The organism is Variovorax sp. GW822-FHT04E09, assembly GCF_058800845.1.
The window spans coordinates 113,154-226,306 of sequence record NZ_JBXAMR010000007.1 but is presented as its reverse complement, the minus strand read 5'-3'; the positions used below and the strand labels follow the sequence as shown (position 1 = coordinate 226,306).

The following is a 113,153-nucleotide window of genomic DNA, read 5'->3' as shown; positions in this document are numbered from 1 at the left end:
GGAACATCCAGGCGGGGATCAGGCCGAAGGCCGCCAGCGAGGGCGCGGCGAAGAACAGCCAGAGCCCGAGCACGACCGACACCACGCAGGCCGCCAGCGTCACCTGGTTGGCCGTCACGCCCATCGCATGCAGCCGGACCACGAGCGGTCGCAGCAAGGCCTGGAAACGCGGTTTCAGTTCGTAGATGGACACGTTCTGACTTCCCTCTCTTGTTATGTTCTGCAGGCATTCTGCCAGTGTGAAACATGGCCCCCACGCTCGGCACTTCGCGCTCTCGCGGCCCCCCGAGGGGGCGCTCGCTCGCTGGGGGCGGCCCGGCGCAGCGCCGGGACTAAACTTGCCCCCGAAGACCCACCCCCAATGACCATCCAGACCGACGATTTCGCCCCCGCCCCGCAACGCGTGGTGTCCGCCGCCCCCGCCTCGCCCAACGAGGAGGCGATCGAGCGGGCGCTGCGGCCCAAGCTGCTCGACGAGTACGTCGGCCAGGCCAAGGTGCGCGAGCAGCTCGAGATCTTCATCGGCGCGGCGCGCAAGCGCAAAGAGGCGCTCGACCACGTGCTGCTGTTCGGCCCGCCGGGTCTGGGCAAGACCACGCTGTCGCACATCATCGCGGCCGAGCTGGGCGTCAACCTGCGCCAGACCTCGGGCCCCGTGCTCGAAAAGCCCAAGGACCTGGCGGCGCTGCTGACCAACCTTGAGCCCAACGACGTGCTCTTCATCGACGAGATCCACCGCCTGAGCCCGGTCGTCGAGGAAATCCTGTACCCCGCGCTGGAGGACTACCAGATCGACATCATGATCGGCGAGGGCCCCGCGGCGCGCAGCATCAAGCTCGACCTGCAGCCCTTCACGCTGGTGGGCGCCACCACCCGCGCCGGCATGCTGACCAACCCGCTGCGCGACCGCTTCGGCATCGTGGCGCGGCTGGAGTTCTACACGCCGGAAGAACTGGCGCTCATCGTGCGCCGCAGCGCCGGCCTGCTCAAGGTCGAGACCGACGCCGCCGGCGGCTTCGAGATCGCGCGCCGCTCGCGCGGCACGCCCCGCATCGCCAACCGCTTGCTGCGCCGGGTGCGCGACTACGCCGAGGTCAAGGGCAACGGCCGCATCACCGAAGACATCGCGCACAAGGCGCTGGCCATGCTCGACGTCGACCCGCAGGGCTTCGACCTCATGGACCGCAAGCTGCTCGAGGCCGTCATCCACCGCTTCGACGGCGGCCCGGTCGGCCTGGACAACGTGGCCGCCAGCATCGGCGAAGAGCGCGACACCATCGAGGACGTGATCGAGCCCTACCTCATCCAGCAGGGCTACCTGCAACGCACGCCGCGCGGGCGCATCGCCACGCTCGCGGCCTACCGCCACCTGGGCGTGGTGCCGCCCTCGGGCCGCGCCGACGGCCCGGACCTGTTCGGCGCCTGAAGAGAAAACCATGCACACCCACGACCTGAGCGCCTGGCAGCACGACCACCACTTCGGCGCCGGCAATGCCGCCGCCGAACGCAGCACCCGCCTCGTGATGTGGATCACCGCCGCCATGATGGTGGTCGAGATCGGCGCCGGCTGGTGGTTCAATTCCATGGCGCTTTTGGCCGACGGCTGGCACATGAGCTCGCACGCGCTGGCCATCGGCCTGAGCGCCTTTGCCTACGCCGCCGCGCGGCGCTACGCCCGCGACCCGCGCTTTGCCTTCGGCACCTGGAAGATCGAGGTGCTCGGCGGCTTCGCGAGCGCGCTGCTGCTGCTCGGCGTCGCCGCGCTCATGGTGGTGGGTTCGCTGGAGCGGCTGTGGTCGCCCGTGGCCATCCACTACCCCGAGGCCATCTCGATCGCGGTGCTGGGCCTGGTGGTGAACCTGGTCTGTGCGCGGCTGCTGGGGCATTCGCACGACCATCACGGCCATGACCACGGGCACGGGCATGACCACCACCACGGTCACGACCACGCACACGGCCACGACCTCAACCTGCGCTCCGCCTACCTGCACGTGGTGGCCGACGCCGCCACCTCGGTGCTCGCCATCGCGGCGCTGCTGGGCGGCTGGTTCTACGGCTGGTCCTGGCTCGACCCGGCCATGGGCATCGTCGGCGCCGTGCTCGTCGCCGTCTGGGCCAAGGGCCTGCTGAAGGAAACCGGCAAGGTCCTGCTCGATCGCGAGATGGACCACCCCGTCACCGCCGAAATCCGCGAAGGCGTCGAGACGATGCTGGCCGATTCCGAAACCCGCGTGGCCGACCTGCACGTCTGGCGCGTCGGCCGCGATGCGTACGCCTGCGCGCTCACGGTGGTGACGCATTCGGCCACGCTCACGGCGGACCAGGTGCGGGCGTGCTTCTCGATGCACGAGGAGATCCGGCACTCGACGGTGGAGATTCAGCGCTGCGCTGACTAGGTCGAGGGCCTGCTCCTTCCCCTCTGTGGGAGGGAGAAAGTCAGGCCGTCGGCCGCCGGACGTGCCGCACGATCAGCATCTGCGCCGTGTAGTACGTCGCCAGCACCCACAGCGACGCCAGCGGCAGCGGCGACACGAACCGGTTGATCGCCAGCAGCGCATCGCTCAGCATGAAGAAGCAGGCGCCCACCGCCACCCACAGCGCGGTGGGGTCGCTGGAACGCAGCACCGCCGCACGCCCGATGGCCTGCGCCGCCATGCAGGCGATCACCACCACGTAGAAGCCGACCGGAATGCGCAGCGCCACCGGCAGGCCGCCCTGCCACAGGAAGGCGTACATGCCCGCGCCGATCAGCAAGGTGGCCGCCAGCGCGCGGGGCCGCGGGAAAAGGCCGACGCCGATGCGGAACAGCGCGATGTACGCCAGGTGCGCGAGCAGGAAGCACACGAGCCCGGGCACGAAGAGGTTCGCCGGTCCCATCAGCAGCACGTCGCCCGCGAGCGAGAAGACCAGGCCGGTCAGCAACAGCGCATCGAAGCGCGCGATGCCGCCGGGCTGGCGTTGCGCGCGGCGGGCCGCGAAGGCGATGGCGATGGCCAGGGCCAAGGGCTTGAAGAGGAGGTGCAGCCAGCCGATGCCCAGGGCCGCGCTCGCCGTGGCCAGCGCGGCGGCCTCGACCAGCAGCACCTCGGTGACCGAGAGCCGGCTCTGCAGCACCGCGCCCACGGCCCACAGCCCGGCCGTCAGCGCGGCCAGCCAGACGGCGGCCTGCGGCAGCGGCAGGGCGTCGGAGTACCAGAGGAACACCGTCACGCCGGCCAGCAGCGCGAGGAACTGCAGGCCCGCGAACCATTGCACGCCCCGGCTCACCACGGGCTCGTAGCGCGTCACCTTCTCGATGTCGAAAGCCGGCTTGGGGTAGCGCGCCGCCACGTCGGCCGGGCGCCAGCCGGGCGGCTTGAACCACACGCGCAGCTTGTCGGACCAGCGGCGCGCATGCCATGAATCCCTGGCGAGCGCCCAGTAGACCTCGGCGTTGGCCCACAGCGGGTCCCAGCTTTTCAGCTCGCCGCGCGTGCCGTACACGCAGCGCTCGTCCTCCTCGCGGAAGGTGCCGAAGAGGCGGTCCCACACGATCAGCACGCCGCCGTAGTTGCGATCGAGGTAGCGGTCGTTCACCGCGTGGTGCACGCGGTGGTTCGAGGGCGAGCAGAACCAGCGGTCGAACCAGCCGAGCTTGCCGACCTGTTCGGTGTGGACCCAGAACTGGTAGAGCAGGTCGATGAGCGCCACCACGACGAACACCAGCGGCGGCACGCCGGCCACGGCCATCGGCAGGTAGAAGAGCCAGCCCAGCAGTGCGCCGCTCGAGGTCTGGCGCAGCGCGGTCGACAGGTTGTAGTGCTGGCTCTGGTGGTGCACCACGTGCGCGGCCCACAGCACGGCCGACTCGTGGCCCATGCGGTGCAGCCAGTAGTAGCAGAAGTCGTAGAACACCAGCGCCAGCAGCCAGCCGTACCACGTGGTCCAGAACTCGCGCGCCGCGTCTTGCGGAAAGAGCGCCACGGCCGAGTACACGGCGGTGTAGATGCCGACGCGCAAGAGTCCCGTGAGCACCGCGCTGATCTGGCTCAGCATGCCCAGCCCGATGCTGTTCACGGCGTCGGCCAGGCGGTAGGTGTCCTGCCCGGTGCCGCGCCGGGCGCGCGCGCGGCCGACCGCGAACTCGATCGCGATCAGTAAAAAGAACACGGGGGACACGAGAACGATGATCTGGCCAGAGCGCATCGTCCGATTGTGGCGTTGCCCTGGTGCCACGCGTCACCGGGATGTCACGGAGTCGCCATCGTGCGGTCACGCGCGGCTGCGAACCTGCCGGACCATGCAACGCGACGACGCTTTCCTTCGCGCCTGGCGCGACACCGCGATCCAGCCTCCCGAGCCGGAGGACGACGATGCGGCGCGTCCGGCGCTGCGCTATCGCACCCTCTGGATCTCCGACCTGCACCTGGGCACGCCCGGCTGCCAGGCCAGGGCGCTGCTCGACTTTCTCAAGCACACCGAGTGCGAGACCCTGTTCCTGGTCGGCGACATCATCGACGGCTGGCAGCTCAAGCGCCACTGGTACTGGCCGCAGGCGCACAACGACGTGATCCAGAAGCTGCTGCGCAAGGCGCGCAAGGGCACGCGCGTGATCTTCATTCCGGGCAACCACGACGAGTTCGCCCGCAAGTACCTCAACCACAACTTCGGCGGCATCGACGTGGCCGACGAATGGATCCACGAAACCGCCGACGGCCGCAAGCTGTGGATCATCCACGGCGACCTGTTCGACGGCGTGATCCAGTGCGCCAAGTGGCTGGCCTACGTGGGCGACTCGCTCTACGAGTTCACGCTCAAGCTCAACCGCCACCTCAACTCGCTGCGCGCGCGCATGGGGCTGCCGTACTGGTCGCTCTCGAAGTACCTCAAGGGCAAGGTCAAGCGCGCCGTGAGCTACGTGGGCGACTTCGAGAACGCCGTGGCCCGCGAGGCCCGCAACCGCGGCGCGCAGGGCGTGGTGTGCGGCCACATCCACCACGCCGAGATGCGCGACATCGACGGCATCCTGTACTGCAACGACGGCGACTGGGTGGAAAGCCTCACCGCGCTGGCCGAGCATGCCGACGGCACGCTCGAGATCATCGACTGGGCGCAGCACATGCCCGTCGGGACGCAAGCGGTGCCGGCACGCGAAGCGGTCGCCGCCTGAACGTTCGGCCCGGCATGGGCTTCAACTGAAGAAAAAAGCGCTCACCGCCGCGGTGGGGGCGCCCACGTTCGTCCGATCCGACGATGCCGCGCCGGCGCGCGCGCCGCACACTTGCCGGGTGTGAACCCTGTGAGACAACACCATGGCCTGGACCCTCAGCGCGGCGGAGACCGCGTTTCGCGACGAGGTTCGCGATTTTCTCGCGCGCGAGCTGACGCCTGAGCTGCGCGCCGCAGGGCGCCGCTGCTCCGGCATCTTCACCGACTACGCCGACGGCAACCGCTGGCACCGCGTGCTGGCCCAACGCGGCTGGAGTGTGCCGCACTGGCCGGTGGAGCACGGCGGCACCGGCTGGACGCCGATGCAGCACTACCTCTTCGCGAGCGAGCTTGCCGCGGCCGACGCGCCGCCGCGCGCGCCCATGGGGCCCGGCATGGTGGCGCCGGTGATCATCGCCTTCGGCACCGAGGCGCAGAAGCAGGCTTGGCTGCCGGGCATCCGCTCGGGCGAGGACTACTGGTGCCAGGGCTACTCCGAGCCGCAGTCGGGCTCCGACCTGGCGTCGCTGCAATGCAAGGCGGTGCGTGACGGTGACGACTACGTCATCAACGGCACCAAGATCTGGACCACCCACGCGCAGTACGCCAACCGCATGTTCTGCCTCGTGCGAACCGCCTCGGGCGGCAAGGCGCAGCAGGGCATCAGCTTCCTGTGCTTCGACATCCCCCAGGCCGGCCTGACCATCCGCCCGATCATCAGCATCTCGGGCGACCACGAGCTCAACCAGGTGTTCTTCGACGACGTGCGCGTGCCCGCCAGCGGCCTCATCGGCGAGGAGAACCAGGGCTGGACGGTGGCCAAGTACCTGCTGCAGCACGAGCGCGGCGGGGCCTGGGCGCCGATGCTGCGCGCGCGTCTGCGCCGGCTGCGCGCCGCCGCCGACAGTGCCTTCGCCGCCGCGGGCGACACCGCCACCGACGAGGCGCGCGAAATGGCGCTGCGCCTGGCCGAGATGGACTGCGCCATCGACGCCGTCGAAGCCACCGAGCTGCAGTCGCTGCGCGCCCAGGCCCGCGGCGAGCCGCACGGCATTCGGCCCTCGATGGGCAAGGTGATGGGCTCCGAGCTGCGCCAGCGCCTGACCGAACTCGGCGTGGAGATTGCCGCCCACTACGCGGCGGCCGACCTGCCGCTGGACGACGGCCTGCAGGGCGCGCTGGCCGTGCCCGAGGAGGCGGTGTTCTCGATGTCCGCCTACCTCAACGACCGCGCCGCATCGATCTACGCCGGCTCCAACGAAGTGCAGCGCAACATCATCGCGGCGCAGCTCCTGCAATCACGCTGAGGACCGCTCGCCATGACCACCCTCACCGAACAAGACGACACCCTCGCGATGCTGCGCGACAGCCTCGCGCGCTACCTCGACGACCAGCACGGCTTCGAGCAGCGACTTCATGCGCTGGCCGCCGCCGACGATGCACCGCCGCCGTTCTGGCAAGGCCTGGCAAGTGACCTGGGTCTGCTGGGCGCGGCCCTGCCCGAATCGCAGGGCGGACTGGGCCTTGGCCTGACCGCGCACCTTGCGCTGATGCCCACGCTGGGGGGCGCGCTCGCGGCCGAGCCGTATCTTTCGACGCTGGTGATCGGCGCCGGCTTGCTGCAGCGCCACCCGGGCGCGCAGGCCGATGCATTGCTCGCGCGCGTCGTCGCCGGGCAGGCCGTGCTGGCCTTCGCACACGACGAGCCGCACAGCCGCCATGCCCGCGACGACGTGCGCACGACGCTCGTGCGCGAGGCCGACGGCCGGCTGCGGCTCGACGGCCGCAAAGCCGTGGTGCAGGCCGCGCCGTGGGCCAGCCATGTCATCGTCACGGCGCGCAGCGACAAGGGCTTGTCGTTGCTGGTCGTGCCCAAGGACGCGCCCGGCGTGCGGCTGCGTGCCTACCGCACGCGCGACGGCGGCCGCGCGGCCGACATCGCCTTCGACGCGGTGCGCCTGAACGCCGATGCCTTGCTCGGCGAGGAAGGCGCAGCGCTGCCGCAGATCGAGCAGGCACTCGACGAGGCCACGCTCGCGGTCTGCGCCGAGTCCATCGGCATCCTGCGCCGGCTGATGCGCGACACGCTCGACTACGTGCGCCAGCGCAAGCAGTTCGGCGTGCCGATCTCCAGCTTCCAAGTGCTGCAGCACCGGCTCGCCGACATGCACATGGCGCTCGAGCAGGCCGACGCGCTCACCGCCAGCGTGGGCGAGGCGCTGGCCGCGGGCGCCGACGCGGCCTCGCGCGCACGCGCCGTGTCCTCCGCCAAGGTCGCGGTCGCCAAGGCCTGCCGCGCCGTGGGGCAGGGCGCGGTGCAGCTGCACGGTGGCATGGGCATGACCGAAGAACTCGCCGTCGGCCACTACGTGCGCCGCGCCACCCTCATCGAAGGCCAGTTCGGCCCGCCCGCGTGGCACCTGCGCCGCGTGGCGCAGCTGCAGCAACCACAACAACCCCTCTCACAGCACTAACCCCATGACAGCACTGGACGACCGCACGCCGGTCATCGTCGGCGTCGGCGAGATCACGCACCGCACCAAGGAGGCCGCCGAAGGCCTCGAACCCATCGAGCTGATGGCGCGCGCCATGCGCGCCGCCGCACAGGACAGCGGCGCCGCCGCGTTGCTGGCCGGCCTCGACTCGCTCGACGTCGTCTGCGAGTACTCGTGGCCCTACACCGACGCGCCCGCGCTGCTCAACGCGCGCCTGGGCTGCAACCCGGCGCGCAGCGTCTACGGCGTCACCGGTGGCGAAGCGCCGGTGCGCTACATCCACGAGGCCGCGCTGCGCATCGCGCGCGGCGAGAGCAAAGTGGCCGCCATCACCGGCGCCGAGGCGCGCTACACGGTGGACGCCGCCGCCAAGCTCGGCATCGCGCTCGACTGGACCCCGCGCGACGACAGCGTGAAGCTGGTGCGCGGCACCGACATCTGCCACCCGGTGGCGATCCGGCTCGGCGCGGCCATGCCGACCACCATCTACCCCTTCTACGAGAACGCTGCGCTCGCCCACTGGGGCCAGACGCCGCGCCAGGCGCAGGACGAGTCGTCGCGCCTGTGGGCGCGCTACTCCGAGGTGGCCGCCGCCAACCCCTATGCCTGGCTGCGCAAGCCCTTCACGCCCGAAGACATCGCCCGCGTCGACGCGGCCAACCGCCTCATTGCCTGGCCCTACACCAAGCACATGGTGGCCAACCCGCTGGTCAACATGGGCGCGGCCGTGCTGCTCACCAGCGTGGGCCATGCGCGCGAACTCGGCATTCCCGAAGACCGCTGGGTCTACGTGTGGGACGGCGCCGCCGCGCGCGAGCCGCGCGACTACCTGCAGCGCGACCAGTACCACCGCTCGCACGCACAAGACCTCGTGATGGAAACCGTGCTCGCGCAGGTCGGCGGCGACGCCTCGGCCTTCGAGATGCTGGAGCTGTACAGCTGCTTCCCCATCGTGCCCAAGATGGCGCGCCGCACGCTGGGCCTGGCGCCCGAGGCGCGCATGACCTCCACCGGCGGCCTGAGCTTCTTCGGCGCGCCGCTCAACGACTACATGACGCACGCCGCCGCGGGCCTGGTGCGCGCGCTGCGCGCCGCGCCGAAGGGCAAGGCCGCGCTGCTCTACGGCCAGGGCGAGTACGTCACCAAGCACCACGCGCTGGTGCTGGGCTCCAGCCCGCCGCCGCAAGGGCTTCCGAAGCCCGACTACGACGTGCAGGCCGCCGCCGATGCGCGGCGCGGCCCGGTGCCGCCGCTGGTGCTGCAGTACGCGGGCGCCGCCACGCTGGAGACCTTCACCGTGGTCTACGGCCGCGACGGCCAGCCCTCGCAGGGCATCGTGATCGCGCGCACGCCGGCCGGCGAACGGCTCATGGCGCGCGTCGAGGCCACGGATGCGGCTTCGTTGAAGGTGCTGACCGACCTCGACCGCAGCCCTGTCGGTTGCAGCGGCACGATGACGGCCAGTGCGGACGATCTCTTGAACTGGAGCGTGTCATGAGCGCAGTCACCGTCGAACGTTTGCCGGGCCACGTCGCCCTCGTCACCATCGACCGCCCCGAGGCGCGCAACGCCGTCAACGGCGATGTGGCGTCGGGGCTCGAAGCCGCCGTCGATGCCACCGAGGCCGACGACGACATCCGCGCCGTGGTGCTCACCGGCGCCGGCCGCGAAGCCTTCTGCGCGGGCGCCGACCTGAAGGAAGTGTCGGCCGGGCGCGGCAGCGCGCTGCGCACCGAGCGCGGCGGCTTCGCGGGCTTCGTGTACCGCGAGCGCAGCAAGCCGTGGATCGCCGCCGTCAACGGCAAGGCGCTGGCCGGCGGCACCGAGCTCGTGCTGGCCTGCGACCTCGTCGTGGCCGTGCGGCAGGCCGCCTTCGGCCTGCCCGAGGTGCTGCGCGGGCTGATCGCCGCGGCGGGTGGGCTGTACCGGCTGCCGCGCGCCATTCCGCCGAACATCGCGCTCGAGCTGATCCTCACGGCGGGCCAGCTCGATGCTGAGCGCGCGCACGGCTTCGGCCTGGTCAACCGCCTCGTGTCTGACGTCGAGGGGCTGCGCGAAGCCGCGCTGGCGCTGGCCGCCGAGATCGCGCGCAACGGCCCGGTGGCGGTGCGCCAGAGCCTGCGCGTGGCGCGCGAGGCGAACAGCGGGCTCGACGAAGCCGCGCTGCGCGCCCTCACGCGCGACGCCTTCGAGCGCGTGGCCGCGAGCGAAGACTTCAAGGAAGGCCCGCGTGCCTTCATCGAGAAACGCGCGCCGCGCTGGAGCGGCCGCTGAACAAAGAAGAGACCGCCATGCCCGACAGCGAAGCAGACGACGACATCCTCATCGACCGCAGCCGCGCAGGCATCGCGCTGCTCACGCTGAACCGCCCCGCGCGCCTCAACGCACTGAGCCAGCCCACCGTGCGGCGCCTGTGTGCCGCGCTCGACGCACTGGCGCAGGACGGCAGCGTGCGCGTGCTGGTGCTCACAGGCGCCGGGCGCGGCTTCTGCGCCGGCTGGGATCTCACGACGCCGCTCACGCGCCGCGACGACCAGCCGCTCGACGGCGAGCCCTCGGTGGCCGACCTGATGGCGGGACAGGAACTGTTCGCCGGCATGGTGCGGCGGCTGCGCGCGCTCGACAAGGTGGTGATCGCCGCCGTCAACGGCGTGGCCGTGGGCGCGGGCTTTGCGCTCACGCTGGGCGCCGACATCCGCGTGGCCGCGCGCTCGGCGTCGTTCCATGTGGGCGCGGTGCGCATCGGCCTCACGGCCGGCGAGTGCGGCATCAGCTACCACCTGCCGCGCCTGGTGGGCGCCTCGCGCGCCTTCGAGCTCATGCTCACGGGTCGCCCCGTGCCTGCCGACGAGGCCGAGCGCATCGGCCTGGTCGCCGCGCTGGTCGACGACGAGGCCCTGCTGCCGCGCGCGCTCGCCCTGGCCGCCGACGTGCTGCGCAACAGCCCCTACGCCACGCGCCACACCAAGCAGCTCATGTGGGCCAACCTCGAGGCACCGAGCCTGGACGCCGCGCTCGAGGTCGAGAACCGCGCCCAGGTGCTGGCGCTGAAAACCGAGGATTTCCGCGAGGCCGCCGCCGCCTTCGCGGCCAAGCGCGCACCCGTCTTCACGGGGCGTTGAAACGTCTTTCCGCGCTTTCGTCGCTTCCGACGATGCGACGCCGGCGCCCGCGCGCCAAGATGCCTTCACACAACAGGCCGCCGGGTGCGCGCCAGAGGAGACACACATGGCAGGACCCCTGAAAGGACTTCGGGTCGTCGAGATGGCCGGCATCGGCCCCGGCCCCTTTTGCGCGATGCTGTTCGCCGACATGGGCGCGGAGGTGCTTCGCATCGCGCGCCCCGGCACGCGGCGCGACCCCCACGACATCCTGGCGCGCGGGCGCAGCACCTGGGAGGTCGACCTGCGCGCCCCCGACGCCGCCGCGCCGGTGCTCGACGCCATCGCGCGCGCCGACATCCTCATCGAGGGCTTCCGCCCCGGCGTGATGGAACGCCTGGGCCTGGGCCCGGCCGAATGCCTCGCGCGCAACCCGCGCCTGGTCTACGGCCGCATGACCGGCTGGGGCCAGCACGGCCCGCTGGCGCACGCGGCCGGCCACGACATCAACTACATCGCCATCAGCGGCGCGCTGCACGCCATCGGGCGTTCGGGCGAGGCGCCCGTGCCGCCGCTGAACTACGTGGGCGACTTCGGTGGCGGCGCCATGCTGCTGGCCTTCGGCCTGCTGGCTGCGCTGCACGAGGTCAAGGCCTCGGGCCAGGGCCAGGTGGTCGACGCCGCCATGACCGACGGCGCTGCGTTGTTGTCGGCCATGATGTACGGCTTCAAGTCGGCCGGCCAGTGGAGCAACCAGCGCGGCGAGAACCTGCTCGACGGCGGCGCCCACTTCTACGACACCTACGCCTGCGCCGACGGCAAGTACGTGGCCATCGGCTCCATCGAGCCGCAGTTCTACGCCCTGCTGCGCGAACGCTGCGGCCTGGTCGACGACCCCGCCTTCGACGCCCAGATGGACGCCGACCGCTGGCCGCTGCTCAAGCTGCGCCTGGCCGACGTGTTCCGCACCCGCACGCGCGACGAGTGGTGCGTGCTGCTCGAAGGCAGCGACGCCTGCTTCGCCCCCGTGCTCGACTGGGACGAGGCCCCGCAGCACCCGCACAACGTGGCGCGCGGCACCTTCGCCACCGTGGGCGGCGTGGTGCAGCCCGCGCCCGCGCCGCGCTTCAGCCGCACCGCGCCGGTCGTGCCACCGGCCGTGTCGCCCGACGACGGGCCGGCGCTGCTGAAGCGCTGGGGCGCGGCAGCGCCCGTGGCCGAAGCACGCTGACGTCCTCGTTTTCCGGGCATGCGCGTTCGCGCATGCATGGCATTTCCGCACCGCACCGACAGGAGCCTTGTCCATGCCCACCACGCCACCGCCGCTGTGCCTCACGCAGGCCCTGCACCGCGCCATGCAGTGCAGCCCGCGCGCCGTCGCCACCGTGTTCCAGGGCCGCACGCGCACGTACGGCGAACTCGGCGAACGCGTCGCGCGCCTGGCGGGCGGGCTGCGCCGCCTGGGCGTGCAGCCCGGCGACCGCGTGGGCGTGCTCGCACTCAACGCCGACCGCACGCTGGAGTACTACCTGGCCGTGTGGTGGGCCGGCGGCGTGGTCAATCCGGTCAACACGCGCTGGAGCGTGGCCGAGATGGCGCACTCGCTCGACGACTGCGCGACGCACATCCTGTTCGTGGACGACCAGTTCCTGGCGACGGCGGACGCGCTGCGCGCCGCCGCGCGCGCCGTCACCACCTGGGTCTACATGGGCGAGCGCCAGGCACCCACGGGCATGACCGATTACGAAGCGCTGGTCCGCGAGAGCGAGCCCGTGCCCGACGCGCTGCGCGGCGGCGACGACCTGGCCGGCGTGTTCTACACCGGCGGCACCACCGGCCGGCCCAAGGGCGTGATGCTCAGCCACGCGGCGCTGGTGATCAACGCGCAGGTCTCGATGCTCGGCGCCTTCTTCGACGACAGCGCGCGGCTGTTGCAGGTGGCGCCGCTCTTTCACCTGGCGGGGCTGTCGTTTTTGCTGCGCGGCGTGCTCATGGGCTGCGCGCAGATCATCCTGCCGGGCTTCTCGGTGGACGGCATGCTCGCGGCCATCGAGCGCGACCGCGCCACCAACCTCATGGCCGTGCCCGCCATGCTGCAGATGCTGGTGGACGACCCGCGCACCGCGCAGGCCGACCTGTCGAGCGTGCGCTTCGTGGGCTACGGCGCCTCGCCGATCACCGAGGCGCTGCTGGAGCGCGCCTTCGCCACCTTTCCGCAGGCCGAGTTCGCGCAGGGTTACGGCATGACCGAGCTGTCGGCCGGCGTGAGCTACCTCACGCGCCACTACCACTCGCCCGAAGGCCGCAAGCTCGGCAAGCTGGCCTCGGCCGGGCAGGCGCTCTCGGGCATCGACCTGCGCGTGTGCGACGGCGACGGCCGCGAGGTGCCGCGCGGCACCGTCGGCGAACTCACGGTGCGCAGCCCGTGCGTGATGCAGGGCTACTGGAACCTGCCCGAACAAACCGCGGCCGCGTTGCGCGATGGCTGGATGCACACCGGCGACGCGGCCCGCATGGACGACGACGGCTTCGTCTTCATCGTCGACCGCTACAAGGACATGATCGTGAGCGGCGGCGAGAACATCTACTGCGCCGAGGTCGAGGGCGCGCTCGCGCGCCACCCCGCCGTGGCCGCCGCCGCCGTCATCGGCGTGCCCGACGAGCGCTGGGGCGAGGCCGTGCATGCGGTGGTGGTGCGCAAGACGGGCACCGAGGCCGATGCCGAAGCGCTCATCGCCCATTGCCGCGCACTGATCGCCGGCTACAAGTGCCCGCGCAGCGTCGCGTTCGTCGACGCGCTGCCGATCTCGGGCGCCGGCAAGGTCATGAAGTACCGCCTGCGCGAGCCGCACTGGGCCGGCCACGCACGCCGGGTTGCCTGACGAAAAAAACCACCAAGGAGACGACACCATGTTCCTCACCCAGCCCCTGCACAAGGGCCGCCGCGAGAAGGCCCACGAGACCGCCGTGGTCTGCGGCAACCACCGCCTGGACTTCGCGACCCTCACTGACCGCGTGGCGCGCCTGGGCGCCGTGCTGCAGCAGCTCGGCATGGCGCGCGGCGACCGCGTCGGCATGATGAGCCTGAACTCGCACCGCTTCGTCGAGTTCTTCTTCGGCACCTGGTGGGGCGGCGGCGTCATCAACCCGGTGAACATCCGCTGGAACCCGAAGGAGGTCGCCTACTCGCTGGACGACTGCGACACGCGCATTCTGCTGGTGGACGACCTGTTCGCGCCCATGGCCGGCGAGCTGCGCAAGCTATCGACGTCGCTGCGCACCGTGGTGTACTGCGGCGACGGCCCCGTGCCCGAGGGCATGGTCGGCTACGAGGCGCTGCTGGCCGACGCGCAGCCCATCGACGATGCGCCGCACAGCGCCGACGAGCTGGCCGCCATCATGTACACCGGCGGCACCACCGGCCGGCCCAAGGGCGTGATGCTCACGCACGGCAGCCTCTACATCAACGCGCTGAGCTCGGTGGCCGCGGTGCCGCGCGAGACGCGCAACGCTGCCGTCGTCATCGCCGTGCCCATGTTCCACGTGGCCGGTTGCGGGCTGTCGCTGCAGAGCATCCTGCGTCTGGTGCCGCAGCACGTGGTGCCGATGTTCGACGAGGTGGCGATCCTGCAGGCCATCCAGGCCGCGCGCGCCACCGAGATGTTCCTGGTGCCCACCATGATCAAGCGCGTGATCGAGCACCCGCGCTTTGCCGAGTTCGACCTGTCGAGCCTGCAGATGCTGCTGTACGGCGCCGCGCCCATCGACGTCGCGTTGCTCGAGCAGGCCATGGCCGCGCTGCCCGCCACCAGCTTCTCGCAGGCCTACGGCATGACCGAGCTGTCGCCCACCGTGGCCGTGTTGATGCCGCACTTCCACCTGCCCGGCCCCGACCGCAACCGCCTGCTGCGCGCGGCCGGCACGCCGGTGCCCGTGGCCGAGATCCGCATCGTCGACGGCGAGGACAACGAGCTGCCCCCCGGCCAGGTCGGCGAGATCGTCGCGCGCGGCCCGATGGTCATGAAGGGCTACTGGAACAAGCCCGCCGAGACCGAGGCGGCGCTGCGCGGCGGCTGGATGCACACCGGCGACGGCGGTTACATGGACGAGCATGGCCTGCTGTTCGTGGTCGACCGCATGAAGGACATGATCGTGAGCGGCGGCGAGAACGTGTACTCGGCCGAGGTCGAGAACGCCATCGCCCAGATGCCGCAGGTGCTGATGTCCGCCGTCATCGGCGTGCCCGACGACAAGTGGGGCGAGCGCGTGCATGCCGTGATCGTTCTGCGCGAAGGCATGCCGCTCATGGCCGACGACGTCATCACGCATTGCCGCGACCAGATCGCCAACTACAAGTGCCCGCGCAGCGTGGAGTTCCGCGAGGCGCTGCCGCTGTCGGCCGCCGGCAAGCTGCAGAAGTTCCAGCTGCGCGAACCTTTCTGGGCGGGTAAAGAACGCCGCGTCGGCTGACCCCATTCCCCTCATTCCAAGACACTGAAGGACACCCCATGCCCATCGATTTCCGCCGCTCGTGGAGCGACGAAGAACTGGAGCTATACCGCGACAACGTGGTGCGTTTCGTCGAGACCGAAGTCGTGCCGCACGACGAAGAGGCGCGCAAGCGCGGCCACGTGGGCCACGAGGTGTGGCGCAAGGCCGGCGCGCTCGGCCTGCTGTGTTCCGACATCCCCGAGGCCTACGGCGGCGCGGGCGGCGACTTCCGCCACGAGGCCGTGTTCTACGAAGAGAAGGCGCGCCGCGCGCTGACCGGCATGGCCAGCTCGGTGCACACCATCGTGGCGCACTACTTCCTGAACCACGGCACCGAGGAACAGAAGCAACGCTACCTGCCGCGCATGGCGCGCGGCGAGCTGGTCGGCGCCATCGCCATGACCGAGCCCGGCGCCGGCTCCGACCTGCAGGGCGTGCGCACGCGCGCCGAGAAGCAGCCCGACGGCAGCTACCGCATCCGCGGCTCCAAGACCTTCATCACCAACGGCTTTCTTGCGGGCGTGGTGCTGGTCGTGGCCAAGACCGACCCGACGCAGGGCGCCAAGGGCACCTCCATCCTCATCGTCGAGACCGAAGGCTGCGAGGGCTACCGCGTGGGCCGCGTGCTCGACAAGATCGGCATGAAGGCGCAGGACACCTCCGAGCTCTTCTTCGACGACGTGCACGTGCCGGCCGACGCGCTGCTCGGCGGCCAGGAAGGACAGGGCTTCTTCCAGCTCATGAGCGACCTGCCGTACGAGCGCACCATCATCGGCGTGAACGCGCTGGCCACCATGGAAGGCGCCTACCAGGCCACGCTCGACTACGTGCGCGACCGCAAGGCCTTCGGCAAGCCGATCGCCGAGTTCCAGAACACCAAGTTCAAGCTGGCCGAGATCGCCACGCAGATCAAGGTCGGCCGCGCCTTCATCGACCGCTGCGTGGAAGACCTCGTGGCCGGCAAGCTCGACACCGCCACCGCCTCCATGGCCAAGCTCTGGGCCTCCGAGACGCAGGGCCGCGTGGTCGACGAGTGCCTGCAGCTCTTTGGCGGCTACGGCTTCATGACCGAGTACATGGTCGCGCGCATGTACGCCGACGGGCGCGTGCAGCGCATCTACGGCGGCACCAACGAGATCATGAAAGAAGTGATCTCGCGCGCGCTGTGACGGCGATGAACGAGGTGCTGCAGGTCGAGCGGCGCGGCGAGGTCGCCTGGCTCACGCTGAACCGCCCCGAGCGCCTCAACGCGCTCGACCCGGCGCTGGTGCGCGCGCTGCGCGACTACTTCGAAGGCCTGAACGCACGCAGCCCCGAGCGCGTGGTCGTGCTGCAGGGCGCGGGCCGCGCCTTCTGCGCCGGGCTCGACCTGAAGGAGCAGGTGGGTGGCGAAGACCTCGGCGTGGCCGACATGCTCGAACAGCAGAAGGGTATCCGCGACATCATGCTGGCCATGCGGCGCTGCCCGCAGCCCATCGTCAGCGTGGTGCAGGGCGCGGCCAGCGGCGGCGGCTTTGCACTCGCGCTGGCCTCCGACGTGCGCCTGGCCACGCCCGACGCGCGCATGAACGCCGCCTTCATCCGCATCGGCCTGTCGGCCTGCGACGTGGGCGTGAGCTACTTTTTGCCGCGCATGGTCGGCAGCTCGGTGGCGGCCGAGTACATGCTCACCGGCCGTTTCATGGACGCGCAGCGCGCGTACGCGCTGGGCCTCGTGAGCCGCGTCGACACGCTGCCCGCGCTGCAGGCCGAGGCGCAAGCGCTGGCCGACGACATGCTCAACGCGACGCCCGTGGCGCTGCGCCTGACCAAGGAGGCGCTCGGTATTGCCGTGGATGCCGGCAGCATGGAAGCGGTCGTCGCCATGGAAGACCGCAACCAGGTGCTGTGCACCCAGACCCGCGATTTCCGCGAAGGCATGACCGCCTTCCTCGAGAAGCGCGCGCCCGTCTACACGGGACGCTGAGCTTCATTCCGAATTTCAACGGACCGCACACAAGGATTTCCATGACCCTCGACGACCTGATGTTCAAGCCCGGCCTGCTGGCCGGCCGCCGCTACCTCGTGACCGGTGGCGGCAGCGGCCTGGGCCGCGTGATGAGCGAGGCGCTGCTGCTGCTCGGCGCCCACGTGTACATCTGCGGGCGCCGCGCGCCCGTGCTCGAAGAAACGGCGGCCGAGCTGATGCACCTGCACGGCGGGCGCGTGACGCCCAAGACCTGCGACATCCGCCACGACGCGCAGATCACCGAGATGCTCGATGAAATCTGGGCCGACGGCGGCGCGCTCGACGGCCTCGTCAACAACGCCGCGGGCAACTTCGTGAGCCGCACCGAAGACCTGTCGCCGCGCGCCTTCGACGCCATCTCGAACATCGTCTTTCGCGGCAGCTTCTGCATGACGCTCGAATGCGGCAAGCGCTGGCTCGCAGAGGGCAAGGCCGCGTCGGTGCTGTCGATCCTCACCACCTGGGTATGGAACGGCTCGCCCTTCACCGTGCCTTCGGCCATGTCGAAAGCCGGGCTGCATGCCATGACGCAATCGCTCGCGGTCGAGTGGGCCGGGCGCGGCATCCGCTTCAACGCCATCGCGCCGGGCCTGTTCCCCACCGAAGGCATGAGCGCGCGCCTGAACCCCGGCGGCGGCGAGCACAAGGCCGAACGCAACCCGATGGAGCGCAATGGCCGCATGCCCGAGCTGGCCAACCTTGCGGCCTACCTGCTCGGCCCGGGCTCGGAGTACGTCAACGGCCAGACCATCGCCATCGACGGCGCGCAGTTCCAGGCCACGGGCGGAAATTTCTCGCGCATGTCGCAGTGGCAGGACGAGGACTGGAAACGCGCGCGCGCGCACATCGCGGGGCGCGACGCGCAGGACAAGCGGCAGCGGCTGGCGGCCTGAAGCGCCGCAACCTAGGGAAAAACTCCAGCGTCAGGATTCCAAAGTATCGGAACAAGCACCGACGAGATCACAAAGAACGACCTCTCTTTCCAGAATTTAACGACCGTTAACCGGCCCGTGCGCGACGTCTTCACGACGTGGCTTCACCGGCAGGGCGACGGTCTTTTCATTCCATTCCAAGACAGAGAGGGTTCGTTCCGTCATGACGAGATCACCGAAGTTCAAGCGCAGGGCCGTGGCCTGCGCCGCCGTGTGCGTGTGGGGTTCGATGCTGGCCACCGCGGCCGGCGCACAGGCCTATCCGGGAGACCCCGGCATGATCGGCGACCCGGCCAGCTGGCGCACGAAGGAGTTCCTGGCCGACTGGGGGCTCGGGGCGATGAAGACCGAGTACGCCTATGCGGCGGGCTTCACCGGCAAGGGCGTGAAGCTGGGCGTCATCGACTCGGGCTTCGACCTGCGCCACACGCGCGAGCTGCCGCTCACGCGCTTCACGGCGCTGGTGACGGCGACGTCCAACGGGGCGTACAGCGAGTTCGCGGCGGATGGTTCCGAGCTCAACGGCAACGCGGGGGGGTATGGCTTCCACGGCACCCATGTGAGCGGCACCGTTGGCGCCAGCCGGGACGGCCAGAACGTCCCGAACAACATGCACGGCGTGGCGTTCAATGCCCAGGTGGTCGTGGGCAACACCAATGCAGGCGACAAACTGTATTCGGGGGCCCGCTTGGGGCCGGACCGCTACGCGCATGCATCGACCGAGAACTTCCGCAATCTCTACCAGGGCATGCGCGACGCGGGCGTGCGGGTCGTCAACAACAGCTGGGGCAATCCTGAGCGTTCGAATTTCAGCACCACGCAGGCGGTCACCGTTGACTATCTGCAGTACCTGCGAGGGCTGTCCTGGGTCGATGCCGCGATCGATGCCACGAAGCCCCAGGCCGATGGCAAGGAAGGGGTCATCCAGGTGTTCGCTGCCGACAACCAGGGGCAGGCCAACCCGGCGGCGCGCGGGGCGCTGCCGTATTTCAGGCCCGACGTGGAGGGGCACTGGCTGACGGTGACGGGCGCCATGGAAAGGTGGGACAAGAAGGGCTACCTGCAGAACGGCTCCCTCAACAAGTGCGGCATCGCCAAGTACTGGTGCGTGGCCACCCCCGGGTCCGGCATCACGAGCACGGTGTTCGACGGGGCCTACGGGACCTACACCGGAACCTCGATGGCGGCGCCGCATGCCACGGGGGCCCTGGGCATCATCATGGAGCGCTTTCCGTACATGACCAACGAGCAGGCGCTGCAGGTGCTGCTCACCACGGCCACGAAGCTCGACGGCACGCGCCAGACGGCGCCCGACGAGGTGATCGGCTGGGGCCTCGTCAACCTCGAGAACGCCATGAAGGGGCCGGGCCAGCTGCTCAAGCGCACGGTCATCGACATGCCTGGCGGGATGGCCGATACGTGGCGCCACGACATCTCGGAAACGGGGCTGGTCCAGCGCAAGCAGGAAGAGGCCGCCGAGATCGCACGCCTGGGCGCGCTCATGAAGGGACCGGTGGCCCTGGACACCTTCAGGCCCGAGGGCGAGGAGGCCGTCGCGTTGCTCCAGGCCCTGCGCACGGCCATGCTGTCGGGTGGTGACTACGCCCAGGCGCTGGCCGCCGCAAAGGCAAATCCCCTGGCGAAGGGCACCGCCGGGCGGTTTGAAATCTTTCGCCGGCTTGCCGGCCCGGGAGATCCCCAATGGGCCGAGATATCGGCGTACCTGGTGGTTCCCGTAGACGACATCATGACGGCGGTCGAGGACCGGGCGATGGCGATCAACGTCGACTGGGACCGCCTGACCCACCTGCGCAGCAAGACCGACGAAGACTACCGCGGCAGCCTCGTGAAGGCCGGCGCCGGGCGGCTGGTGCTCACGGGTACCAACACCTACTCGGGCGACACGCGCATCCAGGCCGGCGAACTCGCGCTGGGCGAGGGCGGCACCACCGGTTCCATCACCAGCCACGTGGCCATCGACGCGGGCGCCAGCTTCGCCATCGACCGCGGCGACGCCTACGACTTCACCTACAACATCACCGGCGCGGGCGACCTGCGCACCACGGGCGGCACGACCGGCGAAGGCGTCACCACCTTGAGCGGCGCCAACAGCTACGCCGGCGCGACCTGGGTGCAGGGCGGCACGCTGCGCGCGGGCTCGGCCACCGGCCTGTCGAACGCCAGCGCGTTCACGGTGGCCGGCAAGGCCAGGCTCGACCTCAACGGCTTCGACGCCACCATCGGCTCGCTGGCCGGCGCGGGCGACGTCGCCGTGGGCACCGGCACGCTGACCACCGGCGGCAACGACCGTTCGACGCAGTTCGCGGGCCGCTTCAGCGGCAGCGGCGGCCTCGTCAAGGCGGGCGCGGGCCGCTTCGAGCTCACCGGCGACTCCGGCGCCTTCACCGGCAAGACCTCGGTGGCGCAGGGCATGTTGTCGGTGAACGGCACGCTGGGCGGCACGATGGCCGTGCTGTCGGGCGGGCGCCTGCAGGGCACCGGCACGGTTGGCAGCACCACCATCGCGGCGGGCGGTGTCGTGGCGCCGGGCAACTCCATCGGCACGCTGCACGTGGCCGGCAACGCACGCTTCGCGCCGGGCGCGACCTTCGAAGCCGAACTGAGCGGCACCGATGCGCAGGCCGACCGGCTCGACGTCAGCGGCCGGGCCACGCTCGAGGGCGGCACGGTGCGCGTGCTCGGCGGCTACGTTCTCGGTGCGCGCTACACGCTGCTGAACGCCGAAGGCGGCGTGAGCGGCACCTTCGCCGACTTCAGCGTGGCCAAGGACTACCTCTTCCTCTCGCCGAAGCTGGGCTACACCGCGACGCAGGTCTACACGGAAGCCATGCGCAACAGCGTGTCGTTCGCTTCGGTCGCGCAGTCGGGAAACCAGCGTGCGATGGGGGCGAACCTCGATGGCGCGGCTGCCTGGAGCCCGGCGCTGGCCGCCGCGCTGCAGCTGGAGAGCGTGCCGGCCGCACGCACGGCCTTCGACAGCCTGTCGGGCGAAGTGCATGCCTCCGCGAAGACCGCGCTCATCGAGGACAGCCGCTTCGTGCGCGAGGCCGCGCTGGAGCGCCTGCGTGCCTCGGCCGGCACGGCGGGCGCGTCCACGGCGCAGGTCAAGATCAACGACGGCGCCGGCCAGTCGCACATGGCCGCACCGACCACGGGCGAGACGGTCTTCTGGAGCCAGGCCCTGCATTCGACCGGCCGCGCGCGCGGCGACGGCAACGCCGCACGGCTCGATCGCTCGGTCGACGGCCTGCTGATGGGCGGCGACACCCGCGTGGGCGACAACGTGCGTCTGGGCGTGGCCGGCGGCTACAGCCGCAGCAAGGTCGACGTGGACGCGCGCTCGTCTTCGGGCGATGCCACCAGCTACCACCTGGGCCTGTACGGCGGCACCACGCTCGGCCCGTGGGCCCTGCGCGCCGGCGCGGCCTATGCGCGGCACGACGTGGACACCACACGCCAGGCGCGCGTGGCGGGCCTGGCGGATTCGCTCAAGAGCAACCACGACGCATCGACCACGCAGGTCTTCGGCGAAGTGGGCTACAGCCTGGCGGCCGGCGATGTGGCACTGGAGCCCTTCGCGAACCTCGCGCACGTCACGCTGCACACCGACGCGTTCTCGGAGCGCGGGACGTGGGCGGCATTGCAGGCGCGCAGCGGCAGCGCGAACGTCGGGCTGTCGACGCTGGGCCTGCGCGCATCGACCGCCGTGCGCCTGGGCAGCGTCGACGCCACGCTCAAGGGCATGGTCGGCTGGCGCCGCGCCTATGGCGACCTGACGCCGTTCAGCAGCGTCGCATTGCCGGGCGCCACGGGCTTCTCTGACATCGCGAGCGTCGCGGTCGCGAAGAACGCGGCGGTGCTGCAACTGGGCATGGACTTCGCGTTCTCGCCGCGCGCGACCTTCGGCGTGTCGTATGGCGGGCAGTTCGGCGGCAAGGCGCGCGACCAGTCGGTGAAGGCGAATCTGAACGTGTCGTTCTGACGAAAGGCGAGGGTTTGGGCCCGTCTGCCATGTGTCGGCGGGCGGGCCCTTTTTTTGGGCTAGCGGATCACGCCCAGCTTGCGCGCAATCGCCACCGCCTCCGTGCGCCGCTTGGCGCCCAGCTTCATGTGGATGTTGCGCAGGTGCGTGCGCACCGTGCTCTCGGACACGAACAGCTTCTCGCCCATGGCGTTGTTCGAGTAGCCCTCGGCCAGCAGCTGCAGCACGCGGATCTCCTTGCGCGTGAGCGGCTCCTTGGTGGCGTCGCCCGAAGGCGCCTCGGCGTCGATCGGCGAGGGCGGCGGGCCCAGCACCTGCAGCAGCCGCTGCAGGTAGTCGGCCAGGATCGGGTCGCTGCGCAGCACGGGCGCGACGGCCCCAGCTTCTTGCTGCATGGCGGCGGCGTAGCGGTGCACCAGCGTGCCCACGGCGGGGCCTTCGTCGAGGATCAGCCGCACGAAGCCTTCCTGGCTCGCGGCCTGCAGCACGGCGCCGATCTCTTCGATGGCGGTGGCGAGGTCGCCCGCGCGCTGCAGTGCCAGTGCGCGCAGCACGCGCAGCTTGAGGGCGCGTCGGTTGCGGTTGGCGGCGACGGCGGCGTGCAGCTCGGCGTCGAGCACGGTGAGGGCCGCGCGCGCGTCGCCGAAGGCGATGTCCCAGCGCGCCCGCGCGAGCGCGAGGTAGTCGAGGTCGTGCGCGGGCAGGCGCTGGCGGCGCTCGCGCTCCCACAGCTCGGGGTCGTCGGCGCGCTGCAGCTCGTCGCGCGAGGCGGGACCGTTGCCCTGCAGCAGCAGCATGTGGGCGCGCTCCAGCTTGGCGCCCGCGACCACGCGCGGCAGCTGGCGGTGGTGGCCGAGGTATTCGAGTTCGGTCAGGGCCTGGAACGCGGCGTCGATGTCGCCCGCGTGGAAGGCGATGCGCGAGCGCATGACGTGGCTCAGGATCATGTGGTCGGGCAGGCCCACGTCGCGCGCCAGCGGCAGGTACACGTTCAGCAGGTGCTCGGCCTGCACCAGCTGGTTGGTTTCGTACACGGCGCCCGCGTACAGCACACCGGCCCAGGCGTTGCCGTGGCTGTGGTTGTACGACACGGCATGCGTGGAGTCGACCGCCATGCGCAGCCGCGCGGTGGCCTGGCGCAGCCGGCCTTCGGTGAGGTCGAACAGGCCCGCCAGCGACTCGGTGTACATGCGGTTGAAGGTGCTGTTGCCCTGTTCGCGCCGCGCGGCCTCGAGCAGGCGCTGCGCCTCGCGCTGGTCGCCGCGCACGGCGAGGATGTGCGCCATCGCGTTGAGCAGCACGCCCTCGGCAAAGGCGAGGCCGGTGGGCAGGCGCGCGAGGCTTTCGCGGCCGGCTTCATACGCCGCGTCGTGCTGGTCTTCCATCGCCAGCAGCAGCGGAATGAGCGTGTGGGCGTTGGCGCGCACCTCGGGAATGGGGCTGTCGAGGCAGCCCGACTGTTCGAGCAGCCGCATCGCGTCCCACGGGCCGTGCGTGAAGCAGGTGGCCCACAGCGCGATGAGCTGCAAAAACGGGTGCTCGCGCAGCTGATGCTCAGGGATGGCCGAGAACCAGCGCGCCAGCATGCGCATGCGGCCCTGCTCGAGGAACTGCTCGGCGTAGCTGTCGAGCAGCGTGAGCGCGTGCGGGTGGTCACCGCCTTCGATGGCGTGGTCGATGGCGGGCACGGGCCGGCCGTGCGACTCGTACCAGCCCGAGGCCGCGAGGTGCAGCCGCGCGAGTTCGCCGGGCCGCTCGCGCGCCAGCTGCGCACGCAGGAAGTCGGCAAAGAGGCTGTGGTAGCGCCACGCGCGCACCTCGCCGCCGGCATCGCCGCTCACGGGCGTGAGGAACAGGTTGGCGGCGGCCAGCTGCTCGAGGATGACGGCGCTGTCGCCGCGCGGGTTGAGCGCCTGGCACACCGAGGCGTCGAGCTGGCGCAGGATGCTCGTGCGCAGCAGAAAGTCGTGGATCTCGGGCGGCTGGTGCGCGAGCACGTCCTCGGCCAGGTAGTCGGCCACGGCGCGGTCGGAGCCCGAGAAGCGTTCGATGAAGCCGGTCTCGATGCCGTGCCGCTCGAGCGCCATCGACGCCAGCCAGATGGCCGCCACCCAGCCTTCGGTCTTGCGGTGCAGCTGCGAGAGCAGGTCGGCCGGCAGCGCCTGCGGCGGCTGCGCGGCGGCGTGCGGCGCATGCGCCTGGCGCAGGCCGATGAAGGCGCTGGTTTCTTCCAGCGAGAAGCGCAGGCGGTCGGTGTCGATCTCGATGAGCTGGCCGCGCGCGCGCAACCGGCCCAGCCCCAGGTCGGGCAGGCTGCGCGAGCCGATCACGATCCGTCCGCGCCGCGGCAGGTGTTCCACCAGCTCGCGCACGAGGCCCAGCACGGCGGGCTCCTGCACCACCTCGAAGTCATCGAGGAACAGCGTGAAGGGCGAGTCGTGCGCGGCCAGCGCGGCCACGGCGTCGAAGGGCGCGTGGCTTGCGGGCTCGTCCACGCCGATGCGCTGCACGGCCTCGGCCAGGCAGTTGAGAAAGCGCGACACGTCGTTGTCGGCGCGGTCGAGCGTGAGCCATGCGGTGGCGATGCCCTGCGCGTCCATGCGCTCGCGAATCTGCGCCATGGCGGTGGTCTTGCCGAAGCCGGCGGGTGCGCGCACCAGCACGAGCTTGACGGTGGCGGCCGCGATTTCTTCGCTGATGGCGGTGCGCGGCACCTGCGTGGCCACGAAGGCCGGCGGGTTCAGCTTGGTCTCGAGAATCCGGAGCGAAGAAGGGGGAACGGGGGCTGGAGCAGGCATCGCGAAGGGGGAGTGAGTGCCTGGAAATTCCGTCGCTTCCGACGATTCCGGCAACCGATTCTGCTTCCTAAACTGGCCGCAGACAAACTGAATTCCCCTGCATCCGGTGGCCTTGCGCACCCGGGCGGCGCCCTGCCCATGACCGACGACGTTTTCATCTACGACCACGTGCGCACGCCGCGCGGCAAGGGCCGCGCCGACGGTGCGCTGCACCCGATCACGCCGGTGCAGCTGGCCACGCAGGTGCTGCAGGCGCTGCGCGAACGCCATGCGCTGGACCCCGCGCAGATCGAGGACGTGGGCCTGGGCGTGGTGATGCCGGTGGGCGAGCAGGGCGCCGACATCGCGCGCGTCGCGCTGCTGTCGGCCGGCTACGGCGACAGCGTGGTGGGCTTCCAGCTCAACCGCTTCTGCACCTCGGCGCTCGACACGCTGAAGATGGGCTTCGGCCTCGTGGCCTCGGGCCAGGCCGATGCGGTGATCGGCGGCGGCGTGGAGTCGATGTCGCGCGTGACCATTGGCAGCGACGGCGGCGCGGTCTACACCGACCCCGCCGTGGGCCAGCGCTATCCCTACATCCCCAATGGCGTGGCGGCCGACCTCATGGCCATGCTCGACGGCGTGGACCGCGAGGCGGTCGATGCCTACGCCGTCGAAAGCCAGCGCCGCGCCGCCGTGGCACAGGCCGAGGGCCGCTTCGACCGCTCGCTCGTGCCCGTGCGCGACCGGCTCGGTCGCACCGTGCTCGCGAAAGACGAGGCCAACCGCCCCGGCACCACGATGGCCGACCTGGCCAAGCTCAAGCCCGCCTTCGCTGGCGTGGCCGCGCAGGGCTACGAAGCGATCCTGCTGCAGCGCTACCCGCAGCTGTCGCACATCGACGCGATCCACACGGGCGGCAACTCGAGCGGCATCGTCGACGGCGCCTGCGCGGTGCTGCTGGGCAACCGCGACTACGGCACGCGCAACGGCCTCGTGCCGCGCGCGCGCATCGTCGGCAGCGCCTCGTGCGCCGACGAGCCGCTGCTGAGCCTGGGTGGCCCGATGCCGGCCACCGAGCGCCTGCTGGCGCGCTGCGGCCTGGCCATCGGCGACATCGACCTGTTCGAAGTGAACGAGGCCTTCTCGGTGGTGCCGATGCGCTATGCACGCCACTTCGACATCGACCCCGCGCGCATCAACGTGAACGGCGGCGCCATCGCGCTGGGCCACCCGCTGGGCGCGACCGGCGCGATCCTCACGGGCACGCTGCTCGACGAGCTGGAGCGGCGCGACGCGGGCCTGGGCCTGGTCACGCTGTGCGCCGCGGCGGGGCAGTCGACCGCGCTGGTGATCGAGCGCGTCTGAGCAGCACGTCTTCTCTTTCCTTTTTTCCTATGCCTTCCCACATCCGATTCGAGGTCGATGCCGACGGCGTCGCGCTCCTCACCCTCGACGTGCCCGAGCGGCCAATGAACGTGTTCACGCCCGGCTTCACGGCCGAACTGCGCGAGGCCGTGGCGCAGATCGCGCAGCGCGCCGACGTGCGCGGCGCCGTCATCACCTCGGGCAAGGCCAGCGGCTTCATGGCCGGGGCCGACCTGAAGGACCTCGTGGGCTTTCATGCCACGGGCGGCGGCGCAGCCGAGGCCATCGAGGCGATCGCGCCCGGCGGGCGCGCGCTGCGCGAGCTGGAACGCTGCGGCAAGCCCGTGGCGGCGGCCATCAACGGCGTGGCGCTGGGCGGCGGGTTCGAACTCGCGCTGGCCTGCCACCACCGCGTGCTGCTCGACGAAGCGCGCGCGGTGGTCGGGCTGCCCGAGGTCACGGTCGGCCTGCTGCCCGTGGGCGGTGGCACGCAGCGGCTGCCGCGCCTGATCGGCATTGCGCGCGCGCTGCCGCTGCTGCTGTCGGGCCGGCATGTGGCGCCGGCCGAAGCGCTGGCATTGGGCGTGGTCGATGCGCTCGCGCCGGCCGACCAGCTCGTGGCCGTGGCCCGTCGCTGGGTGCTCGACCATCCCGACGCCGGCCAGCAGCCGTGGGACGTGAAAGGCTTCCAGGTGCCGGGCGGCGCGGGCGCACTGGCGCCGCACGCGGGCGCCAGCTTCGGCGCCACGCTGGCGCAGGTGCGGCGCGACACGCACGACCAGCTGCCGGCGCCGCTGGCCATCCTGTCGGCCGTGTACGAAGGCACGCAGCTGCCGATGGACGCGGGCCTGGCGGTCGAGGCGCAGTGCTTCGGCCCTCTGCTGGCCGGCCCGGTGGCGCGCAACCTGATGCGCACGCTGTTCGTGAACCGGGGCGCGGCGCTGCGGCGCAAGGGCGACTTGAGTGCGGTCAACGTTGCGTATGTCGAGCGGCTGCGGCAGCTGTACCGCAGTGAGGGTGCGGCGCTGTTGAGCGAGGGCGTGTCGCCTGCGCTGATCGCGAACGCCGCGCGGCAGGCCGGGCTGGGCGAGAGTCCGCTGGTTGCCGATGCAACACCGGGACAAGCCACTGCATCGCAGCCCGACGCACGCGCCGTCGGCGAGCGCCTGCTGTCGCTGCTCGCGCTCGAAGCGGCGCGTTGCCTCGAAGAAGGCGTGCTGAAGCAGCCGGTCGAGGCCGACCTCGGCGCCGTGCTCGCGCTGGGCTATCCCGACTGGACCGGCGGCACGCTCTCGTACATCGAAACCGTCGGCCTCGCCGCCTTCGTCGCGCGCTGCGATGCACTCGCACAGCGCCACGGCGAGCGCTTCGAGCCCACGGCCGCGTTGCGCCAGCGCGCGCAATCGAACGCGCTGTTCTATCCCGTGGAGCAGGCCGCGTGAGCCCAGGCCGCGCGCAAGCGCTGCAGTCGCTGGTCGCGCAGCTGCAGCTCGAACAGCTCGAGAAGAACCTGTTTCGCGGCACCAGCACCGACATCGGCGCGCCCGCCGTCTTCGGCGGCCAGGTGCTCGGGCAGGCGCTGATGGCCGCGGCCCGCACGGTCGACGGGCATGCGGCGCATTCGCTGCACGGCTACTTCCTGCGCGCGGGCGACAAGGCCGCGCCCATCGTCTACGACGTGGATCGCATCCGCGACGGCGCGAGCTTCACGACGCGGCGCGTGGTCGCCATCCAGCATGGCGAGCCGATCTTCCACATGTCGGCCTCGTTCCATCGGCGCGAGGCGGGCGTGTCGCACCAGTGCGCGATGCCCGAGGCGCCGCCGCCCGAAGACCTCACGCCGCGCGCCGGACCGCGCGTGCGCGTGGAAGGACCGATCGAGTTCCGCTACGTCGATCCGCGCGACCCCGTCACGGCCGGCCCGCGCCCGCCGCACAGCCAGCTCTGGCTGCGCACCGCCGACGCGCTGCCCGACGACCCGCTGCTGCATCAGGCGATGCTGGCCTACGCCTCCGACTACAGCTTCATGGGCGTGGCGATGCAGCCGCACGGCCTGGCGTTCCAGCAACCCGGCGTGCAGGGCGTGAGCCTGGACCACGCGATGTGGTTCCACCGCGATTTCCGCTGCGACGACTGGCTGCTGTACGACGCCGACTCGCCCTCGGCCGAGCATGCGCGGGGCTTCTGCCGCGGCGCGCTGTTCGACCGCGCCGGCCGGCTCGTGGCCTCGGTGGCGCAGGAAGGGCTGATCCGGATGCGCCGATGATCAAGCTCGTCTTCTGCCTGCGGCGCTTGCCGCACCTGGACCGCGCGCAGTTCCAGCACCACTGGCGCAACGTGCACGCACCGCTCGTCGCCGAGCGCGCCGAGGTGCTGGGCCTGCGCCGCTACGTGCAGTCGCACACGCTCGACGATGCGCTGGTGCAGCCGCTGGCCGTGCCGCGCGGCAGCCCCGCGCCTTTCGACGGCGTGGCCGAGCTGTGGTGGGACAGCCTCGAGGCGCGCACCGGCGCGCGGCGCGAAGAAGCCCGCCGCGCAAGCGCCGAGCTGCTCGCGGACGAGCGCCGCTTCATCGACCTGGCCGCCTCGCCGATCTTCTTCACCGACGAATTCGCCGTGGTCGGCGACCCCGCCGCCGAGGCGGTGCGCGACTACCTGCAGGCGCGCGGCCGCCTGTAATCGTCGCTTCGGACGATGCCTGCGCGCAGGGCGCGTCCCTAAACTTTTTCCCACAGGCTGGCGCGTCGCCGGCCGCGAGGAGACCCCCTTTGTTCCAAGGCGAAAGTATCGAAGTCCTGCCGTTGCAGGACGGGCTGGTGGAGCTGCGCTTCGACCGGCGCGGCGAGGCCATCAACAAGCTCGACGCACGCACCGTCGACGAGTTCCGCCAGGCCACCGAACGCATCGCGGCCTCGCCCGATGTGCGCGGCGTGCTCGTGACGAGCGCGAAAGACGTGTTCATCGTCGGCGCCGACATCACCGAGTTCGGTGCCACCTTCCAGCAGGCCGAGGCCGACATCGCGCGCGGCGTGCGCGCCAGCAACGAGCTGTTCAACGCCTTCGAGGACCTGGCCGTGCCCAGCGTGGTCGCCATCAACGGCTTCGCGCTCGGCGGCGGGCTGGAGCTGGCGATGCTCGCGCCGCTGCGCGTGATGGCCGACACGGCGCAGGTCGGCGTGCCCGAGGTGAAGCTGGGCCTGTTCCCCGGCTTCGGCGGCACGGTGCGGCTGTCGCGCCTGGCGGGCCTGGCCACGGCCATCGACTGGGTGGCGAGCGGCAAGCCGGCCAAGGCGCCGGCCGCGCTGGCCGCGGGCGTGACCGACGAGGTCGCCGCGCTCGAGGCCCTGCGCGAGCGCGCGCTCGCGCTGCTGCAGCGTGCGGTGCGCGGCGAGGTCGATTGGCAGGCGGCGCAGCAACGCAAGCGCGCGCCGCTGACGCTGTCGAAGCAGGAGGCCGGTGCGCTGGTCGAGGCCGCGCGCACGCAGGTGGCGGCGCGCAGCGGCAAGCACCAGCCCGCAGCCCTCATTGCGCTCGAAATGATGGCCGAGGCCGCCGGCCGCGACCGCGCCGGCGCGCTCGACCTCGAGTCGGCCGCCTTCGGCCGCGTCGCGAAGACGCAGGCCGCCGCCTCGCTGGTGCAGGCCTTTCTCAACGACCAGGCGCTCAAGAAGCTCTACAAGCGCCACGCGCGCGAAGGCCGTCCGGTGAAGCAGGCGGCCGTGCTCGGCGCCGGCATCATGGGCGGCGGCATCGCCTACACCAGCGCGCTGCGCGGCACGCCGGTGCGCATGAAGGACATCGCGCAGCCGCAGCTCGACCTGGGCATGGCCGAGGCCGGCAAGCAGCTCGCCAAGCAGGTGAAGAACGGCCGGCTCGCGCAGGCCAAGGCCGATGCCATTCAAGCGTCGATCGTGCCGCAGCTCGACGAGGCCGGCTTCGACGCGGTGGACTGCGTGGTCGAGGCCGTGGTCGAGAACCTCGAGGTCAAGCGCAAGGTGCTGGCCGCGCTGGAAGGCAGCGTCAAGCCCGGCACCGTGATCGCCTCGAACACCTCGAGCCTGCGCATCGACGACATCGCCCAGCCGCTCGCGCGGCCCGAGGACTTTGTCGGCATGCACTTCTTCAACCCCGTGCCGGTGATGCAGCTGGTGGAAGTGATCCAGGGCGCGAGGACGCGCGACGCCGCCGTGTCCACCGCCGTGGGCTATGCCGTGGCCATGGGCAAGACGCCCATCGTGGTGAAGGACTGCCCGGGCTTCCTGGTCAACCGCATCCTCACGCCGTACATCAACGCCTTCGTGCAGCTGGTGGCCGATGGCGCCGACTTCGAGGCGGTCGACCGCGCGATGGAAGCCTTCGGCTGGCCCATGGGCCCGGCCTACCTGCAGGACGTGGTGGGCATGGACGTGGGCGCGCACGTGGGCGACGTGATCGCCGCGGGCTACCCGCAACGCATGCCGGCCCTGGAACGCAATGCCGTGAAGCTCATGGTGGCGAACAAGCGCTACGGCCAGAAGAACGGCGCCGGCTTCTACCGCTACGAGAACGACCCCACGGGCCGCCCACGCAAGTCGGCCGCGCCCGAGGCGCATGCGCTGGTCGCCACGCTGCAGCCGCAAGGGCGGCGCGACTTCGCGGACGCGGAGATCGTCGAACGCATGATGCTGCCGATGGTGGTCGAGGCCGCGCACGCGCTCGAAGACGGCGTGGTCGCCACGCCGGCCGAGCTCGACATGGCGCTGCTGCTCGGCGTGGGCTTTCCGGCCTATGCGGGCGGCGCGCTCAAGTACGCCGACTGGCTGGGGCTGGACCGCGTGGTCGCGCTGTGCGACAAACATGCGGCGCTCGGCGCGCCGTATGTGCCCACGGCGCGCATGCGCGAGATGGCGGTGCGCAAGCTGCGCTACTACCCGGTCTGAACGGCAGGCGTTTCGGTTTTCTTTCTTCCTTTCTCTCTCTATCCAAGGACAACAAGAGATGCAACTCGATTCCAGCATTGCCGCCGTCGTCACGGGCGGCGCCTCGGGCCTCGGGGCCGCCACCGCGCGCCGCCTGGCCAGCCATGGCGTGAAGGTCGCGCTGTTCGACCTCAACGTGGAGCAGGGCGAGGCCCTGGCCAAGGAATTGGGCGGTGTGTTCTGCAAGGTCGACGTCACGTCGGAAGAGCAGGTCGACGCGGCCTTCGCCAAGGCGCGCGCCGCGCACGGGCAAGAGCGCGTGCTGGTCAACTGCGCCGGCACCGGCAACGCGGTGAAGACCGCGAGCCGCGACAAGACCTCGGGCGAGATCAAGCACTTTCCGCTCGCCAACTTCGACCGCATCATCCAGATCAACCTCGTGGGCACCTTCCGTTGCATCGCCAAGTCGGCGGCCGGCATGCTCACGCTCGATGCGCTGGAAGACGGCGAGCGCGGCGCCATCGTCAACACCGCCTCGGTCGCCGCGCAGGACGGCCAGATGGGCCAGGCCGCCTATACCGCCTCGAAGGCCGGCGTGGTCGGCATGACGCTGCCCATCGCGCGCGACCTCATGGGCGAGGGCATCCGCGTGAACACCATCCTGCCGGGCATCTTCAACACGCCGCTGCTGCAGGGCGCTCCAGACAACGTGAAGGCCGCGCTGGCCGCCTCGGTGCCGTTTCCCAAGCGCCTGGGCAACCCGGCCGAGTACGCGACGCTGGCCGAGCTGATGATCACCAACGGCTACTTCAACGGCGAGAGCGTGCGGCTGGACGGCGCGATCCGGATGGCGCCGCGCTGACGCCAGTGCGAAGGGCCGTCGTCAGCCCTTCTGCGCCCGCCCGCGCGCCTGCACCGCCTCGCGCCGCGCGCGCAGCACCTCGGGCGTGAGCGACGCGGCCCAGTCGCGCGTGGCGGCCTGCTCCAGCGCCATGCCTTCGGCAAAGCTGCGCGCATGGCCGTCGTCGATCAGGCGCTTGTAGACCGGCAGCATCTCGGGCAGCGCGCTCGCGATGTCGGCGGCCAGCGCCAGCGCCTGGGGCATCAGCTGATCGGGTGTCGTCACGCGGTTGACCAGCCCCCAGCGCTCGGCCTGCTCGGCACCGACGAAGTTGCCGCTGAAGGCCATCTCCTTGGCCCGCGCGATGCCGATGAGCCGCGACAGCCGCTGCGACAGCCCCCAGCCCGGGATCACGCCGATGCGCGCGTGCGTGTCGGCAAAGCGCGCCTCGCTCGACGCGATCAGCAGGTCGCAGGCCAGCGCCACCTCGAGGCCGCCCGTGATGGCCGCGCCGTTCACGGCGCCGATCACCGGGCGCGGAAAGTTCGTGAGCGCGGTGGCCACGTCGGTGCCGGCGTCGCCGGTGATGGCGCCCGGGTCGATCTCGCGCAGGTCCAGGCCGGCGCAGAAGGCGCGGCCCGCGCCGGTGAGGATGAGCACGCGCACGCTGTCGTCCTGCGCGAGCGTGTCGAGCGTGCGCACCAGCGCGCGCCGCAGCGCGAGCGACAGGGCGTTCATGGCCTGCGGGCGGTTCAGCGTGAGGCAGGCGCAGCCGTCCTGCGGACGGGTGAGCAGGAGGATGGTGTCGGCGTCGTTGTCGGTTGCAGGTGTGTTCATGGCGTGTCAGTGTTGGGCGCAGGCCGGGCCGCGGCATCGTCGGAACGGACGAATCCGGCGGGCTTGTCCCGCTCACGACTCGAAACCCGCGCCCGCGTCGGCACCATGCGCCGCATTGTCTTCAATCCGTCCATCCTTGAATTTCACAGAGAAAGAAGGAGCGTCCCCATGGACTTCAGCCTCACCCCGGCCCAGCTCGACCTGCAGGAACGAACGCGCCGCTTCATCGCCGAGGAGGTGATTCCGCTCGAATCCGACCCCCGGCAGGATTCGCACGGCCCCGCCGAGGCGCTGCGCGACGAGCTGGTGGCGCGCGCGCGCCGCGCCGGCCTGCTCACGCCGCATGCGTCGAAGGAACACGGCGGGCTGGGCCTGTCGCATGTCGACAAGGCCATCGTGTTCGAGGAGGCGGGCTACTCGCCGCTCGGCCCGGTGGCGCTCAACATCCACGCGCCCGACGAAGGCAACGTGCACCTGATGGAGGTGGTGGCCACGCCGGCGCAGAAGGCGCGCTGGCTGCAGCCGCTCATCGACGGCCATGTGCGCTCGTGCTTCTGCATGACCGAGCCGCCGCCCGGCGCCGGCTCCGACCCGTCGATGATGCAGACCGTGGCCGTGCGCGACGGCGACCACTACGTGATCACCGGGCGCAAGTGGTTCATCACCGGCGCCACCGGCGCGGGCTTCGCGATCATCATGGCGCGCATGGAAGACGGGTCGTCGACCATGTTCCTGGCCGACATGGACCAGCCCGAAATCGTCATCGAGCGGCAGATCGACGCACTCGACAGCTGCTTCACCGGCGGCCACGGCGTGGTGCGCTTCGACGGCCTGCGCGTGCCGGCCACCGACGTGCTGGGCGCCATCGGCGAGGGCTTTCGCTACGCGCAGGTGCGGCTGGCGCCCGCGCGCCTCACGCACTGCATGCGCTGGCTCGGCGCCGCGCGCCGCGTGCACGAGCTCGCCGCCGACTACGCCCGCCGCCGCCAGGCCTTCGGCCATGCGCTGGTGGAGCACGAGGGCGTGGGCTTCATGCTGGCCGACAACGAGATGGACCTGCACGTCTCGCGCCTGACCATCTGGCATTGCGCCTGGGTGCTCGATCAGGGCGGCAAGGGCCGGCACGAGTCGAGCGTGGCCAAGGTGCTGTGCTCGGAGGCCGAGTGGCGCGTGGTCGACCGCTCGGTGCAGATCCTGGGCGCGAGCGGCGTGTCGGACGAGACCGTGGCTGCGCGCATCTTTCGCGACATGCGGGCCTTCCGGATCTATGACGGCCCGTCGGAGGTGCACCGCTGGAGCATGGCCAAGCGCCTGGCCAAGGCCTGAGAGCGTAGGGGCGCAAGGCGCCGCCGCCCAAAATCGTCGGTTCCGACGACGCTGCGCGGCGGCGCGGCGCCAACAATGCGCTGGACTGCCGAACCGAACCCATCACCGGAGATTTCACATGCCCGAAGCCTATATCGTCGCCGCCGCGCGCACCGCCGGCGGCCGCCGCAACGGCCGCCTTGCCGGATGGCACCCGGCCGACCTGGCCGCCCAGGTGCTCAATGCCCTCGTGGAGCGCACCGACGCCGACCCCGCCCTGATCGAGGACGTCATCATGGGCTGCGTCGGCCAGGCCGGCGAGCAGGCCTCCAACGTGGCGCGCAACGCGGTGCTGGCCTCGCGCCTGCCCGAGTCGGTGCCCGCCACTTCAGTCGACCGCCAGTGCGGCTCGTCGCAGCAGGCGCTGCACTTCGCGGCGCAGGCCGTGATGTCGGGCACGATGGACATCGTCATCGCCGCCGGCGTCGAGAGCATGAGCCGCGTGCCCATGGGCCTGCCCACCACGCTGCCGCTGAAGAACAACCTGGGCTTCTACGTGAGCCCGGGCATGGAGAAGCGCTACCCCGGCGTGCAGTTCAGCCAGTTCACCGGCGCCGAGATGATCGCGCGCAACTACGGCATCGAGAAAGACGCGCTCGACCGCTACGCGCTCGAAAGCCACCACCGCGCCATCGCCGCCACGAAGGCCGGCCACTTCGAGCGCGAGATCGTGCCCGTGGCCGTGCGCATGGCCGACGGCACCGAGACCGGCGAGCTGCACACCACCGACGAAGGCATCCGCTACGACGCCACGCTGGAGAGCATCGCCGGCGTCAAGCTCATCGCCGAAGGCGGGCGCTGCACGGCGGCCACCGCCAGCCAGATCTGCGACGGCGCCAGCGGCCTCATGGTCGTGAACGAGCGCGGCCTGAAGACGCTGGGCGTGAAGCCGCTGGCGCGCATCCACCACATGAGCGTGCTGGGCCACGACCCGGTCATCATGCTCGAGGCCCCGCTGCCCGCCACGCAGCGCGCGCTGCAAAAGGCCGGCATGAAGATCGAGGACATCGACCTGTACGAAGTCAACGAAGCCTTCGCGCCCGTGCCCATCGCCTGGCTCAAGGCGCTGGGTGCCGATCCGGCCCGCATCAACGTGAACGGCGGCGCCATTGCGCTGGGCCACCCGCTGGGCGCCTCGGGAACCAAGCTGATGACCACGCTGGTGAACGCCCTGGGCCAGCGCGGCAAGCGCTACGGCCTGCAGACCATGTGCGAAGGCGGCGGCATGGCGAATGTGACCATCATCGAACGGCTCTGACGAAGCCGGGCGGCCCTTGCGCCGCCAACCTGGCAGCGCCCGCGGGGGCGGCGCTGACCTTTTCCGTTCCCTCAAAAAAAGAGATCGACGCATGATTCATGACACCGATCGCGGAGACAAAGAGAACACCCCCCTGTTGCGCATCGACGCGGTGTCGGTGCGCTTCGGCGGCATCGTGGCGCTCGACGGCGTCTCGTTCGACGTGCGGCGGGGCCAGATCTGCGGCCTCATCGGGCCGAACGGGGCGGGCAAGAGCACGCTGTTCAACTGTCTCTCGCGCCTGTACGAGTGCAGCGCCGGCCGCATCGAGTTCGACGGCCATCCGCTCACGCGCCTGCCGCGCCACCGCATGGCGGGCCTGGGCATCGGGCGCACCTTCCAGAACCTGGCGCTGTTTCGCACGATGACCGTGCGCGACAACGTGCTGGTGGGCTGCCACAGCAAGCACCACGCGGGCTTCCTGCGCAACGCCTTCCGGCTGCCCGGCGTGGCGGCCATCGAGTCGCAGGCACGGGCGCGGGCCGACCAGTTGATCCACTTTCTCGACCTCGAGGCCGTGGCCGAACGCGAAGTGGCCGACCTGCCCTTCGGCACGCAAAAGCGCGTCGAGCTGGCGCGCGCACTGGCGGCCGAGCCGCAGCTGCTGCTGCTCGACGAGCCGGCCTGCGGCCTGAACCACGAAGAACTCGAAAGCCTGGGCACGCTGATCCGCGACATCCGCGACCGCCTGAACGTGACGGTGCTGCTGGTCGAACACCACATGAGCCTCGTGATGGGCGTGTCCGACAAGGTGGTGGCGCTGAACTTCGGCAAGAAGATCGCCGAGGGCACGCCGGCCGAGGTGCGCGCGCACCCCGAGGTGATCCGCGCCTACCTGGGCGAAGAGGCAGAAGCGGAGGCGATGGCATGACGACGAACATTCTCGAAGTGCGCGGCTTGCACGCGGCCTACGGCCCGACGCGCGTGCTGCAAGGCATCGACCTCGACATTCCCACCGGCCAGGTCGTGGCGCTGCTGGGCGCCAACGGCGCCGGCAAGACCACCACGCTGCGCGCGCTGTGCCAGATGATGGTGAGCACCGAGGGCCGCATCATGCTGGCCGGCCAGCGCATCGACGGCCGCTCCACCGAGCAGATCGCCAAGGCCGGCGTGGGTCACGTGCCCGACGGACGCGGCACCTTCCTGGGCCTCACGACCGAAGAGAACCTGCGGTTGGGCGCCTACGCCCGCGCGAGCAGGGACGGCATCGACGCCGACATGGAGCGCGTGTTCGACTACTTCCCGCGCCTGCGCGAGCGCCGTGCCCAGCAGGCCGGCACGCTCTCGGGCGGCGAGCAGCAGATGCTGGCCATCGGCCGCGCGCTCATGGGCAAGCCGCGCCTGCTGCTGCTCGACGAGCCCTCCTTCGGGCTCGCGCCGCTCATCGTGAAAGACATCTTCTCGATCATGCGGCGCATCAACAAGGAAGAGCGCGTGTCGATCCTGCTCGTCGAGCAGAACGCCAAGCTCGCGCTCGACCTGGCCGACTCGGCCTACCTCCTGGAAACCGGCCGCATCGTGCTCTCGGGCACCGCCGCCGACATCCGCCGCAACGACGCCGTGCGCAAAGCGTATCTGGGCGAATAAGGGCCTCACACCGATGAACGCATTCCTGCACCAACTGCTGGCGGGCCTGGCCACCGGCGGCATCTACGCCAGCGTTGCGCTGGCGCTGGTGATGATCTACCAGGCCACGCACCACATCAACTTCGCCCAGGGCGAGATGGCGATGTTCTCGACCTTCATCGCCTGGAGCCTCATGCAGGCCGGCCTGCCGTACTGGGCCGCCTTCGTGGCGACGGTGGCCTTGTCCTTCGTGCTCGCGGCCGTGGTGGAGTTCACCGTCATCCGGCCCATGCACGACAAGCCGGCGCTGTCGGTGGTGGTGGTGTTCATCGGCCTCCTGGTGATCTTCCACAGCCTGGCGGGCTGGCTCTTCGGCTACACCATCAAGCAGTTCCCGAGCCCGTTCCCGTCGGACGCGTGGTTCGGCAGCGCCATGATGTCGGCGCACGAGATGGGCGCCATCGGCGTCACGCTGCTGGTGGTGCTGCTGCTGTTCGCGTTCTTCCGCTTCACGCCGCTGGGCCTGGCGATGCGCGCCGCGGCGCAGAACGCGGCCTCGTCGCGGCTGGTGGGCATCAACGTCGGTCGCATGCTCATGCTGGGCTGGGGCTTGGCCGGCGCCATCGGCGCGGTGGCCGGGATGATGGTCGCGCCCGTGGTCTTTCTCGACCCGCACATGATGACCGGCGTGCTGCTCTACGCCTTTGCCGGCGCGCTCATCGGCGGCATCGACAGCCCCGTGGGCGCGGTGCTCGGCGGCTTCATCGTCGGCGTGCTCGAGAACCTCATCGGCACCTACGTGGTGGGCACCGAACTCAAGCTGTCGGTGGCGCTGGTGCTGATCGTCGGCGTGCTCATCGTCAAGCCTTCCGGCCTCATGGGCCGCAAGTTGGTCACTCGAGTCTGATCGCATGAACTCCCCTCAAGCCTCTTCCTTGCCGACGGCCATGGCACCGCTCGGTGCGTCGGCCAATGCACGCACCGCCAAGCCCTCGCGCTCGCCGCTCCTGTGGGTCGGTCTGCTGATCGTGCTGGCCATCGGCATCACCTTCGTGGCGCGCGGCTACCAGCTGTTCCAGGCGACCATGGTGATCTCGTATGCCATTGCGCTGCTGGGCCTGAACATCCTCACGGGCTACAACGGCCAGATCTCGCTGGGCCACGGCGCCTTCTATGCCATTGGGGCCTACACCACCGGCATCCTCATGGAGCATGCGGGCGTGCCGTACTGGCTCACGGTGCCGGCGGCGGCCGTGGTGTGCCTGATCGTCGGCTACCTGTTCGGGCGGCCCGCGCTCAAGCTCGAAGGGCTGTACCTGGCGCTGGCCACCTTCGCGCTCGGCGTGGCGATGCCGCAGCTGCTCAAGTACAAGCACCTCGAGGCCTGGACCGGCGGCGTGCAGGGCATCGTGCTCATGAAGCCCGCCGCGCCCTTCGGCCTGCCGCTCAACGAAGACCAGTGGCTCTACCTGTTCTCGCTGTTCGTCGCGGTCGTGATGTTCTTCATTGCCCACAACCTGCTGCAAAGCGGCAGCGGCCGGGCCATGCGCGCCATCCGCGACCACGCCATGGCGTCGGAGGCGATGGGCGTGGACAACAGCCACTACAAGGCCATGACCTTCGGCGTGTCGGCCGCGTACACCGGCGTGGGCGGCGCGCTGTCGGCCATTGCGGTGCAGTTCGTGGCGCCCGATTCGTTCACGCTCTTCCTGTCGATCTCGCTGCTGGTGGGCATCGTGGTGGGTGGCGTGGGCACGCTGTACGGCGCGATCTTCGGCGCCATCTTCATCATGTTCGTGCCCTCGCTGGCCGAGAAGGTCTCCAAGGCCGCGCCCTGGGCGGTGTACGGCGTGGTGCTGATCGCCTTCATGTTCGCGATGCCCGGCGGCGTGGTCGGGCTGCTGCGCAAGCTCCAGGCACGCTTCGCCCGTGCACGATGACGCGACGCTGATCGCGAACGCACTGCAGCGGCTGGCCGGACGGCTCGTGCCCGGCGGCCATGCGGTGAAGGCCGTGCGCCGGCTCTCGGGCGGCGCCAGCCAGCAGACCTGGGCTTTCGATGTGGCGACGACCGGCGCGGGCCCGGCCCGGCCGCTGGTGCTGCGCCGCGCGGCCGATGCCAGCGGCGCGCGCGCCCTGGGCACCGCGGGCCTGGCGGCGGAAGCGCAGCTCATCGAGGCCGCACGCGCAGGCGGCGTGCCCGTGCCCGGCGTGCGCCATGTGCTGCAGCCGGCCGACGGGCTCGGCGAAGGCTTCGTCATGGACCGCATCGAGGGCGAGACCCTGGGCCGCCGCATCGTGCGCGACGAACGCCTGGCCGGTGCGCGCCGCGTGCTCGCGCGCCAGTGCGGTGCCGCCATGGCGCGCATCCACCGCCTGCCCGCGCACCACCTGCCGCCGCTGCGCACGGCCGCCGCGCGCGCGGAGCTCGACTTCCAGATCGGCCTGCACCGCAGCCACGGCACCGCGCGCCCCGTGTTCGAACTCGCGTTCCGCTGGCTGCGCGAAAACGCGCCGGCCGACGTGCCCGCGCCGGTGCTCGTGCACGGCGACTTCCGCAACGGCAACCTGATGGTCGGCGAGGAGGGCCTGCGCGCCGTGCTCGACTGGGAACTCGCGCACGTCGGCGATCCGATGGAAGACCTCGGCTGGATGTGCGTGCGCTCCTGGCGCTTCGGCCACGGCGCGCTGCCCGTGGGCGGCTTCGGCACGCGCGAGCAACTGTTCGAGGGCTACACGGCCGAAGGCGGGCTGGTCGATGCCGATCGTGTGCGCTGGTGGGAAGTGCTGGGCACGCTCAAGTGGGGCATCGTCTGCGAGGCCATGGTGCATGCCTGGCTCAGCGGTCGCGAGCGCGATGTCGAGAAGGCCGCCATCGGCCGCCGCGCCTCGGAGGCCGAGTCGGACCTGTTGGCGCTGCTCGCCCCCGAGGAAGAGGCCGTCTGATGCAGGACCGCCCCGACATCGCCGAACTGCTCGAGGCCGTCGCCGCCTTCCTGCGCGAGCAGGTGGTGCCGGCCACCGAAGGGCAGGTCGCGTTCCACGCGCGCGTGGCCGCGAACACGCTCGACATCGTGCGGCGCGAAGTGCAGCTCGGCCCCGCGGCGCAGGCAAGTGAACTGGCGCGGCTGTACGCACTGCTGGGCCCCGGCGCACCCACCGACCTGGCCGAAGCCAACCGCCTGCTCTGCACCCGCATCGCCACCGGCGAACTCGACGCCGCCACCCCCGGCCTGATCGACCACCTGCGCCAGACCACGCACGACAAGCTCGCCATCGACCAGCCCGGCTATGCCGCCGGCACGAAGAAGAAAGACTGAGCCATGGACTTCGACCTGCCCCGCGACCTCGTCGATTACCTCGCCGAGCTCGACGCCTTCATCGACCGCGAGATCGCACCGCTGCAGGCGCAGGACGACAACGAGCGCTTCTTCGACCACCGCCGCGAATGGGCCCGCACCGATTTCGAGAACGGCGGCCTGCCGCGCCCCGAGTGGGAAGCACTGCTGGCCGAGGCGCGCCGCCGCGCCGACCGCGCGGGCCACCTGCGCTTTGCATTGCCGGCCGAATTCGGCGGGCGCGACGGCAGCAACCTCTGGATGGCCGTGATCCGCGAGCACTTCGCCGCGCGCGGCCTGGGCCTGCACAACGACCTGCAGAACGAACATTCGATCGTCGCCAACAACCCCTTCGTGCTCGCCATCCGCGACTTCGGCACGCCCGCGCAGTGCGACGAACTCATCCAGGGCATGCTCGACGAGCGCGTGCGCCTCACCTTCGGCCTCACCGAGCCGCAGCACGGCTCCGACGCCACCCACATGGCAACCCGCGCCGTGCCCGAAGCACGCCACGGCCGCGCCGGCTTTCGCATCGACGGCGAAAAGATGTGGACCACCGGCATGCACACCGCCACGCACTGCGTGCTGTTCGCACGCACGAGCGGGCGCGACGGCGACGCGCGCGGCATCAGCGCCTTGCTCGTGCCCGCGAAGGCCGAGGGCGTGAAGATCGAGGAGTACCTCTGGACCTTCAACATGCCCACCGACCATCCGCGCGTGAGCTTCACGAACGTGTGGGTGCCCGAGGACGCCGTGCTCGGCCCGCTCGACGGCGGCCTGGCCATTGCCCAGCACTTCGTGCACGAGAACCGCATCCGCCAGGCCGCGTCGAGCCTGGGCGCCGCCGACTACTGCGTGCGCGAGAGCGTGAAGTACGCGCGCGAGCGCAAGCCCTTCGGCGAGGAACTGGCGCGCAACCAGGGCATCCAGTTTCCGCTGGTCGAGCTGGCCACGCAGGTCGAGATGCTGCGCCTGTTGATCCGCAAGACCGCGTGGCAGATGGACCAGATGCCCAAGCCGCAGGTCGAGAAGCAGCTGTCCGACAAGGTCTCGATGTGCAACTACTGGGCCAACCGCCTGGTGTGCGAGGCCGCTGATCGCGCGATGCAGGTGCACGGCGGCATCGGCTATTCGCGCCACAAGCCCTTCGAACACATCTACCGCCACCACCGCCGCTACCGCATCACCGAGGGCTCGGAAGAGATCCAGATGCGCAAGGTGGCGGGCCATCTCTTCGGCTACATGGGGCCGAACCGGGCCACCACCGCCTGAACCGCTTTCCGACGACGACTGACGACGCAGGCCACCCGGCCACGCAGCAACACAGAAGGAGACACGCGACATGGTTCATCCGCTTTCCCGCCGCACGGCCTTGGCCGCCGGCCTTGCCACGCTCTGCATCAGCCTGCCGGCCCTGGCCCAGAAGAAGCCCGAAGCCGGCGTGAGCGACGCCGAGATCGTGCTGGGCATGCCCATGCCGCTGTCGGGGCCCGTGTCGGGCTACTCGGTGGTCGGCAAGGTGGCCGAGGCCTATTTCAAGAAACTCAACGAGCAAGGCGGCATCCACGGGCGCAAGGTGCGCCTGTTGATCTACGACGACCAGTACTCGCCGCCCAAGACCGTCGAGGTGGCGCGCCGTCTCGTCGAGGAAGACCAGGTGCTCGCCATCTTCGGCAACCTGGGCACCGCGCCCAACATGGCGATCCAGCGCTACATGAACGCCAAGAAAGTGCCGCAGCTGTTCGTGCAGTCGGGCGCCTCGCAGTTCGATGACGCCGCCAAGTACCCGTGGACTGTGCCCTTTCTCGGCAGCTACCAGGGCGAGGGCCGCGTGTTCGCGCGCCACATCATCGACAACCGCCCCGACGCCAAGATCGCCGTGCTCATGCAGAACGACGACCTCGGGCGTGAAGTGCTCAAGGGCCTGCAGGAAGGCCTGTCGAAGCAGGGCAAGGCCAGGATCGTGGCGCAGGCCACCTTCGAGGTGACCGACCCCACTGTCGACTCCCAGGTGGTGCAGCTCAAGTCGTCGGGCGCCGACGTGCTCGTGATGGCCGCCACCGCGCGCACCGCCGCGCAGGCCATCCGCAAGGTCGCCGACGTGGGCTGGACGCCCGACCGTTATCTCAACTTTGCCGCCGCCTCCGTGAAGATGGCCTTCGAGCCCGCGGGCGCCGACAAGGCCAAGGGCGTGGTCGCGCTCGCCGTCTACAAGGAGCCCATGAGCCCGCGCTGGAGCCGCGACCCCGAGGTGCTCGAGTACCTCGAGCTGCTCAAGACCCACGCCAGCGGCGTCGACCCGAGCAACGGCAGTGGCGTGTCGGGCTACATCGTCGCGCAGCTCATGGCCCACGTGCTGCGCGAGGCCGGCGCCAACCCCACACGCGAGAGCGTGCGCGTGGCCGCCAGCACCCTCAAGAGCCCGCGCATCTCGATGCTGCTGCCCGGCGTGGCCATGGCCAACTCGGCCGCCGACCTGCACGCCTATGCATCGATGCAGCCCGTGCGCTTCAACGGCGTGGACCTCGACCCGGTCGGGCCCGCGCTGAACATGAAGTGAACCCCTTTATCTACTCACGCCCTTCGGAGCCCACCCATGAGCCAGCCTGACGACCAGGACCCCCTTCTGTACGAGCGAGACGGCGACGTCGCCATCCTCAGCTTCAACATTCCCAAGCGCCTCAACCCGCTCACCCAGCCGCTGCAGGAGGCCTTGCGCCAGCGGCTCGCGCAGCTGCACGACGAAGGCGAGGTGCGCGCCGTGGTGCTCACCGGCGTCGGCAAGTCGTTCTGCGTGGGCGCCGACCTGGGCAGCATGGACGCAACCGCGCCCGGCAGCCTGGGCCAGCGCACGGCCGACGCGATGGAAGCGATGTCGAACCGCCTTATCGAAGACCTGCGCAGCATGCCCTTCCCCGTGGTGAACGCCATCAACGGCCCCGCCGCGGGCGCCGGCGTGGGCGTGGCGCTGGCGGCCGACGTCGTGCTGGTGGCGCGATCGGCCTATTTCTACCTGCCCTTCATGCCACGCCTGGGCATCGTGCCCGACCTGGGCACCACCTGGTTCCTCGAGCGGCTCGTGGGCCGCGCGCGCGCCGTCGGCATGTCGCTGCTCGGCGAGCGCCTGTCGGGCGAACAGGCCGCGCAATGGGGCCTCGTGTGGGCCTGCGTGGACGACGCCGAACTGCGCGCCCAGGCGGTGGCCATTGCGCAGCGGCTCGCGCGCCTGCCCGCGCATGCGGCGCACGAGATCCGCGCCGTGTACGAATCGGCCGCGAGCCAGTCGCTCGTCGGCCAGATGCGCCACGAGGCTGAGCGCCAGCGCGAGCTGATCGACCGGCCCGACTTCGCCGAGGGCGTGAAGGCGTTCATGGAGAAACGCGAGCCCGTGTTCCGTCGGCCATGAGCGGGGCCACCGATTCAACGGCCCCGGCGGGCCTCGAGTTCGACGCCGAACGCCTGCAGCGCTATTTGCGGCAGGCACTGCCCGCGCTCGAAGGCCCGATGCGCCTGGCCCGCATCGGCGGCGGGCAGTCGAACCCCACCTTCTTCGTCGACTTCGACAACCGCGCGCTGGTGCTGCGCAAGCAGCCGCCCGGCGAGCTGCTGCCCTCGGCCCACGCCGTCGACCGCGAGTACCGCGTGCTGCGCGCGCTGGCCGACACCGACGTGCCCGTGCCGCGCACCGTGCTGTACTGCGACGACCGCGCCGTGGTGGGCACGCCCTTCTACGTCATGGAAAAGCTCGAAGGCCGCGTGCTGTCGAACTACGCACTGCCCGGCATCGCGCCCGCCGAGCGCCGCGCCTACTACTTCGCGATGGCCGAAACCCTGGCGCACCTGCATGCCGTCGACCTGGCAGCCGTCGGCCTCACCGACTACGGCCGCCCCGGCAACTTCTTCCAACGCCAGATCGCCCGCTGGACCCGGCAGTGGGAAGCGTCGCGCACGCGCGAAGACGCGAACATCGAGCGTCTCATCGCCTGGCTGCCCGCCAACTTGCCACTGGGCGACCAGACCACCATTGCCCACGGCGACTTCCGTTTCGGCAACCTCATGTTCCACCCCACCGAGCCGCGCGTGATCGCCGTGCTCGACTGGGAGCTGTCGACCCTGGGCCACCCGCTGGCCGACGTGGCCTACAACTGCATGGCCTGGCACACCGGCGCCGACGAGTTCGAAGGCATGCAGGGCATTGACCTCGCGGCCGAACGCATTCCCACGCAGGCCGAGTACGTCGCCCACTACCAACAGGCCGGCGGCTGCGCCGAGCCGGTGACCAACTTCCACCTGGCGTTCTCGCTGTTCCGTTTTGCCGTGATCCTCGAAGGCATCGCGGCGCGCGCGAAGAGCGGGAGCGCGGCAGCGGCCGATGCGGTGCAGGTGGGCGCGCAGGCCGCGGGGTTTGCGCGGCGGGCGGTGGCGTTGATCGATTAACCGGCCGCCAACCGGCCGGCGCGGGGCAGGGCGCCCGTCAGCCGCCGATGGGCGAGCACAGCTCGACCAGCGTGCCGTCGGGGCAGCGCACGTACGAGACGACTTGTCCCCAAGGCTTGGTCACCGGTGCCGACAGCTGCGTGGCGCCGGCCGCCAGCGCACGGCTGTGCGCGGCGGGCACGTCGGGCGTCACGAGGCCCAGCTCCATGCCCAGCGGTTGCGCGGATTCAGAGGCGGCGACATGCCCACCCGGAAAGTTGGAATCGCCGAGCGCATGCGCGGCGAACGCCAGCGTGGTCTCGCCAGTTTCGAGTTCGCCATAAGTGCCCGATTCGTGCAGGAAGCGCGTGGGCAGGCCGAAGGCTTGCTCGAAGAACTTCAGCGACTGAGCGACGTCGGGAACGTAGACGATGGTGTAGCCGAGTTTCATGCTGTGCGGCCCGTGACTTACTTACTGCGCTTCCAGCCGCTCTGCAATCTCGCGCGCCCCGAGTTCCCGCACCGTGGCCAGTCGCTCCAGCTGCGCCGCGCGCGGGCGCGCCTTGCCTTGTTCCCAGTGATAGATCGTCTGGCCCGACACGCCGACCAGCTGCCCATAGATCGCCGCCGAAAGCCCGAGCTTGGCGCGGTGCGCGGCCAGCCGGTTGGCACTGAAGCGGCGCTTGGGGCCGCCCGCGTCGGCGTCGTCACCCGCAGCACCGGCCGCGGCCGATGCCTGACGCGCGGAGCCCTTGGCGACCTTGCGCAATTCTTTTTCAAGCGCGCTCACCTGACGGCGCAAGTCGGCAATCGATGCCCGGTGCGCGACGGAGGCCTTCTTGAGGGTTTCGATCTCCGCTCGCACTTCCTTGCGAGCGACACGGGAGATTTCGGCTTTGAGGATGGAGGCGATGTTTGGCATGGGGGGATTGTGCTCAATTTGGGGACACAAATGCGAAGCCGCGTAGTTTGCGATTTCAGTCGTTTGCGGACAACAGGTGCTTGAAGATTGCGCGTACTTTCTGTTTCAGAAGCTGAACGCCAAGTTGCCTCTTCTCAAACTCTCGTTGTCCGCTTGAACCTCTTCGACTATCTTGAAACATTTTGTAGTTGAAGATGGTGACATCGCAGGTGACGCGCGAGAGAGATATCTGCGCGTTGCTCTGAATACGGGAACGAGGGAGTTATGTTTTTTTGGAAGTTTCGAGGTATCCCTAGAGGTGCGCTGCGATTCAATGTCGAGCTGCGAGGTCCTGAAAAATCCACTGTGGCGTGGCCGCTACCTACTTCGACGCTGATTGATACTTACCAAACGGTCTTCTTGTTTTTGAGGAGTGCCATGGGGGCAATGATCGCAACACTATTGCTGGTCATGGTCTCAACTCCGGCTCACGCCACCGCGTGTGTGGTGTTTAAGGATGGGGAAACTTGTAGCCCGCCTCGAGAAATTGGCTGGACGTGGTACGCCAACGGTATCCCCAAGAAGGTCTCGACCGTCAGCGAGGCAACTGACGTAATCACGGAGCACATTCGCCAAGATGTGACGAGGACCCTCGGGAACTCCTTGTGCTCGCTAGAAGTGACGACTGTACCGATCGGAACCTTGATCGCCGGAGCGCCCGATCTTTGCCAAGGAGGGACGGTCGGTAATTTTGGAGGAGAAGGGGACAGGCTTTGCGTCGAATCAAGGACTGTGATCTCTGGGAAATCGGGAGGAGTATGTACCCCTCCAGGGCCTCCGCAACTCGGGCGACACCAGTTGTTTCGCTCGATGGAGTGTCCCTTCGGCGGAAGAGTCGATAGAGATGGGTGTTGGACAAAGAGCGCCGCCGCTCTCGAACCTCCGTCATGTCGCTTCAACAGCGTCGCTGGTCAAAAGACACCGCATCCAATATTTCCCGCCACTGCAGAGAAGAATAGAACTGAAGTTGATCTTGAGGACTCTAGTCCGGCGCCGATCTCATTTATTCGCACATACAGGAGTAATTGGGGTATCGAACTTACCCGACAGCCCGGTGTGTTCGGAAAAGCGTGGGAACACAACCATGCGGTGAGCCTCACGGCAACCCCCAAATCTGCGCCCGCTGCCGTCTCCATTGTCGGTTCAGAAGGATGGCTACGTACCTTTCTCAAGGCTGCCGGGGTTTCGAGTTGGAGTGCAACGAATAGCGCTGACACGCTTGTGCAAGAAGCCAATGGAAGTTGGACCTATCGCCGCAATGATGACGACGCTGTTCTGAGCTTTACTGCCGACGGAAAGTTGCAGACCCTCGCCCCGCGCAACGGTTGGGCCACCGTCTACACCTACAACGGCGCGGGTCAGCTCGCCACTATCAGCAACGGCTTCGGCCGCGCATTGACTCTGGGTTACAACGCCGCAGGCCAGCTCGTGAGCGTCACCACGCCTGACCTGCGCGTCATTGCCTACGCCTACGACACCGCAGGGCGGCTGTCAGTCGTCACCTACCCGGACACCAAGACCCGCAGCTTCCTGTACGAGAACGCCACGTTCCCGCATGCCCTCACAGGCATCCTCGACGAGACAGGCGCGCGCTTCGCCACCTTCGCCTACGACGGCCAAGGTCGCGCCATCGATTCGGTACTGGCCGGCACGGTCGACCGCTACCAAGTCAGCTATCCAAGCGCGAGCTCCGCTTCGATCCTCGACCCGCTGGGCACCGCCCGCACCTACAACTACAGCACCACCAAGGGTAAGCTTGCAGTCACCAGCGGCTCTCTGCCTTCAGGCCTCGGCGAATCCGATGCATCCAGCCGCATCCAGGACGCCAACGGCCTCATCACATCCGAAACCGACTTCAAAGGCACAGTCACCACCACCACCTGGGACGTCGCCCGCCGCTTGCCCACCACCGTCGTCCACGCCGCAGGCACTCCCGATGCCCGCACCACCACGACCCAGTGGCATCCCACCTTCTCGCTCCCCGCACTGGTCACCGAACCCGGCCGCACCACCGCCTACACCTACGACACCGCAGGCAACACGCTTTCAAGAACGGTAACCGACACCGCCACGAACAAGGCCCAGCTCTGGCAGTGGACCTACAACGCCCAACAGTTGGTGGCAACAGCCACGGAGCCCAATGGCGCGGTCACGAGCTACACCTATGACCCCCGAGGCAACACCCTCACATCGACCAACGCGCTGGGCCACGTCACCACTTACACCTACGACAACGCGAACCGGGTAGCGAGCACCACCGCCCCCAACGGCCTCGTCACCACCTACACCTACGACCTTCGCGACCGCCTGCTGACCCAGACCGTCGGCGCGGGCCTGGCCGGTGCACAGACCACCACGCTGACCTACAAGCCCTTCGGCACCGTCGAATCGGTGACGCTGCCCAGCGGCCTCGTGCTCACCTACACCTACGACGCCGCCCATCGCCTCACGGGCTGGAGCAACAACCGCGGCGAGAGCGGCAGCTACACGCTCGACGGCATGGGCAACCGCACTGCCGAACAGATCAAGGACAGCGCCGGCAACGTGGCCTGGAGCGTGGCGCGCACGGTCAACAACATCAACCGCCTCTCGGCCGCCACGGAAGGCCCCAATCAGGCCAACACCTTCGGCTACGACGCCAACGGCGAACTGACCCGCACCACCAACGGCCTCAACCAGAGCACCCAGTACGGCCTCGACAGCCTGCGCCGCGTCAAGGCGGTGACCGACGCGGCCAATGCCACGGCCACCCTCAAGTACAACGCCCTCGACGCCGTCACCGAAGCAAAAGACTTCAAGGGCGTGGCCACCGCCTACACCCGTGACGCACAGGGCAACGCCACCGCCGAGACCAGCGCCGACACGGGCGGCGCCAGCACCCAGTACGACAGCCTCGGCTTGCCCAGCCAGATCACCGACGCCATGGGGCAGGCCACCACCATCGCGCGCGACCTGCTCGGCCGTCCGACCAGCCTCGTCTTCGCCGACGGCAAGACGACCACGTTGCGCTACGACCACACGGCCACCAGCAAGGGCTACCTCTCGGAAGTCATCGACCGCAGCGGCACCACCGAGTACACCCGCGACGCTTTCGGGCGCGTCACGCTCAAGAAGCAGACGCTCGCAAACGGTGGTGTGCAGCAGGTGAGCTACGGCTACAACGCCAATGGCACGCTGGCCAGCATCGGCTACCCCAACGGCCCCACGCTCACCCACCTGTACGACGCCACCGGCCGCCTCGCGGGCCTGAACTGGAACGGCAGCCCGCTCGTCACCGGCATCGCATGGAACCCGCTCGGCCAGCCCACCGCGTGGCAATGGGCTTTTGCCGCCGCACCGCCCGCGTCCGTGGCCGCCAGCCGCGTGTACGACACCGCGGGTCGGCTCACCGGCACCGAGTTCAGCAGCTACGTGTACGACACCGCGGGCCGCATCACCAGCCTCACGCAGAACCTGTACCGCCCGGGCGACGCCGACCCGACGCACACCACCGTCGCGAACGGCAACGTCACCTGGAGCGTCGGCTACAGCCCGGTCGGTCGCATCACCAGCTTCGATGCCACGGGCAACACCGCCAGCTTCGGCTACGACGCCAACGGCAACCGTGCGAGCAACACGCGCGTGCTCGGCGGCCAGAGCACCCAGCGCACCTACACCGTGGGCGCCGCAAGTAACCGTCTGACGGGTTTTGCGCAAACCATCAGCGGCGCGAGCAACACCAGCGTCACCTACGGCTACAACGCCAACGGCGACCTTGTGACCGACGGCCTGCGCAGCTACGCCTACGACGCCGAGGGCCGGCTGGCCGCCGCCACCACCGGCGCCACCGACATCAGCCCCACCACGCGCTACGCACACAACGCGCTGGGCCAGCGCGTGTTCAAGACCGAGCCGCTGTACCCGCCGAGCCAGGGCGACGAGGCCGACCCGGGGTTCATGCAAAGCCTGATCGCCTTCTTCACCCGGCTGTGGAGCCCCGCGACGAACCAGGCCGAGCAGCAGGGCTACACGTATGCCTACGACGAGCAAGGCACGCTGATCGCCGAAGTGGGCAGCGGCGGCACCAACAGCGGCGGGCAGGCGCAGTACATCTACCTGCCGACGGCCAACGGCCCAATGCCGATCGCGGCGGTGATCAACGGCGCGACCTACGCGGTGCACAGCGACCACCTGAACACGCCGCGCAAGCTCACCGATGTGAGTGGGCAAGCGGCATGGCAGTGGGGCTACAGCGCGTTCGGGGAAGACAAGCCGACGGTGGCGAAGAACCGGTTCGCGAATCTGGATGTAACGCCGAATCCGGGCACGACAGGGATCTCGGAGGTGAAGTTCAACCTGCGGTATCCGGGGCAGTATGCGGATGAGGAGTCGGGGTTGTTCTACAACTACTTCCGCAGCTATGACGCGAGGACGGGGCGGTACAGCCAGCCGGATCCTATTGGACTCGATGGTGGGTGGAATCGGTTTGGGTATGCATATCAAAATCCGCTGATGCATACCGATCCAACGGGTCTCATTGTTCCACTATTGGTGATTCCTGGAGTCTGTGCCGCAGGCGGGTGCGAGGCTGCTGGCGCAGTGCTAGCAGCAGGTGCCCTTTGGTGGGGGAATCAGCAAAACGCAACGCCAGTCCCTAGAGATATTTGGTGGCCTGGCCGGACTGCGGGTCAATGGTCCTGTAAAGCGCGTGCTGATTGCAATGACAATATCCCTGGAAACTGCCCGACCGACCCGGCGAAGCGCTTTGCATTTGGCGGGGGTGAGGCCAACGATTTAGGTATTGCCAGGAACATTGCAAAGGGGAACGCAACCTCGAATCTTCAATGCCAACCGAAGCACGTATCGTGTAAATGCACAGGTCCCAAGGGGGAGCAATATTCAGGAGGATGTTGAGATGAAAGATGACGTTCTAGTTGGAAGTCGTGTCCGCTTGGCTGACCTTCCAGAATGGCTATTGCACGACCTTCCAGAAGATGAGCAGGCAGAGATGCATGCCTGCGTCGGCCAGATCGCAATCGTCCAAGAAATCGACAGCTATGGTTATCTATGGATCGGTTTCGGAGCTACCACGGGTGACGATGAAGGTGCTCGCTATAGCGGGCATTCCTTCGGTGTCCCTCGAGAGTGCCTTGAGTTGGTTCAAGATACCTGAGCTGTTCGGCGATGCCCCAGTCCCTTCCGCTGGGCCCTCGTTTCTCATCGCCCGAACAGCTTCCGAACAATCGACGGTCCGAGTAGCCCCGTCAGGAACGGATGGCGCTCAACCAGCTTCTTGCCTTGAGCGAACGCTCTGGACTCTTCGGCGGTCCGTGCAACGCTGCATGCCCATGATCACGATTGCCAAGGCCGAGATTTGTCGACACCGGCCCGGATGCTTCACGCTAAATCTAACAACAAGATCTCTTGGAGGAGAAAGAGCGATCTCAAAACATCCGAGATTTGGAGATGCGAACTTCGCCGCATGACGAGTCCTACATGAAGATTCTTGTCCTTTTTCTGGCATTTTTTTCCCTCTCCTTCTACCTCTTCGGCGAAGACGAGACGCGGGGGTATCTCACCAAGAAGCAAGTTGCGGAATCGCCCGGCTTTGCCCCCGCTATCTACGACGGCACAACGAAGCTTCAGGGCAAACGTAAAGGGCACGACTCCTACTGGGTGAACTACAAGTACCAGGTAGGCAGTTCGACATATCGGGTAAGCACAAGCAAAACCGACGAAGAGGGAGTGAAGTTTTATATTGGGGCTGCGCAGCAAGTTGCATATGACACCAGAGCCCCCTCCGTTGGCGTACTCAAACGGTACTACGACCTTCGAAAGCCGGGGGAAACACTGGCTCAGGTGCTAATCGTGGTCGGAGTGCTTTGTGCTGGTATAGCGCTGCCGCCCACGCTACTTGTGGCGTGGTGCTTGGGGTGGCTGCGCAGAAGTAGAAAGAAGATGCCGCTACGCACGCGCGAGCCGATTGAACGGAACGCCCCCGCCCAAGAGCCATGACGCGCTTGCTCGGGATCACGTCAAGGCGAGGCCACAGACGGTCACAGCGTCTCTATCGCACAACAAGCCGGGACACTCCGAGATTTGTCGGCACTTTTGTCGGCACCTCACCGCATCGGATTGAAAAAATACAGCATTCATGCGGCCTGCAGCCCGATCTGCGATTCCGGCCCCGGGAAAATCGGGGTCAGACTCTCGTTCTTTCGAGGCGATTTGGCGGGTAAATATGCAATTGACCTTGGTGGTAGCGGCAAAGGACGCGGTGCAGAACGCGTCATATCTAGCGCTAAAGACGGTGCGGTGACTATCCATGTCATCGTCGATTGCCACAAGTGAGGATCTATGACTTGGGAATATCGAGTAATGAGCCGAGACGGCGCGCTTGCTATCTACGAGGTTTACTACCATGAAGACGGCAGGATGCAGGGTCACAGCGCGGAACCAGCGGTTCCTGCGGGCGAAACGGTTGAAGAGCTACGAGTCAACTGCGATTTGTACCTTGCTGCGCTCGGGAAGCCCGTTCTCGAATACAGCAGTTAGCGGGGTTCAAGGTCAGGTCTTGCTCGTTGCCCCTGACCTTCAACAAGCAAAAAAAAGCCGCCTGCCACTCCTTAGTCGCTAGGGCGGGAGGTGGCGATCCGAGTAGCCTCAGCAGCCGAACTGGCGGTAGCCATGATCAAAAAGCTTGAACTCCTGGGACGCCCGGTCAACTTTGCGGTCGTCCAACTCCCAGAGCGCAACTACCCGGGAGTGGTCATCCAACGCGACACGTTGAATGGTCTGGTGCGCCGTCTTGAAGAGATGGGAAATCTCGTGGAATCCAAGCAGCCAGATGATCCAGAAGATTTGGCTGCGGAGATTCAGATGTTGTGGGAGCAGCTCTCTGCAGCGCGCGTTTCTTGCAACGCTACCTGCGCGGGGCTCGGTATCGAATTGCCATACCCTAAGACGGCTCCGCGATCATGGACAGCTCAGCTTTCCCGCTGAGCCTTGCTCATCCTGCCCGAAGAGTTTTCGAGCGATCGGCGGGTCAGGTAGCCCCATCAGGAAGGGCCCTTGACTCCGACGGGTGGCACCATTCAGTGCTTGGCGTCAATTAGTGATTGAAAGCGAAGTGCCTGGAACTGAAGAGCCGACATGCGAAATGGAAGCGATGAAGAAATACACCTTCTCTGTGGAGTTTGATGGCGGTACATACCTGTCTCAGGTAGATGCCGACAACGAGGTGGACGCTGTCGCCGCTTGGGTTGAGAAGTTTCAGACAGAGGCTCCGTTGGCAGCCCGCTCAAAGCGGCTAGTCCAAGCTGTTAGACGAGGCCTCTTCGACGAGAAGCTAACCAGAGTTGAAGGCCTGACTGGAACCTGGTGCTTCTCTACGCTATTTGCCAAAAAGATTGTCTTGGGGCACGTCATTCTTACGGCTCCGGAAAACGCTGATGACAGATTGCGCTGATCCTCAGCGTGAATGGATCTGATAAGGAGTAGCTACCGACATGACGCTTGACCGAGAGAAATCAGTTTCATTGACGCTCAGAGGCTTTGGAGCGCCAGCTCAAGATGTTGCTGATTTGGTTGGCAGAGTTCCTAAGAGCGTTGGCAACCGAGGCGAGCCAGTCAAACAAGGCGTCAAGACGCTATTGACTCGGTCCTATGTCGCTTTTTCGATGTCCTTCGCAAACGATCATGCACTGTGCAACATGCTGCCTGCTCTTCTTGAACATCTTGGTGGAGTAGAACATCTTTGCCAGGTCAGAGACCAAGTGAAGGCAGAGTTCGTCGATATCCACTTCTACTTGCCGGCCATGACGTCCGGTGAGTCGCAGGACGGCAACCTCTCGAGGGCTGCTGTGTCGGACATTGTTCAATTAAAGGCGACGCCATCATTCGGATTTTTCTAGTACCCAGAGCATTTGCCTCGCTCGTTTGGCGAGCCAAGCCGAGTGGTAGGCGAAGTACATCCGCATGCGCGACGAGCGGGCTGATATGGACCGCCGTGGTGAACCTGCCTGTGTGTCGGCAATGATCGCAAGTGACTGCATGAAACCGCCTTCAATTTTCCAAGATCGAGTTGAGTCGTTTGGCTTCAATACGGCACACGTTGCGACGATTTCATCGAGCCTCTCGACTCTTGCGAAGCAATTCAACTTTGGCTTCGAGCACGAGATCGACGACTTGGAAGAGTGCGAAATCGCCTATCTGAAGTTGGAAGACGGGTTTCGCTTCTACCTCTGCAAATACAAGAGTCGTCCCGAGAGCATCGTGGAATTATTCTTTTGCTCGAAGCTGGATGACTGGGAGCATTGGCTGGAGCAAGTGTCGGCTGCTCTTGGCATCGCTTCATCTGAACTTCTCTGGAAAAATGCCGCGTACATGAAAACCCCGTGAAGAGGTGCGATGCTCCTGAAAAGGGGTGGGAACGTTCTGACCCGCCGAGTTCTGCGTCGCCATGTGGAAGGGATATCTTGATCGCTGAGGAAGAATCTTTCGATTCGATTCACTCGCTGCTGAAGGGTGGGCAGGCTGATCACGTGCGACAGCGCTTGATCGATCCAAGGACCAGACGCCTACGCAGACCATATGCCAGGGATCGCAATCACGCCTGGTACTGCCTTGGGAGTGCAGAGTTCAAGCTTGAGAACTTCAAAGAAGCAGTAACGGCATACAAGCGAGCTTACAAAGCGGACGTGCTGGACGCGCAAAGTCTTCTGGCAATCGGAAATTGCTACGACGCTATGAAGCAACCGAAGCTCGCGGAGAGGTTCTTTCGGAAGGGGCTAGAGATTGAGAGTTTGAGTGGAAAAGATCGAGCGGCGTTGTCGGTGAACCTTGGAAACGCACTTCTTGATCAGGGGCGATTTTTGGAAGCCGCGGCAGCCTACTTCCTTGTCCGTACACGTAGAGATCAGATCGGACGGAAGGCTCGCCTGAATTTCAAGAGGGCGAGCGAGATGGCAAGTAGATGACGTGTCAGATGAGTTGAGAAATTCTTGAGATGAAAACGTTGACGGTGGACGACTGGGTGCGTGAGTTCGAGCAGTTCCTGTCAAAGAGCGAGGCAGAAATCGTTGTCGCCGTTTCGCGATTGAAAAGTTGATGTGCTGGCACGCTCGTGTCGAAGTCCGAAAGCATGGAGGTGGTCAGTGATGGATGAAGAAAATTCGAGTGATACCGAGAACGAAACGGCCTGCCACTACAGCATTCGATTGCTCATCACTCACCCGTCCATGTCAGTCGATGAGATCACCGTCGCCTTGAATATGGGATCTACGCACGCTTGGAATGCTGGAGAGCGCCATTTCACCCCGGGTGCGATGTGGAGTCATACCTCATGGACTGAGGGAAAACGTCTCTTCTTCGAAGAGATCCACGATGTTCTGGAATGGCTGGAGGAAGCGCACGAGTTTGTTGTGCGCTTGTTGTCTTCTGGCGGCAAATTGCAAGTGATTGCGCAGCTGCCGGGAGCCATCAACATTGGCAGTGATCTTTCACCAGAGACAATGGCGCTCGCTGCAAGACTTGGTGTTCACATCGGCGTCGAGGTTTTTCCCAACCTGTCAAGGCCGGCATAGGCTGGGTGCTTCGGGCCGACCCTTCGCACCTTTCGTCCGAAGAGTTCTCGAACGGCCGTGGTGTCGTCGCCGCTCTGGACTGGAGATTCGTTGAAAAATTGCGGTGCAACATGAAGAAAAGAAGGATAGTTTTTTCGATAAATCCCAAAGATCGCCACGATGCTCGTGTTCTGTTGGAGGCCGCGTGCGAAGCCCACGAATCCGGTAACTTGGTGGCTGCAATTCGGTACTACCGGCGTTCTGCCGCGCTTGGCTCATCAGAGGCCAAAGTCAATCTCGGAAACTTGTACAGCGCAGGCGAAGGCGTTGCCAAGAACGCTCTGCTCGCCAAGCAGCTTTATAGATCCGCGTTCAGGCGAGGGAGTGCGTATGGGGCGACGGCGCTTGGTTCGCACTATCGAGGTGAAGGCAATACCAAGTTGGCGAAGATCTGGTACCGACGTGCCGCTGCGATGGGAGAAGAATGGGCTCGTGAATCCTTGGAGGAGTTGGCTACCGATTCCGAGCACAAGGCCAAACGTTCTTTGAATTTCGTTCCAGAGGGACTGCTATGTGGTACGCGGCACACGCACTGTTCTACTTCAAGCTGATTGATCAGAGCCAAGACTCCTTCCTCGTGCATGAGAACGTGTACGTCATCAATGCAGCTGACTCAGACGAGGCAAGAGCCAAGGCGGAAATCATCGCCATAGCAAACGAGGACTCAGGAGCTGACGGGCATTTGGAACTGAACGAAAAGAGGGCGAGCTACCTTTTCGCAGGCATCAGAAAAATAGTCGAAGCAGAAACAACGCCGTTGCCTGAGCGCGCAGCGTTGGCGAGTGGACAAGAGCTGACCTATTCGGTGCTCGAGGTCGATACGTTCGATGAAGTTCTCGCCTTGGCAAGAGGCGAAATGGTGAACGTCTTGTATCGCGAGTAATCGATGGCGCTGAGGTCGGTCATTGCACACCGCCTTCACCAAGCGCCGCACGCAGTGACTGAGTCGTTGCATCGGCCGCTTCGATCCGCCGCTGCAGCTCCTCATTCACCAGCCGCACCAGCGCCCCCAACTCCGTACGCGTCGGAAAGACCTCTTCCGTCTCCCCCACACGCTGCGGAACGATGAGCTTCTCGATGCACGCGTAGGCGCGTTGCACCGCATGCAGACTGTCGACGTTATCGCACGCCTGCAGCGCGAGCGATTCGGCACTGGCGGTTTCAGAAGATGCAGGAAGCGAAGACGCGTGCGCGCGCGCGCGGGGAGATGCAGATGCAGCCATGAATGGCCTCCAAGGGTTTCGGTTTGCTGAAACCGACGCACCCGAGTCCAAGCGGGGGCGGCGGCTCGACGGGTTGGACTACCGGGAAACCACTTGCGTGAAACCGGCCGGGCTCGCGCCCGCCCATCGAGCCGCCTAAACAGGAAGCACGAACGACAAAGCCGCAGACCCTGCGGGGTGGCTGCGGCTTTACGTCGCAGTGATTTCAACGGGAGTCCAAGCCCGATCACGCCCTGTGTTGACGTGACCGGCGCAGTATAGCCATGGCCACTGCTGCTCGCGCGAGGGTGGATTTGCAGACCTATCATCCGGCCCTGTCGGGCCTCAACCCACAGCGCACGGCATCGTCATCTTTCTTCCGCAAAGCAGACATGAAAAACGAGAAATGGGAAACGACCATCCTGAGCGACACGGCGCACGAGCACCTCGTCGCGGAACTGAGTTTCGATGGCCAGTTCCTGTTGCTGCTCGACCGCGAGGAAGGCCGGGAGCACCTCTGCGTTGCGTTCCCCGGGAAGGACGGAAGCCTGGGTTCACGCATTCCTCTTCCTGACTTCATCGCGCAGTTGAACGCCGCGGCAGCCGACCTGCGCCGTTAGCGCACGACGGTGCCGCACCACCTCACGGCGCCGCCAGATACGCCTCCACCGCCTTCCCCCACAGCCCCTGCTGCCCGAGCAGCCCATGCCCGCTCGCGCCGCCCTCCAGCGTGAAGCTCTCGAAGCGCCCCTTGCCGCCTGCCTCGCGAAAGGCTTCGAAGTTCTTGCGGCTGTGCGACATCGCGTAGAACGGGTCGTTCTCGCCGTAGAGCCACAGCGTGGGCTTGGCAAAGGCCGCGCCGCGGCGGAAGGTGGCGGGGTTGATGGCGTCGGCGGCGTTGCCGGGGCACTTGTCGCCCATCCAGCCGCCGACGAAGTTGATGACGCCCTGGAACATGTCGGGGTGCAGGCCCGCATACACAACCGCGAGGATGCCGCCGCGCGAGTGGCCTGCGATTTCCATGCGGCGGGTGTCGACGTCAGGGTCGCGCTGCAGCCATGCGACGGCGGCGTCGAGGTCGGCCACGGCGCGGTCGAAGCCGGCCAGGGCGATGGCGGGCTCGCAGCTGTAGTGCTCGCGCTTGGCGGTGAAGCCTTCGTCGTACAGGCCGTCCGACTGGCCGCGTCCGCGCCGCTGCGGATAGGCGATGAGCCAGCCGCGCTGCGTGAACCAGCGGGCGGTTCGCTCGGGCGCCCAGGTCTGCTTGAACAAGGCCGGGTCGTTGCCGATGCCGGTGGAGCCGTGGTTGAACACGACGGTGGGGAACGGGCCGGCGCCGTCGGGCTTGTAGATGACCATCTCGAGCGTGACGGGCGCGCCGTTCTCGACGAAGGGCGTGGGCACGCGCACGACGCTGCGGTGCAGCGGTTGTTGCTGCTGTGCTTGCGGCTGTTGCTGCGGCTCCGGTCGCTGCGCCCAGCCCGCGCCGCAGAAGGCGAAGAGCGACGCGAACGAGGCGGCCACGAGCGCGGCGGTGCGAAGGCGATTCATCTTTTTCTTCATGGGCGAGTGCTTTCGGAAGTGGGCAAGGGCGCCGCCGCATTCTGCCCCGGGGCCTGCCGTTCGCTGTCGCGCGGCGCCGGCACCCGCCACCGCAGCGCGCCGCTCGCGAGCACGACGCCGGGCACCACGAACGACAGCGCCAGCAGCGCGGGGCGCGTGACGGGCTCGTTCATCCACCAGGCCGCGCCGAGCGTGGTCAGCACGGGCACGAGCGCGGACGACAGCGCGGCGCGTGCGGCGCCCAGCCGCGTGATCGCCACGCCGTAGACGACCAGCCCCAGCAGGCCGGCGACCACGCCTTGCCCCGCGGCCTGCATCGCGATGTCGGTCCATGGCGCGGCGAACAGGCGCGGCGGGCCGGCGAGCCACAGCAGCGGCAACAGCAGCAGGGTCGACGCACCGTTGACGAAGGCTGCGCCCTGCCAGGCGCTCATGCCGCAGCGGCCGAAGGCCAGGGAGTAGACGGTCCACAGCAGGGCCGCCAGCAGAAAGAGCAGGTCGCCGCGCCAGTGCTGCTGGCGCAGGCCCTCGCCGAAGCTGCCCGCCGCGAACACGGCCATGCCGACGGCGATGGCGGCCAGCCCGAGCAGGCGCAGGCCATGCACGCGCTCGCCCCGGTAGACCCACGCGCCCAGCGCGGTGAAGAGCGGCAGGCTGCCGGCCATGAAGATGCCCATGTGACTGGCGGGCGCCCATTGCGCGCCGGCCAGCACCAGCAGGCCGAAGGGCAGGCCGCTGCCGACGACGAGCAGCACGAGCGCGCCGCGCGACGCACCCGGCGGCACGAGCCTGCCGCGCAGCCACAGCGGGCTGAGCAGCAGCGCGGGAATGCCGTAGCGCAGCAGCGCGAGGTCCATCGGCCCGAGCGCGGTGGCGGTCACGCCGTGGCGCGACAGCAGCTGCCAGGCGCTGCCGATGAGGGCGGCGGCCAGCGCGGCGAGCGCGCCGGTCCAGAGGGTGCGAGGCGATGTCGTCATCGGGCCAGTCTGTGGCCCGGCCGGCGCGAAAGCTATCAGATTCGTGCGCCTGCTGCGCCGGCCGGCCCGAGCACGCGACGGGCCTCGCCGAGCGTGACGCCGACGCTGCGCCGGAACACGGCACCCAGGTGGCTCTGGCTGCAGTAGCCCAGGTCGTGCGCGAGGCCCGCGAGGTCGCGTTCGCCGTCGGCCAGCCGCTCCATCGCCGCCGCCAGCCGCAGGTGCTGGCGGTACTGGTGCAGGCTCAGGCCGGTCTGCTGGCGAAAGCGCCGCGCCAGGTGAAAGGGCGAGCGCGACACGGCCTCGGCCAGTTCGTCCAGCGAGAGAGCAGGCCGCGCGCCCGGGCCGTTGCCTTCGGTCAGCAGCAGCTGCCGTGCGCGTGCGACGGCGCCGTGCCAGGGCGCCTGGTGCGGCGCGCTGCCCAGCTCGGCGACGAGCGCGGCCACCAGGGCCGCGGCCTGTGCGCCGTCGGTGTCCGGCAGCTGGCGCCGTGCCGCGTGCATGCGGTACAGCGCCTGCGGGGTCAGCAGGCAGACGCTCACGCCCGCCGCGCTTTCACCGTGGGCCGGGCTCACCGACGCATGGCCGCTGACCACGAGGCTGTGCCGCACGGTCGCGGTCTCGGGGCGCAGCCGGTAGGCGGCGGCGTCGCCGAAGCGGATGGCGGTGAGCGCGTCGGTCAGCCAGGTGTGATCGCCCGAGCGCACGTCGAGCCGCGTGCGCCCGATGGGGAAGACGACGCGCGGCGAGGCCACGGTGTACAGGTCGCTCCACGCCGGCCCCTGCGGTGCGTGCAGGCGCACATGCGCCACCTCGAACCCGCGTCCGGCATAGAGAAGGGTGCGGTCTTGCGGCATGCGAAGCGTGAACGCACGACAGGGTGGATCAGCCCAGCGCGGTCCAGTTGCAGCGCAACTCGTACTGCGCGCCGCGGTAGCTGAGCGTGCCGGTCGCGCCGGCCACGCGCAGCGCCACGGCCACTTGCGGACGGTCCAGGCCGGTGCCGCGCGCGCGCATGAACTGGCGGCGATGGTCGACGAAGCGCTGCTGCAGGCTGAAGCGCTCGGTCTCGTCGGCACCGGAGGCGGTGTTCGCCACGATCAGCTCGGTCAGCTGGCCGGTCGAGAGGCTGAACTGGATCTCGACCGCGTACGGCCGGCCGTCGCACTGCAGGCTGCCGTTCGCAAAGGCGGGCGAGAGGCCAAGGAGCAGAAAGCAGGGCAGGGCGAGAGCGAGGAGGCGGCGGTGCATGTCGCAGTGGGTGCAGGTGGCGGCCCGCCACCATACCCCAAGCAGGTGAAACACACCCGCACACATCCGCACACACACCGCCGGCGCGTCACCCCACCTTGCGCGCGCGCCCTTCCCAGTGCGGCTCGCGCAGCTTGTACTTGAGCATCTTTCCTGCCGGCGACAGCGGAATCTCTTCGCGAAACTCCACGCTGCGCGGGCACTTGTAGCCTGCGATCAGCGTCTTGCAGTGCGCCACCAGCGCCTCGGCGCTCAGGCTTTCTCCGGCGCGCAGCACGACCACGGCATGCACGCGCTCGCCCCACTGGTCGTCGGGCACGCCGACCACGGCGCACATCGACACCTGCGGCAGCTGGGTGATGGCGTTCTCGACCTCGGCCGAGTAGATGTTCTCGCCGCCGCTCACGATCATGTCCTTGAGCCGGTCGACCACGTAGACGAAGCCGTCGGCGTCCATCACGCCGCCGTCGCCGGTGTGCATCCAGCCATCGCGGAGCACCTCGGCGGTCTGCTCGGGCTTGTTCCAGTAGCCGGCCATCACCATCGGCCCGCGCGCGGCGATCTCGCCGACGGTGCCGTTCGGCACAGGCTGGCCCTCGGCATCGACGATGCGCACTTCGGCGATGGGCACGGGCCGCCCGGCCGAGCGGCGGCGCGCGGCCGGCTGGTCGGGGTGGTGGCACCAGGTGGGCAGCACGGTGACCACGGGCGACAGCTCGGTCATGCCGTAGAGCTGGCAGAAGCCCGCGCGCGGCAGCTTGTCGATGGCCTGCAGCAGCAGTGCGTCGTCGATGGGCGCGGCGCCGTACAGCACCAGCTGCAGCGGCGTGGTGTCGAACTCGGCAAAGCGCGGGTGCTCGATGAGCCGCTTGAGCATGGTGGGCACCATGAAGGTCTCGCTGGCGCGCTCGTTCTGGATCGCCTCGAGCACCTTCACTTCGTCGAAGGCCGGAATGATGACCTGCGTGCACAGCCGCATCATCAGCTGCAGCGTGAGGCCGGTGCCGCCCACGTGGAACATGGGCGCCATGTTCAGGCCCACGGCCTCGGCGGGGCGCGTGGCGGCCATGTTGGCCGAGAGCTGGCCGGTGTAGAGGTTGCCGTGCGTGAGCATCACGCCCTTGGGCAGGCCGGTGGTGCCGCCGGTGTACATCACGGCGGCCAGGTCGGCGCCGCCGCGCCGCGCGTCGGGCACGGGCTGCGCCTGCGCCATGAGGGCTTCGGCATCGGCCATGCCGTCGGGCGCGGGGCCGTCGCCGAAGTACACCAGCGTCTTCAGCGAACGCGAGAGTTCGCGCTGCTGCTGCGCCACGGCGCCGAAGTGCGCGTCGGACAGCAGGATGCGCGTGTCGCAGTCATCCAGCGAGTACGCGACCTCGCGCGCGCTCCAGCGGATGTTGACGAGGTTGATCACGCCGCCCGCCCACCAGGTGGCGTAGAGGTACTCCACGTAGCGGTCGGAGTTCAGCGCCAGCAGGCCCACGCGGTCGCCGGGTTGCAGGCCCAGCGACTGCAGCACGGCCGCGAGCCGCGCCACGCGGTCGACGAACTGGGCGAAGGTGCTGCGGCGCTCGCCGCACACGAGGGCGGTGGCGCCGGGGCGTTCCTGCAGGGCCTTGTGCAGGGGCTGGGTGAGGTCCATGGACTGCGGTCTCCGTCGGTCGGTTCGTTGTTGTGCGCCGAGTATGGAAGGGACGCGCCGAGCCGGCATCGTCGGAAGCGACGGGATCGAAAGCGCTGCGGCGGCCAAAGTCGTCCGAAGCGACGGTGACCGGCCAAGGACTGCGCGCGACCATCGCCGAAGAACGAACGATTCGACTGTTCGACCGACCGGAGACAAGCCATGCATTCCTTCCCGACCGACCCGGCGCGCCGCCGCCTGATCCACGGCGCCGCGCTCGCCGCCGCGGGCACCGCGCTGCCCTTCCTGGCGCGCGCCCAGGGCCTGTTCGGCAAGCAGCCGATCACGCTGCTGGTGCCGTACCCCGCGGGCGGCGCCACCGACGTGCAGGCGCGCGCGCTGGCCCTGGCGGCCTCGCGCGAGCTGAAGCAGCAGATCGTGATCCTCAACCAGCCCGGCGTGGCCGCCACGCTGGCGCCGACCACCATGGCGCGCAAGGCCGCGCCCGACGGCTACACGCTGTCGCTCATGCTGAGCTCGCTGTACCGGCTGCCGCACCTGCAGAAGGTGAGCTACGACCCCGCCACCGACTTCACCTACGTGGCCAACGTGACGGCCGCCACGCTGGGCATCACGGTGCGCCAGGACGCGCCGTGGAAAGACCTGAACGCGCTGCTGGCCGCGGCCAAGGCCAAGCCGGGCGAGGTGTCGTACGGCACCACCGGGCGCGGCGGCACCTCGCACGTGTCGATGGAGCGGCTGGCCGCGCTGGCCGGCGTGAAGTTCAACTTCATTCCCTTCAAGGGCGCGGCCGAGCTGTACAACGCGCTCATGGGCGGCCATGTGGACGCGGTCTCCGAGGCCGGCTTCGGCGCCGCCGTGGCGGGCGGGCGCGTGCGCCTGCTGGCCACCTTCAACGAAGCGCGCTCGCCCACGCGGCTGAACGTGCCGACCGTGAAGGAGTTGGGCTACGACGTGGTGGCCAACGGATCGTGGGGCATCGCCGGCCCGCGCGGCATGGACCCGAAGGTGGTGCAGGCGCTGCAGGAGGCCTTCCGCAAGGCCGTGGACGACCCCGAGTTCCTGCGCACGCTCGACTTGAACGACTACGTCCGGTTCTACATGGACAGCCCCGCCTACACGGCCTGGGCGCACAAGACCTACGCCGACGAGAAGCGCTTCGTGAGCGACCTGCGCATCAAGCTCGACGACTGAACCCGACCTTTCTTCCCGCCATGACTTCTTCCTCTTCTTCTCTTCACTGCTTCCTCCACCCCAAGGCCATCGCGTTCGTCGGCGCCACCGAGCGCTCGGTGTGGTCCAACGCGGCGCTCGCCAGCCTGCGCACGCTGGGCTACGCGGGCCAGCTGTACCCGGTCAACCGGCGCGGCGGCAGCTTTCATGGCATGGCGGCGGCCACCTCGGCCGAGGCCATCGGCGAGCCGGTCGACACGGCGCTGCTCATGGTGCCGGCCGACGCGCTCGACGACGCGCTGGCCGACCTGCAGCGCGCGGGCATCGGCAACGCCGTGCTGCTGAGCTCGGGCTTCGCCGAAGCCGGCGAGGAAGGCCGCGAGCGCCAGCGCCAGCTCACGGCCAAGGCGCGATCGCGCGGCCTGCGCATCCTCGGGCCGAACTGCCTGGGCTTCGTCAACTACGTCGACCGCTCGGCCGTGTGGACCGCTTCGCTGCGCGAGCCGCTGCCGGCGGGCACGCTGGGCATCGTGTCGCAAAGCGGCGCGCTGGCGGGGCAGCTGTCGTTCATGGCGCAGGTGCACGGCATCGGCCTGAGCCGCATGGTGTCGACCGGCAACGAGTCGGACATCGACATCGCCGAGGTCATCGACTACCTGGTGGACGACGAGCACACACGCTCCATCGCCGTGTTCGCCGAGACCGTGCGCGACCCGCAGCGCTTTGCCGCCGCGGCCGAACGCGCGCTGGCCGTGGCCAAGCCCATCGTGGTGCTGAAGATGGGCAGCAGCGAGATCACGGCGCAGGCCGCGCAGGCCCACACCGGCTCGCTGGTGGGCGACGACCGCGTGTTCGACGCCATGTGCCAGCGCCTGGGCCTGATGCGCGTGCGCTCCATCGAAGACCTGGTGTTCACCGCCGCCTTCGCCAGCATGACCGGGCCCTTCGCGGCCGGCGGGCTGGCGGCGGTGTCGATGTCGGGCGGCATGTGCGAGATCTTTGCCGAGCGCGCCGAGGAAGAGGGCCTGGCGCTCACGCCGCTCGCGCCCGCCACCGAGGCCGCGCTGCGCGAGGTGCTGCCGGGCTACGGTACGCCGCAGAACCCGCTGGACGTGACCGGCGCCGCCATGCTGCAGCCCGAGCTGTTCGGCAACGCGCTCGAAGCGCTGGTGCGCGACCCCGCGCTGGGCGCCGCCATCGTCGTGGCCGACGTGCCCAACGCGCCGGCCAACGACACGCCGCTGAACCGCGCCGTGCTCGCGCAGGTGTCGCGTGGGCTGGCCGCCAGCCCGGTGCCGGCCATCGTCTGCAGCCACTACGTGATGCAGGTGAGCGAGCGGTCGCGCGAGCTCATCGCCGAGACCGGCATCCGCCACATCGCCTGCGGCATCCACCATGCGATGAGTGCGGCGGGCGCGGTGCGTCGCTGGTCGGAAACGCTGCGCCGGCGTCAGGGCGCGCAAGGTGTCGCTGCTGCAGTGCCGGCCACGCCGCCCGCGCAGCCTCTGCGTTCGGAGCGCGAGACGCTCGAGTGGCTCTCGCAGCGCGGCGTGCCCGTAGTGCCCGTGCGGCTGTCGCGCAGCGCCGACGAGGCCGCGCGCATTGCACAGGAACTCGGCGGCCCGGTCGTGCTGAAGATCGCCTCGGCGCAGATCGCGCACAAGACCGAGGTCGGCGGCGTGGCGCTCAACCTGCAGGGCGCCGACGCGGTGCGCGCGGCCTGGCAGGCGATGGATGCGCGCGTGCGCGCGGCGCGGCCCGAGGCCGAGATCGACGGCATCCTCGTCGCGCCGATGCGCCAGGGTGGGCTCGAGCTCTTCGTCGGCACCGTGCGCGATCCGCAGTGGGGCCCGGCGCTCGCCGTGGGGCTCGGCGGCATCTGGGTCGAGGCGCTGCGCGACACCAGCCTGCGCCTCCTGCCCGTGACGCCCGCCGAGGTGAAGGACATGCTGGCCGAGCTGCGCGGTGCGCGCCTGCTCGACGGCTGGCGCGGCGCACCCGCGGCCGACCGCGATGCTATCGCCGAAGCCGTGGCCGCCATCGGCAACGCCGCGCTCGCGCTCGGCCCCGACCTGGTCTCGCTCGAAGTCAACCCGCTGCGGGTGGACGGCCGCACGGTCGAGGCGCTCGATGCGCTGGCCGTGTGGGGCGCGGCGGGCTGAACCGCTTTCATCGTCAAGAAAACCAACAGGAGACTTCTTCCATGCTGCAACGACGTCGATTCGCGCAATGGGGCGCGAGCGGACTGCTGGCCCCCGCGCTCGGTGCCCTGCCGAAGGCGCAGGCGGCCGACGCCTACCCGACCCAGCCGATCAAGGTGATCGTGTCCTCGGCGGCCGGCGGGCTGGTCGACGGCATCGCGCGCACCATCGGCGAGCGCATCGCCAAGCCGCTGGGCCAGCCGGTGTTGATCGACCCCAAGCCCGGTGCCAACGGCGCCATTGCCGCGTCCTTCGTGGCCAAGGCGCCGGACGACGGCCACACGCTGCTGTTCGCCGTCAACTCCTTCGTGCTCGCGCCGCTGCTGATGGCCAAGCCCGGCTACGACGTGTTCAAAGACTTCGCGCCCGTGTCGCTGTCGAACTACGGCCTGCTCGTGTTCGCGGTGGGCGAGGGCGTGCCGGCCAAGAGCATGCGCGAGTTCGTCGCCATGGCCAAGGCGCAGCCCGGCAAGCTGAGCTTCGGCTCGGCGGGGCAGGGCTCGTCGGGCCACCTCTATGGTGAGAAGCTCATGCGCGACGAGGGCCTGCAGATGACGCACGTGCCCTACAAGGGCGGCGCGCCGCTGATGATCGACATCCTCGGCGGCCAGGTGCAGGGCGGCTTCGTCACCATGGGCGAGGCGCTGCCGCACGCGAAGTCGGGCCGCGCGAAATTGCTGGGCGTGTTCGGCACGCGCCGCATGCCGCTCGCGCCGCAGATTCCCACCTTCACCGAGCAGGGCTTCAAGGGCTACGAGCACGGCGGCTTCTGGGGCTTCTTCGCGCCCACCGGCACGCCGCAACCGGCCATCGACAAGCTGGCCGGTGCGGTGCGAAAGGCCGTGGCACAGCCCGATCTTCAGGAACGGATGATCGGTTTGGGGCTGGAGCCTTCGGGTGAAGGGCCGGGTGAGTTGATGGCAGCGGTGCGGCGGGAGAACCTGCTGTGGTCGCGGCTCATCAAGGACATGAACCTGAAGCTTGAATAGACCTCAGGCCCGTGCCACCACGCCGGCGGTCACCAGCGCATCGACCGCCGCGCGTTCGAACCCGAACTCCCCCAGCACCTCGTCCGTGTGCTCCCCCAGCGACGGCGCAAGCCGCTGCACGCCGCCCGGCGTGGCCGAGAGCGTGAACGGCACGCCGGGAAAGCGCAGCGTGCCTTCGGTCGGGTGCTCGGCGTCGTGCCACAGGCCGCTGGCCTTCAGCTGCGGATCGTCGGGCAGCTGCTGCAGCGTCTGGATCGGCATCGCCGGAATGTCGGCCTGGCGGAAGGCCGCGACCCACTCGGCTGTCGTGCGCGCGCCGGTGGCGCGCTCCAGCTCGCCGAACACCACGGTGTGGTTGCGCACGCGCGCGGCCAGTGTGGCAAAGCGTTCGTCCTCGCGCAGCTCGGGCCGGCCCACCACCTCGAAGAAGCGCAGCCACTGCGCGTCGGTGTAGGGCACCAGCGCGATGTAGCCGTCGGCCGTGCGAAAAGGCTTGCGCACGCCGGAGCGGATCGAGCCGTACACCATGTCGTCGATGGGTGGCTGGAAGGTGTGGCCCCACAGGTGCTCCACCATGTTGAAGGCGGTCATGGTCTCGAACATCGGCACGTCGACCGCCTGCCCCTGGCCGCTGCGTTCGCGGTGGAACAGCGCGGTGACGATGGCGTAGGCGGCGTACAGCGCGGTGGTCTTGTCGGCCACGAGCGCGGGCATATAGCGCGGCTCGCCGGTGTAGATCGATTGCAGCTGCGCCAGGCCCGAGGCGGCCTGGATGATGTCGTCGAAGGCCGGCAGGCCCGCATACGGCCCCTCGTCCGAGAAGCCCTTGACGTGCGCGCTCACGAGGCGCGGGTTGAGTTCCAGCAGCCGCGCCGCGTCGATGCCGATGCGCGCCGCTGCATCGGTGCGCACCGAATGCACGAGCACGTCGCTGCCGCGCACCAGCGTGTCGAGCACCTCGCGCGCGGCGGGTTGCTTCAGGTCGAGCACGAGGCTGCGCTTGTTCCGGTTGCACGACAGGTACAGCGACGACATGCCCTTGTGGCGCGCGGGTCCGACCGAGCGGGCCAGGTCGCCCTGTGGCGCCTCGACCTTGATGACGTCGGCGCCCATGTCGGCCAGCATCTGGCTGGCCAGCGGGCCGAGCACCACGGACGACAGGTCGAGCACCTTGACGCCTTCGAGGGCGCCGCGAAAAAGTGGAGGGGGCGTCATCGGTCAGTCCTCCAGGCGGATGCCGGTCTTGTCGATCACGCGCTTCCAGGTGTCGGCGTCCTGGCGCAGCACCACGGAAAATTCGGCGGCCGTGCTGCCCACGGGCTCGATGTTCATGTCGCGCATCTTCTTTTGCACCTCGGGCTTGGCGATGATGGCGGCGACGGCCTTCGACATCTTGTCCACGCGCGGCTGCGGCGTGCCGGCCGGCAGGAAGAGCGCAATCCACGCATAGGGCTCGAAGCCCGCGTAACCCGCCTGCTGGAAGGTCGGCACCTGCGGCAGCGTGGCCGAGCGCTGCGTGCCCAGCGCCGCCAGCGCGCGCAGCTTGCCGCTTTGCAGATAGGGCAGGGCGGTGCCGGTGTCGAGCACGGCCACGCGGATGTGGCCGCCGAGCAGGTCGGTCACCATCGGCGCGGCGCCCTTGTAGGGCACGTGCGGCATGTCGACGCCGGCTTCCTTCTTGAACAGCTCGCCGTAGATGTGCGAGGTGGTCGCCACGCCGGTGGAGCCGTACGAAAACTTGCCGGGCTCGGCCTTGAGCAGCGTGACGAGTTCGGCCAGCGTTTTCGCGGGCACGTCGGGCGTCACGACCAATGCCGAGGTCGAGATGCCGATCTGCGACACGGCCGCGAAGTCTTTCACCGCGTCGTACGAGAGCTTGCGCTGCAGCGCGGGCATCTGCACGTGCGTGGTGATGGTGAAGAGGGCGGTGTGGCCGTCTTTCGGGGCGCGCGCGACGGCGGCGGCGCCGATGGTGCCACTGGCGCCCACGCGGTTGTCGACCACCACGGGCTTGCCCCAGGCGGTGCCGAGTTCCTGCGCGACCAGCCGCGCGATGTTGTCGGTGATGCCGCCGGCGGGGAAGGGCACGACGAGCGTGACGGGTTGCGAGGGGTAGTCGGCCGGAGGCTGTTGCGCGGCGGCGGGCAGCGTGAGCAAGGCTGCGAGTGCGAGGCCGAGCGTGGAGGAAAGACGTGTCATGGCGTGCGGTCTCAATCGAGCTTGATGTTCTTGGCCTGGATCACCTGCTTCCACCGCGCATGGTCCGCGCGCATGGTGGCGGTGAGCTGCGCGGGCGTGCTGCCGACCGGGATCACGCCCAGGCCTTCGATGCGCGCCGCCTGCTCGGGGCTTTGCACCACCTGGGCCACTTCGGTCGACAGGCGCTGCGCGATGGGCTGCGGCGTGCCGGCGGGCAGGTAGATGCCGAACCAGCCGACCGACTCCATGCCGGCGAAGCCCTGTTCCTTGAAGGTGGGCACGCCGGCCGCGAGCGGGGCGCGTGCGGTGCCGACCACGGCGATCGACTTCGCCTTGCCGGCCGCGACGTGCGGGCCCACGCCCTTGGCCGAGACGAACACGGCATCGACGGTGCCGCCGAGCAGGTCGGTGATGGCCGGCGCTTCGCCCTTGTAGGGCACGTGCAGCAGCTGGATGCCCGCGGCGTCCTGCAGCACCTCGGCGTACAGGTGGGCGCTCGATCCGTTGCCGTAGGAGCCGTACGAGTACTTGCCGGGCGCGGCGCGCGCGAGTTTGACGAAGCCGTCGAGGGTGTCGACGCCGAGCTTGTTGCTCACGGTGAAGACGATGGGCAGGCGGCCCGCTTCCGACACGGGCACGAAGTCCTTGAACGGATCGAAGCCGGCGTTGGGGTACAGCAGCGGGTTCTGGATGATGGAGGTGAGCGAGAACAGCACGGTGTAGCCGTCGGCCGGTGCGCGCTGCACGGCGGTGATGCCGATCTGCCCGTTGCCGCCGGGGCGGTTGTCGACGATGACGCTCTGGCCGAGCCGCTTGCCCAGGCCCTCGGCGACGATGCGCGCGAACACGTCGGTGCCGCCGCCTGCGGCGTAGGGCACGATCATGCGGATGGGTTTGTCGGGCCAGGTTGGCTGCTGCGCGAAGGCGCTGCTCGTGGCCAGGGCGGCGGCCAGCGTGAGGGCGTGGCGGCGGGTGAATCTGCTGTGCATGTCTGTCTTGTCTCCGATGGTTTTTCTGCGTGGGTGCGATGTCAGGGCGGCAGGCTCACGACGGCAATGCCGGGGCCGACCGACACGCCGTGGCGGTTCTCGCTCCACAGGCGCAGGTCGAGGCGATGGCGATGCGCGGCGTCGGCGCTGTCGTCGATCCACTTGCGCTCGACCTGGCCGCGCACGGTGACGGTGTCGCCCGCGGTGTTGAACGACTTCATGCGAAAGCCGCGGATGGCATGCAGCACGCCGGCCGTGCCGATGTACTCGCGAATCGCGCGCTCCCACATGCCCTGCAGCAGCATGACGTTGGCGTACATCTCGGGGGCGCCGGTCGATTGGGCGTGCTCGGTGTTGTGGTGGATGGCGTTGAAGTCGCGGTTGGCGCCGGCGGCCATCACGAGGCGGTAGACGGTGAGGGGGAAGGGCAGGGGGTTCAAGGTGTCGCCCTCGTTGACTTCGTTCCAGTGGCGTTGTTCTTGCCAGTTCATCTTGTTGCTTTCTTTGTTCAGGGCGCGTGCACAGGCCACCGGGTACTTCCCTCCGCGAATGTCCCCCGGCCTGCGGCCTCCTCCTTGATTTCGCTGCGGGAAGCACCCAGTGCCCTGTGCACGGGTGGCCGTGCGCCAGTGCGGGAGGCCGCATGGCGTCGGGCGTCTGTTCTCTAGTGCGGCAGGTAGTGGTACATGCCGAAGCGGCAGCGGGCCACGACCTCTTCGCGCTGGTTCACGATGTCGTACTCCCATGTCGTGAAGGCGCCTTTTCCTACCTTGGTCGCCTTGGGTTCGCAGCGCACGAGCCGGTTGCCGCGCCTTCCCAGCCGGTCGCCCAGGCGCGCGGGTTGCAGGTAGTCGACCTCGTAGTCGGTCGCCATGTAGGCGGTGGTGGGCGGCATGCCCTCGGGGCGCGTGCCCTTGAGCGGGCTGCGTTCGGGCTCGGCGTTGCGCGCCTCGCTGGTGAACACGGGCGGCTGGCCCGGGGCCCACATGGGCGGCAGCGTGAGGCTCGCGAGGCTGGTCGATGGCGCCACTGCATCTGGGCCTTGATGCAGCGGGCAGTCGAACTCCAGCACTTCGACATAGCGGCGCACGGCGCCGGCCTCGATCACGTCGGCGCCCCAGCGGATCACGCCGTTCGCAAAGTCTTCGCCCACGCGCGCCACCATCGGCGCCCAGGCGCTTTCCCAATCGTCCATGTGCAACTGCTTTCTTCAGATGCCGATGAACTCAGCGACGTCGCCCAGCGGCGCGCGCTCGGTCTCGAGGGCGTCGAGGGGCTTGTCGCGGTCGGCATAACCGATGGCCATGCCGGTGAAGAGCATGCGTTCGGGCGGCAGGTCGATGAAGCGGCCGATGGTCTGCGGGTAGATGGCCCAGCATTCCTGCGGGCAGCTGTCCAGGCCCTCGGCGCGCAGCAGCAGCATGACGTTCTGCAACATCATCCCCAGGTCGGACCACTGCGGCGGGCCCATGCGGCGATCCACCGTGCAGAAGAGCGCGAGCGGCGCGCCGAAGAACTGGAAGTTGCGCGCAAACCATTTCAGGCGCGCGGCCTTGTCCTCGCGCGGAATGCCCAGGCGCGCGTACATCGCCTCGCCGACGGCGAAGCGGCGGTCGCGGTAGGGCGCCACCAGCTCGCGCGGGTAGATGTCGTACTCGCTGCCTTCGCCACCGGGCGTTTCCTGCACGCGGGTGCGCATGAGGGCTTTGAGTTCGTCCAGGCGCTCGCCGCCCACCACATGCAGGTGCCACGGTTGCAGGTTGCCGCCCGAGGGCGCGCGCAGCGCGGCCTGCAGCACGCGGCGGAGGGTGTCGGGCGGCACGGGGCGGTCGAGAAATTCGCGCACCGAGCGGCGGCTTGCGACGGCGTCGTAGACAGTCATGGTCATGCGGCGTTCTTTCGTTCGTTCATGAGGGTCACGCCCAGCTCGCGTGCCACTTCGGCGCTGTGCTGGCCGGGCGTCGCGGCGTGCGACAGGTCGGCGTAGGCATAGCCCGAGAAGCGCACCGGCGGGCGCACTTCAAGATACGCGCCTTCGGTCGGGTGCGTGCGCTGTCGGAAAAGACCGGCGGCCTGCAGTTGCGGGTCGTCGGGCAGGTCGGCGATGTCGTTCACGCGCATCGCGGGCACGTTGGCCTTCTTCAATATGTCGAGCCACTCGGCCGTGGTGCGCTCGGGCAGGATGGCGGCGGCGGCCTCGTACATGCGGCTCATGTGCTTGCGGCGCAGCGCCTTGTCGGCCAGCTCGGGCGCCTCGAGCACCTCGGGGTGGCCGGCGGCCTCGAAGAAGCGCAGCCAGCGGTCGTCCAGGTAGGGCGCAATGGCGATGTAGCCGTCGCGCGTGCGCATGGGCTGGCGCATGGGGTCGATCTGGCGCGGGTACAGCGCGGGGCCGGTGGGCGGCACGAAGGTCTTGTCGCACAGGTGCTCCACGAGGTTGAAGCTGGCGAGCGACTCGAACATCGGCACCTCCACCTGCTGGCCCTCGCCGGTGCGCAGCCGGTGCACCACGGCGGCGAGCACGGCATACGCCGCATGCAGGCCCGAGACCTTGTCGGCCATGGTCATCGGCACGTAGCGCGGCTGCGGGTTGCCGTCGACCTTGGGCGGCAGCGAGGCGATGCCCGAGGCGGCCTGGATGATGTCGTCGTAGGCCTGCAGCGCGGCGTACGGCCCGCGCTGGTCGAAGCCGGTGCAGTGCACGTACACGATGTCGGGGCGGATGGCGCGCACGTCGTCGTACGAGAGGCCCGCGCGCGCGATGGCGTCGCTGCGCACGTTGTGGATGAAGATGTCGCTGGTCTCGATGAGGCGGCGCATCGCGGCGCGACCGTCCTCGCTCTTCAGGTCCCAGTCGACCGAGCGCTTGCCGCGGTTCAGCCGCAGGTGCACGGGGCTCATCAGCGGCGTGACGGGCGGCGTGCCGATGATGCGGATGCTGTCGCCCTCGGGCGGCTCGACCTTGACCACCTCGGCGCCGAGGTCCGCGAGGATCTGCGTGCAGTAGGGGCCGAAGATCACCGTGGTGAGGTCGACGATGCGCAGGCCTTCGAGCATGCGGGGGGCGGTGGATGGTGTGGTCATGGGTGGGGAGGTCATGCGGCGACAAGGCCCTGCATCTCGGCGGCCAGGTGGCGCACGCGCTCGGGGCCGCCGAGCAGCTGGCGGTTGAAGCCGATGCGCTTGAACCAGTAATGCAGGCCCAGCAGGTCGGTGATGCCCATGCCGCCGTGCACCTCGGTGGCGGTGCGGGCGACGAAGGTACCGGTCTCGCTCAGGTGCGATTTGGCGTGCGCGGCGAGCAGCGCGGCTTCTTCGGGCAATGCGTCGAAGGCATGCGCCGCGTACCAGACGAGGGCGCGGCCGGGCTCCAGCGCGGCGGCCATCTCGGCGCACAGGTGCTTCACGGCCTGGAAGGAACCGATCACGCGGCCGAACTGGCGGCGCTCCTTGGCGTAGGCCACGGCCTGGCCGATCATGGCTTCGCCGGCACCGAGCGTGTCGGCGGCGAGCAGGGCCCAGCCCGCGCTGCGCAGGCGCGCGAGCGTGGCGGGGCCGCTGTTGGGAAGTCGTTCTGCCTTCACCTGTGCGAAGTGCAACTCACCGAGCGGGCGCGTGGCGTCGATGCTGCGCAGCGCACCGCGCGTGAGGCCTTGTGCATCGGCGCGCACGAGGTGCAGGCCGCCCGCGCGGTCGGCCACGATGAACACATCGGCCGCGCCCGCGTCGAGCACGAAGAGCGCGCTGCCGTCGAGCGTGCCGTTGGCGTGGGCTGTCACGCCCGCGCCATCGCGCGCGCCGGCCACGGCCTCGGCGATGGCGACGCCGGCGATGCATTCGCCAGCCGCCAGGCGCGGCAGCCATTCATCCTGCTGCGCGGCGCTGCCGGCCTCGCGCAGCGCCAGCGGTGCGAGCACGGCGGTGCCGAGAAAAGGCGTGGGCGCGACATGGCGGCCCAGTTCCTCGGCGGCCAATGCAGCGTCGAGCAGCGACAGGCCGAGCCCGCCGAAGGCCTCGGGCACGAGCAGGGCCGGCACGCCGACCTCGCACAGCGTGCGCCAGACCTCGCGGTCCAGCGGCAGGTCGTCGGCCGCGACGCGGCGCACGCGATCGAGCGGGCAGGCGCGTTCGAGCGCGCGGCGCAGGCTGTCCTGCAGCAGCTTCTGGTCGGCGGAGAGGGCGAATTCCATGGCGTGCTTTCTTCCGATGGCGATCAGGCAAGGCGCGGTTCGCGTGGCATGTCGAGCCCGCGTTCCGCGATGATGTTTTTCTGGATCTGCGCGGTGCCGCCGCCGATGATCAAACCCAGGTCGAACATGTAGCGCTCCTGCCAGAGCGCCTGCGCGCGCAGGTGCGCGCTGCCGGGCATCAGGAGGCCCAGCTCGCCCAGCGCGTCGATCGCGAGCGCGGCCAGCTGGTGGCGCAGCTCGCAGCCCTGCAGCTTCACGACCAGCGCGGCCAGGCCCGGGTCTTCGCCTCTGGCCGCGGCCGTGAGAAGCCGCAGGCCGTGGCACTTCTGCGCCAGCACCTGGCCCTGCAGCCGCATCAGGCGGTCGCGCAGCACGGGCTGGTCGATGAGGCGCGTGCCGTCGACGGTCTCGGCCTGCATCAGCGTGGCGAGCTCCTGGTAGCGCTGGGTCGTGAGGTTGGGGTTGCCCAGCGAGCCGCGCTCGTGCTTGAGCGTGGCGTTGGCCACCTTCCAGCCGTCGCCGCGCTGGCCCACGATCTGGTGCTGCGGCACGCGCACGTCGGTGAAGAAGACCTCGTTGAACTCGGCGTGGCCCGTCATGGTCTTGAGCGGGCGCACCTCGATGCCGGGCGTCTTCATCGAGAACAGCAGGTAGCTGATGCCCGCGTGCTTCGCGGCGCCGGGCTCGGTGCGCACGAGGCAGAAGATCATGTCGGCCACGTGCGCGGTCGAGGTCCAGATCTTCTGGCCGTTGATGACGAAGTCGCCACCGTCTTCGGTGGCGCGCGTCTGCAGCGAGGCCAGGTCGGAGCCCGCGCCGGGCTCGGAGTAGCCCTGGCACCAGACCACCTCGCCGCGCAAGGTGGGGCCGATCCACTCGCGCCGTTGCGCCTCGGTGCCCAGCTCGAGCAAGGTGGGCACCAGCATCGAGATGCCCTGGTTGCCCAGCGGTGGTGCCACGCCGGCCCGCGCGAACTCCTCGGTGATGAGGTGCGACGCCATCACGTCGGCTACCGCGCCGTGGCCCCCGTACTCACGCGGCACCGTGCGGCCCGCGTAGCCGTGGTCCAGCAGCAGGCGCTGCCACGCAAGGGCGTCGGCGTCGGGGCGCTCGGCGGTGCGCGCGAAGGCCGAGCGGTGGCAGTGCGTGGCCAGGAACGCGCGCAGCTCGTCGCGAAAGGCTTCGTAGCGGGGATTGAGCGTGAGGTCCATGCGGTGCTTGCCTTCGGTGCGCGCCGCGTTGCGCGGCGGTGGGTGTGTCTCCGTGTCGAGGTCCATGCTAGGGGCAACCCTCAGCCGCTCTCAATCGTCCGTTCCGACGATGTGACGCGCAGGGGGCGCTGCCTACCATCCAGCCCGAACGCCGCACGAGGTCCGCAAGAGACCGATACGAGGCCAGTGAGAGGCCCGCGGCCGCAGCTTCTTTTTCACGAGAACGACGGAGACAACACCATGACACGTTCCCTCATTTCCGCCCGCCCCGGCACGCGTCGCCGCCTGCTGGGCGCCGGCCTGGCTGCCACGCTCGGCCTCGCCGCGACCTTCACGGCGCAGGCCCAGAAGCGCTACGACCCGGGCGCGAGCGACACCGAGATCAAGATCGGCCACATCGTCCCGTACTCGGGCCCGGTGTCGGCCTACGGCACCATCGGCAAGGCGGCGGCGGGCTACTTCGCCAAGCTCAATGCCGAAGGCGGCATCAACGGCCGCAAGGTCACGTTCATCTCGCTGGACGATGCCTACAACCCCTCCAAGACGGTGGAGCAGGCGCGCAAGCTGGTGGAACAAGACGAGGTGCTGGTGCTCTTCGGCCCGCTGGGCACGGCGCACAACCTCGCCATCCAGCGCTACATGAACGCCAAGAAGGTGCCGCAGCTGTTCGTGGCCACGGGCGCCACGCGCTTCGGCGACCCGAAGGCCTTCCCCTGGACCATGGGCTGGCAGCCCACGTACCAGACCGAAGGCAAGATCTACGCGCAGCACATCCTCTCCACGAAGCCCAACGCGAAGATCGCCGTGCTCATGCAGAACGACGACTTCGGCAAGGACTTCCTGAAGGGCTTTCTCGAGGCGCTGGGCGACAAGGCCAAGACGATGATCGTGGCGCAGTCGACCTACGAGGTGACCGACCCGACCATCGACAGCCAGATGGTCAACCTGAAGGCCTCGGGCGCCGACACCTTCTTCAGCATCACCACGCCCAAGTTCGCGGCGCAGGCGATCCGCAAGGCGGCCGACATCGGCTGGAAGCCCACGCAGTACCTGTCGAGCGTGTCGGTGTCGGTGTCGGCGGTGATCAAGCCGGCCGGCCCCGAGAACGCGGTGGGCGTGATCTCCGCCACCTACCTGCGCGACCCGGCCGACGACATGTGGAAGGGCGCCAAGGAGTACGAGGACTACAAGACCTGGTTCAGCAAGTACTACCCCTCGGGCGACCTGAGCGATTCGCTCAACGTGCTGGGCTACTCGTCGGCGCAGACGCTGGAGCAGGTGCTGCGCAAGGCGGGCGACGACCTCACGCGCGCCAACATCATGAAGGTGGCGGCCAATCTGCAGTACAGCCCGCCCATGCTCTATCCGGGCATCGAGGTGAAGACCTCGCCGACCGACTTCTACCCGATCGAGCGCATGCAGCTGGTGCGTTTCAACGGCACACGCTACGAGCCGTTCGGCAAGGTGCTCGGCGACTGAGCGCTTCTTTCCTGATCTCTCCCTTTTCGTTTTTCCACTGAAGCTTCCATGACCTCCATCGTTCGACTGGCCGCCGCCCTGGGCGGCGCGGCCCTCCTGTTCACCGCCGGCGCGGCCTTCGCGCAGAAGAAGTACGACACCGGCGCCTCCGACACCGAGATCAAGCTCGGCATGGCCATGCCCTACAGCGGCCCGGTGTCGTCGTACGGCATCGTCGGCAAGGTCAACGAGGCCTACTTCAAGATGGTGAACGACAAGGGCGGCATCAACGGCCGCAAGGTCACGCTCATCAGCTACGACGACCAGTACACGCCGCCGCGCACCACCGAGGTGGTGCGCAAGCTGGTCGAGCAGGACGAGGTGCTCGCCGTGTACGGCAACCTGGGCTCGGCCTCCAACGCCGCGATCCAGCGCTACATGAACGCCAAGAAGGTGCCGCACCTGTTCCTGGGCGTGGGCGCCGACCGCTTCAATGACCCCAAGGCCTACCCCTGGACCACGCCCTACATGCCCAGCTACGAGGGCGAGGGCAGCCTCTACGCGAAGAACATCCTCAAGACGATGCCCAACGCGAAGATCGCCGTGCTCTACCAGAACGACGACTTCGGCAAGGACCTGCTCAAGGGCCTGAAGAAGGGCTTGGGCGACAAGGCCTCGATGGTGGTGGCCGAGGCCTCGTTCGAAGTGGCCGACCCGACGGTCGATTCGCAGATCATCAAGCTGCAGTCGTCGGGCGCCGACGTGTTCGTCAACTTCGCCACCGCGCGCTTCGCCGCGCAGGCCATCCGCAAGGCCTGGGACATCGGCTGGAAGCCCAAGCAGCAGTACCTCACCTACGTGTCGGCCTACGTGAAGATGACGCTGGAGCCCGCGGGCCTGGAGAAGTCGAAGGGCATCATGGCCATGGCCTTCTTCAAGGACGCCGCGCAGCCGCGCTGGGCCAACGACCCGGCCACGCAGGAGTTCCTCGCCTTCATGAAGAAGTACGCACCCAACGAAGACGTGAACAACGCCGCCGGCGTGTACGGCTACGGCGTGGCGCAGGCCATGGAGACGGTGCTCAAGGCCTCGGGCGACAACCTCACGCGCGAGAACGTGCTCAAGCAGGCCACCACGCTCAAGAACATGCGCACCGGCATGCTGCTGCCGGGCATCGCGCTGAACACCTCGGCCACCGACTACTTTCCGTTCAACACGCTGCAGCTGGTGCAGTTCAACGGCAAGGAGTTCGAGCCCATGGGCGATTCGATTGCCGTGAAGTAGCCTTGGCAGACGCACGCTCAAAAGAACCACAGGAGACACACACCATGTTCGGACTGATGCAGGACCGCCCGCTGCTGATCTCGTCGCTGATCGACCACGCGGCCACCTTCCACCCCCACGTCGAGATCGTCGGGCGCACCGTCGAAGGCCCGGTGCACCGCACCAACTACCGCGAGGTGCAGCGGCGCTCCAAGCAGGTGGCCAATGCGATGAAGGCGCTGGGCGTGGCGCCCGGCGACCGCGTGGGCACGCTGGCGTGGAACACCTACCGGCACCTGGCGCTGTACTACGGCGTGTCGGGTTCGGGCGCGGTGCTGCACACGGTGAACCCGCGGCTCTTTCCGGAGCAGATCGACTACATCGTCAACCACGCCGAAGACAAGGTGCTGTTCTTCGACACCAGCTTCGCGCCGCTGGTCGAGAAGCTCGCCTCCAAACTGAAGAGCGTGCGCGCCTTCGTCGCCATGACCGACCGCGCCCACATGCCGGCCATCGACGTGCCCAACCTGCTGTGCTACGACGAGCTCATCGGCGCGCAGAGCGAGGACTACACCTGGCCCGAGTTCGACGAGCGCACCGCCTCCTCGCTTTGCTACACGTCAGGCACCACGGGCAATCCCAAGGGCGTGCTGTATTCGCACCGCTCCACCGTGCTGCATTCGCTGATGGAATGCGCGCCCGATACCTTCGGCGTGTGCTCGCAGATGACGCTGCTGCTGGCCGTGCCCATGTTCCACGCCAACGCCTGGGGCATGCCGTACTCGGCGCCGATGGTGGGCGCCAAGCTCGTCATGCCCGGCCCGCACCTGGATGGCCAGAGCCTGTACGAGCTCATGCGCGACGAGAAGGTGAGCTTCTCGCAGGCGGTGCCCACCGTGTGGCTGATGCTGTTCCAGTACTTCGACGCCCACCCCGAGATCGACACCCGCGCCATCGGCCTCAAGCGCATCGGCGTGGGCGGCGCCGCCACGCCGCGCGCCATGATCGAACGCTTCGAGCGCGACTTCGGCGCCGACTTCGTGCAGGGCTGGGGCATGACCGAGACCAGCCCCATCGGCGTGATCGGCAACCTGCTGCCCAAGCACCTCGCGCTCCCGAAAGATGAGCAGACCACGGTCAAGATGCGCCAGGGCCGCGGCGTGTGGGGCGTGGAACTCAAGATCGTCGACGAGAACGGCCAGCGCCTGCCGCACGACGGCGTGGCTTTCGGCCACCTGCATGTGCGCGGTCCGTGGATTGCGAGCGGTTACTTCCGCAGCGAAGGCGGCGACGTGCTCGATGCCGAGGGCTTCTTTCCGACCGGCGACGTGGCCAACATCGATGCCGACGGTTATGTGCAACTGGTCGACCGCGCCAAGGACGTCATCAAGTCGGGCGGCGAGTGGATCTCGTCGATCGACCTGGAGAACGCGGCCAGCGCACACCCGGCCGTGGCCGAGGCGGCGGTGATCGGCATCGCGCATCCGAAGTGGCAGGAGCGGCCCCTGCTGATCGTCGTGAAGCGTGCAGGCGCAGAGGTCACGGGCGAGGAACTGCTCACTTTTCTTTCGCAGCGCGTGGCCAAGTGGTGGCTGCCCGACGACGTGGCTTTCGTCGACAGCCTGCCGCATACAGCCACCGGCAAGCTGCTGAAGACCAAGCTGCGCGAGCAGTTCAAGGGCTACGTCGCGGCCAAGTCAACCTGATGACAGTTGTTCGTTCTTTCTGTGCATAACTCTGTGGGTTGCTTGAGGAGGCGGACCCGCAGAGCGAGCATTGGCGCGGCTTCGCACCACGTTGCCTGTTGATTGAGCAGCCTTGTCGTCCGTCCTTGCAGGAGAATGTAGGAGGAACGGATTCCAGACAAGTAAAGGGGACATGGTGGGAGAACTTCTTTCTCTCCTGCGCTTCAGCGCCGGCTCGGGCCATATCTGGCTGGACGAGCAGCGCATGCTGCTCATGCATGCCCGGGCCTTCGCCGAACTGCGCCGCGAACTGCTCGACTCGCTGGGCATCGAGCGCGCGCGCGGCCTGCTGGTGCGCATGGGTTTTGCTTCCGGCCTGCGCGACGGCGAGGTGGCCGTGCGCGAGCGCCTTGCCGGCATGCGGGCCGAAGACGCCTTCATGCTCGGGCCGCGCCTGCATTCCATCGAGGGCATCGTCTCGGTGCAGAAGGTGCAGGTCGACCTCGACGTGGCCACCAAGCATTTCTACGGCGAGTTCCTCTGGGAGAACTCCTGGGAATGCGAAGCCCACGTGGCCGACTTCGGCTACGGGGAAGACCCGCAGTGCTGGTCGCAGATCGGCTACGCCTCGGGCTACACCACCGCCTTCATGGGGCGGCTCGTGGTGTTCAAGGAAGTCGAATGCACCAGCATGGGCGACAGCCGCTGCCGCATCGTCGGCCAGGCCGCCGAGGCGTGGAACGACGAGCACTACCTCGAGTACTTCCGCCAGCACCATGTGGCCGAGAAGCTCATCGACTTCAACCTCGGCCTGCAGCACCTGCGCCGCCTGCAGCCGCGCCGCGAGTACGACCAGAAGCTGGTCGGCGTGTCTCCGGGTTTTCGCGCCGCCTTCGAGCTCATGCGCAGCGCGGTCGACAGCGCCATCACCGTGCTGCTGCTCGGCGAGACCGGCGTGGGAAAGGAAGTGTTCGCTCGCTGGCTGCACGACAACGGGCCGCGCGGCAAGCAGCCCTTCATTGCGGTCAACTGCGCGGCGATCCCGGCCGACCTGATCGAGGCCGAGCTGTTCGGCGTGGAAAAGGGCGCCTACACCGGCGCCCACCATGCGCGCGCCGGGCGCTTCGAACGCGCCCACGGCGGCACCCTGTTCCTGGACGAGGTGGGCGACCTGCCGCTGGCCGCGCAGGTCAAGCTGCTGCGCGTGCTGCAGACCGGCGAGGTCGAGCGCCTGGGCGCCGAGCAGCCCACCAAGGTCGACGTGCGCATCGTGGCCGCCACCAACGTCAACCTGCAGCAGGCCATGCAGGCGGGCAAGTTCCGCACCGACCTGTTCTACCGGCTCAACACCTTCCCGATCCAGATTCCGCCGCTGCGCGAGCGTACCGCCGACATCCCGGCGCTGGTGGCGCGCTTCGTCGAGAAGTACAGCGCGCTGTACGGCAAGAAGCTGCGCGGCCTCACCGACAAGGCCGCGCTCGACGTGCACAAGCACGCCTGGCCCGGCAACATCCGCGAGCTCGAGAACGTGATCGAGCGCGCCGTGCTGCTGGCGCCCGACCACGGCGACATCGAGGCCTGCCACCTGTGGATGCAGCCGCCGGGCGCGCCGCCCGACAACCAGCTCGACGCCAGCGGCAAGGTCGCCACGGGCGTTTCGGCTTCGGGCGCCGACGCGAGCGAACTGGATGCGCTGTGCCAGCGCGTGCTCGAGCAGAACATCGACATCGCCTCGCTCGAGCAGCGCCTCATGCAGACCGCGATGCAGCGCGCCAAGGGCAACCTGTCGCAGGCCGCGCGCCTGTTGGGCATCACGCGCCCGCAGCTGGCCTACCGGCTGAAAAAGGAAGGCCTGCCGACGTCCTGAGCGGACGCAGGCCGGCGTTTTCCGGTTTTCACCATTTGATCAAGCTGCACCGCAGCAAATGATCAAACCAGCATCCGGGACTTCCCGGTGCTTCGGGCCCGCAGGCGCAGCGGGCCCATGCAAATCAATCACTTAGCCACGCTGGCACGCCCGTTGCCCTTATCAGGCCGGGCGGCGCTGGTGCCGTCCACCTGTTGATGGATTGAACAAGCGATGTCCTCGATGCAGCCCGACCCCCGCAGCGGCAGCGCCGCACAGATGACCGGCCAGCCGTGCTTCGTGCGCGTCACCGGCACGCGCGGCACGCGCTTCGTGGAGTTCGAGTTCGCCATCGGCGACCCCGAGCTGGCCGTGGAGCTGGTGCTGCAGTTCGACCAGTTCCGCGAGTTCTGCGCGCGCCACGCGGTGCGCCACCTGAGCACCGAAGAGGGCGCGCGGCTGGACTTCGAGCGCATGAAGTGGCGCTTCGGCGCGCCCGGCATCGACCACTGACGACCCCTCGCATTTTTTTCCGCGACAACCAAGGAGACACCCCGTGCAAGTCGACATCAAGACCTCGGACATCCGGCCGATCCGCCAGACCTTCTCGCACGTGGCGCGGCGGCTCGGCGACAAGCCGGCCTCGCGCTACCAGGAGGCCACGCTGGACATGCAGCCCACCGCCAACTTCCACTACCGGCCGCTGTGGGACCCGCAGCACGCGCTGTACGACAAGCGCCGCACGGCCCTCGTGATGGCCGACTGGTACAGCTTCAAGGACCCGCGCCACTATTACTACGGCGTGTACACGATGACCCGCGCGCGCCAGGGGGAAGGCGCCGACCGCCAGTTCGAGTTCGCCGAGAAGCGCCAGCTGCTGGCCCAGGCCGATGCGGGCGTGCGCGAGTCGCTGCAGCAGGTGCTGGTGCCGCTGCGCCACTACGAGTGGGGCGCCAACATGAACCACAGCTACTGCTGCGGCTATGGCTACGGCACGGCGATCACGCAGCCCTTCATCTACGCGGCCATGGACCGCCTGGGCATCGCGCAGTACCTCTCGCGCGTCGGCCTGCAGATCGACGCCAACTCGGGCCGCGCGCTGGACGCCGGTAAAGAGGCCTGGCTCGCGCACCCGGCCTGGCAGGGCGTGCGCCGCCTGATGGAAAACCTGTTCGTCACCAAGGACTGGTTCGAGGTGTTCGTGGCCCAGAACCTCGTGCTCGACGGCCTGCTGTACCCGCTGATCTACCGCCACTACGTGAACGCGCACAGCGCCGCCACCGGCAACGCGCTGGCGATGCTGACCGAGTTCATGAACGAGTGGTTCGACGAGAACGTGCGCTGGGTCGACGCCACGCTGAAGACCGCCGCCGACGAGTCGTCCGCCAACGCCGAGCTGCTCGCGCAGTGGTACGCGAGCTGGCGCGACCAGGCCGTGCAGGCGCTGGCGCCGCTGGCCGCGCTGGCCCTGGGCGCGCAGGGCGCCGAGGTGCTCAAGACGCTGCACACCGCGCTCGATGCGCGCGTGGCCCGGCTGGTGCGCACGGGCGCTGCCGCCTGACGACCGAATCGATCGAACCAAGGAGACCACCCCATGACCACCGCCACCGCCGAAGTGTCCCGACCGCCCGTCTTCATCGCGCTGCAGACCGGCGAGGCCGCGCGCGCCATCGTCGAGGCCATCGTGGCCGACAACCCCGGGGCCACCGTCACCGAGTACCCCGCGATGGTGAAGATCGATGCGCCCGGCCGCCTCGTGATCCGCCGCGAGAGCGTCGAAGCCCTGGTCGGGCGCCGCTGGGACCTGCAGGAACTGCACCTGAGCCTGATCTCGCTGTCCGGAAGCATCGAAGAAACCGACGACGAATTCACCCTCCATTGGGGCGCCTGAGCCCAGCCCCCACCGGACCACGACCAAGGACCACGCCATGACCACCCAAGCAGCAGCAAAGACCCCCGCCACCCCGCGCCTCGGCCTGAAGGAACGCTACGCCATGATGACGCGCGGCCTCGGCTGGGAGACCACCTATCAGTCGATGGACGACGTGTTTCCCTTCGACAAGTTCGAGGGCATCAAGATCCACGACTGGGATAAGTGGGAAGACCCGTTCCGCCTCACGATGGACGCCTACTGGAAGTTCCAGGGCGAGAAGGAGAAAAAACTCTACGCCATCATCGATGCGTTCCAGCAGAACAACGGCCAGTTCAACATCAGCGACCCGCGCTACCTGAACACGCTCAAGCTGTTCCTCACCGGCGTCTCGCCGCTGGAGTACGCGGCGCACCGCGGCTATGCCATGGCCGGGCGTTCGCTGCGCGGCGTGGGCGCGCGCGTGGCCTGCCAGATGCAGTCGATCGACGAGCTGCGCCATGCGCAGACGCAGTTCCACACCATCAGCCACTTCAACAAGTACTTCCACGGCCTGCACGACCCGCAGCACATGCACGACCGCGTGTGGTACCTGTCGGTGCCCAAGAGCTACTTCGAGGACGCGATGAGCGCGGGGCCCTTCGAGTTCATCACCGCCATCTCGTTCTCCTTCGAGTACGTGCTGACCAACCTGCTGTTCATGCCCTTCATGAGCGGCGCCGCCTACAACGGCGACATGGCCACCGTCACCTTCGGCTTCTCGGCGCAGAGCGACGAGTCGCGCCACATGACGCTGGGCCTGGAGGTGGTGAAGTTCATCCTCGAGCAGGACCCCGACAACGTGCCCATCGTGCAGAAGTGGGTCGACAAGTGGTTCTGGCGCGGCTACCGCCTGCTCACGCTGGTCGCGATGATGATGGACTACATGCTGCCCAAGCGCGTCATGAGCTGGTCCGAGGCCTGGGAGATGTACTTCGAGAAGAACGGCGGCGCGCTGTTCGAGGACTTGGCGCGCTACGGCATCCGCATGCCCAAGTACCACGAGGTGGCCTCGAAGGAAAAGAGCCGCATCTCGCACGAGGCCTGGGCCATCTTCAACAACTACGGCCACGCCGCCAACTTCAACGTCTGGGCACCCAAGCCCGACGAGATGAGCTGGCTGGCCGAGAAGTACCCCGAGACCTTCGACAGCCTGTACCGCCCGCGCTTCGAGTGGCTGGCCGAGCAGGAGAAGCAGGGCAAGCGCTGGTTCAACAACACGCTGCCCATGCTGTGCCAGACCTGCCAGATCCCGATGGCCTTCACCGAGCCTGACGACCCGACCAAGATCTGCTATCGCGAGAGCAGCTACCACGGCATGAAGTACCACTTCTGCTCCGACGGCTGCAAGGACGTGTTCGACGGCGAGCCCGAGAAGTACGTGCAGGCCTGGCTGCCGGTGCACCAGATCTACCAGGGCAACTGCTTCCCCGAGGGCACCGACCCGACGGTGGAAGGCTTCAACCCGCTGGCGGCCGTGCTGGACTACTACCACATCAACGTTGGCGCCGACAACGGCGAGTTCAACACCTCGCCCGACAAGGCCAACTGGGAACGCTGGACAGGGCAGGACCTGTCGGCGGCCGAGCCCAAGGTGGCCTGAGCATCCAGGCGCCACCACCCCTCATCGACCCCCGCGCTCCCGCCGTGCCCCACGCACGGCGTGGGCGGCGCTCACCCCGAAACAAGGAGACCGACATGTCTGTTGTTGCACTCGCCCCCGGCTACACCGGCACCGTCATGGACAGCGAAGACCGCTTCCACGGCAACCGCCTGCTCTACATCGGCTGGGAAGACCACCTGCTCTTCTGCGCCCCCGTGTGCCTGCCACTGCCCGCGGCCATGCCCTTCGGCGCGCTCATCAGCGACGTGCTGCCCGGCGTGTACGGCAGCCACCCCGACTTCGAGAAGGTCGACTGGTCGAAGGTCGAATGGTTCGACTCCGGCAAGCCCTTCGCGCCCGACGCGGCGAAGTCGCTGGCCGACAACGGCCTGGTCCACAAGTCGGCGCTGCGCTTTCGCACGCCCGGGCTCACGGGCATCGGCGGCTCGTTCAGCTGAGTACCGGAGGGCTTTGCCATGAGCTTCCAGATCATGATCGAGCCGCTCGGCCAGGCCGTGGCGGCGCGCGACGGACAAACCGTGCTCGACGCCTGCCTGCGCGCCGGCGTGTGGCTGCCCCACGCCTGCGGCCACGGTGTGTGCGGCACCTGCAAGGTGCAGGTGCTCGAAGGCGAGTGCGAGCACGGCGACGCGTCCAACTTCGCGCTCATGGACTTCGAGCGCGACGACGGCAAGATCCTCGCGTGCTGCGCGATGGCGCAGGCCGACCTGGTCATCGAGGCCGAGATCGACGAAGACCCCGACGCGCAGTTCCTGCCGCTGGAAGACTTCGACGCCGAGCTGGTCCAGGCCCGCATGCTCACGCCCACCATCCGCGGCCTGTGGCTGCGCACCGACCGGCCGGCGCCGTTCCAGGCCGGCCAGTACGTGATGCTGCACGTGCCGGGCGTGGAGGGCGCACGCGCCTTCTCGATCGCCAACGCACCCGACGACCACCTCGTCGAGCTGCACATCCGCCGCGTGCCCAACGGCCGCGCCACGGGCTGGCTGCACGACGAACTGCAGGTGGGCCAGCGGCTGCGCTTCACCGCACCCAATGGCCGCTTCTTCGTGCGCAAGTCGGCGGGGCTGCCGATGATCTTCGTGGCCGGCGGCTCGGGCCTGTCGAGTCCGAAGTCGATGGTGCTCGACCTGCTGGCCGAAGGCTGCACCTTGCCGATCACGCTGGTGCAGGGCGCGCGCAACACCGAAGAGCTGTACTACCGCGAGCTCTTCGAGCAGCTCGCCGAGCAGCACCCGAATTTCACCTACGTGCCCGTGCTGTCCGACCTGCCGGCCGACAGCGACTGGCACGGCGCGCGCGGCTTTGCGCACGAGGCGCTGAAGGCCCACTTCGCCAACGACTTCCGCGGCCACAAGGCCTACCTGTGCGGGCCGCCACCGATGACCGAGGCCTGCATCGCCACGCTGATGCAGGGGCGGCTGTTCGAGCGCGATATCTACACCGAGAAGTTCTTCACCGCCGCCGATGCGGCCTCTGCAGCGCCGCGCAGCCCGCTGTTCAAGGCACTGTGACGTGGAGCCGGTCATGCGCTTTTCCGTCGCCATCGGCAACACCCAGGAGCACTACGTATGCCGCGCCGACCAGACCCTGCTCGGCGGCATGGAGCAGCTCGGCCGCAAGGGCATCCCGGTCGGCTGCCGCGGCGGCGGCTGCGGCGTGTGCAAGGTGCGCATCGAGTCGGGCGCCGTGCGCCGCGAGCGCATGAGCCGCTGCCACGTCAGCGCCGAAGAAGAAGCCCAGGGCTACGTGCTGGCGTGCCGCGCGTACCCGCAGAGCGACCTGGCCTTGCGCGCCGTCGAGAGGCTGGCGCGCTGCATCGAGCGGCGCCTGGCCGCGTCGCAGCCCGCCGTTCCTCGTTCCCCCACCTGAACCTTTCCCTCACCCACCAAAGGAGACTTCCATGGCACTCACTGGCGTCATTCGCCCCGGACACGTGCAACTGCGCGTGCTCGACCTCGGGGCCGCCCTCACGCACTACCGCGACGTGCTGGGCCTGATCGAAACCGGGCGCGATGCGCAGGGCCGCATCTACCTCAAGGCCTGGGACGAGCACGACCACCACAGCGTCGTGCTGCGCGAAGCCGACGAGGCCGGCATGGACTTCATGGGCTTTCGCGTCGATTCGCCCGCCACGCTCGACCGGCTCGCCGCCGACCTGAAGGCCAGCGGTCTGGCCACCGACATGCAGTGGATCGAAGCCGGCGAGCACCTGCGCACGGGCCCGCGCTTTCGCTTCACCGTGCCCACCGGCCATGCCATCGAGCTCTTCGCCGAGAAGGAGAAGGTCGGCAACGGCATGCCGTATGAAAACCCCGAGGTCTATCCCGACGACCTCAAGGGCATGGCGCCCTCGCGCTTCGACCACTGCCTGCTGTACGGCGATGACCTCGACGGCACCATGAAGCTGTTCACCGAGGTGCTGGGCTTCCAGCTGGCCGAGAGCGTGGTGGCCGGCCCCGAGCGCATGTACATCGCGGCCTTTCTCACCTGCTCGACCAAGCCGCACGACATCGCCTTCATCCGCCACCCCGAGAAGAACAAGTTCCACCACGCCTCGTTCCTGCTCGACAACTGGGGCGAGGTGCTCAAGGCGGCCGACATCATCACCAAGAAGCGCGTGTCGCTGGACATCGGCCCCACGCGCCACGGCATCACGCGCGGCGAAACCATCTACTTCTTCGACCCGAGCGGCAACCGCAACGAGGTGTTCTCGGGCGGCTACATCTTCTACCCCGACAAGCCGCCGCTGGTGTGGACCGACGACGAACTCGGGCGCGCGATCTTCTATCACGACCGCAAGCTCAACGAGAACTTCCTGAGCGTGGTGACCTGAAGGAGACGGTGCGATGAAACAGTTCATGAACTTCATCGGCGGCGAGTTCGTCGCCACGACGAAGACCTTCGACAACCGCGCGCCGGTGGACAACCGCGTCATCGGCAAGGTGCACGAGGCCGGTCGCAGCGAGGTCGATGCGGCCGTGCGCGCCGCGCGTGCAGCCCTCAACGGCGAGTGGGGCCGCATGAGCGTCGCGCGCCGCGTCGAGCTGCTGCATGCCGTGGCCGACGAGATCAACCGGCGCTTCGACGACTTCCTGGCGGCCGAGATGGCCGACACCGGCAAGCCGCACGCGCTGGCCTCGCACGTCGACATCCCGCGCGGCGCGGCCAACTTCAAGGTGTTTGCCGACATCGTGAAGAACGTGCCCACCGAGAGCTTCGAGATGGCCACGCCCGACGGTGGGCAGGCGCTGAACTACGCGGTGCGCTCGCCGCTGGGCGTGATCGGCGTCGTGTGCCCGTGGAACCTGCCGCTGCTGCTCATGACCTGGAAGGTCGGCCCCGCACTGGCCTGCGGCAACACGGTGGTGGTCAAGCCCTCGGAAGAAACGCCGGCCACCGCCACGCTGCTGGGCGAGGTGATGAACGCGGTCGGCATGCCGCCGGGCGTCTACAACGTGGTGCACGGCTTCGGGCCCGACTCGGCCGGCGAGTTCCTCACCGCGCACCCGGGCGTGGACGGCATCACCTTCACGGGCGAGACGCGCACTGGCGAGGCCATCATGGGCGCGGCCGCCAAGGGCGTGCGGCCCGTGTCCTTCGAGCTGGGCGGCAAGAACGCCGGCATCGTGTTCGCCGACGCCGATTTCGACAAGGCCGTGGCCGGCATCACGCGCTCGGCCTTCGAGAACTGCGGCCAGGTGTGCCTGGGCACCGAGCGCGTCTACGTGCAGCGGCCGATCTTCGACAAGTTCGTCGCGGCGCTCAAGGCCAGGGCCGAGGCGCTCAAGCCGGGCCCGTCGGAAGAAGCCGGCGTGGGCATCGGCCCGCTGATCTCGCGCGAGCACCAGCAGAAGGTGCTGTCGTACTACGCGAAGGCCGTGAAGGAAGGTGCCACCGTCGTCACCGGCGGCGGCGTGCCCTCGATGCCCGGCGCGCTGGCCGAGGGCCACTGGGTGCAGCCCACCATCTGGACCGGCTTGCCCGAGACGGCCTCGGTGATCCGCGAGGAAATCTTCGGCCCCTGCTGCCACATCGCGCCCTTCGACACCGAGCAAGAAGCCATCGCGCTGGCCAACGCTACCGACTACGGCCTGGCGACCACCGTGTGGACCGAGAACCTGGGCCGCGCCCACCGCGTGGCCAAGCAGGTGCAAGTCGGCATCTGCTGGGTCAACAGCTGGTTCCTGCGCGATTTGCGCACGGCCTTCGGCGGCGCCAAGTCGTCGGGCATCGGCCGCGAAGGCGGCGTGCATTCGCTCGAGTTCTACACAGAACTTCGCAACGTCTGCATCAAGCTGTGAGGGCCCGGCGGTGAGCAACCCCGAAATCGCGAACAGCATCCGCACGGGTGCCTTCCACACCAACGTGCATGACCTGGGCGAGGGCGCGCCGGTGCTCTTCATCCACGGCTCGGGCCCGGGCGTGAGTGCGTGGGCCAACTGGCGGCTGGTGCTGCCGGTGCTCGCGCAGACGCGCCGCGTGATCGCGCCCGACATGGCCGGCTTCGGCTTCACCGAGCGCGTGCCCGGCGTGGCCTACACGATGGACGCCTGGGTGCGGCAGGCGCTGGACCTGCTCGACGCGCTCGACATCGAACGCGCCGACGTGGTGGGCAACTCCTTCGGCGGTGCGCTGGCATTGGCGCTGGCCATCCGCGCGCCGCACCGCGTGCGCCGGCTGGTGCTCATGGGCAGCGTGGGCGTGCCGTTCGCGATCACGCCGGGGCTCGATGCGGTGTGGGGCTACACGCCCTCGTTCGCGAACATGCGCCGGATCATGGACGTGTTCGCGTTCGACCGCGCCCTCGTCACCGACGAGCTCGCGCAGCTGCGCTACGAAGCCAGCATGCGGCCCGGCTTCCAGGAGACCTTCGGCGCGATGTTCCCGGCGCCGCGCCAGTGCTGGGTCGATGCCATGGCGAGCCCGGAGGCCGCCATTCGCGCATTGCCGCACGAGACGCTGCTGATCCACGGCCGCGAAGACCAGGTGATTCCGCTGGCCACCTCGCTCACGCTGAGCCAGTGGATTCCCCGCAGCCAGCTGCATGTGTTCGGCCGCTGCGGCCACTGGACGCAGATCGAGCACAGCGCGCGCTTCGCCCGCCTGGTCGGCGACTTCCTGAACGAAGCCGATCGACCGATTGATTGATTCACCCGAGACAGAGCAAAGGACAGAACCCACCATGGACCCCACCCTCATCCAACGGCTCGGCGACGAGCTCTACGACGCGCTGCGCGAGCGCGGCGTCGTGGACCCGCTCACCAGCCGGCACGCAGGCATCACCATCGCCGACGCCTACGGCATCCAGCAGCGCATGATCGCGCGCCGCCTCGACGCCGGCGAGCGCGTCGTCGGCAAGAAGATCGGCGTCACCTCGCGCGCCGTGATGAACATGCTGGGCGTGTTCCAGCCCGACTTCGGCTACCTGCTCGACGGCATGGTCGTCGGCGAGGGCGAGTCGATCGACAGCACCACGCTCATCCAGCCCAAGGCCGAGGGCGAGATCGCCTTCCTGCTCAAGCGCGACCTCATGGGCCCCGGCATCGGCAACGCCGACGTGCTGGCCGCCACCGAGTGCGTGATGCCCTGCTTCGAGATCGTCGACTCGCGCATCCGCGACTGGAAGATCCAGATCGCCGACACCGTGGCCGACAACGCCTCCTGCGGCGTGTTCGTGCTCGGCGACAACGCGGTCGATCCGCGCCGCATCGACCTGGCGACCTGCGGCATGGTGCTGGAGAAGAACGGCGAAATCATCGCCACCGGCGCGGGCGCCGCCGCGCTCGGCTCGCCGGTGAACGCGGTCGCGTGGCTGGCCAACACGCTCGGTGCGCTGGGCATCGGGCTCAAGGCGGGCGAGGTGATTTTGTCGGGCGCGCTCGCCGCGATGTTCCCCGCCAAGGCCGGTGACAACTTCCGCGTCTCGATCGGCGGCCTCGGCGGCTGCTCGGTGCGCTTCCATTGAAGGAGACAACCCCATGACGACAACAACCAAGATCAAGTGCGCGCTGATCGGCCCCGGCAACATCGGCACCGACCTGCTCGCCAAGCTGCAACGCAGCCCGGTGCTCGAACCCGTGTGGATGGTGGGCATCGACCCCGAGTCCGACGGCCTCAAGCGCGCCCGCGAGATGGGCCTGAAGACCACGGCCGAGGGCGTGGACGGTCTCTTGCCGCATGTGCTGGCCGACGGTGTGCAGATCGCGTTCGACGCCACCAGCGCCTACGTGCATGCCGAGAACAGCGCCAAGCTCAACGCGCTGGGCGTGCTCATGATCGACCTCACGCCCGCGGCCATCGGCCCGTTCTGCGTGCCGCCGGTCAACCTGAAGAGCCTGCTGATGGCGGGCGGCGCGCGGCCGGCCAACGTCAACATGGTCACCTGCGGCGGGCAGGCCACCATCCCGATGGTGGCGGCCGTGTCGCGCGTGCAGCCCGTGGCCTACGGTGAGATCGTGGCCACCGTGTCGAGCCGCTCGGTCGGCCCGGGCACGCGCAAGAACATCGACGAATTCACGCGCACCACGGCCGGTGCGGTCGAGCGCGTGGGCGGCGCGGCCAAGGGCAAGGCGATCATCATCGTCAACCCGGCCGAGCCGCCGCTGATCATGCGCGACACGGTGCATTGCCTCACCGAAGGCGCGCCCGACGAGGCGCGCATCACGGCCTCGGTGCACGAGATGATCGCCGAGGTGCGCAAGTACGTGCCGGGCTACAAGCTCGTGAACGGGCCGGTGTTCGACGGCCACCGCGTGTCGATCTACCTGGAGGTGGAAGGCCTGGGCGACTACCTGCCCAAGTACGCCGGCAACCTCGACATCATGACCGCCGCCGCGGCGCGCACGGCCGAAATGTTCGCCGAAGCGATGCTCGCCAGCCTCCCGCAACCCGAGCCCGCCGTGGCCTAGGAGCACACCCATGACCACCACGACGAACACGAATCTGAAGGGCCGCCGCGTCACCCTGCACGACATGACGCTGCGCGACGGCATGCACCCCAAGCGCCACCTGATGACGCTCGAACAGATGACGCACATCGCCAGCGGGCTCGACGAAGCGGGCGTGCCGCTGATCGAGGTGACGCACGGCGACGGCCTGGGCGGCAGCTCGGTCAACTACGGCTTTCCCGCGCATTCCGACGAGGCGTATCTGGGCGCCGTGATCCCGCTCATGAAGCGGGCCAAGGTGTCGGCGCTGCTGATTCCCGGCATCGGCACCGTGGACCACCTGCGCATGGCGCACGGCCTGGGCGTGCACACCGTGCGCGTGGCCACGCACTGCACCGAGGCCGACGTGTCCGAGCAGCACATCACCATGGCACGCCGGCTCGGCATGGACACGGTGGGCTTTCTCATGATGGCTCACATGGCCTCGCCCGAGACGCTGGTGCGCCAGGCATTGCTCATGGAAGGCTACGGCGCCAACTGCATCTACGTGACCGACTCGGCGGGCCACATGCTGCCGGACGACGTCACGGCGCGCATCGGCACCGTGCGCGCGGCGCTTAAGGCCGACACCGAGCTGGGCTTTCACGGCCACCACAACCTCGCGATGGGCGTGGCCAATTCGGTCGCGGCCGTTGCGGCCGGCGCCAACCGCATCGACGCCGCTGCCGCAGGCCTGGGCGCGGGCGCGGGCAACACGCCGATGGAGGTGTTCGTGGCGGTGTGCGACCGCATGGGCATCGAGACCGGCGTCGATGTGTTCCGCATCCAGGACGTGGCCGAGGACCGCGTGGTGCCGATCATGGACCACATGATCCGCGTCGACCGCGACTCGCTCACGCTGGGCTACGCGGGCGTGTATTCGAGCTTCCTGCTGTTCGCCAAGCGCGCCGAGAAGAAATACGGCGTGCCGGCGCGCGAGATCCTGGTGGAGCTGGGCCGGCGCGGCATGGTCGGCGGGCAGGAAGACATGATCGAAGACACGGCGATCACGCTGGCCCGCGCACGCCAGGCGGCGCTGCAACAACAGGAAGGAGTGGCGGCATGAAGCTCAGCCAAGACACCATCGCCGCGCTCGCCGAGCACCTGGAGACCTGCGAGCTCGAGGCGCGCGACACGCCTAAGATCACCGACGAACATCCCGAGATGGACTGGGACGATGCCTACGCCATCCAGAACGAGATCCGCCGCCGCAAGCTCGCGCGCGGCCACCGCATCATCGGGCTGAAGGCCGGGCTCACCTCGCACGCCAAGATGAAGCAGATGGGCGTGACCACGCCGGTCTTCGGCTTCATGGCCGACAACTACGCGCTGCCCGAAGGCGGCGAGTGCAAGGTGAGCGAGCTCATCCATCCGAAGGTCGAGCCCGAGATCGCGTTCGTCACCAAGCGTGCACTCAGCGGCCCCGGCTGCCACATCGGCGCCGTGCTCGCGGCCACCGACTTCGTGTTGCCGGGCATCGAGGTGATCGACAGCCGCTACCGCGACTTCAAGTTCGACCTGAAGAGCGTGGTGGCCGACAACACCTCGGCCTCGCGCTTCGTGGTGGGCGGTCGCGCCGTGCCCGCGAGCGAGGTCGACCTGCGCACCGTGGGCATCGTGCTCGAGAAGAACGGCCAGCCCGTGGCCTTCGGCGCGGGCGCCGCCGTGCTCGGCCACCCGGCCGCGGCCATTGCGATGCTGGCCAACCACCTGGGCGCGCGCGGCGAGGAGATTCCGGCGGGCACGCTGATCCTGTCGGGCGGCATCACCGAGGCCGTGGCCGTGCAGGCGGGCGATGCCGTCACGCTGAAGGTGCAGGGCATGGGCAGCGTGGGCCTGCGCTTCGTCTGACCTGCATCAAGCACTGAAGAACCGAACAGGAGTACACGATGCCCTTTGCACAGATCTACCTCATCGAAGGCCGCACCGAAGAACAGAAGCGCGCGCTGATCGAGAAAGTGACCCGCGCCATCGTCGAGGCCGTCGACGCACCGAAGGAGAACGTGCGCGTGTGGCTGCACGACATGCCCAAGGAAAACTGGGGCATCGGCGGCGTGTCCGCCAAAGACCTCGGACGCTGACCGCTTCGCGCTGCGGCGCTGTCTTCTTCAAGGCCCTTGCGAGTCGCTGACTCGCGAGGGCCTTGTGCTTTGTACGAACTCCTGGGGGCTTTGTTCACAGTTTCGCCCTGTGCCTATGTCTGCCGCACCCGCTTTCGGACTCGTCCGATGGATGGAACGGGACCGTCTTCCTAAAGTCATCGGTCAACAAACCGTATGAGCTGGCGCCGCGCGTGCGCGTGCCGCTGCGGTCCCGTTTTTCATTCAGCAAGCACTAGGAATCACATGGCAACGAAGAAGACGAAGGTCGTCGTCAACAGCAACGGCAGGAACATCGATCACACGGTGGAAGCGGCAACGAACGGCAAGGCGCCGGTCCGCATCAAGGTCCAGAAGGGCGCGAAGTACCTGCTCAAGGGCGACGACGGTTTCGCGCCCGAGAACGTGACGCTCACGCGCGTGGGCAACGACCTGCAGATCACGCTCGAAGGCGAGACGAGCCCGGGCCTGGTGCTCGAGGGCTACTACGCGCAGTCCGAACCCGTGGGCCTGTACGGCGTGGCCGAAGACGGCCAGTTGTATGCCTACGCGCGCACCGATGGCGCGGGCGACATCTACGCGCTGGCCGAAGGCCAGTCGGCGCCCGTGGCGCTGGGCGGCGATTCGTACGGCGCGGGTGCGCCGTACCTGGCCGGCACCGAAGCGGCCGGCAACGACGCCTTCGGCGGCATGCTGCCCCTGCTGATAACCGGCGGCCTGGCTGCGCTCGGCCTCGGCGCGATTGCCGCGGCCAGCGGCAGCGACGGCGATACCGCGCCCAGCCTTCCGCCCGTGATGCCCCCGCCCGACGTGCGTCCTCCCGGCAAGCCCGGCTTCGACGGCATCGGCGGTGCCTACGACGACGTCGGCCCCATCAAGGGCCAGATCCAACCCGGCGGCCAGACCGACGACACGCGACCTGATTTTTTCGGAACCGGCACACCCGGCAATACCATCACCATGTACGACAACGGCAAAGAAATCGGCAAGACCCTTGTGGACGGCAACGGCGCGTGGCACTTCACGCCACCGAAGGACCTGAGCGAGGGCAACCATTCCATCACCATCACCGAGAGCGATCCAGCCGGCCGTGAAGGCGAGCCTTCGGACCCGTTCGAGTTCGCCGTCGACACCACCCCGCCGCCCAAGCCCGAGTGGGACGGCGGCAGCAGCGAAGGCCCCGGCGCCGTCATCGACGACGTGGGCCCCATCAAGGGCCGCGTGCCCCCGGGCGGCGCGACGGACGACCAGCGTCCCGAGTTCAACGGCCAGGGCACCCCGGGCGACACCATCATCGTGCAGGACCACGGCAAGGAAATCGGCCGCGTCGAAGTGAACGGGGACGGCGTGTGGACCTTCACGCCGCCGACCGACCTGAGCGAGGGCGAGCACTCCATCACCATCGTCGAGCGCGACCCCGCGGGCAACGAGAGCGAGCCCTCCGACCCGTTCGATTTCGTCGTCGACATCACCCCGCCCGCGCAGCCCCAGGTGGGCGGCGCCAACGACAACATGGGCGAGTACCAGGGCCCCATCACCCCGGGTGGCGTCACCGACGACCGCCAGCCCGAGTTCCATGGCGAAGGCACGCCGGGCGACACCATCGTCATCAAGGACGGTGACACCGTGATCGGCACCACCGACGTGGACGAGAACGGTGCCTGGACCTTCACGCCGTCGACCGACCTGAAGGAGGGCGACCACTCCATCACCGTCATCGCGCGCGACCCGGCCGGCAACGAGAGCAAGCCCTCCGACCCCTTCGATTTCGAGATCGACGTGACCCCGCCCGATGCCAGCAAGCTGGCCATCACGGGCGTGGCCGACGACGTGGGCGAAGTCACGGGCAACGTGGCCTCGGGCGGCAAGACCGACGACAGCCGTCCGCTGCTCAGCGGCACCGGCACGGCCGGCGACACCATCATCGTGACCGTCAAGGACAGCACGGGCAGCCGCGAGCTCGGCCGCGCGATCGTGGAGGCCGACGGCAAGTGGACGCTGCAGGTGAGCACGCCGCTCCTGCAAGGCAAGAACGAGTTCACCGCCATCGAGATGGACCCCACGGGCAACCACACCGCGCCCACCGCGCCCTACACCGTGATCCTGGACAGCGTGCCGCCGAGCGTGCCCGTGATCCAGAACGTGCAGGACGACGTGGGCCCGCACCAGGGCATGCTGCAGAAGGGCCAGGTCACCGACGACGCGCGGCCGACCATCATCGGCACCGCGCAAGCGGGCAACACCATCAAGGTCTACGACGGCACGAAGCTGCTGGGCCAGACCGTGGCCGACGCCAACGGCAAGTGGAGCATCACGCCCGAAGCCGACCTGGCCGACGGCACGCACAACATCACCGCCACGGCCACCAACCCCGTGGGCCAGACCAGCGACGCCACCGGCATCTGGAACTTCGTGGTCGACGCCACGCCGCCGGGCAAGGTCAAGGCCGACGGCACGTGGAGCGTCACGCCCACGGCCGACCTGGGTGAAGGCGCGCACGCCATCACCGCCACGGCTACCGACAAGGCCGGCAACACGAGCGAGCCGACGGCTGCGTTCAACTTCACTGTGGACACCGTCGCGCCGACCGCACCGAGCATCGAGTCGGTCACGGACGACGTGGGGTCCAAGCAAGGTGCATTGGTCAACGGCGGTGTGACGGACGACCCGTCGCCCACGCTGTCGGGCAAGGCCGAAGCGGGCGGCACCGTGATCATCAAGGACGGCTCCGTGGAGCTGGGCAAGGTCGTGGCCGACGCCAGCGGCAACTGGGTGTACACGCCGACCTCGCCGCTGGCTGAGGGCGAACACAAGTTCACCGTCACCGCCACCGACAAGGCGGGTAACACGAGCGCGCCTTCGGCCGAGTTCGTGGTGACCACCGACTACTCGCCGCCGGACGCCAGCAAGCTGGCCATCACCGGCGTGGAAGACGACGTGGGCGGCATCACGGGCAACGTGGCCTCGGGTGCCACCACCGACGACAGCCGTCCGGTCATCAGCGGTACCGGCACGGCCGGCGACGCCATCGTCGTGATGGTCAAGGACAGCACGGGCACCCACAAGCTGGGCGGAACGGTCGTGGGCGCCGACGGCAAGTGGACGCTGCAAGTGACCACGCCGCTGCTGGAAGGTCGCAACGAGTTCACCGCGATCGAAATCGATCCGGCGGGCAATGCGACCGCGCCGAGCGCGCCCTACACCGTGATCCTGGACAGCGTGCCTCCACTTCACGGTGGACACCGTGGCACCCTTCTCGCCGAGCATCGGCGGGGTGACCGACGACGTGGGTGCCGTGCAGGGTTCAGTGAATCACGGATCGACGACCGACGATCCCTCTCCCACGGTCTGGGGCAAGGCCGAAGCCGGCAGCCTCGTGACCGTGTACGACAACGGGACCTGGTTGGGCGAGGCCAGGGTCGACGCCAACGGCCAGTGGAGCCTCACGCCGACCACACCGCTGGCAGAAGGCGAACACAAGTTCACCGCCACCGCCGCCGACAAGGCGGGCAACACGAGCGCGCCTTCGGCCGAGTTCGTGGTGAACACCGACTACACGCCGCCGGATGCCAGCAAGCTGGCCATCACGGGCGTGGAAGACGACGTGGGCGGCATCACGGGCAACGTGACCTCGGGCGCGACGACGGACGACAGCCGCCCGGTCATCAGCGGCACCGGCACGGCCGGCGACACCATCATCGTGATGGTCAAGGACAGCACGGGCAGCCGCGAGCTGGGCCGCACGATCGTGGAGGCCAATGGCAAGTGGACGCTGCCAGTGACCACGCCGCTGCTGGAAGGCAGCAACGAGTTCACCGCCATCGAAGTGGACCCCGCAGGCAACGCGACCGCACCGAGCGCGCCCTACACCGTGACCCTGGACAGCGTGCCGCCAAGCGTGCCCGTGATCCAGAACGTGCAGGACGACGTGGGCGTGGTGCACATGCTGCAAAAGGGCGAAGTCACCGACGACGCGAAGCCGACCATCATCGGCACGGCGCAGGCCGGCAACACCATCAAGGTCTACGACGGCACGACCCTGCTGGGCCAGACCGTGGCCGACGCCAACGGCAAGTGGAGCTACACGCCCGAGACGGCGCTGGCCGACGGCCCGCACGACATCACCGCGACGGCCACGAACTCCGTGGGCCAGACCAGCGACGCCACCGGCATCTGGAACTTCGTGGTCGACACCGCGCCTCCGGGTCCGGTGACGGGCCTCGAGGTGCTGGACGACGTGGGTGCCAAGACGGGTCCGCTCGCCAATGGCGACACCACCGACGACACCAAGCCCACCTTCAACGGCAAGGCCGAGCCGGGCGCGACCGTGAAGGTCTACGACAACGGCACGCTGCTGGGCAGCGCGCCGGTCGATGGCAACGGCGACTGGAGCTTCACGCCGAACGCGCCGCTGGCGAACGGGCCGCACGCGCTCACCACCGAGGTGGTGGACCCGGCGGGCAACAGCAGCGGACAGGGCGCGCCCCTGAACATCGTGGTCGACAACTCGGGCGTGACGGTGTCGATCGACACGCTGCTGGACGACCAGGGCACCAACAAGGGCAGCATCGCGCTCAACGGAACCACTGACGACACCCGCCCTGAAATCCAGGGCACGGGCAAGGCCGGCAGCACCGTGAAGGTGTACGACGGTTCGACCCTGCTGGGCGAGACCGTGGTCAAGGCCGACGGCACGTGGAGCGTCACGCCCACGGCCGGCCTGGGTGAAGGCGCGCACGCCATCACCGCCGTCGCCACCGACCTGGCGGGCAACGTGAGCGAGCCGACCAAGCCGTTCAACTTCACCGTGGACACCGTGCCGCCGACCGCGCCGAGCATCGACGCGGCAGCAGACGACGTGGCCGACCTGCGCATGCGCGCCGACTCCGCCATGCTGCTGGACTGGCTGCGCGGCGCAAAGGTGCTCTGAGGGGCGCGAAAGGCGGGGTTTTTCGGAACAGTCCTATGTACGGGCCGTGCGGGCCTTCCTAGGATGGGTGAGCGCCGGGTTGCCTCAGTGGGCCCGCTGCCTTGTGCCGCATCGCATGCGGCATGAAGCGCGGGCGCAGCGGACGCGGCTTCATTCATTCTTTTGAGAATTTCGAGCACCCATGCCGGTCCTGATCACCGGGGTCGCGAACCGCGGCCCGAGCCCCCGAACGCATTGCCTCGTGCATGTTGTTGCCGCAGCGGACTGTGAAGGGGCACCCGCATGAGCCGCTTCTTCGCCGCACCCTCGGAGCCCCTGGCGCGCCCCGCCCGCCGCATCGGCGTGCTCGGCCATGCGCTGCGCGAGCGCGAGTACGCGCGGCGCGTGCTGCGCGCGCTGGGCGTGGCGCCGCTGGTCTTCACCAGCATCGACGAACTGGCGACGCTGGGCGACCGCCTGAACCTGCTGTTCCTGGCCGACGTGCCCGAGGCGGCGAGCGAGGAGGCGCCGGACGTGCTGTCGTTGATGGGGACGAAGATCGTTCCACTGGCGCAGGAGGCGCCCGCGCCCACGCGGCACCTGCGGGGGCGCCCGCCCGCGGCGGCACCGGCGTTCGACGATTTCTACCGCACCATCCTGCTGTCGCTCCGGACGCGCGGCCTGGCGTGCGCGATGCCAACGCCGCTCGTGTGGGGCGCCTACAGCTTCCAGCCGATGGACCGCAGCGTGAGCTTCGCGGGCCGCACGCAGCGCGTCGACCCGGTCACCTTCGACCTCGCGCTGGAGTTCTTCTTCAACGCCGAGCGCGTGCTGTCGATTCCGCGGCTGCGGCAGATGCTCAACCCCGTGCGCGGCGCGCGCAGGTTCTGGGGCAACGAACTCATCGGCACGCTGACGGACGTGATGGACGAGCTGCAACTGCACGGCGCCCACGGCTGGCGCCTGGTGCACTGCGAGCCCGAGGCGTTCCGGCTGGACCGGGTGCGGGTGGGCGAGACGGCATCGGACGCCTGAACGAAAAAAGCCCTAAGTCGTTGAAAACTTAGGGCTTTTTGAGCCATTCCGCCGAGGCGGGGAGGCTGTGTTGGTGGCTCTTCACGGACTCGAACCGCGGACCTGTGGATTATGATTCCATCGCTCTAACCGACTGAGCTAAAGAGCCGTCAGTGCAATTCAGCACCGAGCCCAAAATTATAGCCCAGGCTTTGGGCCCAGTTCAACTCCCGGCGTTTTCAGGTCGATTTTTCTGCAATCGAATGCGTCGGATCGCATCGCGACTTAACCCCGATCGCCTCCATGGGCCGTACAAGCTCGGGTGACAATCCTGCGATGTCTGCGCTGCCACGCGCCCCTTCTGCTGCTGCCCGCACCGCCACCGAGCGCGACGCCATGCCCGACGATCAGTTGATGCTGGCCTACGCCCACGGCGACGCCGCCGCCTTCGACGTGCTCTATGCGCGCCACGAAGGCGGCCTGTTCCGCTTCGTCAAGCGCCTGCTCGGCGCGCGGCTGGCCGCGCAGGCCGACGAGGTGTTCCAGGACACCTGGGTGCGGATCATCTCGGCGCGCGACAGCTTCTCGCCGCAGGGCGCCACCTGGCGCACCTGGGCCTTCACCATCGCGCACAACCTCGCGATGGACCGCCTGCGCGTGAGTGGGCGCGAGGTGACGCTCGATGGCCACGCGACCGACGACGACGGCGACGCGGTGCCCGCGCTCGACCGCGGCGTGCACGGGGCCACCGACTTGTCGGCGCACCCGTCGGCCGAAGAGCTGGCGTTCTGGCGTGCCGCCGGGCGTCGGCTGCTGGCTTGTCTCGACGAACTGCCGGCCGAGCAGCGCGCGGCTTTTCTCTTGCACCATGAAGACGGCCTCACCGTCGACGCGCTCGCGGCCAAGCTGGAGATCGGCTTCGAGACCGTGCGCAGCCGCCTGCGCTACGGGCTGCAGAAGCTGCGCGGCTGCATGGAACGCTACCTGTCGGTGCTGGAGCAGCGCGCATGAGCACCGGCATGGACGACCACGACCTGCACGACGCGCGGCTGCGTCGCGCGCTGGACCACGCGCCCGATCGCGACGCCGTGCCCGCGGCCCACACGCGCGAGGCGATCCTGAAGATGGCGCACAACCTCGCCGCGGCTTCCGCGCCGGCGGCCGGCCCTGCGGTGCAGGCCGCGCCGTGGTGGCGACGCTTGCTCGGCGGCGGCAGTCCGCGTTCGCGCATGCCGTGGAACGCGGCCTTCGCGACCGTGCTCGTGGCGACCTTCGTCACCGTGCTGTGGCATCGCGAGCCGGTGCCCGACGCGCGGCTCGATGGCGAGGCGCAAGTGGCCGGGGCGCCCGCGCCGGCGTCGGCACCGCCTGCGCCTGCGCAATCGGCCGAAGCACCGGCGGTAGCCGCAGCACCTGCGCCAGCCGCTGAACCGGCCGCAACGGCGGACATGACACCGCCCGCTGCGCAGCGCAGCGAAGCGGCGCGCGATGCGAAAGAAACCCTGAAGCAGCGCGACGTACAGGAAACAACGCGTGAAGCGTCGCGTCGGCGCGAAGCCCCTGCTGCTGCGGTGTCGGTCCAGAAGGACGAAGCGCGGGCGATGGAAAAGGCGGCGCCCGCGGCCCCGATGGCGCAAGCCCCGGCGCCCGTGCCTGCGCCTGCTGCGCCGGCCATCGCATCTGCGCCCATGCCGGCCGCGCCGCCCATGGCCGATGTCGGCCAGAGTCCGATGCCCTACGCAGCCGCACCGCCGGCGCCGGCCGTAGCGCCAGCAGCGCCAGCAGCGCCAGCAGCGCCAGCGCCGATGCAGCGCGAGTCCGCAGACACGGCGTCGTCGCTCGCTGCGCAAGGCGGTGCCAGCGCGAACGTCGCCGGCATGCAGCGCCGCGCCGCTCCCGTGCAAGCCGCGCCGGCTCCGTCGGCCGCCGCCAAGGCGGCACCGCGCGCAGCCACCGAAGCCGTGGTGAGCGGCGGCTTCACGGCCCTGGACCGCTGGACCACCCTCGACATCACGCGCGCCGGCACCACCACGCGCCAGATGCGCGGCGACACCGAAGGCCTCGCAGCACTGGTGAACACCGTGGCGCGCGCGGCCACCGTGGCGGGCGGGGAATGGGGTGTGCCGGTCGAGGCGCGCATCGAACTGCGGCGCGACGGCGCGTTGCTGGCCGTGCTCGAGATCGCGGGCGACCAGGTGCGGTGGACGCCGCAGCCGGGCGGCCCCGCATCCATCGGCACGCCGCCGGCGCAGGCTCTCGAGGCGCTGCGCACGGCGTTGTCGCGAGCCCGCTGACGGCAACCGCTGCTGCGGTCGCCGGGCCCGCGACGATCAGCCTGATCAGGCGTTCTTGAAGTCCGGCTGGCGCTTGGCCAGGAAGGCGTCCATGCCTTCCTTCTGGTCCTGCGTGGCGAACAGCGCGTGGAACAGGCGGCGTTCGAACATCACGCCGTCGCTCAGGCCGCTCTCGAAGGCGCGGTTGACCGATTCCTTGGCCGCCATCACGGCGATCTGCGAGAAGCCCGCGATGATCAGCGCGGCGCCCAGCGCTTCGTCGGCCAGCTTCTCGAATGGCACCACGCGGCTCACGAGGCCCGCGCGCTCGGCTTCGGCGGCGTCCATCATGCGGGCAGTGAGCGCCATGTCCATGGCCTTGCTCTTGCCCACCGCGCGCGGCAGGCGCTGCGTGCCGCCGGCACCGGGGATCACGCCGATCTTGATCTCGGGCTGGCCGAACTTGGCGTTGTCGGCCGCGATGATGAAGTCGCACATCATCGCGAGTTCGCAGCCGCCGCCCAGCGCGAAGCCGCTCACGGCCGCGATGACGGGCTTGCGGATCGAGCGGATGGTTTCCCAGTTGCGCGTGATGTAGTCGCCCTTGTAGGTGTCGATGAAGCTGTACTTGGCCATCGCCGCGATGTCGGCGCCGGCCGCGAAGGCGCGCTCGCTGCCCGTGAGGATGATGCAGCCGATGGCGTCGTCGGCGTCGAAGGCCTTGAGCGCCTGGCCCAGTTCGGTCATCAGCGCGTCGTTCAGCGCATTGAGGGCCTTGGGGCGATTGAGGGTGATGATGCCGACCTTGCCTGCTTCGGTCCGCACGTCGATGTTTTCGTAGCTCATGGTGTCGCTGTCTCCGGGGGAGGTGGGGAAAAAAACGCGTCCCACTATACCCAGCCGGGCTTCGGGCTCGCTGACGCGCGGGTGTTTCATTTGAGAATTGTTCTCATCTAAAATGGCCGCCATGGACTTCCCGATGCAAGAACATGCCGTGTTGCTGCGGGCCTATGCCCGGGTGCAGGAGCGTTGCTCGCGCCTGCTGGTGGAGCAGGCCGCCCGGGTCGAGCGACTCGAGGCGCAGATCGTGCGGTTGCGCGGCGCACTGGTGGCGCGCGACTCGGCGATTGCCATCGTGCGCGAGGAACTGGCGGCGCGCGCGGCCAAGGGCAGCGCCTTGCCCCAGCGCCTGAATGCGCTGCTGGCGCCGGGCGGCCGGCGTCACCATGCCTTGCCGCCGGGGTCGCAGGTGCCGGCCGACCTGCGGGCCAAGTCGGTGCTGTGCGTGGGCCGTTCGGAAGCGGCGCAAGAGGCGCCTTCGCTGGCGCGCCAGCTCGTGGAGATTGCCGGCGGCCATTACCTGCACCACGACGGCGGCGACGAGGCCGACGACCCCGCGGCGCTCGAGGCGGGCCTGCGTGCCGCCGACCTCGTGATCTGCCAGACCGGCTGCGTGAGCCACGGCGCCTACTGGCGCGTGCAGGACCATTGCCGCCGCACCGGCAAGCCCTGCGTGCTGGTGGGCGAGCCGCAGCCGATGCTGTTCGTGCGGCCGCCGCTGGCGGCGGCCGTCGATCACCCGGCCTGAAAGGAAATTACGGCTTGGCTGCGAGCCAGGCCGAGATCTTGGCCGCGTCGTGCGAGAACAGCCGCCACGTGGTCGAGCCCGTCGGCAGCGTGAGCGGCAGGCGCAGCAGCCGGCGGTCGCGCGCGACGAGGGCGGTGCATTTGGTGGCATCGCCAAGGTACAGCGCCAGGTCGTCGAGCTTGGTGAGGCGCCAGGCCTGCGCGGGTTGCGACGTGCCCTTGCCGCGACCACCGACGGCCGGCAATTCGATGCCAAGCCATTCGTCGTTGGCCGAGAAACCGGCCTTTTCGGCGGCGCCGCCGCGCAGCACCACCTTGATCTGCACGCTGCCGCCGGTTTCGGCCACGCGCAAGCCGAGCGCCTGCGCGGGTTGCGAGGGGTCGTCGAGCGTGGCCACGCCGTGCGCGCGCAGCAGGTCGGCCAGCGGGAGTTCGTCGGTCGAATGCACCCAGCGCGCGAGCTCGGGGGCGTACGAGCGTCCGCCCACGGCTTCGAGCGCGGCGGCAATGTCGGCTTCGCTGATCGGGCCGCCGTTACTGTGCGTCCAGAGGTGGCGCATCACGTCGTCGAGCGTGCCCTTGCCTTCCTGGCGCAGCGTGAGGTCGAAGCACAGCGCCACCAGCGCACCCTTGGTGTAGTAGCTGACGGTGCTGTTGGGCGTCTGCTCGTCCTGGCGGTAGTACTTGACCCAGGCGTCGAAGCTAGCGTCGGCCACCGGCTGCACCAGCCGGCCGGGCGTCTGCAGCACTTGGTTGATGGTCTTGTTGAGCAGGCGCAGGTACGCCGCGTCGTCGATGCGGCCGGCGCGGCGCAGCAGCAGGTCGTCGTAGTAGCTCGTGAAGCCCTCGAAGAACCACAGCAGCTGCGTGTAGTTCTCGCGGCTGTAGTCGTAGCTCGCGAACTCCGCCGGGCGCATGCGCTTGACGTTCCAGGTGTGGAAGTACTCGTGGCTGATGAGGCCCAGCAGCGTGGTGTAGCCCTCGGGCTGCTTCTTCTTTTCGCCGCGCAGCGGCAGGTCGCGGCGGTTGCAGATGAGCGCGGTGGAGTGGCGGTGCTCGAGCCCGCCGTAGCCGTCGTCCACCGCATTGAGCATGAACACGTAGCGGTCGATCGGCAGCTTCGGGCCGCCCCGCTTGCCGGCCTTGTCGCCGTGCCAGAAGCGGATCTCGGCTTCGCAGATGGCCTTGGTGTCGGCAATGAGGCGCTCGCCGTCGAACGAGGCCGCGGCGCCCGCGATCACGAAGCGGTGCGGCACGCCGCAGGCGTCGAACTCGGCGCTCCAGAAGGCGCCCATCTCGACCGGGCTGTCGGCCAGTTCGTCGTAGCCGGCGGCGCGGTAGCTGCCGAAGCCGTGCTTGTCGGCCTTCGTCGGCACGAGCGCGGTGGCGCACGACCAGCGCGCGGCGTCGGCCGGCAGCGCGGGCGGCACGATCTCCAGCGCGTGCGGCGCCTCGGTCTGGCCTTCGACGCGCAGGCACACGCTGGTGCCGTTGAAGAAGCCGCGCGTGGCGTCGAGCCAGGCGGTGCGCACCGAGTTGTCGTAGGCGCACACCTGGTAGTGCAGCACCAGCGGCTGGCCTGGCACGCAATCGATCTGCCAGCTGCACTTGTCGAGCTGCGTCAGCACCGGCTTGCGGCGGCCCTGCGTGGCGCGCAGGCCCTGCAGGTTCTTGGCGAACTCGCGCACGAGGTAGCTGCCCGGAATCCACACCGGCAGCGCCACGCGCTGCTGCGCGGCGGGCGCGGCGATGGTCAGCGTGACGGCGAACAGGCGCGCATGCAGGTCGGCGCACTCGACGCGGCAATGCACAGCGGGCGTGGCGGTTGCAGCCGCGGCTGCGCGCCGGGAAGCGGAGGTCGTCGCCATCGGATCAGTTGGCAGCGGCGAGCTGCTTCTCGACCTGTTCGGCGGGGATCGCGCCCGGGACGCGGCTGCCGTCGGTGAAGATCAGCGTGGGTGTGCCGGTGATGTTGTACTTGCGGCCGAACTCCACGTTGCGTTCCAGCGCCGTCACGTTGCAGCTGGTGGCGGCGGCGGCGGGCTTGACGTTGCCTTCCATCCAGTCGGCCCAGGCCTTGCCCGGGTCCTTGCTGCACCAGATGTCGCGCGACTTGGCGGTCGAATCCGGGCCGAGCACGGGGTACAGGAACATGTAGACGGTCACGTTGTCGACCTTCTTCATGTCCTTCTCGAAGCGCTTGCAGTAGCCGCAGTTCGGGTCTTCGAAGACCGCGACCTTGCGCTTGCCGTTGCCGCGCACGATCTTGATCGCGTCTTTCAGCGGCAGCTTGTCGAAGGCGACGGCGGTGAGCTTCTCGACGCGCTCCTCGGTGAGGTTGCGCCGGGTCTTGGCGTCGATCAGGCTGCCCTGCAGCAGGTAGCCGCCTTGCTCGTCGGTGTACAGGATCTGGCTGCCGTTGACGCGCACTTCGTACAGGCCCGGCACGGGCGTCTTGGTGACTTCCTCGATGGGCGGCAGCTGCGGGATGTGCGTCGGCAGGTTCTTGCGGATTTCGGCCTCGCCCGCGCCGGCGGTGGAGAGCGTGAGCAGCGCGCAGGCGGCGACGAGAAGGTGGCGGACGAAGGTCATCGGGAAGGTTTCGGGAAAAAGGTGGAGGGCTGGTGGGCGCGGGGCGTCAGGCCTTCAGGCCCATGGCTTGTGCGGTGATCCAGTGCTTCACGAAGCGCGTGCGATCGAAACCGCGCATGCCCCAGTTGCGCAACGCAGGCAATGGACCCAGGTTGTGCGAGAAAAGTTGCTGCAATCCGTCGGTGGCCAGGCTCATCTGCAGCACGTCGGCGCGGCGGGCGCGTTCGTAGCGGCGCAGCAGGCGGGCGTCGCCCACGCTGCGCCAGTAGTCGCGGGTGCGGATCACGTCGGCCAGCGCGGCCGCGTCGGCCAGGCCGAGGTTCAGGCCCTGGCCCGCCAGCGGATGCACCGTGTGGGCGGCGTCGCCCGCGAGCACCCACGATTGGGTGGGCTGGCCGGGCATCGCGCCGGACCAGCGGTCGGCGATGGCGCGCGACAGCGGCCACACGGCGCGTTCGCTCGTGAGCCGCAGCGAGCCCAGCTCGCCGTGGCTGGCCTCACTCACGGCGGCATTGAATTCTTCGGCGCCTTGCGCGACCAGCTCGGGCACGCGCAGCTGGTCGACCGACCACACCAGCGCCAGCGTCTTGCCGTGCACGCCGCCCAGCGGCAGCAGGGCGAACACCTCGCCGCGGTCGTTGAACCACTGGCGCGCGATGCCGTCGTGCGTGTGCGCGGCCTCGAGCCGCGCGGCAATGGCGTGCTGCGGGTAGCGCGTGACCTCGTAGCTCACGCCCAGTGCCGCGCGCGAGGCGCTGGCCTTGCCTTCGCACACCACCGTGAGCGGCGCGGCCACGGGCTCGGTCACCACGTCGATCAGGGGCTGGAAGCGCACCGCGTCGGCCAGCTGCTGTTCGAGCGCGGGCACGTCGACGATCCAGGCCAGCGCCTCGACCTTCTGGCGCGCGGCGCTGAACTGCACGCGGCCGCCGTCGTCGCCGTGCACCTGCATCTCGTGCACCGGCGTGGCATGGGCCGTGTCGGGCCAGGCGCGCAGCGATTCGAGCATGGTGCGGGACGCCGCGTTGAGTGCGTACGCCCGGATGTCTTCCTTGCCCGCAGGCGCTGGCGGCACCACGAGCGCGACACGCACGCGTTCGCGCGCCAGCAGCAGCGCCAGCGTGCGGCCGACGATGCCGGCGCCGCGGATACAAACTTCGGGAGAAAGGGCCATCGGATGATTGTAGGAGTTGCCTCGCGCGCGGGCGCCGATACCCGTTCATGCGGGAGAATGGCCAGCGATTTCAAAGGAACCCCCACCGTGTCGCAGCCGCCCGCTTTCGATCTCCAGGCCACCATCGCCCGCCTGTTCGTGTACCCCGTCAAGTCGTGCGCCGGCGTCGAGCTCGACGAGATGCTGCTCACCGAAACCGGCCTGGAGTTCGACCGGGCCTGGATGGTGGTCGATGCGCAGGGCGAGTTCGTCACCCAGCGGCAGCTGCCGCGCATGGCGCTCATCCAGCCGCAGATGAAGCACACCGAGGTCGTGCTGCGCGCGCCCGGCATGCTGGCGCTGCACCTGGCCTTCGACCGCGTCGAGCAGCCGGTGCGCGTGCGCGTGTGGAAGGACGAGGTGGCGGCCTACGACATGGGCGACATCGCCGCCCAGTGGTTCAGCGACTTTCTTTCGGAGCCCGGCAAGCCGCAGACGCTGCGCCTGGTGCGCTTCGACCCCGAGCACCAGCGCCTGTCGAGCCTGAAGTGGACCGACGGCGTCGAGGCGCTGAACCAGTTCGCCGACGGCTTTCCGCTGCTGGTGGCCAGCGAGGGCTCGATCGCCGAACTCAACGAGCGCCTGGCAGCGGCCGGCCACGGCCCGGTCGGCATCGAGCGCTTCCGCCCGAACATCGTGCTGGCCGGCATCGAGTCGCACGACGAAGACCGGGCCGACGCGCTGCACGTCACCACCGGCGAGGGCGAGGCCGAGCTGCGCCCGGTCAAGCCCTGCACGCGCTGCCCCATTCCCGACATCGACCCGGCCACCGCCCTCAGCAGCCCCGAGGTCGGCGACATGCTGCGCACCTACCGCGCCGACGCGCGCGTGGACGGCGGCATCACCTTCGGCATGAACTGCATCGTGGTGCAGGGCGTGGAGCACATGCTGAAGGTGGGGCAGTCCGTCGGCGCGAACTACCGCTTCGAGTGAAGGGCATGGCGCGCGCCTGAGCGGCGTGCGGTCAACTCGGGGGGCGTGCACAGGACACCGGGTACTCCCCTCCGCGAATGTCCCCCGGCCTGCGGCCTCCTCCTTGATTTCGCTGCGGGGAGCACCCGATGCCCTGCGCACGAGGGCACGCTCTGCGTTGCGGGCGATCAACGACTGCTGCGAACAACGATCACGCTGATGGGGTGCCTTGCGCAGCGAAATCAAGGGGGAGGCCGCAGGCCGGAGGACATTCGCGGAGCAAGGTGCCCCGTCGGCGGGGGCGCGCCCTGAACAATGCCCGATCTGACCCCCAGACAGACCGTGGGCAGTCGCTCAGAGCCTCAGAACTTCACGCCGGCGATCAGGATGATGTTCGCGTAGGGCGTGCATTCGCCCGTGCGCACGATGGCGCGGGCCTTCGCGCTGCGGCGCTTGAGTTCTTCATGCGACACCGTCTGCGGCGCGATGCCCAGCGACTGCGGGTACCAACCCGGCAGCGCCTTCGCATCGCCTTGCAGCGCTTCGTCGGCCACCACGATGGCTTCGACCTGCATCTCGGACAGCACCGCCTTCAGCACATCGGTGATCCCCGGCACGCCGCGCGCCACGGCCAGGTCGATGCGGCGCGGGCCGTCGGGAATCGGCAGACCGGCGTCGCCGATCACCAGCATGTCGCCGTGGCCCATCGAGGCGATCACGTGGGAGAGTTCGGCGTGCAGCAGGGGAGAGCGTTTCACAGCGTGATCCAGTCGGGGGGCAGGGGGCTGCGCAGCACGGCGTCGCGCAGCGGGATGGAGGGTTGGGCGCCGGGCTGCTGGATGCACAGCGCGGCGGCGCGGATGCCCAGGCGCACGGCCTCGTCGAAAGATTGGCCTTCGCCCAGCGCCACGGCGAGCGCGCCCAGGAAGGTGTCGCCGGCGGCGGTGGTGTCGACCGCCTGCACCTTCGGCGCGGGATGGTGGCGCGCGCCGTCGGTGTCGACCGCCACGGCGCCGCGCGAACCCAGCGTCACGACCACGCGGGCGATGCCGCGCGCGCGCAGCGCCTGGCCGGCCTGCGCGGCTTCTTCGGGGCTGTCGGCGTTCTGGCCCGACAGGGTCTGCGCCTCGATCTCGTTGACCACCAGCGTGTCGATGCGGGGCCAGAGTGCCTCGGCGATGGCTTGCACCGGCGAGGGGTTGAGCATCACCGCGCAGCCCGCGTCGTGCGCGGCGTTGATGGCGCGTGTCACCTGGTCCATCGGGGTTTCGAACTGCGCGACGAGGAAGGCCGCGCCCTGCACCTGCTGCCTCAGCGAGGCCTCGTCGATGGTGACGCGCGCGTTGGCGCCGGGAATCATCACGATGCGGTTCTGGCCGCTGTCTTCCACGAGGATCAGCGCCGTGCCGGTCGGCTCGCCCGGCACGGTGCGCAGCGCGGCGGTGTCGATGCCGTCGCGCGCGAGCGCATCGCGCAGTGCCGCGCCATGCGCGTCGTCGCCCACGCAGCCGATCATCTGCACCTGCGCGCCTTGGCGCGCGCAGCTCACGGCCTGGTTGGCGCCCTTGCCACCGGGAATGGCGTCGATCGAGCGGCCCAGCAGGGTTTCGCCCGCGGCCGGCGCGTGCGGCACGCGCAGCACGATGTCCATGTTCAGGCTGCCGAGCACCACGATGCGCGGTGGCGTGGAGGAAGAAAGAGGCTGAAGGCTCACGAGGTGCGGGACTTGGAAGATGTGGCGGTGGGGGAGGCGGCGGGCGTCACGCCGGTTTCGCGAAAGCCCGCGTGGCGCGCGGTCGAGGCGCGCACGCGCAGCTCGGGCTGCAGCACGACCTTGCGCGCGTCGCGGCGCTTGCCGCCCATGCGCTCCAGCAGCATGTCGACCGCCAGCGCGCCGATGCGCTCCTTGGGCTGGGCCACGGTGGTGAGCGGCGGGCTGGTGTAGGCCGACAGTTCGATGTCGTCGAAGCCCACGATGGACAGTTCGTCGGGCACGCGCACGCCGCTTTCATGCGCGGCGCGCAGCGCGCCGATGGCCATCAGGTCGTTGCATACGAACACGGCCGAAGGCTTCTGCTCGGTGCGCAGGATGGCGTGCATCGCCTCGTAGCCGCCCTGGCTGGTGAAGCCGCCGCGCCACAGCAGCGCGTCGGCGTTCGGCGCCGAGCCGGTCTCCGCCAGCGCCATGCGCCAGCCTTCGATGCGCTGCTCGCTCGATGTGACGCCCAGCGGACCGCCGATGCAGGCGATGCGCTTGTGGCCCAGCGACAGCAGGTGCCGCACGGCGAGCAGGCCGCCCTGCATGTGGGCGGTTTCCACCAGGTCGCAGGCCGGGTCGGCGATCTCGCGGTCGACCAGCACGGTGGGAATGCGCAGGCCGCGTAGCTGGGTGGCGAGCGAGTCGTCTTCGTCGGCGCCGGTCGACACCACGATGAGCCCGTCGATGCGGCGCTCGGCCAGCACCTGCAGGTACACGCTCTGGCGCCGGGGCTCGTCGTCGGTGTTGCACAGCACCAGCGTGTAGCCGGCGCCGAAGCAGCGGTCTTCCACGATGCGCACGATCTCGGCGAAGTAGGGGTTCGAGCTGTTGGGAATCAGCATGCCCAGCGTCGAGGTGGTGTTGCTCTTGAGGCTGCGCGCCATTGCGTTGGGCACGTAGCCCAGTTCGCGGATCGCCAGCTCGACGCGCTCGCGCACCTTGGCGCTCACGTGGCGCGTGTCGTTGACGACGTGCGACACGGTGGTGACGGAAACGCCCGCCTGGAGTGCGACGTCCTTGATGGTGGCCATGGTTGTGTGGGTTCCTTGAGGCTCAGGCCAGTCGACGATCGGCCCGGCGCTGGCGCAGGGTGTCGATGATGACGGCCACCACGATCACCGCGCCCGTGATGATGCGCTTGCTCGGTTCGCTCGCGCCCACCTGCGCCAGGCCGGCCTCGAGCACCGCGATGATCAGCACGCCGAAGAAGGTGTTGACCACCGAGCCGCGCCCGCCCATGAGGCTGGTGCCGCCGATGACCACGGCCGCGATCACCTGCAGCTCGATGCCCACGCCCGCGTTCGGGTCGGCCGCTTCGAGGCGGGCCGACTGCATCAGGCCCGCGAGCCCGGCCAAGAGGCCGGTCACGGCGAACACGATGATGCGGATCGGCCGCGGGTCGATGCCCGCCAGGCGCATGGCTTCCTCGTTGGTGCCGATGCCCACGACATGGCGGCCGAACACGGAGCGCGTGAGCACCAGCTGCCCCACGGCCACCAGCGCCACGGCGAGCACGAAGGCGGCCGAGATGCCGCCGATCCACGGCGCGGCCAGGCCCGAGATGGCGTCGCCCACGTACTGCGTGCGCGAGTCGGTGACCAGGTAGGCGCCGCCGCGCACGGCTTCGAGCATGCCCAGCGAGACGATGAAGCTCGGCAGCCGCCAGGCGACCGACACCGCGCCCGTCACCGTGCCGCAGATGAGGCCGGTGGCCAGGCCCAGCAGGGCGGCCAGCGGCACCGAGAGCTTCCATTCGAGGATGGCGGCGGCCGTGACGGCCGCGCTCAGCGCGAGCACCGAGCCCACCGACAGGTCGATGCCCGCGATGATCAGCACGAAGGTCATGCCCACCGCCATCACGGCCAGCGCCGGGATCTCGTTGGCGATGGAGATGAAGGTTTCGCGCGTGAGGAAGTATTCGCTCATCGAGCCGAAGAGCGCGATCATGCCCAGCAGCACGACCGTGAGGCCCAGGTAGGTGCCGAGCTGGCCCTTGAGCGCGGACGGCGGCTTGCCGGTGGCGGCGGAAGCAGGAGAAGAGGGAGAGGCTGCGTTCATGGTCGTCAGGCGTCGGCGGAAGTCGGGGCGGATGCGGAAGGGGCGGAATCCGCCGGGGAACCGGGCACGCGGCCCGTGGCGTCGCTGAAGGCGGCGGCGAGCAGCGACTGTTCGCTCCATTCGCCGCGCTCGAACACCGCGACCAGCCGGCCGGCGCTCATCACGCCGATGCGGTCGCACATGGCCATCAGCTCGCGCAGGTCGCTGGACACCATCAGGAGCGCCTTGCCGGCGTCGGTCATGCGGTCCAGTTCGGCGTACAGGTCGGCGCGCGCGCCCACGTCCACGCCGCGCGTGGGTTCGTCCAGCAGCAGCACCTTGCATTCGCGGTGCAGCCAGCGCGCGAACACCACCTTCTGCTGGTTGCCGCCGCTGAGCGTGGACACGGGTTGTTCGATGCTGCGCGAGCGGATGCGCAGCAGCTCCACCAGCCGGCGCGCAATCTGCCGCTCCTTGGCGCGGCGCAGCCAGCCGGCATGCGAGATCGCGCCGAGGTCGCTCAGCGTGGCGTTGACGCGGATCGGCTGCGTGAGCAGCAGGCCCTGCGACTTGCGGTCTTCGGTCACGAGGCCGATGCCCGCGCGAATGGCTTGCATCGGCGAGCGCCAGCCCTTGCGCGCATGCCGCACGGGTTGTGCGGCGGGCGTGCCGTCGTGCAGCACGACCTCGCCGCGGTCGGCGCGGTCGGCGCCGAACAGCAGCCGCACGAGTTCGGTGCGGCCCGAGCCGACCAGCCCGGCCAGGCCCATGACTTCGCCCGCGCGCAGTTCGAGATCGACGTCGCGCACCACCTGCGCCCGGCCGATGCCGCGCGCGCTCAGCAGCACCGGGCCCGCCACGCGGCGCGCGCGGCCTTCGTGCTCGTGCACCGCACGCCCGACCATGCGCTGCACCAGTTCGGATTCGCGCACGCCGGCCATGGCGCGCACATCGACCAGCTTGCCGTCGCGCAG

The 113,153-nt window shown here is 68.8% G+C and carries 103 protein-coding genes, 1 tRNA gene and 1 pseudogene (2 of these 105 cut by a window edge); 74 read left to right on the top strand and 31 right to left on the bottom strand.

The genetic code is table 11. From position 1 onward, the window contains the following. Positions 1-193: the 5' end (the start) of a CDP-alcohol phosphatidyltransferase family protein gene (locus tag AC1RL8_RS25655; RefSeq protein ID WP_492686461.1), read on the bottom strand. It extends 422 nt beyond the left edge of the window; 193 of the gene's 615 nt are visible here — the first part of the coding sequence; its start codon is at positions 191-193; its stop codon lies beyond the left edge, outside the window. Positions 194-361: 168 nt separating this feature from the next. Between AC1RL8_RS25655 and ruvB the strand changes: the two genes are divergently transcribed. Together ruvB and dmeF are read left to right on the top strand one after the other, a co-directional pair. After that, positions 362-1,426, top strand: coding sequence for a Holliday junction branch migration DNA helicase RuvB (gene ruvB, locus AC1RL8_RS25650; protein ID WP_062482092.1), 1,065 nt, complete (start codon positions 362-364; stop codon positions 1,424-1,426). Positions 1,427-1,436: 10 nt separating this feature from the next. After that, a complete protein-coding gene (gene dmeF / locus AC1RL8_RS25645; RefSeq protein ID WP_492686462.1) occupies positions 1,437-2,396 on the top strand; it encodes a CDF family Co(II)/Ni(II) efflux transporter DmeF in 960 nt (319 codons plus the stop codon). Between the two features lie 40 nt (positions 2,397-2,436). Here the strand turns inward: dmeF and AC1RL8_RS25640 are convergent, their stop codons facing one another. Further along, positions 2,437-4,185: a lysoplasmalogenase family protein gene (locus AC1RL8_RS25640; protein ID WP_492686463.1), complete on the bottom strand. Its 1,749-nt coding sequence runs from the start codon at positions 4,183-4,185 to the stop codon at positions 2,437-2,439. Between the two features lie 94 nt (positions 4,186-4,279). Between AC1RL8_RS25640 and AC1RL8_RS25635 the strand changes: the two genes are divergently transcribed. The 13 genes from AC1RL8_RS25635 (at position 4,280) to AC1RL8_RS25575 (ending at position 22,217) form a co-directional block, all read left to right on the top strand. Further along, positions 4,280-5,149, top strand: coding sequence for a UDP-2,3-diacylglucosamine diphosphatase (locus tag AC1RL8_RS25635; RefSeq protein WP_062482079.1), 870 nt, complete (start codon positions 4,280-4,282; stop codon positions 5,147-5,149). Between the two features lie 142 nt (positions 5,150-5,291). Beyond that, positions 5,292-6,494 carry an acyl-CoA dehydrogenase family protein gene (locus tag AC1RL8_RS25630; RefSeq protein ID WP_492686464.1) on the top strand — a complete coding sequence of 401 codons (1,203 nt, stop codon included), beginning with the start codon at positions 5,292-5,294 and terminating at the stop codon, positions 6,492-6,494. Positions 6,495-6,506: 12 nt separating this feature from the next. Next, positions 6,507-7,661, top strand: coding sequence for an acyl-CoA dehydrogenase family protein (locus AC1RL8_RS25625; protein WP_492686465.1), 1,155 nt, complete (start codon positions 6,507-6,509; stop codon positions 7,659-7,661). A 4-nt stretch (positions 7,662-7,665) separates the two neighbouring features. Then, positions 7,666-9,180 (top strand): acetyl-CoA acetyltransferase, encoded by a 1,515-nt coding sequence (locus AC1RL8_RS25620; RefSeq protein ID WP_492686466.1) that lies wholly within the window; start codon positions 7,666-7,668, stop codon positions 9,178-9,180. Next, positions 9,177-9,956: an enoyl-CoA hydratase-related protein gene (locus AC1RL8_RS25615; RefSeq protein ID WP_354344716.1), complete on the top strand. Its 780-nt coding sequence runs from the start codon at positions 9,177-9,179 to the stop codon at positions 9,954-9,956. The genes AC1RL8_RS25620 and AC1RL8_RS25615 overlap by 4 nt, the downstream gene beginning before the upstream one ends. 17 nt (positions 9,957-9,973) lie before the next feature. After that, entirely contained in the window at positions 9,974-10,804 is an 831-nt protein-coding gene (locus tag AC1RL8_RS25610; protein ID WP_492686467.1) for an enoyl-CoA hydratase/isomerase family protein, read from the top strand. 106 nt (positions 10,805-10,910) lie between these two features. Continuing rightward, positions 10,911-12,014, top strand: a complete 1,104-nt coding sequence (locus AC1RL8_RS25605; protein WP_062478197.1) for a CaiB/BaiF CoA transferase family protein — start codon at positions 10,911-10,913, stop codon at positions 12,012-12,014. A gap of 73 nt (positions 12,015-12,087) precedes the next feature. Next, positions 12,088-13,665: an acyl-CoA synthetase gene (locus AC1RL8_RS25600; protein WP_492686468.1), complete on the top strand. Its 1,578-nt coding sequence runs from the start codon at positions 12,088-12,090 to the stop codon at positions 13,663-13,665. A gap of 28 nt (positions 13,666-13,693) precedes the next feature. Continuing rightward, entirely contained in the window at positions 13,694-15,253 is a 1,560-nt protein-coding gene (locus AC1RL8_RS25595) for a long-chain-fatty-acid--CoA ligase (protein WP_492686469.1), read from the top strand. 38 nt (positions 15,254-15,291) lie between these two features. Continuing rightward, positions 15,292-16,443 (top strand): acyl-CoA dehydrogenase family protein, encoded by a 1,152-nt coding sequence (locus AC1RL8_RS25590; RefSeq protein WP_095746853.1) that lies wholly within the window; start codon positions 15,292-15,294, stop codon positions 16,441-16,443. Between the two features lie 5 nt (positions 16,444-16,448). Then, positions 16,449-17,240, top strand: coding sequence for an enoyl-CoA hydratase/isomerase family protein (locus tag AC1RL8_RS25585; protein WP_492686584.1), 792 nt, complete (start codon positions 16,449-16,451; stop codon positions 17,238-17,240). 41 nt (positions 17,241-17,281) lie between these two features. After that, positions 17,282-18,175 carry an SDR family oxidoreductase gene (locus AC1RL8_RS25580; protein ID WP_492686470.1) on the top strand — a complete coding sequence of 298 codons (894 nt, stop codon included), beginning with the start codon at positions 17,282-17,284 and terminating at the stop codon, positions 18,173-18,175. Positions 18,176-18,377: 202 nt separating this feature from the next. After that, positions 18,378-22,217: an autotransporter domain-containing protein gene (locus AC1RL8_RS25575; protein ID WP_492686471.1), complete on the top strand. Its 3,840-nt coding sequence runs from the start codon at positions 18,378-18,380 to the stop codon at positions 22,215-22,217. Between the two features lie 59 nt (positions 22,218-22,276). On the opposite strand, the gene AC1RL8_RS25570 is transcribed toward AC1RL8_RS25575, so the two are convergent. Continuing rightward, entirely contained in the window at positions 22,277-25,015 is a 2,739-nt protein-coding gene (locus AC1RL8_RS25570) for a winged helix-turn-helix domain-containing protein (protein WP_492686472.1), read from the bottom strand. Between the two features lie 138 nt (positions 25,016-25,153). Between AC1RL8_RS25570 and AC1RL8_RS25565 the strand changes: the two genes are divergently transcribed. The 6 genes from AC1RL8_RS25565 (at position 25,154) to AC1RL8_RS25540 (ending at position 32,122) form a co-directional block, all read left to right on the top strand. Next, positions 25,154-26,362, top strand: coding sequence for an acetyl-CoA C-acetyltransferase (locus tag AC1RL8_RS25565; RefSeq protein WP_492686473.1), 1,209 nt, complete (start codon positions 25,154-25,156; stop codon positions 26,360-26,362). Positions 26,363-26,391: 29 nt separating this feature from the next. Continuing rightward, positions 26,392-27,804 carry an enoyl-CoA hydratase-related protein gene (locus tag AC1RL8_RS25560; RefSeq protein WP_492686474.1) on the top strand — a complete coding sequence of 471 codons (1,413 nt, stop codon included), beginning with the start codon at positions 26,392-26,394 and terminating at the stop codon, positions 27,802-27,804. Further along, on the top strand, positions 27,801-28,628 hold the full coding sequence (locus tag AC1RL8_RS25555) for an acyl-CoA thioesterase (protein ID WP_492686475.1): 828 nt from the start codon (positions 27,801-27,803) through the stop codon (positions 28,626-28,628). Before AC1RL8_RS25560 ends, AC1RL8_RS25555 begins: the two co-directional genes overlap by 4 nt. Continuing rightward, the gene (locus AC1RL8_RS25550; protein ID WP_487850234.1) at positions 28,625-29,041 is read left to right on the top strand and encodes an EthD domain-containing protein; all 417 of its coding nucleotides are present in this window, start codon (positions 28,625-28,627) and stop codon (positions 29,039-29,041) included. The genes AC1RL8_RS25555 and AC1RL8_RS25550 overlap by 4 nt, the downstream gene beginning before the upstream one ends. Before the next feature lie 89 nt (positions 29,042-29,130). Next, on the top strand, positions 29,131-31,281 hold the full coding sequence (fadB, locus tag AC1RL8_RS25545) for a fatty acid oxidation complex subunit alpha FadB (protein ID WP_492686476.1): 2,151 nt from the start codon (positions 29,131-29,133) through the stop codon (positions 31,279-31,281). A 58-nt stretch (positions 31,282-31,339) separates the two neighbouring features. Next, a complete protein-coding gene (locus AC1RL8_RS25540) occupies positions 31,340-32,122 on the top strand; it encodes an SDR family NAD(P)-dependent oxidoreductase (protein ID WP_492686477.1) in 783 nt (260 codons plus the stop codon). Between the two features lie 21 nt (positions 32,123-32,143). On the opposite strand, the gene AC1RL8_RS25535 is transcribed toward AC1RL8_RS25540, so the two are convergent. Further along, positions 32,144-32,938 (bottom strand): enoyl-CoA hydratase, encoded by a 795-nt coding sequence (locus AC1RL8_RS25535; RefSeq protein ID WP_492686478.1) that lies wholly within the window; start codon positions 32,936-32,938, stop codon positions 32,144-32,146. A gap of 168 nt (positions 32,939-33,106) precedes the next feature. Here AC1RL8_RS25535 and AC1RL8_RS25530 point away from each other — a divergent pair, with 168 nt between their 5' ends. The 12 genes from AC1RL8_RS25530 to AC1RL8_RS25475 all read left to right on the top strand — a co-directional run bounded on the left by AC1RL8_RS25530 (position 33,107) and on the right by AC1RL8_RS25475 (position 44,941). Further along, positions 33,107-34,264, top strand: coding sequence for an acyl-CoA dehydrogenase family protein (locus AC1RL8_RS25530; protein ID WP_062478158.1), 1,158 nt, complete (start codon positions 33,107-33,109; stop codon positions 34,262-34,264). A 118-nt stretch (positions 34,265-34,382) separates the two neighbouring features. After that, positions 34,383-35,561, top strand: a complete 1,179-nt coding sequence (locus tag AC1RL8_RS25525) for an acetyl-CoA C-acetyltransferase (RefSeq protein ID WP_354344688.1) — start codon at positions 34,383-34,385, stop codon at positions 35,559-35,561. A gap of 91 nt (positions 35,562-35,652) precedes the next feature. Further along, positions 35,653-36,471 (top strand): ABC transporter ATP-binding protein, encoded by an 819-nt coding sequence (locus AC1RL8_RS25520; RefSeq protein WP_062478152.1) that lies wholly within the window; start codon positions 35,653-35,655, stop codon positions 36,469-36,471. Further along, positions 36,468-37,187, top strand: a complete 720-nt coding sequence (locus AC1RL8_RS25515) for an ABC transporter ATP-binding protein (protein ID WP_007834335.1) — start codon at positions 36,468-36,470, stop codon at positions 37,185-37,187. Before AC1RL8_RS25520 ends, AC1RL8_RS25515 begins: the two co-directional genes overlap by 4 nt. Before the next feature lie 13 nt (positions 37,188-37,200). After that, the gene (locus AC1RL8_RS25510; protein WP_056577629.1) at positions 37,201-38,073 is read left to right on the top strand and encodes a branched-chain amino acid ABC transporter permease; all 873 of its coding nucleotides are present in this window, start codon (positions 37,201-37,203) and stop codon (positions 38,071-38,073) included. Positions 38,074-38,077: 4 nt separating this feature from the next. Then, positions 38,078-39,106: a branched-chain amino acid ABC transporter permease gene (locus tag AC1RL8_RS25505; protein WP_070062814.1), complete on the top strand. Its 1,029-nt coding sequence runs from the start codon at positions 38,078-38,080 to the stop codon at positions 39,104-39,106. Then, on the top strand, positions 39,096-40,112 hold the full coding sequence (locus AC1RL8_RS25500) for a phosphotransferase family protein (RefSeq protein WP_492686479.1): 1,017 nt from the start codon (positions 39,096-39,098) through the stop codon (positions 40,110-40,112). Before AC1RL8_RS25505 ends, AC1RL8_RS25500 begins: the two co-directional genes overlap by 11 nt. Next, positions 40,112-40,486, top strand: a complete 375-nt coding sequence (locus AC1RL8_RS25495; RefSeq protein ID WP_492686480.1) for a DUF6285 domain-containing protein — start codon at positions 40,112-40,114, stop codon at positions 40,484-40,486. Before AC1RL8_RS25500 ends, AC1RL8_RS25495 begins: the two co-directional genes overlap by 1 nt. Before the next feature lie 3 nt (positions 40,487-40,489). Next, complete coding sequence (locus AC1RL8_RS25490; RefSeq protein ID WP_492686481.1) at positions 40,490-41,776, top strand: acyl-CoA dehydrogenase family protein; 1,287 nt, start codon at positions 40,490-40,492, stop codon at positions 41,774-41,776. 70 nt (positions 41,777-41,846) lie between these two features. Further along, the gene (locus tag AC1RL8_RS25485; protein WP_492686482.1) at positions 41,847-43,064 is read left to right on the top strand and encodes an ABC transporter substrate-binding protein; all 1,218 of its coding nucleotides are present in this window, start codon (positions 41,847-41,849) and stop codon (positions 43,062-43,064) included. Between the two features lie 36 nt (positions 43,065-43,100). Continuing rightward, positions 43,101-43,910, top strand: a complete 810-nt coding sequence (locus AC1RL8_RS25480) for an enoyl-CoA hydratase-related protein (RefSeq protein ID WP_492686483.1) — start codon at positions 43,101-43,103, stop codon at positions 43,908-43,910. After that, on the top strand, positions 43,907-44,941 hold the full coding sequence (locus AC1RL8_RS25475) for a phosphotransferase (protein WP_492686484.1): 1,035 nt from the start codon (positions 43,907-43,909) through the stop codon (positions 44,939-44,941). Before AC1RL8_RS25480 ends, AC1RL8_RS25475 begins: the two co-directional genes overlap by 4 nt. Positions 44,942-44,978: 37 nt before the next feature. Here the strand turns inward: AC1RL8_RS25475 and AC1RL8_RS25470 are convergent, their stop codons facing one another. After that, a complete protein-coding gene (locus tag AC1RL8_RS25470) occupies positions 44,979-45,371 on the bottom strand; it encodes a VOC family protein (protein WP_307696445.1) in 393 nt (130 codons plus the stop codon). A gap of 21 nt (positions 45,372-45,392) precedes the next feature. Next, positions 45,393-45,842 carry a helix-turn-helix domain-containing protein gene (locus tag AC1RL8_RS25465; protein WP_341892067.1) on the bottom strand — a complete coding sequence of 150 codons (450 nt, stop codon included), beginning with the start codon at positions 45,840-45,842 and terminating at the stop codon, positions 45,393-45,395. 264 nt (positions 45,843-46,106) lie between these two features. On the opposite strand from AC1RL8_RS25465, the gene AC1RL8_RS25460 reads away from it, so the two are divergent. The 11 genes from AC1RL8_RS25460 to AC1RL8_RS25410 all read left to right on the top strand — a co-directional run bounded on the left by AC1RL8_RS25460 (position 46,107) and on the right by AC1RL8_RS25410 (position 56,366). Then, positions 46,107-50,774 carry an RHS repeat-associated core domain-containing protein gene (locus AC1RL8_RS25460; RefSeq protein WP_493196610.1) on the top strand — a complete coding sequence of 1,556 codons (4,668 nt, stop codon included), beginning with the start codon at positions 46,107-46,109 and terminating at the stop codon, positions 50,772-50,774. 1 nt (position 50,775) lies between these two features. Then, positions 50,776-51,033: a hypothetical protein gene (locus tag AC1RL8_RS25455; protein WP_492686486.1), complete on the top strand. Its 258-nt coding sequence runs from the start codon at positions 50,776-50,778 to the stop codon at positions 51,031-51,033. Positions 51,034-51,356: 323 nt separating this feature from the next. Next, positions 51,357-51,875 carry a hypothetical protein gene (locus AC1RL8_RS25450; protein WP_492686487.1) on the top strand — a complete coding sequence of 173 codons (519 nt, stop codon included), beginning with the start codon at positions 51,357-51,359 and terminating at the stop codon, positions 51,873-51,875. A 672-nt stretch (positions 51,876-52,547) separates the two neighbouring features. After that, positions 52,548-52,862, top strand: coding sequence for a DUF6959 family protein (locus AC1RL8_RS25445; RefSeq protein ID WP_492686488.1), 315 nt, complete (start codon positions 52,548-52,550; stop codon positions 52,860-52,862). Between the two features lie 82 nt (positions 52,863-52,944). After that, complete coding sequence (locus tag AC1RL8_RS25440) at positions 52,945-53,328, top strand: hypothetical protein (protein ID WP_493196609.1); 384 nt, start codon at positions 52,945-52,947, stop codon at positions 53,326-53,328. A gap of 40 nt (positions 53,329-53,368) precedes the next feature. Then, positions 53,369-53,773: a hypothetical protein gene (locus AC1RL8_RS25435; RefSeq protein WP_492686490.1), complete on the top strand. Its 405-nt coding sequence runs from the start codon at positions 53,369-53,371 to the stop codon at positions 53,771-53,773. Between the two features lie 64 nt (positions 53,774-53,837). Then, positions 53,838-54,260, top strand: a complete 423-nt coding sequence (locus AC1RL8_RS25430) for a hypothetical protein (protein WP_492686491.1) — start codon at positions 53,838-53,840, stop codon at positions 54,258-54,260. Between the two features lie 77 nt (positions 54,261-54,337). Then, a complete protein-coding gene (locus tag AC1RL8_RS25425; protein WP_492686492.1) occupies positions 54,338-54,838 on the top strand; it encodes a tetratricopeptide repeat protein in 501 nt (166 codons plus the stop codon). Between the two features lie 180 nt (positions 54,839-55,018). Then, positions 55,019-55,444 carry a DUF4279 domain-containing protein gene (locus AC1RL8_RS25420; RefSeq protein ID WP_492686493.1) on the top strand — a complete coding sequence of 142 codons (426 nt, stop codon included), beginning with the start codon at positions 55,019-55,021 and terminating at the stop codon, positions 55,442-55,444. A 110-nt stretch (positions 55,445-55,554) separates the two neighbouring features. Next, positions 55,555-56,034, top strand: a complete 480-nt coding sequence (locus AC1RL8_RS25415) for a tetratricopeptide repeat protein (protein ID WP_492686494.1) — start codon at positions 55,555-55,557, stop codon at positions 56,032-56,034. Then, a complete protein-coding gene (locus tag AC1RL8_RS25410; protein ID WP_492686587.1) occupies positions 55,995-56,366 on the top strand; it encodes a DUF4288 domain-containing protein in 372 nt (123 codons plus the stop codon). Before AC1RL8_RS25415 ends, AC1RL8_RS25410 begins: the two co-directional genes overlap by 40 nt. Before the next feature lie 19 nt (positions 56,367-56,385). On the opposite strand, the gene AC1RL8_RS25405 is transcribed toward AC1RL8_RS25410, so the two are convergent. Continuing rightward, complete coding sequence (locus AC1RL8_RS25405; protein ID WP_492686495.1) at positions 56,386-56,706, bottom strand: hypothetical protein; 321 nt, start codon at positions 56,704-56,706, stop codon at positions 56,386-56,388. Between the two features lie 263 nt (positions 56,707-56,969). Between AC1RL8_RS25405 and AC1RL8_RS25400 the strand changes: the two genes are divergently transcribed. Continuing rightward, entirely contained in the window at positions 56,970-57,305 is a 336-nt protein-coding gene (locus tag AC1RL8_RS25400; RefSeq protein ID WP_492686496.1) for a hypothetical protein, read from the top strand. A 22-nt stretch (positions 57,306-57,327) separates the two neighbouring features. Here the strand turns inward: AC1RL8_RS25400 and AC1RL8_RS25395 are convergent, their stop codons facing one another. The 5 genes from AC1RL8_RS25395 to AC1RL8_RS25375 form a co-directional block, all read right to left on the bottom strand. After that, positions 57,328-58,236: an alpha/beta hydrolase family protein gene (locus AC1RL8_RS25395; RefSeq protein ID WP_492686497.1), complete on the bottom strand. Its 909-nt coding sequence runs from the start codon at positions 58,234-58,236 to the stop codon at positions 57,328-57,330. A gap of 8 nt (positions 58,237-58,244) precedes the next feature. After that, positions 58,245-59,225, bottom strand: coding sequence for a DMT family transporter (locus AC1RL8_RS25390; RefSeq protein ID WP_492686498.1), 981 nt, complete (start codon positions 59,223-59,225; stop codon positions 58,245-58,247). Between the two features lie 35 nt (positions 59,226-59,260). Beyond that, on the bottom strand, positions 59,261-60,082 hold the full coding sequence (locus AC1RL8_RS25385; RefSeq protein ID WP_492686499.1) for a helix-turn-helix domain-containing protein: 822 nt from the start codon (positions 60,080-60,082) through the stop codon (positions 59,261-59,263). 28 nt (positions 60,083-60,110) lie between these two features. Beyond that, positions 60,111-60,476 (bottom strand): hypothetical protein, encoded by a 366-nt coding sequence (locus AC1RL8_RS25380; protein WP_095746821.1) that lies wholly within the window; start codon positions 60,474-60,476, stop codon positions 60,111-60,113. Between the two features lie 88 nt (positions 60,477-60,564). Next, a complete protein-coding gene (locus AC1RL8_RS25375; protein ID WP_492686500.1) occupies positions 60,565-62,118 on the bottom strand; it encodes a long-chain-fatty-acid--CoA ligase in 1,554 nt (517 codons plus the stop codon). Positions 62,119-62,319: 201 nt separating this feature from the next. Between AC1RL8_RS25375 and AC1RL8_RS25370 the strand changes: the two genes are divergently transcribed. The 3 genes from AC1RL8_RS25370 to AC1RL8_RS25360 are packed head-to-tail and all read left to right on the top strand — an operon-like array spanning position 62,320 to position 66,481. After that, positions 62,320-63,312 carry a tripartite tricarboxylate transporter substrate binding protein gene (locus AC1RL8_RS25370; protein WP_062475192.1) on the top strand — a complete coding sequence of 331 codons (993 nt, stop codon included), beginning with the start codon at positions 62,320-62,322 and terminating at the stop codon, positions 63,310-63,312. Between the two features lie 20 nt (positions 63,313-63,332). Beyond that, positions 63,333-65,453 carry an acetate--CoA ligase family protein gene (locus AC1RL8_RS25365; RefSeq protein WP_492686501.1) on the top strand — a complete coding sequence of 707 codons (2,121 nt, stop codon included), beginning with the start codon at positions 63,333-63,335 and terminating at the stop codon, positions 65,451-65,453. 41 nt (positions 65,454-65,494) lie between these two features. Continuing rightward, complete coding sequence (locus tag AC1RL8_RS25360; protein ID WP_492686502.1) at positions 65,495-66,481, top strand: Bug family tripartite tricarboxylate transporter substrate binding protein; 987 nt, start codon at positions 65,495-65,497, stop codon at positions 66,479-66,481. A gap of 3 nt (positions 66,482-66,484) precedes the next feature. Here AC1RL8_RS25360 and AC1RL8_RS25355 read toward each other — a convergent pair whose 3' ends face one another. The 9 genes from AC1RL8_RS25355 to AC1RL8_RS25315 all read right to left on the bottom strand — a co-directional run bounded on the left by AC1RL8_RS25355 (position 66,485) and on the right by AC1RL8_RS25315 (position 75,136). Beyond that, a complete protein-coding gene (locus AC1RL8_RS25355; RefSeq protein WP_070062798.1) occupies positions 66,485-67,696 on the bottom strand; it encodes a CaiB/BaiF CoA transferase family protein in 1,212 nt (403 codons plus the stop codon). Positions 67,697-67,699: 3 nt separating this feature from the next. Next, on the bottom strand, positions 67,700-68,680 hold the full coding sequence (locus AC1RL8_RS25350; protein WP_492686503.1) for a Bug family tripartite tricarboxylate transporter substrate binding protein: 981 nt from the start codon (positions 68,678-68,680) through the stop codon (positions 67,700-67,702). Between the two features lie 11 nt (positions 68,681-68,691). Further along, complete coding sequence (locus AC1RL8_RS25345; protein ID WP_492686504.1) at positions 68,692-69,669, bottom strand: Bug family tripartite tricarboxylate transporter substrate binding protein; 978 nt, start codon at positions 69,667-69,669, stop codon at positions 68,692-68,694. A gap of 41 nt (positions 69,670-69,710) precedes the next feature. Continuing rightward, on the bottom strand, positions 69,711-70,160 hold the full coding sequence (locus AC1RL8_RS25340; protein WP_492686505.1) for a hotdog family protein: 450 nt from the start codon (positions 70,158-70,160) through the stop codon (positions 69,711-69,713). Between the two features lie 173 nt (positions 70,161-70,333). Beyond that, a complete protein-coding gene (locus AC1RL8_RS25335; RefSeq protein WP_492686506.1) occupies positions 70,334-70,864 on the bottom strand; it encodes a hypothetical protein in 531 nt (176 codons plus the stop codon). Positions 70,865-70,879: 15 nt separating this feature from the next. After that, a complete protein-coding gene (locus AC1RL8_RS25330; protein WP_492686585.1) occupies positions 70,880-71,551 on the bottom strand; it encodes a nitroreductase in 672 nt (223 codons plus the stop codon). 2 nt (positions 71,552-71,553) lie between these two features. After that, a complete protein-coding gene (locus AC1RL8_RS25325; RefSeq protein WP_492686507.1) occupies positions 71,554-72,753 on the bottom strand; it encodes a CaiB/BaiF CoA transferase family protein in 1,200 nt (399 codons plus the stop codon). A gap of 11 nt (positions 72,754-72,764) precedes the next feature. Continuing rightward, on the bottom strand, positions 72,765-73,859 hold the full coding sequence (locus AC1RL8_RS25320; RefSeq protein WP_492686508.1) for an acyl-CoA dehydrogenase family protein: 1,095 nt from the start codon (positions 73,857-73,859) through the stop codon (positions 72,765-72,767). 23 nt (positions 73,860-73,882) lie between these two features. Then, a complete protein-coding gene (locus AC1RL8_RS25315; protein ID WP_492686509.1) occupies positions 73,883-75,136 on the bottom strand; it encodes an acyl-CoA dehydrogenase family protein in 1,254 nt (417 codons plus the stop codon). Positions 75,137-75,310: 174 nt separating this feature from the next. Here AC1RL8_RS25315 and AC1RL8_RS25310 point away from each other — a divergent pair, with 174 nt between their 5' ends. From AC1RL8_RS25310 to AC1RL8_RS25205, 22 genes and pseudogenes are all read left to right on the top strand, one after another. Next, a complete protein-coding gene (locus AC1RL8_RS25310; RefSeq protein ID WP_492686510.1) occupies positions 75,311-76,549 on the top strand; it encodes an ABC transporter substrate-binding protein in 1,239 nt (412 codons plus the stop codon). Positions 76,550-76,597: 48 nt separating this feature from the next. Beyond that, positions 76,598-77,812 (top strand): ABC transporter substrate-binding protein, encoded by a 1,215-nt coding sequence (locus tag AC1RL8_RS25305; RefSeq protein ID WP_492686511.1) that lies wholly within the window; start codon positions 76,598-76,600, stop codon positions 77,810-77,812. Positions 77,813-77,856: 44 nt separating this feature from the next. Further along, a complete protein-coding gene (locus AC1RL8_RS25300; protein ID WP_492686512.1) occupies positions 77,857-79,497 on the top strand; it encodes a 3-(methylthio)propionyl-CoA ligase in 1,641 nt (546 codons plus the stop codon). A 172-nt stretch (positions 79,498-79,669) separates the two neighbouring features. Further along, positions 79,670-81,343, top strand: a complete 1,674-nt coding sequence (locus AC1RL8_RS25295; RefSeq protein WP_307638024.1) for a sigma-54-dependent Fis family transcriptional regulator — start codon at positions 79,670-79,672, stop codon at positions 81,341-81,343. Between the two features lie 222 nt (positions 81,344-81,565). Next, the gene (locus AC1RL8_RS25290; RefSeq protein WP_174250303.1) at positions 81,566-81,835 is read left to right on the top strand and encodes a phenol hydroxylase subunit; all 270 of its coding nucleotides are present in this window, start codon (positions 81,566-81,568) and stop codon (positions 81,833-81,835) included. Positions 81,836-81,878: 43 nt separating this feature from the next. Further along, positions 81,879-82,883: an aromatic/alkene monooxygenase hydroxylase subunit beta gene (locus tag AC1RL8_RS25285; protein ID WP_492686513.1), complete on the top strand. Its 1,005-nt coding sequence runs from the start codon at positions 81,879-81,881 to the stop codon at positions 82,881-82,883. Between the two features lie 33 nt (positions 82,884-82,916). Further along, positions 82,917-83,213, top strand: coding sequence for an MmoB/DmpM family protein (locus AC1RL8_RS25280; protein WP_174250302.1), 297 nt, complete (start codon positions 82,917-82,919; stop codon positions 83,211-83,213). A gap of 37 nt (positions 83,214-83,250) precedes the next feature. Continuing rightward, complete coding sequence (locus tag AC1RL8_RS25275) at positions 83,251-84,834, top strand: aromatic/alkene/methane monooxygenase hydroxylase/oxygenase subunit alpha (RefSeq protein ID WP_307584410.1); 1,584 nt, start codon at positions 83,251-83,253, stop codon at positions 84,832-84,834. 95 nt (positions 84,835-84,929) lie between these two features. Further along, positions 84,930-85,292 (top strand): phenol hydroxylase subunit P4, encoded by a 363-nt coding sequence (locus AC1RL8_RS25270; RefSeq protein WP_354344627.1) that lies wholly within the window; start codon positions 84,930-84,932, stop codon positions 85,290-85,292. Positions 85,293-85,310: 18 nt separating this feature from the next. Further along, positions 85,311-86,369 (top strand): NADH:ubiquinone reductase (Na(+)-transporting) subunit F, encoded by a 1,059-nt coding sequence (locus AC1RL8_RS25265; protein ID WP_492686514.1) that lies wholly within the window; start codon positions 85,311-85,313, stop codon positions 86,367-86,369. A gap of 13 nt (positions 86,370-86,382) precedes the next feature. Further along, positions 86,383-86,727, top strand: a complete 345-nt coding sequence (locus AC1RL8_RS25260; protein ID WP_492686515.1) for a 2Fe-2S iron-sulfur cluster binding domain-containing protein — start codon at positions 86,383-86,385, stop codon at positions 86,725-86,727. A gap of 31 nt (positions 86,728-86,758) precedes the next feature. Then, entirely contained in the window at positions 86,759-87,691 is a 933-nt protein-coding gene (locus tag AC1RL8_RS25255) for a catechol 2,3-dioxygenase (RefSeq protein ID WP_492686516.1), read from the top strand. A gap of 13 nt (positions 87,692-87,704) precedes the next feature. Further along, the gene (locus AC1RL8_RS25250) at positions 87,705-89,159 is read left to right on the top strand and encodes a 2-hydroxymuconic semialdehyde dehydrogenase (RefSeq protein WP_492686517.1); all 1,455 of its coding nucleotides are present in this window, start codon (positions 87,705-87,707) and stop codon (positions 89,157-89,159) included. 10 nt (positions 89,160-89,169) lie between these two features. Then, a complete protein-coding gene (locus AC1RL8_RS25245; RefSeq protein WP_492686518.1) occupies positions 89,170-90,006 on the top strand; it encodes an alpha/beta fold hydrolase in 837 nt (278 codons plus the stop codon). 34 nt (positions 90,007-90,040) lie between these two features. Continuing rightward, the gene (gene dmpE / locus AC1RL8_RS25240) at positions 90,041-90,823 is read left to right on the top strand and encodes a 2-oxopent-4-enoate hydratase (protein ID WP_492686519.1); all 783 of its coding nucleotides are present in this window, start codon (positions 90,041-90,043) and stop codon (positions 90,821-90,823) included. Between the two features lie 13 nt (positions 90,824-90,836). Then, positions 90,837-91,766 carry an acetaldehyde dehydrogenase (acetylating) gene (locus AC1RL8_RS25235; protein WP_492686520.1) on the top strand — a complete coding sequence of 310 codons (930 nt, stop codon included), beginning with the start codon at positions 90,837-90,839 and terminating at the stop codon, positions 91,764-91,766. Between the two features lie 10 nt (positions 91,767-91,776). Continuing rightward, positions 91,777-92,850, top strand: coding sequence for a 4-hydroxy-2-oxovalerate aldolase (dmpG, locus tag AC1RL8_RS25230; protein WP_492686521.1), 1,074 nt, complete (start codon positions 91,777-91,779; stop codon positions 92,848-92,850). Continuing rightward, the gene (dmpH, locus tag AC1RL8_RS25225) at positions 92,847-93,635 is read left to right on the top strand and encodes a 2-oxo-3-hexenedioate decarboxylase (RefSeq protein ID WP_369645208.1); all 789 of its coding nucleotides are present in this window, start codon (positions 92,847-92,849) and stop codon (positions 93,633-93,635) included. The genes dmpG and dmpH overlap by 4 nt, the downstream gene beginning before the upstream one ends. A gap of 38 nt (positions 93,636-93,673) precedes the next feature. Then, entirely contained in the window at positions 93,674-93,865 is a 192-nt protein-coding gene (thmT, locus tag AC1RL8_RS25220) for a 2-hydroxymuconate tautomerase (RefSeq protein WP_062475127.1), read from the top strand. 195 nt (positions 93,866-94,060) lie between these two features. Then, positions 94,061-97,039 (top strand): annotated as a pseudogene (locus AC1RL8_RS25215) (Ig-like domain-containing protein); the annotation flags it as partial. A gap of 79 nt (positions 97,040-97,118) precedes the next feature. After that, positions 97,119-98,813 carry an Ig-like domain-containing protein gene (locus tag AC1RL8_RS25210; protein WP_492686522.1) on the top strand — a complete coding sequence of 565 codons (1,695 nt, stop codon included), beginning with the start codon at positions 97,119-97,121 and terminating at the stop codon, positions 98,811-98,813. A 282-nt stretch (positions 98,814-99,095) separates the two neighbouring features. Beyond that, complete coding sequence (locus AC1RL8_RS25205) at positions 99,096-99,827, top strand: hypothetical protein (RefSeq protein WP_492686523.1); 732 nt, start codon at positions 99,096-99,098, stop codon at positions 99,825-99,827. A gap of 71 nt (positions 99,828-99,898) precedes the next feature. On the opposite strand, the gene AC1RL8_RS25200 is transcribed toward AC1RL8_RS25205, so the two are convergent. Continuing rightward, positions 99,899-99,975: transfer RNA gene (locus AC1RL8_RS25200), tRNA-Met, on the bottom strand. 167 nt (positions 99,976-100,142) lie between these two features. Here AC1RL8_RS25200 and AC1RL8_RS25195 point away from each other — a divergent pair. Together AC1RL8_RS25195 and AC1RL8_RS25190 are read left to right on the top strand one after the other, a co-directional pair. After that, entirely contained in the window at positions 100,143-100,817 is a 675-nt protein-coding gene (locus AC1RL8_RS25195; RefSeq protein WP_492686524.1) for a sigma-70 family RNA polymerase sigma factor, read from the top strand. Beyond that, on the top strand, positions 100,814-102,100 hold the full coding sequence (locus tag AC1RL8_RS25190; RefSeq protein ID WP_492686525.1) for a hypothetical protein: 1,287 nt from the start codon (positions 100,814-100,816) through the stop codon (positions 102,098-102,100). Before AC1RL8_RS25195 ends, AC1RL8_RS25190 begins: the two co-directional genes overlap by 4 nt. A 45-nt stretch (positions 102,101-102,145) precedes the next feature. On the opposite strand, the gene AC1RL8_RS25185 is transcribed toward AC1RL8_RS25190, so the two are convergent. Next, positions 102,146-102,925 (bottom strand): enoyl-CoA hydratase, encoded by a 780-nt coding sequence (locus AC1RL8_RS25185; RefSeq protein ID WP_062481985.1) that lies wholly within the window; start codon positions 102,923-102,925, stop codon positions 102,146-102,148. Between the two features lie 133 nt (positions 102,926-103,058). Between AC1RL8_RS25185 and AC1RL8_RS25180 the strand changes: the two genes are divergently transcribed. Continuing rightward, positions 103,059-103,667 (top strand): DUF2325 domain-containing protein, encoded by a 609-nt coding sequence (locus AC1RL8_RS25180; protein WP_492686526.1) that lies wholly within the window; start codon positions 103,059-103,061, stop codon positions 103,665-103,667. Positions 103,668-103,674: 7 nt separating this feature from the next. Here the strand turns inward: AC1RL8_RS25180 and AC1RL8_RS25175 are convergent, their stop codons facing one another. Genes AC1RL8_RS25175 through AC1RL8_RS25165 form a run of 3 tightly spaced genes read right to left on the bottom strand, consistent with a single transcriptional unit; the run spans position 103,675 to position 107,432 of the window. Continuing rightward, entirely contained in the window at positions 103,675-105,534 is a 1,860-nt protein-coding gene (locus AC1RL8_RS25175; RefSeq protein ID WP_492686527.1) for a M61 family metallopeptidase, read from the bottom strand. Positions 105,535-105,538: 4 nt separating this feature from the next. Continuing rightward, the gene (locus tag AC1RL8_RS25170) at positions 105,539-106,258 is read right to left on the bottom strand and encodes a DsbC family protein (protein WP_070062774.1); all 720 of its coding nucleotides are present in this window, start codon (positions 106,256-106,258) and stop codon (positions 105,539-105,541) included. Between the two features lie 46 nt (positions 106,259-106,304). Further along, complete coding sequence (locus tag AC1RL8_RS25165; RefSeq protein WP_492686528.1) at positions 106,305-107,432, bottom strand: FAD-dependent monooxygenase; 1,128 nt, start codon at positions 107,430-107,432, stop codon at positions 106,305-106,307. Positions 107,433-107,489: 57 nt separating this feature from the next. Here AC1RL8_RS25165 and AC1RL8_RS25160 point away from each other — a divergent pair, with 57 nt between their 5' ends. Then, positions 107,490-108,404 (top strand): MOSC domain-containing protein, encoded by a 915-nt coding sequence (locus AC1RL8_RS25160; protein WP_492686529.1) that lies wholly within the window; start codon positions 107,490-107,492, stop codon positions 108,402-108,404. A 341-nt stretch (positions 108,405-108,745) separates the two neighbouring features. Here AC1RL8_RS25160 and rbsD read toward each other — a convergent pair whose 3' ends face one another. The 5 genes in view from rbsD to AC1RL8_RS25135 are tightly spaced (at most 22 nt apart) and all read right to left on the bottom strand, a layout consistent with a single transcriptional unit that may run on beyond the window. Then, positions 108,746-109,141, bottom strand: a complete 396-nt coding sequence (gene rbsD / locus AC1RL8_RS25155) for a D-ribose pyranase (RefSeq protein WP_492686530.1) — start codon at positions 109,139-109,141, stop codon at positions 108,746-108,748. Then, positions 109,138-110,097, bottom strand: coding sequence for a ribokinase (rbsK, locus tag AC1RL8_RS25150; RefSeq protein ID WP_492686531.1), 960 nt, complete (start codon positions 110,095-110,097; stop codon positions 109,138-109,140). Before rbsK ends, rbsD begins: the two co-directional genes overlap by 4 nt. After that, the gene (locus AC1RL8_RS25145; RefSeq protein ID WP_159272892.1) at positions 110,094-111,173 is read right to left on the bottom strand and encodes a LacI family DNA-binding transcriptional regulator; all 1,080 of its coding nucleotides are present in this window, start codon (positions 111,171-111,173) and stop codon (positions 110,094-110,096) included. The genes rbsK and AC1RL8_RS25145 overlap by 4 nt, the downstream gene beginning before the upstream one ends. Before the next feature lie 22 nt (positions 111,174-111,195). Beyond that, on the bottom strand, positions 111,196-112,200 hold the full coding sequence (locus AC1RL8_RS25140) for an ABC transporter permease (RefSeq protein WP_159272893.1): 1,005 nt from the start codon (positions 112,198-112,200) through the stop codon (positions 111,196-111,198). Positions 112,201-112,205: 5 nt separating this feature from the next. Continuing rightward, a protein-coding gene (locus AC1RL8_RS25135) for a sugar ABC transporter ATP-binding protein (protein WP_159272894.1) crosses the window boundary here: on the bottom strand, positions 112,206-113,153 show its 3' portion. 651 nt of this gene lie beyond the right edge of the window; only the last 948 of its 1,599 coding nucleotides appear in the window; the start codon falls outside the window, past its right edge — the gene reads right to left on this strand; it ends in the stop codon at positions 112,206-112,208.

What these genes read in the sequence shown, in the direction of transcription:
- AC1RL8_RS25370 (WP_062475192.1), top strand. Translation starts at nt 62,320, where the DNA reads ATGCATTCCTTCCCGACCGACCCGGCGCGCCGCCGCCTGATCCACGGC.
- AC1RL8_RS25530 (WP_062478158.1), top strand. Translation starts at nt 33,107, where the DNA reads ATGGACTTCAGCCTCACCCCGGCCCAGCTCGACCTGCAGGAACGAACG.
- AC1RL8_RS25290 (WP_174250303.1), top strand. Translation starts at nt 81,566, where the DNA reads ATGCAGCCCGACCCCCGCAGCGGCAGCGCCGCACAGATGACCGGCCAG.
- AC1RL8_RS25475 (WP_492686484.1), top strand. Translation starts at nt 43,907, where the DNA reads ATGAGCGGGGCCACCGATTCAACGGCCCCGGCGGGCCTCGAGTTCGAC.
- AC1RL8_RS25300 (WP_492686512.1), top strand. Translation starts at nt 77,857, where the DNA reads ATGTTCGGACTGATGCAGGACCGCCCGCTGCTGATCTCGTCGCTGATC.
- AC1RL8_RS25570 (WP_492686472.1), bottom strand. Translation starts at nt 25,015, where the DNA reads ATGCCTGCTCCAGCCCCCGTTCCCCCTTCTTCGCTCCGGATTCTCGAG.
- AC1RL8_RS25260 (WP_492686515.1), top strand. Translation starts at nt 86,383, where the DNA reads ATGCGCTTTTCCGTCGCCATCGGCAACACCCAGGAGCACTACGTATGC.
- AC1RL8_RS25625 (WP_492686465.1), top strand. Translation starts at nt 6,507, where the DNA reads ATGACCACCCTCACCGAACAAGACGACACCCTCGCGATGCTGCGCGAC.
- AC1RL8_RS25380 (WP_095746821.1), bottom strand. Translation starts at nt 60,476, where the DNA reads ATGCACCGCCGCCTCCTCGCTCTCGCCCTGCCCTGCTTTCTGCTCCTT.
- AC1RL8_RS25310 (WP_492686510.1), top strand. Translation starts at nt 75,311, where the DNA reads ATGACACGTTCCCTCATTTCCGCCCGCCCCGGCACGCGTCGCCGCCTG.
- AC1RL8_RS25535 (WP_492686478.1), bottom strand. Translation starts at nt 32,938, where the DNA reads ATGAACACACCTGCAACCGACAACGACGCCGACACCATCCTCCTGCTC.
- AC1RL8_RS25145 (WP_159272892.1), bottom strand. Translation starts at nt 111,173, where the DNA reads ATGGCCACCATCAAGGACGTCGCACTCCAGGCGGGCGTTTCCGTCACC.
- AC1RL8_RS25265 (WP_492686514.1), top strand. Translation starts at nt 85,311, where the DNA reads ATGAGCTTCCAGATCATGATCGAGCCGCTCGGCCAGGCCGTGGCGGCG.
- AC1RL8_RS25295 (WP_307638024.1), top strand. Translation starts at nt 79,670, where the DNA reads ATGGTGGGAGAACTTCTTTCTCTCCTGCGCTTCAGCGCCGGCTCGGGC.
- AC1RL8_RS25610 (WP_492686467.1), top strand. Translation starts at nt 9,974, where the DNA reads ATGCCCGACAGCGAAGCAGACGACGACATCCTCATCGACCGCAGCCGC.
- AC1RL8_RS25250 (WP_492686517.1), top strand. Translation starts at nt 87,705, where the DNA reads ATGAAACAGTTCATGAACTTCATCGGCGGCGAGTTCGTCGCCACGACG.
- AC1RL8_RS25255 (WP_492686516.1), top strand. Translation starts at nt 86,759, where the DNA reads ATGGCACTCACTGGCGTCATTCGCCCCGGACACGTGCAACTGCGCGTG.
- AC1RL8_RS25445 (WP_492686488.1), top strand. Translation starts at nt 52,548, where the DNA reads ATGATCAAAAAGCTTGAACTCCTGGGACGCCCGGTCAACTTTGCGGTC.
- AC1RL8_RS25420 (WP_492686493.1), top strand. Translation starts at nt 55,019, where the DNA reads ATGGATGAAGAAAATTCGAGTGATACCGAGAACGAAACGGCCTGCCAC.
- AC1RL8_RS25360 (WP_492686502.1), top strand. Translation starts at nt 65,495, where the DNA reads ATGCTGCAACGACGTCGATTCGCGCAATGGGGCGCGAGCGGACTGCTG.
- AC1RL8_RS25470 (WP_307696445.1), bottom strand. Translation starts at nt 45,371, where the DNA reads ATGAAACTCGGCTACACCATCGTCTACGTTCCCGACGTCGCTCAGTCG.
- dmpE (WP_492686519.1), top strand. Translation starts at nt 90,041, where the DNA reads ATGGACCCCACCCTCATCCAACGGCTCGGCGACGAGCTCTACGACGCG.
- AC1RL8_RS25595 (WP_492686469.1), top strand. Translation starts at nt 13,694, where the DNA reads ATGTTCCTCACCCAGCCCCTGCACAAGGGCCGCCGCGAGAAGGCCCAC.
- AC1RL8_RS25510 (WP_056577629.1), top strand. Translation starts at nt 37,201, where the DNA reads ATGAACGCATTCCTGCACCAACTGCTGGCGGGCCTGGCCACCGGCGGC.
- AC1RL8_RS25365 (WP_492686501.1), top strand. Translation starts at nt 63,333, where the DNA reads ATGACTTCTTCCTCTTCTTCTCTTCACTGCTTCCTCCACCCCAAGGCC.
- AC1RL8_RS25235 (WP_492686520.1), top strand. Translation starts at nt 90,837, where the DNA reads ATGACGACAACAACCAAGATCAAGTGCGCGCTGATCGGCCCCGGCAAC.
- AC1RL8_RS25450 (WP_492686487.1), top strand. Translation starts at nt 51,357, where the DNA reads ATGAAGATTCTTGTCCTTTTTCTGGCATTTTTTTCCCTCTCCTTCTAC.
- AC1RL8_RS25160 (WP_492686529.1), top strand. Translation starts at nt 107,490, where the DNA reads ATGGCCAGCGATTTCAAAGGAACCCCCACCGTGTCGCAGCCGCCCGCT.
- AC1RL8_RS25275 (WP_307584410.1), top strand. Translation starts at nt 83,251, where the DNA reads ATGACCACCCAAGCAGCAGCAAAGACCCCCGCCACCCCGCGCCTCGGC.
- AC1RL8_RS25600 (WP_492686468.1), top strand. Translation starts at nt 12,088, where the DNA reads ATGCCCACCACGCCACCGCCGCTGTGCCTCACGCAGGCCCTGCACCGC.
- dmpG (WP_492686521.1), top strand. Translation starts at nt 91,777, where the DNA reads ATGACCACCACGACGAACACGAATCTGAAGGGCCGCCGCGTCACCCTG.
- AC1RL8_RS25190 (WP_492686525.1), top strand. Translation starts at nt 100,814, where the DNA reads ATGAGCACCGGCATGGACGACCACGACCTGCACGACGCGCGGCTGCGT.
- AC1RL8_RS25415 (WP_492686494.1), top strand. Translation starts at nt 55,555, where the DNA reads ATGAAGAAAAGAAGGATAGTTTTTTCGATAAATCCCAAAGATCGCCAC.
- AC1RL8_RS25400 (WP_492686496.1), top strand. Translation starts at nt 56,970, where the DNA reads ATGGCCACTGCTGCTCGCGCGAGGGTGGATTTGCAGACCTATCATCCG.
- AC1RL8_RS25480 (WP_492686483.1), top strand. Translation starts at nt 43,101, where the DNA reads ATGAGCCAGCCTGACGACCAGGACCCCCTTCTGTACGAGCGAGACGGC.
- AC1RL8_RS25505 (WP_070062814.1), top strand. Translation starts at nt 38,078, where the DNA reads ATGAACTCCCCTCAAGCCTCTTCCTTGCCGACGGCCATGGCACCGCTC.
- thmT (WP_062475127.1), top strand. Translation starts at nt 93,674, where the DNA reads ATGCCCTTTGCACAGATCTACCTCATCGAAGGCCGCACCGAAGAACAG.
- AC1RL8_RS25490 (WP_492686481.1), top strand. Translation starts at nt 40,490, where the DNA reads ATGGACTTCGACCTGCCCCGCGACCTCGTCGATTACCTCGCCGAGCTC.
- AC1RL8_RS25455 (WP_492686486.1), top strand. Translation starts at nt 50,776, where the DNA reads ATGAAAGATGACGTTCTAGTTGGAAGTCGTGTCCGCTTGGCTGACCTT.
- AC1RL8_RS25205 (WP_492686523.1), top strand. Translation starts at nt 99,096, where the DNA reads ATGAGCCGCTTCTTCGCCGCACCCTCGGAGCCCCTGGCGCGCCCCGCC.
- AC1RL8_RS25575 (WP_492686471.1), top strand. Translation starts at nt 18,378, where the DNA reads ATGACGAGATCACCGAAGTTCAAGCGCAGGGCCGTGGCCTGCGCCGCC.
- AC1RL8_RS25185 (WP_062481985.1), bottom strand. Translation starts at nt 102,925, where the DNA reads ATGAGCTACGAAAACATCGACGTGCGGACCGAAGCAGGCAAGGTCGGC.
- AC1RL8_RS25520 (WP_062478152.1), top strand. Translation starts at nt 35,653, where the DNA reads ATGATTCATGACACCGATCGCGGAGACAAAGAGAACACCCCCCTGTTG.
- AC1RL8_RS25165 (WP_492686528.1), bottom strand. Translation starts at nt 107,432, where the DNA reads ATGGCCCTTTCTCCCGAAGTTTGTATCCGCGGCGCCGGCATCGTCGGC.
- AC1RL8_RS25170 (WP_070062774.1), bottom strand. Translation starts at nt 106,258, where the DNA reads ATGACCTTCGTCCGCCACCTTCTCGTCGCCGCCTGCGCGCTGCTCACG.
- AC1RL8_RS25330 (WP_492686585.1), bottom strand. Translation starts at nt 71,551, where the DNA reads ATGACTGTCTACGACGCCGTCGCAAGCCGCCGCTCGGTGCGCGAATTT.
- AC1RL8_RS25315 (WP_492686509.1), bottom strand. Translation starts at nt 75,136, where the DNA reads ATGGACCTCGACACGGAGACACACCCACCGCCGCGCAACGCGGCGCGC.
- AC1RL8_RS25175 (WP_492686527.1), bottom strand. Translation starts at nt 105,534, where the DNA reads ATGGCGACGACCTCCGCTTCCCGGCGCGCAGCCGCGGCTGCAACCGCC.
- AC1RL8_RS25640 (WP_492686463.1), bottom strand. Translation starts at nt 4,185, where the DNA reads ATGCGCTCTGGCCAGATCATCGTTCTCGTGTCCCCCGTGTTCTTTTTA.
- AC1RL8_RS25195 (WP_492686524.1), top strand. Translation starts at nt 100,143, where the DNA reads ATGTCTGCGCTGCCACGCGCCCCTTCTGCTGCTGCCCGCACCGCCACC.
- AC1RL8_RS25140 (WP_159272893.1), bottom strand. Translation starts at nt 112,200, where the DNA reads ATGAACGCAGCCTCTCCCTCTTCTCCTGCTTCCGCCGCCACCGGCAAG.
- AC1RL8_RS25375 (WP_492686500.1), bottom strand. Translation starts at nt 62,118, where the DNA reads ATGGACCTCACCCAGCCCCTGCACAAGGCCCTGCAGGAACGCCCCGGC.
- AC1RL8_RS25410 (WP_492686587.1), top strand. Translation starts at nt 55,995, where the DNA reads ATGTGGTACGCGGCACACGCACTGTTCTACTTCAAGCTGATTGATCAG.
- AC1RL8_RS25395 (WP_492686497.1), bottom strand. Translation starts at nt 58,236, where the DNA reads ATGAATCGCCTTCGCACCGCCGCGCTCGTGGCCGCCTCGTTCGCGTCG.
- AC1RL8_RS25350 (WP_492686503.1), bottom strand. Translation starts at nt 68,680, where the DNA reads ATGACACGTCTTTCCTCCACGCTCGGCCTCGCACTCGCAGCCTTGCTC.
- AC1RL8_RS25270 (WP_354344627.1), top strand. Translation starts at nt 84,930, where the DNA reads ATGTCTGTTGTTGCACTCGCCCCCGGCTACACCGGCACCGTCATGGAC.
- AC1RL8_RS25525 (WP_354344688.1), top strand. Translation starts at nt 34,383, where the DNA reads ATGCCCGAAGCCTATATCGTCGCCGCCGCGCGCACCGCCGGCGGCCGC.
- AC1RL8_RS25550 (WP_487850234.1), top strand. Translation starts at nt 28,625, where the DNA reads ATGATCAAGCTCGTCTTCTGCCTGCGGCGCTTGCCGCACCTGGACCGC.
- AC1RL8_RS25495 (WP_492686480.1), top strand. Translation starts at nt 40,112, where the DNA reads ATGCAGGACCGCCCCGACATCGCCGAACTGCTCGAGGCCGTCGCCGCC.
- AC1RL8_RS25340 (WP_492686505.1), bottom strand. Translation starts at nt 70,160, where the DNA reads ATGAACTGGCAAGAACAACGCCACTGGAACGAAGTCAACGAGGGCGAC.
- AC1RL8_RS25280 (WP_174250302.1), top strand. Translation starts at nt 82,917, where the DNA reads ATGACCACCGCCACCGCCGAAGTGTCCCGACCGCCCGTCTTCATCGCG.
- AC1RL8_RS25515 (WP_007834335.1), top strand. Translation starts at nt 36,468, where the DNA reads ATGACGACGAACATTCTCGAAGTGCGCGGCTTGCACGCGGCCTACGGC.
- AC1RL8_RS25590 (WP_095746853.1), top strand. Translation starts at nt 15,292, where the DNA reads ATGCCCATCGATTTCCGCCGCTCGTGGAGCGACGAAGAACTGGAGCTA.
- AC1RL8_RS25355 (WP_070062798.1), bottom strand. Translation starts at nt 67,696, where the DNA reads ATGACGCCCCCTCCACTTTTTCGCGGCGCCCTCGAAGGCGTCAAGGTG.
- AC1RL8_RS25325 (WP_492686507.1), bottom strand. Translation starts at nt 72,753, where the DNA reads ATGACCACACCATCCACCGCCCCCCGCATGCTCGAAGGCCTGCGCATC.
- AC1RL8_RS25485 (WP_492686482.1), top strand. Translation starts at nt 41,847, where the DNA reads ATGGTTCATCCGCTTTCCCGCCGCACGGCCTTGGCCGCCGGCCTTGCC.
- AC1RL8_RS25540 (WP_492686477.1), top strand. Translation starts at nt 31,340, where the DNA reads ATGCAACTCGATTCCAGCATTGCCGCCGTCGTCACGGGCGGCGCCTCG.
- AC1RL8_RS25345 (WP_492686504.1), bottom strand. Translation starts at nt 69,669, where the DNA reads ATGCACAGCAGATTCACCCGCCGCCACGCCCTCACGCTGGCCGCCGCC.
- AC1RL8_RS25405 (WP_492686495.1), bottom strand. Translation starts at nt 56,706, where the DNA reads ATGGCTGCATCTGCATCTCCCCGCGCGCGCGCGCACGCGTCTTCGCTT.
- AC1RL8_RS25615 (WP_354344716.1), top strand. Translation starts at nt 9,177, where the DNA reads ATGAGCGCAGTCACCGTCGAACGTTTGCCGGGCCACGTCGCCCTCGTC.
- AC1RL8_RS25460 (WP_493196610.1), top strand. Translation starts at nt 46,107, where the DNA reads ATGTTTTTTTGGAAGTTTCGAGGTATCCCTAGAGGTGCGCTGCGATTC.
- AC1RL8_RS25465 (WP_341892067.1), bottom strand. Translation starts at nt 45,842, where the DNA reads ATGCCAAACATCGCCTCCATCCTCAAAGCCGAAATCTCCCGTGTCGCT.
- AC1RL8_RS25635 (WP_062482079.1), top strand. Translation starts at nt 4,280, where the DNA reads ATGCAACGCGACGACGCTTTCCTTCGCGCCTGGCGCGACACCGCGATC.
- AC1RL8_RS25305 (WP_492686511.1), top strand. Translation starts at nt 76,598, where the DNA reads ATGACCTCCATCGTTCGACTGGCCGCCGCCCTGGGCGGCGCGGCCCTC.
- AC1RL8_RS25620 (WP_492686466.1), top strand. Translation starts at nt 7,666, where the DNA reads ATGACAGCACTGGACGACCGCACGCCGGTCATCGTCGGCGTCGGCGAG.
- AC1RL8_RS25565 (WP_492686473.1), top strand. Translation starts at nt 25,154, where the DNA reads ATGACCGACGACGTTTTCATCTACGACCACGTGCGCACGCCGCGCGGC.
- dmeF (WP_492686462.1), top strand. Translation starts at nt 1,437, where the DNA reads ATGCACACCCACGACCTGAGCGCCTGGCAGCACGACCACCACTTCGGC.
- AC1RL8_RS25580 (WP_492686470.1), top strand. Translation starts at nt 17,282, where the DNA reads ATGACCCTCGACGACCTGATGTTCAAGCCCGGCCTGCTGGCCGGCCGC.
- AC1RL8_RS25430 (WP_492686491.1), top strand. Translation starts at nt 53,838, where the DNA reads ATGCGCGACGAGCGGGCTGATATGGACCGCCGTGGTGAACCTGCCTGT.
- AC1RL8_RS25180 (WP_492686526.1), top strand. Translation starts at nt 103,059, where the DNA reads ATGCAAGAACATGCCGTGTTGCTGCGGGCCTATGCCCGGGTGCAGGAG.
- AC1RL8_RS25385 (WP_492686499.1), bottom strand. Translation starts at nt 60,082, where the DNA reads ATGCCGCAAGACCGCACCCTTCTCTATGCCGGACGCGGGTTCGAGGTG.
- AC1RL8_RS25435 (WP_492686490.1), top strand. Translation starts at nt 53,369, where the DNA reads ATGACGCTTGACCGAGAGAAATCAGTTTCATTGACGCTCAGAGGCTTT.
- dmpH (WP_369645208.1), top strand. Translation starts at nt 92,847, where the DNA reads ATGAAGCTCAGCCAAGACACCATCGCCGCGCTCGCCGAGCACCTGGAG.
- AC1RL8_RS25630 (WP_492686464.1), top strand. Translation starts at nt 5,292, where the DNA reads ATGGCCTGGACCCTCAGCGCGGCGGAGACCGCGTTTCGCGACGAGGTT.
- AC1RL8_RS25390 (WP_492686498.1), bottom strand. Translation starts at nt 59,225, where the DNA reads ATGACGACATCGCCTCGCACCCTCTGGACCGGCGCGCTCGCCGCGCTG.
- AC1RL8_RS25320 (WP_492686508.1), bottom strand. Translation starts at nt 73,859, where the DNA reads ATGGAATTCGCCCTCTCCGCCGACCAGAAGCTGCTGCAGGACAGCCTG.
- AC1RL8_RS25585 (WP_492686584.1), top strand. Translation starts at nt 16,449, where the DNA reads ATGAACGAGGTGCTGCAGGTCGAGCGGCGCGGCGAGGTCGCCTGGCTC.
- AC1RL8_RS25560 (WP_492686474.1), top strand. Translation starts at nt 26,392, where the DNA reads ATGCCTTCCCACATCCGATTCGAGGTCGATGCCGACGGCGTCGCGCTC.
- AC1RL8_RS25605 (WP_062478197.1), top strand. Translation starts at nt 10,911, where the DNA reads ATGGCAGGACCCCTGAAAGGACTTCGGGTCGTCGAGATGGCCGGCATC.
- AC1RL8_RS25335 (WP_492686506.1), bottom strand. Translation starts at nt 70,864, where the DNA reads ATGGACGATTGGGAAAGCGCCTGGGCGCCGATGGTGGCGCGCGTGGGC.
- ruvB (WP_062482092.1), top strand. Translation starts at nt 362, where the DNA reads ATGACCATCCAGACCGACGATTTCGCCCCCGCCCCGCAACGCGTGGTG.